General features: G+C 68.6%; 92 protein-coding genes and 3 pseudogenes (1 of these 95 only partly in view). 43 read left to right on the top strand and 52 right to left on the bottom strand.

The window, feature by feature from the left end:
* Positions 1-193: 193 nt before the first annotated feature.
* Positions 194-1,264 (top strand): hypothetical protein, encoded by a 1,071-nt coding sequence (locus ACFY1E_RS13090; protein ID WP_389074860.1) that lies wholly within the window; start codon positions 194-196, stop codon positions 1,262-1,264.
* Between the two features lie 79 nt (positions 1,265-1,343).
* On the opposite strand, the gene ACFY1E_RS13085 is transcribed toward ACFY1E_RS13090, so the two are convergent.
* The 10 genes from ACFY1E_RS13085 to ACFY1E_RS13040 all read right to left on the bottom strand — a co-directional run bounded on the left by ACFY1E_RS13085 (position 1,344) and on the right by ACFY1E_RS13040 (position 9,644).
* On the bottom strand, positions 1,344-2,036 hold the full coding sequence (locus tag ACFY1E_RS13085; RefSeq protein ID WP_389074857.1) for a hypothetical protein: 693 nt from the start codon (positions 2,034-2,036) through the stop codon (positions 1,344-1,346).
* Positions 2,037-2,131: 95 nt separating this feature from the next.
* On the bottom strand, positions 2,132-2,569 hold the full coding sequence (locus ACFY1E_RS13080; RefSeq protein ID WP_389074856.1) for a hypothetical protein: 438 nt from the start codon (positions 2,567-2,569) through the stop codon (positions 2,132-2,134).
* 82 nt (positions 2,570-2,651) lie between these two features.
* Entirely contained in the window at positions 2,652-4,376 is a 1,725-nt protein-coding gene (locus tag ACFY1E_RS13075) for a relaxase/mobilization nuclease domain-containing protein (protein ID WP_389074854.1), read from the bottom strand.
* Positions 4,373-5,035: a plasmid mobilization protein gene (locus tag ACFY1E_RS13070; RefSeq protein WP_389074851.1), complete on the bottom strand. Its 663-nt coding sequence runs from the start codon at positions 5,033-5,035 to the stop codon at positions 4,373-4,375. The genes ACFY1E_RS13075 and ACFY1E_RS13070 overlap by 4 nt, the downstream gene beginning before the upstream one ends.
* Positions 5,032-5,247 carry a hypothetical protein gene (locus ACFY1E_RS13065; protein WP_389074849.1) on the bottom strand — a complete coding sequence of 72 codons (216 nt, stop codon included), beginning with the start codon at positions 5,245-5,247 and terminating at the stop codon, positions 5,032-5,034. Before ACFY1E_RS13065 ends, ACFY1E_RS13070 begins: the two co-directional genes overlap by 4 nt.
* A gap of 120 nt (positions 5,248-5,367) precedes the next feature.
* Positions 5,368-5,559, bottom strand: coding sequence for a hypothetical protein (locus ACFY1E_RS13060; RefSeq protein ID WP_389074847.1), 192 nt, complete (start codon positions 5,557-5,559; stop codon positions 5,368-5,370).
* On the bottom strand, positions 5,556-7,262 hold the full coding sequence (locus ACFY1E_RS13055) for a hypothetical protein (protein WP_389074845.1): 1,707 nt from the start codon (positions 7,260-7,262) through the stop codon (positions 5,556-5,558). Before ACFY1E_RS13055 ends, ACFY1E_RS13060 begins: the two co-directional genes overlap by 4 nt.
* Complete coding sequence (locus ACFY1E_RS13050) at positions 7,259-7,894, bottom strand: WhiB family transcriptional regulator (protein ID WP_345567217.1); 636 nt, start codon at positions 7,892-7,894, stop codon at positions 7,259-7,261. Before ACFY1E_RS13050 ends, ACFY1E_RS13055 begins: the two co-directional genes overlap by 4 nt.
* Positions 7,895-8,040: 146 nt before the next feature.
* Positions 8,041-8,733 carry a hypothetical protein gene (locus ACFY1E_RS13045; RefSeq protein WP_389074844.1) on the bottom strand — a complete coding sequence of 231 codons (693 nt, stop codon included), beginning with the start codon at positions 8,731-8,733 and terminating at the stop codon, positions 8,041-8,043.
* Positions 8,734-8,738: 5 nt separating this feature from the next.
* Positions 8,739-9,644, bottom strand: coding sequence for a helix-turn-helix domain-containing protein (locus ACFY1E_RS13040; RefSeq protein WP_389074842.1), 906 nt, complete (start codon positions 9,642-9,644; stop codon positions 8,739-8,741).
* Between the two features lie 1,122 nt (positions 9,645-10,766).
* Here ACFY1E_RS13040 and ACFY1E_RS13035 point away from each other — a divergent pair.
* The 6 genes and pseudogenes from ACFY1E_RS13035 (at position 10,767) to ACFY1E_RS13010 (ending at position 16,265) form a co-directional block, all read left to right on the top strand.
* Positions 10,767-11,207, top strand: a complete 441-nt coding sequence (locus ACFY1E_RS13035; RefSeq protein WP_389074839.1) for an XRE family transcriptional regulator — start codon at positions 10,767-10,769, stop codon at positions 11,205-11,207.
* 36 nt (positions 11,208-11,243) lie between these two features.
* A complete protein-coding gene (locus ACFY1E_RS13030; protein WP_389074837.1) occupies positions 11,244-11,762 on the top strand; it encodes a hypothetical protein in 519 nt (172 codons plus the stop codon).
* The gene (locus tag ACFY1E_RS13025; RefSeq protein WP_389074835.1) at positions 11,759-12,967 is read left to right on the top strand and encodes an MAB_1171c family putative transporter; all 1,209 of its coding nucleotides are present in this window, start codon (positions 11,759-11,761) and stop codon (positions 12,965-12,967) included. The genes ACFY1E_RS13030 and ACFY1E_RS13025 overlap by 4 nt, the downstream gene beginning before the upstream one ends.
* Positions 12,964-14,376, top strand: a complete 1,413-nt coding sequence (locus ACFY1E_RS13020) for an amidase family protein (RefSeq protein ID WP_389074833.1) — start codon at positions 12,964-12,966, stop codon at positions 14,374-14,376. The genes ACFY1E_RS13025 and ACFY1E_RS13020 overlap by 4 nt, the downstream gene beginning before the upstream one ends.
* A 537-nt stretch (positions 14,377-14,913) precedes the next feature.
* Positions 14,914-15,941 (top strand): annotated as a pseudogene (locus ACFY1E_RS13015) (zinc-binding dehydrogenase).
* A 33-nt stretch (positions 15,942-15,974) separates the two neighbouring features.
* Complete coding sequence (locus tag ACFY1E_RS13010; protein WP_389074831.1) at positions 15,975-16,265, top strand: hypothetical protein; 291 nt, start codon at positions 15,975-15,977, stop codon at positions 16,263-16,265.
* 145 nt (positions 16,266-16,410) lie between these two features.
* Here ACFY1E_RS13010 and ACFY1E_RS13005 read toward each other — a convergent pair whose 3' ends face one another.
* Together ACFY1E_RS13005 and ACFY1E_RS13000 are read right to left on the bottom strand one after the other, a co-directional pair.
* Positions 16,411-17,541: an ABC transporter substrate-binding protein gene (locus ACFY1E_RS13005; RefSeq protein ID WP_389074829.1), complete on the bottom strand. Its 1,131-nt coding sequence runs from the start codon at positions 17,539-17,541 to the stop codon at positions 16,411-16,413.
* 182 nt (positions 17,542-17,723) lie between these two features.
* On the bottom strand, positions 17,724-18,761 hold the full coding sequence (locus ACFY1E_RS13000) for a LacI family DNA-binding transcriptional regulator (RefSeq protein ID WP_389074826.1): 1,038 nt from the start codon (positions 18,759-18,761) through the stop codon (positions 17,724-17,726).
* Positions 18,762-19,098: 337 nt separating this feature from the next.
* Between ACFY1E_RS13000 and ACFY1E_RS12995 the strand changes: the two genes are divergently transcribed.
* The 5 genes from ACFY1E_RS12995 to ACFY1E_RS12975 all read left to right on the top strand — a co-directional run bounded on the left by ACFY1E_RS12995 (position 19,099) and on the right by ACFY1E_RS12975 (position 28,409).
* A complete protein-coding gene (locus tag ACFY1E_RS12995) occupies positions 19,099-20,046 on the top strand; it encodes a carbohydrate ABC transporter permease (RefSeq protein ID WP_389074825.1) in 948 nt (315 codons plus the stop codon).
* A complete protein-coding gene (locus tag ACFY1E_RS12990) occupies positions 20,043-20,864 on the top strand; it encodes a carbohydrate ABC transporter permease (protein ID WP_389074823.1) in 822 nt (273 codons plus the stop codon). The genes ACFY1E_RS12995 and ACFY1E_RS12990 overlap by 4 nt, the downstream gene beginning before the upstream one ends.
* 55 nt (positions 20,865-20,919) lie before the next feature.
* The gene (locus ACFY1E_RS12985) at positions 20,920-22,185 is read left to right on the top strand and encodes an ABC transporter substrate-binding protein (RefSeq protein WP_389074820.1); all 1,266 of its coding nucleotides are present in this window, start codon (positions 20,920-20,922) and stop codon (positions 22,183-22,185) included.
* Between the two features lie 3 nt (positions 22,186-22,188).
* Positions 22,189-25,305: a family 78 glycoside hydrolase catalytic domain gene (locus ACFY1E_RS12980; RefSeq protein WP_389074817.1), complete on the top strand. Its 3,117-nt coding sequence runs from the start codon at positions 22,189-22,191 to the stop codon at positions 25,303-25,305.
* Between the two features lie 65 nt (positions 25,306-25,370).
* Complete coding sequence (locus ACFY1E_RS12975) at positions 25,371-28,409, top strand: family 78 glycoside hydrolase catalytic domain (RefSeq protein ID WP_389074815.1); 3,039 nt, start codon at positions 25,371-25,373, stop codon at positions 28,407-28,409.
* Positions 28,410-29,207: 798 nt separating this feature from the next.
* On the opposite strand, the gene ACFY1E_RS12970 is transcribed toward ACFY1E_RS12975, so the two are convergent.
* The 10 genes and pseudogenes from ACFY1E_RS12970 to ACFY1E_RS12925 all read right to left on the bottom strand — a co-directional run.
* Positions 29,208-29,531: a winged helix-turn-helix transcriptional regulator gene (locus ACFY1E_RS12970; protein WP_389074924.1), complete on the bottom strand. Its 324-nt coding sequence runs from the start codon at positions 29,529-29,531 to the stop codon at positions 29,208-29,210.
* Positions 29,532-29,590: 59 nt separating this feature from the next.
* Positions 29,591-30,535 (bottom strand): alpha/beta hydrolase, encoded by a 945-nt coding sequence (locus ACFY1E_RS12965; RefSeq protein ID WP_389074813.1) that lies wholly within the window; start codon positions 30,533-30,535, stop codon positions 29,591-29,593.
* Positions 30,536-30,588: 53 nt separating this feature from the next.
* Positions 30,589-31,260 (bottom strand): SDR family NAD(P)-dependent oxidoreductase, encoded by a 672-nt coding sequence (locus tag ACFY1E_RS12960; protein ID WP_389074811.1) that lies wholly within the window; start codon positions 31,258-31,260, stop codon positions 30,589-30,591.
* A 241-nt stretch (positions 31,261-31,501) separates the two neighbouring features.
* A complete protein-coding gene (locus ACFY1E_RS12955; RefSeq protein ID WP_389074810.1) occupies positions 31,502-31,663 on the bottom strand; it encodes a hypothetical protein in 162 nt (53 codons plus the stop codon).
* 285 nt (positions 31,664-31,948) lie between these two features.
* Positions 31,949-32,383, bottom strand: a complete 435-nt coding sequence (locus ACFY1E_RS12950; RefSeq protein ID WP_389074807.1) for a nuclear transport factor 2 family protein — start codon at positions 32,381-32,383, stop codon at positions 31,949-31,951.
* A complete protein-coding gene (locus ACFY1E_RS12945) occupies positions 32,380-33,267 on the bottom strand; it encodes a hypothetical protein (protein WP_389074805.1) in 888 nt (295 codons plus the stop codon). Before ACFY1E_RS12945 ends, ACFY1E_RS12950 begins: the two co-directional genes overlap by 4 nt.
* A gap of 235 nt (positions 33,268-33,502) precedes the next feature.
* Complete coding sequence (locus tag ACFY1E_RS12940) at positions 33,503-34,180, bottom strand: SDR family NAD(P)-dependent oxidoreductase (protein ID WP_389074801.1); 678 nt, start codon at positions 34,178-34,180, stop codon at positions 33,503-33,505.
* A 171-nt stretch (positions 34,181-34,351) separates the two neighbouring features.
* Positions 34,352-35,206: an LLM class flavin-dependent oxidoreductase gene (locus tag ACFY1E_RS12935; protein ID WP_389074921.1), complete on the bottom strand. Its 855-nt coding sequence runs from the start codon at positions 35,204-35,206 to the stop codon at positions 34,352-34,354.
* A 266-nt stretch (positions 35,207-35,472) separates the two neighbouring features.
* Positions 35,473-35,703 (bottom strand): hypothetical protein, encoded by a 231-nt coding sequence (locus tag ACFY1E_RS12930; protein ID WP_389074929.1) that lies wholly within the window; start codon positions 35,701-35,703, stop codon positions 35,473-35,475.
* 52 nt (positions 35,704-35,755) lie between these two features.
* Positions 35,756-35,809: pseudogene (locus tag ACFY1E_RS12925) on the bottom strand (hypothetical protein); the annotation flags it as partial.
* Positions 35,810-35,926: 117 nt separating this feature from the next.
* Here ACFY1E_RS12925 and ACFY1E_RS12920 point away from each other — a divergent pair.
* A complete protein-coding gene (locus ACFY1E_RS12920) occupies positions 35,927-36,166 on the top strand; it encodes a hypothetical protein (protein ID WP_389074926.1) in 240 nt (79 codons plus the stop codon).
* Between the two features lie 38 nt (positions 36,167-36,204).
* On the opposite strand, the gene ACFY1E_RS12915 is transcribed toward ACFY1E_RS12920, so the two are convergent.
* Positions 36,205-36,582, bottom strand: coding sequence for a DUF805 domain-containing protein (locus tag ACFY1E_RS12915; protein ID WP_389074798.1), 378 nt, complete (start codon positions 36,580-36,582; stop codon positions 36,205-36,207).
* Between the two features lie 287 nt (positions 36,583-36,869).
* Positions 36,870-37,070 (bottom strand): hypothetical protein, encoded by a 201-nt coding sequence (locus ACFY1E_RS12910; RefSeq protein ID WP_389074796.1) that lies wholly within the window; start codon positions 37,068-37,070, stop codon positions 36,870-36,872.
* A 649-nt stretch (positions 37,071-37,719) separates the two neighbouring features.
* Between ACFY1E_RS12910 and ACFY1E_RS12905 the strand changes: the two genes are divergently transcribed.
* From ACFY1E_RS12905 to ACFY1E_RS12890, 4 genes are all read left to right on the top strand, one after another.
* Positions 37,720-38,094, top strand: coding sequence for a nuclear transport factor 2 family protein (locus tag ACFY1E_RS12905; RefSeq protein WP_389074794.1), 375 nt, complete (start codon positions 37,720-37,722; stop codon positions 38,092-38,094).
* Positions 38,095-39,694: 1,600 nt separating this feature from the next.
* Positions 39,695-40,153, top strand: a complete 459-nt coding sequence (locus tag ACFY1E_RS12900) for a pyridoxamine 5'-phosphate oxidase family protein (protein ID WP_389074791.1) — start codon at positions 39,695-39,697, stop codon at positions 40,151-40,153.
* A 132-nt stretch (positions 40,154-40,285) separates the two neighbouring features.
* Positions 40,286-40,813, top strand: a complete 528-nt coding sequence (locus ACFY1E_RS12895) for a nitroreductase family deazaflavin-dependent oxidoreductase (protein ID WP_389074789.1) — start codon at positions 40,286-40,288, stop codon at positions 40,811-40,813.
* Between the two features lie 228 nt (positions 40,814-41,041).
* A complete protein-coding gene (locus tag ACFY1E_RS12890; protein WP_389074787.1) occupies positions 41,042-41,512 on the top strand; it encodes a transposase in 471 nt (156 codons plus the stop codon).
* Here the strand turns inward: ACFY1E_RS12890 and ACFY1E_RS12885 are convergent.
* From ACFY1E_RS12885 to ACFY1E_RS12845, 9 genes are all read right to left on the bottom strand, one after another.
* Positions 41,491-42,486, bottom strand: coding sequence for a TolB family protein (locus tag ACFY1E_RS12885; protein ID WP_389074784.1), 996 nt, complete (start codon positions 42,484-42,486; stop codon positions 41,491-41,493). The two genes, ACFY1E_RS12890 and ACFY1E_RS12885, sit on opposite strands and share 22 nt — an antisense overlap.
* A 38-nt stretch (positions 42,487-42,524) precedes the next feature.
* A complete protein-coding gene (locus tag ACFY1E_RS12880; RefSeq protein ID WP_389074783.1) occupies positions 42,525-44,597 on the bottom strand; it encodes a GMC oxidoreductase in 2,073 nt (690 codons plus the stop codon).
* Between the two features lie 74 nt (positions 44,598-44,671).
* Positions 44,672-45,676: a sugar phosphate isomerase/epimerase family protein gene (locus tag ACFY1E_RS12875; RefSeq protein ID WP_389074781.1), complete on the bottom strand. Its 1,005-nt coding sequence runs from the start codon at positions 45,674-45,676 to the stop codon at positions 44,672-44,674.
* A 72-nt stretch (positions 45,677-45,748) separates the two neighbouring features.
* Positions 45,749-46,897: a Gfo/Idh/MocA family protein gene (locus tag ACFY1E_RS12870; protein ID WP_389074779.1), complete on the bottom strand. Its 1,149-nt coding sequence runs from the start codon at positions 46,895-46,897 to the stop codon at positions 45,749-45,751.
* On the bottom strand, positions 46,894-48,012 hold the full coding sequence (locus tag ACFY1E_RS12865) for a Gfo/Idh/MocA family protein (RefSeq protein ID WP_389074776.1): 1,119 nt from the start codon (positions 48,010-48,012) through the stop codon (positions 46,894-46,896). The genes ACFY1E_RS12870 and ACFY1E_RS12865 overlap by 4 nt, the downstream gene beginning before the upstream one ends.
* Positions 48,009-48,773 (bottom strand): sugar phosphate isomerase/epimerase family protein, encoded by a 765-nt coding sequence (locus ACFY1E_RS12860; protein WP_389074773.1) that lies wholly within the window; start codon positions 48,771-48,773, stop codon positions 48,009-48,011. Before ACFY1E_RS12860 ends, ACFY1E_RS12865 begins: the two co-directional genes overlap by 4 nt.
* Positions 48,774-48,838: 65 nt before the next feature.
* On the bottom strand, positions 48,839-49,723 hold the full coding sequence (locus ACFY1E_RS12855; protein WP_389074771.1) for a carbohydrate ABC transporter permease: 885 nt from the start codon (positions 49,721-49,723) through the stop codon (positions 48,839-48,841).
* Positions 49,720-50,748, bottom strand: coding sequence for a carbohydrate ABC transporter permease (locus ACFY1E_RS12850; protein WP_389074768.1), 1,029 nt, complete (start codon positions 50,746-50,748; stop codon positions 49,720-49,722). The genes ACFY1E_RS12855 and ACFY1E_RS12850 overlap by 4 nt, the downstream gene beginning before the upstream one ends.
* A gap of 7 nt (positions 50,749-50,755) precedes the next feature.
* Positions 50,756-52,060, bottom strand: coding sequence for an ABC transporter substrate-binding protein (locus tag ACFY1E_RS12845; RefSeq protein ID WP_389074765.1), 1,305 nt, complete (start codon positions 52,058-52,060; stop codon positions 50,756-50,758).
* Positions 52,061-52,352: 292 nt separating this feature from the next.
* Here ACFY1E_RS12845 and ACFY1E_RS12840 point away from each other — a divergent pair, with 292 nt between their 5' ends.
* Positions 52,353-53,594, top strand: a complete 1,242-nt coding sequence (locus tag ACFY1E_RS12840; protein WP_389074762.1) for an ROK family protein — start codon at positions 52,353-52,355, stop codon at positions 53,592-53,594.
* A gap of 216 nt (positions 53,595-53,810) precedes the next feature.
* Here ACFY1E_RS12840 and ACFY1E_RS12835 read toward each other — a convergent pair whose 3' ends face one another.
* The 3 genes from ACFY1E_RS12835 to ACFY1E_RS12825 all read right to left on the bottom strand — a co-directional run bounded on the left by ACFY1E_RS12835 (position 53,811) and on the right by ACFY1E_RS12825 (position 58,507).
* Positions 53,811-54,860: an NAD-dependent epimerase/dehydratase family protein gene (locus ACFY1E_RS12835; protein ID WP_389074761.1), complete on the bottom strand. Its 1,050-nt coding sequence runs from the start codon at positions 54,858-54,860 to the stop codon at positions 53,811-53,813.
* Positions 54,861-54,930: 70 nt separating this feature from the next.
* Entirely contained in the window at positions 54,931-56,958 is a 2,028-nt protein-coding gene (locus tag ACFY1E_RS12830; protein WP_389074758.1) for an FAD-dependent oxidoreductase, read from the bottom strand.
* Between the two features lie 79 nt (positions 56,959-57,037).
* A complete protein-coding gene (locus ACFY1E_RS12825; protein ID WP_389074757.1) occupies positions 57,038-58,507 on the bottom strand; it encodes an aldehyde dehydrogenase in 1,470 nt (489 codons plus the stop codon).
* A gap of 235 nt (positions 58,508-58,742) precedes the next feature.
* On the opposite strand from ACFY1E_RS12825, the gene ACFY1E_RS12820 reads away from it, so the two are divergent.
* The 3 genes from ACFY1E_RS12820 to ACFY1E_RS12810 all read left to right on the top strand — a co-directional run bounded on the left by ACFY1E_RS12820 (position 58,743) and on the right by ACFY1E_RS12810 (position 61,904).
* Positions 58,743-59,741 carry an alcohol dehydrogenase catalytic domain-containing protein gene (locus tag ACFY1E_RS12820; RefSeq protein ID WP_389074756.1) on the top strand — a complete coding sequence of 333 codons (999 nt, stop codon included), beginning with the start codon at positions 58,743-58,745 and terminating at the stop codon, positions 59,739-59,741.
* Between the two features lie 91 nt (positions 59,742-59,832).
* Positions 59,833-60,387 carry a cupin domain-containing protein gene (locus ACFY1E_RS12815; RefSeq protein WP_389074754.1) on the top strand — a complete coding sequence of 185 codons (555 nt, stop codon included), beginning with the start codon at positions 59,833-59,835 and terminating at the stop codon, positions 60,385-60,387.
* Positions 60,388-60,482: 95 nt separating this feature from the next.
* Positions 60,483-61,904, top strand: coding sequence for an MmgE/PrpD family protein (locus tag ACFY1E_RS12810; RefSeq protein ID WP_389074751.1), 1,422 nt, complete (start codon positions 60,483-60,485; stop codon positions 61,902-61,904).
* Between the two features lie 79 nt (positions 61,905-61,983).
* Here ACFY1E_RS12810 and ACFY1E_RS12805 read toward each other — a convergent pair whose 3' ends face one another.
* Positions 61,984-62,685: a GntR family transcriptional regulator gene (locus ACFY1E_RS12805; RefSeq protein WP_389074750.1), complete on the bottom strand. Its 702-nt coding sequence runs from the start codon at positions 62,683-62,685 to the stop codon at positions 61,984-61,986.
* A gap of 327 nt (positions 62,686-63,012) precedes the next feature.
* Between ACFY1E_RS12805 and ACFY1E_RS12800 the strand changes: the two genes are divergently transcribed.
* From ACFY1E_RS12800 to ACFY1E_RS12785, 4 genes are all read left to right on the top strand, one after another.
* Positions 63,013-63,780, top strand: a complete 768-nt coding sequence (locus ACFY1E_RS12800; protein WP_389074747.1) for a glucose 1-dehydrogenase — start codon at positions 63,013-63,015, stop codon at positions 63,778-63,780.
* Positions 63,781-63,816: 36 nt separating this feature from the next.
* A complete protein-coding gene (locus tag ACFY1E_RS12795) occupies positions 63,817-64,386 on the top strand; it encodes a carboxymuconolactone decarboxylase family protein (protein ID WP_389074745.1) in 570 nt (189 codons plus the stop codon).
* A 69-nt stretch (positions 64,387-64,455) separates the two neighbouring features.
* Positions 64,456-65,226, top strand: a complete 771-nt coding sequence (locus tag ACFY1E_RS12790; RefSeq protein ID WP_389074742.1) for an IclR family transcriptional regulator — start codon at positions 64,456-64,458, stop codon at positions 65,224-65,226.
* Positions 65,227-65,357: 131 nt separating this feature from the next.
* Entirely contained in the window at positions 65,358-66,308 is a 951-nt protein-coding gene (locus ACFY1E_RS12785; RefSeq protein WP_389074740.1) for an alpha/beta hydrolase, read from the top strand.
* Between the two features lie 264 nt (positions 66,309-66,572).
* On the opposite strand, the gene ACFY1E_RS12780 is transcribed toward ACFY1E_RS12785, so the two are convergent.
* Genes ACFY1E_RS12780 through ACFY1E_RS12770 form a run of 3 tightly spaced genes read right to left on the bottom strand, consistent with a single transcriptional unit; the run spans position 66,573 to position 70,403 of the window.
* Positions 66,573-67,778: a hypothetical protein gene (locus tag ACFY1E_RS12780; protein ID WP_389074738.1), complete on the bottom strand. Its 1,206-nt coding sequence runs from the start codon at positions 67,776-67,778 to the stop codon at positions 66,573-66,575.
* Complete coding sequence (locus ACFY1E_RS12775; RefSeq protein ID WP_389074736.1) at positions 67,775-69,352, bottom strand: sugar ABC transporter ATP-binding protein; 1,578 nt, start codon at positions 69,350-69,352, stop codon at positions 67,775-67,777. The genes ACFY1E_RS12780 and ACFY1E_RS12775 overlap by 4 nt, the downstream gene beginning before the upstream one ends.
* The gene (locus tag ACFY1E_RS12770; protein WP_389074733.1) at positions 69,345-70,403 is read right to left on the bottom strand and encodes a substrate-binding domain-containing protein; all 1,059 of its coding nucleotides are present in this window, start codon (positions 70,401-70,403) and stop codon (positions 69,345-69,347) included. The genes ACFY1E_RS12775 and ACFY1E_RS12770 overlap by 8 nt, the downstream gene beginning before the upstream one ends.
* Before the next feature lie 275 nt (positions 70,404-70,678).
* Between ACFY1E_RS12770 and ACFY1E_RS12765 the strand changes: the two genes are divergently transcribed.
* From ACFY1E_RS12765 to ACFY1E_RS12755, 3 genes and pseudogenes are all read left to right on the top strand, one after another.
* Positions 70,679-71,449, top strand: a complete 771-nt coding sequence (locus ACFY1E_RS12765) for a CoA transferase subunit A (protein WP_389074731.1) — start codon at positions 70,679-70,681, stop codon at positions 71,447-71,449.
* The gene (locus ACFY1E_RS12760) at positions 71,446-72,084 is read left to right on the top strand and encodes a CoA transferase subunit B (protein WP_389074728.1); all 639 of its coding nucleotides are present in this window, start codon (positions 71,446-71,448) and stop codon (positions 72,082-72,084) included. Before ACFY1E_RS12765 ends, ACFY1E_RS12760 begins: the two co-directional genes overlap by 4 nt.
* Positions 72,085-72,162: 78 nt before the next feature.
* Positions 72,163-72,303: pseudogene (locus tag ACFY1E_RS12755) on the top strand (hypothetical protein); the annotation flags it as partial.
* Positions 72,304-72,453: 150 nt separating this feature from the next.
* Here ACFY1E_RS12755 and ACFY1E_RS12750 read toward each other — a convergent pair.
* The 5 genes from ACFY1E_RS12750 to ACFY1E_RS12730 are packed head-to-tail and all read right to left on the bottom strand — an operon-like array spanning position 72,454 to position 78,969.
* Entirely contained in the window at positions 72,454-73,818 is a 1,365-nt protein-coding gene (locus ACFY1E_RS12750; protein ID WP_389074726.1) for a GH1 family beta-glucosidase, read from the bottom strand.
* A gap of 56 nt (positions 73,819-73,874) precedes the next feature.
* The gene (locus ACFY1E_RS12745; protein WP_389074723.1) at positions 73,875-74,711 is read right to left on the bottom strand and encodes an ABC transporter ATP-binding protein; all 837 of its coding nucleotides are present in this window, start codon (positions 74,709-74,711) and stop codon (positions 73,875-73,877) included.
* Entirely contained in the window at positions 74,708-76,468 is a 1,761-nt protein-coding gene (locus ACFY1E_RS12740) for a dipeptide/oligopeptide/nickel ABC transporter permease/ATP-binding protein (protein ID WP_389074721.1), read from the bottom strand. Before ACFY1E_RS12740 ends, ACFY1E_RS12745 begins: the two co-directional genes overlap by 4 nt.
* On the bottom strand, positions 76,465-77,406 hold the full coding sequence (locus tag ACFY1E_RS12735) for an ABC transporter permease (RefSeq protein WP_389074718.1): 942 nt from the start codon (positions 77,404-77,406) through the stop codon (positions 76,465-76,467). Before ACFY1E_RS12735 ends, ACFY1E_RS12740 begins: the two co-directional genes overlap by 4 nt.
* A gap of 9 nt (positions 77,407-77,415) precedes the next feature.
* The gene (locus ACFY1E_RS12730; RefSeq protein ID WP_389074716.1) at positions 77,416-78,969 is read right to left on the bottom strand and encodes an ABC transporter substrate-binding protein; all 1,554 of its coding nucleotides are present in this window, start codon (positions 78,967-78,969) and stop codon (positions 77,416-77,418) included.
* A 441-nt stretch (positions 78,970-79,410) separates the two neighbouring features.
* On the opposite strand from ACFY1E_RS12730, the gene ACFY1E_RS12725 reads away from it, so the two are divergent.
* Both ACFY1E_RS12725 and ACFY1E_RS12720 read left to right on the top strand, forming a co-directional pair.
* Positions 79,411-80,412 carry a LacI family DNA-binding transcriptional regulator gene (locus ACFY1E_RS12725; protein ID WP_389074714.1) on the top strand — a complete coding sequence of 334 codons (1,002 nt, stop codon included), beginning with the start codon at positions 79,411-79,413 and terminating at the stop codon, positions 80,410-80,412.
* Between the two features lie 119 nt (positions 80,413-80,531).
* A complete protein-coding gene (locus ACFY1E_RS12720; RefSeq protein ID WP_389074711.1) occupies positions 80,532-81,452 on the top strand; it encodes an alpha/beta hydrolase fold domain-containing protein in 921 nt (306 codons plus the stop codon).
* Between the two features lie 70 nt (positions 81,453-81,522).
* Here the strand turns inward: ACFY1E_RS12720 and ACFY1E_RS12715 are convergent, their stop codons facing one another.
* Genes ACFY1E_RS12715 through ACFY1E_RS12700 form a run of 4 tightly spaced genes read right to left on the bottom strand, consistent with a single transcriptional unit; the run spans position 81,523 to position 88,547 of the window.
* The gene (locus tag ACFY1E_RS12715) at positions 81,523-83,787 is read right to left on the bottom strand and encodes a glycoside hydrolase family 3 C-terminal domain-containing protein (RefSeq protein WP_389074709.1); all 2,265 of its coding nucleotides are present in this window, start codon (positions 83,785-83,787) and stop codon (positions 81,523-81,525) included.
* A gap of 28 nt (positions 83,788-83,815) precedes the next feature.
* On the bottom strand, positions 83,816-86,458 hold the full coding sequence (locus ACFY1E_RS12710; protein ID WP_389074707.1) for a family 78 glycoside hydrolase catalytic domain: 2,643 nt from the start codon (positions 86,456-86,458) through the stop codon (positions 83,816-83,818).
* A complete protein-coding gene (locus ACFY1E_RS12705) occupies positions 86,455-87,231 on the bottom strand; it encodes an alpha/beta hydrolase (protein ID WP_389074705.1) in 777 nt (258 codons plus the stop codon). The genes ACFY1E_RS12710 and ACFY1E_RS12705 overlap by 4 nt, the downstream gene beginning before the upstream one ends.
* Positions 87,228-88,547 carry an MFS transporter gene (locus ACFY1E_RS12700; RefSeq protein ID WP_389074703.1) on the bottom strand — a complete coding sequence of 440 codons (1,320 nt, stop codon included), beginning with the start codon at positions 88,545-88,547 and terminating at the stop codon, positions 87,228-87,230. The genes ACFY1E_RS12705 and ACFY1E_RS12700 overlap by 4 nt, the downstream gene beginning before the upstream one ends.
* Positions 88,548-88,751: 204 nt before the next feature.
* Here ACFY1E_RS12700 and ACFY1E_RS12695 point away from each other — a divergent pair, with 204 nt between their 5' ends.
* The gene (locus tag ACFY1E_RS12695) at positions 88,752-89,759 is read left to right on the top strand and encodes a LacI family DNA-binding transcriptional regulator (RefSeq protein WP_389074701.1); all 1,008 of its coding nucleotides are present in this window, start codon (positions 88,752-88,754) and stop codon (positions 89,757-89,759) included.
* Positions 89,760-89,919: 160 nt separating this feature from the next.
* Here the strand turns inward: ACFY1E_RS12695 and ACFY1E_RS12690 are convergent, their stop codons facing one another.
* Positions 89,920-90,942: a zinc-dependent alcohol dehydrogenase family protein gene (locus tag ACFY1E_RS12690; RefSeq protein ID WP_389074698.1), complete on the bottom strand. Its 1,023-nt coding sequence runs from the start codon at positions 90,940-90,942 to the stop codon at positions 89,920-89,922.
* 212 nt (positions 90,943-91,154) lie between these two features.
* Between ACFY1E_RS12690 and ACFY1E_RS12685 the strand changes: the two genes are divergently transcribed.
* Positions 91,155-92,057 carry a helix-turn-helix transcriptional regulator gene (locus ACFY1E_RS12685; protein ID WP_389074696.1) on the top strand — a complete coding sequence of 301 codons (903 nt, stop codon included), beginning with the start codon at positions 91,155-91,157 and terminating at the stop codon, positions 92,055-92,057.
* Positions 92,058-92,236: 179 nt separating this feature from the next.
* On the opposite strand, the gene ACFY1E_RS12680 is transcribed toward ACFY1E_RS12685, so the two are convergent.
* On the bottom strand, positions 92,237-92,512 hold the full coding sequence (locus ACFY1E_RS12680; RefSeq protein WP_389074693.1) for an HPr family phosphocarrier protein: 276 nt from the start codon (positions 92,510-92,512) through the stop codon (positions 92,237-92,239).
* Between the two features lie 370 nt (positions 92,513-92,882).
* Here ACFY1E_RS12680 and ACFY1E_RS12675 point away from each other — a divergent pair, with 370 nt between their 5' ends.
* The 6 genes from ACFY1E_RS12675 to ACFY1E_RS12650 are packed head-to-tail and all read left to right on the top strand — an operon-like array spanning position 92,883 to position 98,714.
* A complete protein-coding gene (locus tag ACFY1E_RS12675; protein WP_389074691.1) occupies positions 92,883-94,811 on the top strand; it encodes a glucose PTS transporter subunit IIA in 1,929 nt (642 codons plus the stop codon).
* Positions 94,812-94,841: 30 nt separating this feature from the next.
* Positions 94,842-96,251 carry a glycoside hydrolase family 1 protein gene (locus ACFY1E_RS12670; RefSeq protein WP_389074688.1) on the top strand — a complete coding sequence of 470 codons (1,410 nt, stop codon included), beginning with the start codon at positions 94,842-94,844 and terminating at the stop codon, positions 96,249-96,251.
* 48 nt (positions 96,252-96,299) lie between these two features.
* Positions 96,300-97,148, top strand: a complete 849-nt coding sequence (locus ACFY1E_RS12665; protein ID WP_389074686.1) for a PRD domain-containing protein — start codon at positions 96,300-96,302, stop codon at positions 97,146-97,148.
* Positions 97,145-97,426: a PTS transporter subunit EIIB gene (locus ACFY1E_RS12660; protein ID WP_389074684.1), complete on the top strand. Its 282-nt coding sequence runs from the start codon at positions 97,145-97,147 to the stop codon at positions 97,424-97,426. Before ACFY1E_RS12665 ends, ACFY1E_RS12660 begins: the two co-directional genes overlap by 4 nt.
* Positions 97,423-97,626 (top strand): hypothetical protein, encoded by a 204-nt coding sequence (locus tag ACFY1E_RS12655; protein ID WP_389074682.1) that lies wholly within the window; start codon positions 97,423-97,425, stop codon positions 97,624-97,626. The genes ACFY1E_RS12660 and ACFY1E_RS12655 overlap by 4 nt, the downstream gene beginning before the upstream one ends.
* Before the next feature lie 44 nt (positions 97,627-97,670).
* Positions 97,671-98,714 (top strand): Gfo/Idh/MocA family oxidoreductase, encoded by a 1,044-nt coding sequence (locus ACFY1E_RS12650; protein WP_389074679.1) that lies wholly within the window; start codon positions 97,671-97,673, stop codon positions 98,712-98,714.
* Positions 98,715-98,765: 51 nt separating this feature from the next.
* On the opposite strand, the gene ACFY1E_RS12645 is transcribed toward ACFY1E_RS12650, so the two are convergent.
* On the bottom strand, positions 98,766-99,698 hold the full coding sequence (locus tag ACFY1E_RS12645; protein ID WP_389074678.1) for a helix-turn-helix transcriptional regulator: 933 nt from the start codon (positions 99,696-99,698) through the stop codon (positions 98,766-98,768).
* A 138-nt stretch (positions 99,699-99,836) separates the two neighbouring features.
* Between ACFY1E_RS12645 and ACFY1E_RS12640 the strand changes: the two genes are divergently transcribed.
* From ACFY1E_RS12640 to ACFY1E_RS12620, 5 genes are all read left to right on the top strand, one after another.
* The gene (locus ACFY1E_RS12640) at positions 99,837-101,120 is read left to right on the top strand and encodes an MFS transporter (RefSeq protein ID WP_389074676.1); all 1,284 of its coding nucleotides are present in this window, start codon (positions 99,837-99,839) and stop codon (positions 101,118-101,120) included.
* Positions 101,121-101,194: 74 nt separating this feature from the next.
* On the top strand, positions 101,195-101,842 hold the full coding sequence (locus ACFY1E_RS12635) for a (2Fe-2S)-binding protein (protein ID WP_389074673.1): 648 nt from the start codon (positions 101,195-101,197) through the stop codon (positions 101,840-101,842).
* 12 nt (positions 101,843-101,854) lie between these two features.
* On the top strand, positions 101,855-102,835 hold the full coding sequence (locus ACFY1E_RS12630) for an FAD binding domain-containing protein (RefSeq protein ID WP_389074671.1): 981 nt from the start codon (positions 101,855-101,857) through the stop codon (positions 102,833-102,835).
* Positions 102,832-105,027, top strand: a complete 2,196-nt coding sequence (locus ACFY1E_RS12625; RefSeq protein ID WP_389074668.1) for a xanthine dehydrogenase family protein molybdopterin-binding subunit — start codon at positions 102,832-102,834, stop codon at positions 105,025-105,027. Before ACFY1E_RS12630 ends, ACFY1E_RS12625 begins: the two co-directional genes overlap by 4 nt.
* A 140-nt stretch (positions 105,028-105,167) precedes the next feature.
* Positions 105,168-105,832, top strand: the 5' portion of a protein-coding gene (locus ACFY1E_RS12620) for an XdhC family protein (RefSeq protein WP_389074666.1). Its footprint extends 532 nt past the window's final position; 665 of the gene's 1,197 nt are visible here — the first part of the coding sequence; it begins with the start codon at positions 105,168-105,170; the stop codon falls past the right edge of the window.

The following is a 105,832-nucleotide window of genomic DNA, read 5'->3' as shown; positions in this document are numbered from 1 at the left end:
GCCCGCGCGGCTCCGCCTCTCCCCCCGGGGGGGCCGGGGGGGGGGCCGGGGGGGGGGACCCCCCCTCCCCCGCGGGGGTCTGTACCCACTCCCTTCACGGGAGTGGAACCACCGGGCCTTCGCCGTACCAGCATCAGCGAACTCCTGACGGCGCCCTGAAACCAAGATCCGGGCCGTGCATAGGATCGCCGTCGTGGCAGGCAAAGTAATCGGCAAAGGACCACTGCGCGGCCACCTCCTGGAGGAGGTGCTGGCCTGGTTGTTGCGGTCCAGCGGCTTCGAAGTCCTCACGGCTAACGACGACAAGGACAAAGAGCCATGGAAGGTGTTGAAGGAGGACAAGAACGGTCTGCTGGTCCGTGGACGCGGGGCATGGCACCAGGTCGACGCGCTCGGACAGTTCCGGTACGTCCCGCCGTTCTCACTGCCTGTCCGCCTGTTCGTGGAGGCAAAGTACCTGACCACAACGCCAGTTGGTTTGCCCACTGTACGCAACGGCCACGGTGTGATCCACGACGTGAACGAGGGCGAGACCACAACGCTCACCGCCCCAGGGACCGGCCGGCCGCGGACGCGATACCGCTATAGCTACGCGATCTTCTCTACGTCCGGCTTCAGCCCGGAGGCACAGGACTACGCTCTGGCCCACCAGATATCCCTGATTGACCTCTCCGCACCGGACTTCGCTGTACTGCGGAATCTCGTCAAGGCCACCGCCGACACGATTCACGCAGCACTCGAAGTGACTCCCGCGGCCGAGCGGCCGAAGGTGCGCGAGATACGGGCATACCTTCGCGGCCCGCTGCTGGATATGTACGACGCCGTGGACCTGACCGATACATTCCGCGTACCACTCGATTACCTGGCGCAGGCCCTGCACAGCCGGTCGCAGCTGGGGCTTGTCCTGGCCTTTCCTGCAGCGCCGTTCGTCTTGGGACTGGCCTCGGATGATCTATACGCCTTCGTCGATTACGCGAAAGCGCACCCCACGCACGCAGTGCGCCTGCGTCGCATCAATCAGACAGCCTCACACCCGGTTTGGGAACTGCGCTCAGCGGAGCACCCAGAGGCATACGCGTTGAGGTTCGGTCTGCCGGAGCGGGTGGAAGCCTGGATCGTCGAACAGGACGAAGGAATGCCCGCGCGGACCCGATATATCAAGCGCAGCATGCTGTCGACCATGACCCTGTACTGGATGGACGGGGAGCACGCGCAGACATTCCAACTCCGCTACGAGCCCGGCGAACTCCGCTTCGCCAGCTGATCGCCTCACACGCCGAAACCCCGGTGTCCGGGCCTGTCGGACGGACAGGCCCGGACACCGGGGCAGATGGAGGAGCAGGTCAGTGTGCGGTACGCGCCTTGGCGAGCGCCTTGTCCAGGTGAGCGTCCACGAGGCCCGGCGAGCCGGAGACGATGACCAGGATGGTGCCGGTGCGGATCGCTGTCTGCTTGACGACGCTGCGCTGTCCGTCGGCGGAGTAGGTAAGCAGCTGGCTCCACTGCTCGTCGCCGAGGTCCGGCGCGGACGTCTTCGCGGTGCCCATGTCGACGACCGTGCTGCCCGACGTCACCTGGTAGGAGGGGCAGGAGAGCATCGCGTCGAAGATCTTCCCGATGCCCTTGGACAACTTCGCGGCGTTGTCGCTGTACAGCTCCTCGCTGACCTCGGAGCTGCTGCTGCCGGAGTAGGTGAAGGACGCCTTCGCCTTGCGGCTGAAGTCGAGGCCGGAGCCGGTAGCCGCGTCGCTGCCGAGCTTCTCCAGCGCCGGGCAGCCGATGACGGTGACGTCGTCGTTGCTGCGAGCGGGCTCGGGCTTGCGGGTGTAGCCCTCGCCCAGGTCGCTTTCGTTCAGCAGCCGCTGGTTCAGCTGCGTCGAGGACAGCGGCGCGGATGCCGAGCTGCCGCCCCGGTGCGCGGGTGCGGAGGATGCGTCCGAGGCGTCGGCGGGCTCGGTGTGGCTGGAGCAGCCGGTCAGGGCGAGGAAGCTGAAGACGGTGCCGAGGCCGAGGGCGGTCGTGGTGGAACGGCGCATGCGGAAACCCCTTGGTGATGCGAGACGGATGGTCTGACCGGGTCGGCCCTCCGGGCGCCGACGAACGCAGGGGTGAGGGAAGGGGTTTCGGGGCTTCAGCGGCCGAGGTGGCGCAGTCCGTCTTCGAGAGTGGGGTGGCAGTGGTCGACCGGACCTGAGTTGCGGTTGTACCAGGCGGTGTCCAGTCGGGTCTCCTCCGCTTCGTGGCCGACCGGGCAGCGGAGCCACACCGAGTCGTCGCGCATGTTGAAGACGATCCAGTTTCGGTACGCACCGCAGTGGCACGCGTGGACCTCGCCGTCGATGACGAGCGGCAGGTCCCAGCGCATCATGAACCCCGAGACGTCCTGGCGGGACGGCGCCCGGAAGTCCGGCGGCAGGAAGTCGGGCACCACCGTGGCCGCCGGCGCAGCCGAGGCAGGGACCGGGCTGGGTGCGTCCGGCAGCGGCATCTCGGTGTGCATCGCCAGCACCGCCTGGCCGGCACGTTGGGCTTCACGGAAGTCTCGGTCCGCACGATTGCGTCGGAACATGCCGTCTCCATCTCTGTCGTCTCGCCTGCACGAGGAGAGTGCCGCAAGTCCCTGACCTGCTGCAACTCTAAGAATGTTGAATTCAGCGGGACTTGGCGGGACGGTCGGTGCGATGCGTCGCGCGCTGCGCAGCACCGCGGGCGGCGGTGGGCGCGGTGGCCGTGTGCTCGGGCATGGCGGAAGGGTCGGCGGGCAGATCGGCCATGCGCCGCAGCCGCCACACGAGCACGTCGCTGATCGAGTCTGCGGTGTCCAACTCCCGTCGCTCGGCGGCCTCGGCTAGGAGCGCGGCCGGGTCGTGCCCAGCGTGCTCGACATCGGCGAGCGTGGCGGCAAGGGCGTACCAGCCCTGCTCGGTGAGGACCTGCTCGGCCAGCTCCGGGACGGCCTGGCGCAGGTAGGCGGCCTGCTTGCGCTGCAGGGGCTGGGACAGACGCCGACCGCGCTGGTGCATGACGGACAGGTACATCGGCGCGGCGGCCTGGTAAGCGGCGCGTAGGTGCTCGGCGGCCTGGCGGGCAGCAGCGGCCTGCTGGGCGTGCTCCTTCTTCCCGTGCCAGTGGGCGGCGGCTGTGACTAGGAAGAACACCATGTCGATCAACATGGCGGTGGTGGCGCCGTCCTCCCCACGGCCGAGCGCCGGCCCGCCGTAGACGAGGTCACGGGCAGCCTGCCGCAGACCACGGTCGTGGCCCCGTTCGGCCCGGATGTGGGAGCGGGAGGCCCGCTCGAACGCCCAGGCGGCATCTCGCAGTTCGCGCCGGGTGTGCGCGGCCGAGGTCTTGGCGAGCGCGTCGAGGACCTCGCCGGCCGCGGCGATCTGCGCGGCGATCTGCCCGTCGTCGCTCTGGTCGACGACGAGTACGGCCTGCCAGACCGCCGTCGTCGCCTGGCGCCGCGCGGTCGACGGGTTGACACGCGCCGAGCCGGAGGAGCGGTCCGCGGCGGCTTTGGGGTCGGGTCCGGAGCCGTTGCCGGCCCATCGCTCGCGGATGCGCGGTAGGGAGAGGTCGGGTGCGAGGGTGGAGCCCGAATAGTAGATCGGCTCCTGGTCCTCGTTGCGGTCGTCGGGCAGCGCGACCTTGTAGCCGAGCAGATCGCCGGAGGGTGCGACGCGCTGGCTGACCAGGAGGCCGGCGGCGGCCAGGCGGTCGAAGAACTCCTGCTCGCTGGCAACGCCGGCGGCGGCGCGGCGCACCGTCTCCCGCAGTTCCTCGCGTGGCGTTCGTTCCTTGCCCTGGCGGTTCGCCTTATGGCGTTCGGCGCTGGTGGGGCGCTTGGCGGCGGTTCCGTCGCCGGTGTTCAACCGGCGTAGCCCGTAGTCGACTTCGATCTTCCGAGCCTCCGCCTGGGAGCGGGCGCCATCGTGGCGGATGCGGGCTTGGCGGCCGTCATGGCGGACGACGGTGGCGATGATGTGGATGTGGTCGTCGGCGTGGCGGACGGCTGCCCAGCGGCAGGCGGCGTCGTCGCCTTCGGGGGCGATGCCGGTGGCGGCGACCATGCGGCGGGCAATGTCCGCCCACTGCTCATCGGTGAGGATCGGGTCTTCGGGGGCAGCGCGTACGGACAGGTGCCAGACGTGCTCGGCGGGCCTGGCGCTTTCGGGCAGGGCCATGATGGGCTGGTCGAGCAGGCGCTGCAGGTCGCCGTATGTCGCTTTGGGGTCGCGGCCGGGGTCGGGGGCCAGGCGGTCCCACGCCGCAACGAGGTGTGGGTCGATGTGTTCCTCGGCCTTGCCGGGGCCGTACAGGTAGGCCACCAGGCCGCGGGTGTCCGTGCCCATGTCGTGGACTTTGGGGATCATGCAGCCGGACGCCCGCCGTCCAGGTAGCGCTGGACGAGTACGTCCACATCCAAGGAGACCCGGTCGACACGAGCGAGGACTGCCCTGGCCTGCGGCGCGGGCTCGTCCGAATTGAGGGCTGCCGCAACCTGGTTGAGGTTGTTGCCGATCCGGTTCAGTGCGGTACGCAGGTCGAACAGCCCCTTCAGCATGTCGCGTTCGCCGGCGATTTCTGCGGCGGTGAGGTCGAGGTTGCGGGCGGCCTTGAGCGCGGCGCGGGCGAGGTAATTGGCGACGCTCATGTTGCAGGCGGCAGCGGCACGCACGAGGAGCTGGTACTCGTCGTCGTTCATGCGGCAGCTCGGCTGGTGCATGCGCTTTTTCTCGTCGCGCAGGCGCTCACGCTGCTGGACGTGGGGCTTGGGCGGTATGGCGTGGGTGCAGTCGTCGCTGTGGCAGGAGTGGCTTTCCCCTTCTTCAGGATGCGAGCCGCCCTCGGTCGCATCCTGACGGATCGGCGCCCCCTGGTGCCGATCCGCTCCCGCCACCCCCGGGGCGGGAGACGCAAGAGCATTGCTCCCACCGGGAGCAATGCTCTTGCACCAACTTGCTCGCGACGAGGTCGAGTTGGTTTCCGGCTCACCTGGCGCGGGAGTGGGGGTTGTCGTCGGGTTCGTCATCGGGTGCGGTTCCTCGTGGTGCGGATGCGGTACTGGATTTCGGCGGCCAGATCGACCATGGCTCTCGGGCCGTGGAGGACGTGGACAAGGGATTCGGCGCGGTGCTGGACGAGCCACTGGCCGGCCGGGGTCAGCACGGCTGCGTACAGGAGCTGGTGGCCTACGAGCACCTCCGCCCAGGCGGCGGCCTCGGCGGTGGACGGTGGGTGCATACGCGGGTGGTGACGGGCAGGAATAGCGGGTCCCTTCAGTGCGGGGGCGGTGGCCCGGCCGAGGCCGGGCCACCGGACGGATAGGCGGAAGTAGGCTCCTGACCTGCTTGTTTGTGGCCGTCAGCCGCACTCGGGGCAGCGGTCGAGGTGCCGGTTCAAGGCCCGCGCCATGTTCCGCTTCACCGACATGGCGTTCTTCGCGCTGGTCTTCGCCGGCGCGGATCCCTGGTGACGCTCGGCGTGAGCGTGCAGGAAGCGGATGTCCTGCTCGAAGCCGGCCTTGATGTGTGCGAAACGCTGGCAGGTCTTCATCGAGCCGTACTCCGTGCCGCGGTGGTGCCCGCCTCGTCGCGGAGCCGCTGCAGAACCGGCGTCAGATGCTCGTTCCGCCCTCCCCGGATCTGCTGTGAACGGAGGATCTCCCGCAGCTGAACCCGGGTCAGCGACTCGTTGCCGTCCCGCTCCAGCAGCGCGGGCACATGGGGACGGACCCGCTCGACCATCTCCTCCACGCTCAGTTTCGGCTGCTTCCGGGACCATTGGGATTGACCGCCGCGCGGCCGGTTCCGGGACGCCCTCGCTTTCGGCGTCCGCCGTACGGGGACGGTGTGGGGACGGTCCCCGTTGGGTTCGGTCCCCGTTTCGGTGTCGGGGTGTTCGCGGTCCCCGTCGTCGTTGGGGACGGTGTGGGGACGGTCCCCGTGGGGCTCGGTTCCCGTTTCGGCGTCCGGGTTCTCCCGGCCCTCGTCCCCGATGGTGATGGCCGCCGGGGACGGGCCTGTGCCCTCCTGAGCAGCAGCTTCGTGCACATTTTCGGCACTGCCGCTCGCGCCGTCGTCGGGCTCCTCGGTCCCGGCGGGCACGGTGTCTTGGTCCCGGACTGCCGCCTCTTGGCCCTCGCGCAGCAGGCTCGAGCCGGACTCGGCGGCTCGGTCCCCGTTGCCGACGGAGTCCGGGTGGGGACGGTCCCCGTCGGGCTCACGTCCCGTCCCCGGCTCCGGACGGTCCCCCTCTGTACGGTCCCCGATCGATGCGGTGCTTCGGGGACCGCCGCCGGGGACCGCGCTCACCCACGCACTTACCTGCGTCCCGTTCGCCGACGGAGTCGCGATCGACGTGGGGAGAGGGGACCGGTCCCCGCGATCGGCGTCCTGGTCCCGCGCGGGCTGAATCCAGGGCGACGGCAGGACCACGGTGGCGAGCGCTGTGGCGTGCCGACGGGCGGCCAGCTGCTCCAGAAGCGCGCGACGCTGCTGCGGGTCGGTGCCGACACCGGATCGTGCGAGAGCCGACTGGAGTCGCCGCGTGATTCGGCTGCCACGGCCGTTCTCACGCTCCTTCTCTGGTATCCCGGCCAGCCGGGAGGCCAGGGCCACGGCCCGCCGGGTCGCGCGGTCCTTGGTGATCTGCGCGGCATCGCGGTTGCGGGTGGCGACGCCCAGGCGCGAGAGGAGACGCTCCCTCACTTCACGTCCGAGCGTGGCCAGGAGCCCTTGGGAGGCGGCGTTCGGCTTGTGCAGTCGCAGCTCGATGCCCATGGCCAGGTGCCAGAGCACGGCCGCCATGACCGGGCCGACGAAGGCCCGCACGGTGCCGCCCACCGTGCCTGACTCGGCGTACGCCGGGATGACCTGCACCCCGGAAATCACCCAGACCAGGCCACCCGGCAGGCCGGGCGCTCCTTGGGTCTTCAGGTTCTGCCGGGCCATCAGCGCCGTCGCGAACAGCGCCAGCTCGGCCGCGCTGAACATCATGGCCTGCTCTACCGTGCCGGCTATGTCGAGGTAGTCGGCGGCGAACCGCCAGCTGGTGTCGGCGCTGTAGGCGGTGCAGTTGAGGGCGGCGAGGCCCGCGACCCAGACCGCGGGGGTGGCGGCGCGCGGGCCGCTCGCCCGGGTCCGGTTACGCCGGATCGACCATCCGCCGAGCACCAGGGCGAGCACGCCGACGGCTGCGGCGAGGTGGACGGGCTCGATGCCAGAGAGGAGGGAGGGCATGGCGATCAGGTGAGTCATGCGGCCTTTCGGAGAGCGGCGATCAGGGCGTGGGTCTGCGCCTGGCGGGGCACCTGCACCGGGGAGGCGGCGTCCTCGGCGGCTTCGTCCTCGACGTACTCGTCGTCGGCTGCCTCGGCCGGGTCGACTTGCCCCCAGTAGCGGTCGCGGTCGGCGACGGCGTGTGCGGCGTTGCGCATCAGGTCGCGCGCCCAGTCGAGGTCGAGCCGCAGTGCGTAGGCGAGGCGCTCGGGGCTCCAGCCGCGTACGTAGGCGTGGCGGGTGACGGCTTCGCGCTCGGCGTCGCTGAGGTGGACGTCGCGGCCTTCGAATGCGGCCTTGACGCGGCTGTAGTCCAGGCGCTTGTTGACTCGGGCGTGCCAGGGGCGCCGCTCGTCCTCGGTGAGCCCGCCCCACATGCCCTGGCGGATCTCGTTGTCGAGGGCGTAGTCGAAGCACGCCTTCTTCACCGGGCAGTTGCCGCAGATCGCCTTGGCCGCGTCGATGGCCGCGCGGTCGCGGGCCGCGTGGAAGAACAGCTCGTCGATCTCCTTGGCCGGCAGGCCGTGGCACAAGCCTCGTTCCTGCCAGCTGTGGTCGGCGATGCCCCGGATCGTCGGGGGCGGGGTGTCGTTGGTGGTGATGTGGCGCATGACGGTCTCCGGAAGTCGCCTCGGTGGGTGCGGGTCGCTCGGCACCGGTGGCGGGACGCGGTGCGGCGGACGCTGCGAGGCGGGCTCGGGGTACGGCGTGGGGCCGTACCGCAGGCGGAACGTTTTGGTGGAGAAGGGGGCTGCGGTCAGGCGGCGGATGCCTGCTGGGCCTGCGCAGCCAGGGCGCGGTCGATGCGGCCGGGGTGGGCCGTGACGCGCGGCGCGTTGCCCCGGGCACTTCCGTCGAGGCTGATGCGACGGCGGCGGCAGGGCTCGCCCTTGTCGGCGTGGCACCAGTCGCACGGCACGCTCAGGACGTCGGGTCCTCCGGCGGCGATGGCGGCTTCGCGGGCGGCGCGGGCCGGGCGGTACGGGGCCAGCTCGGCGCGCACGGCCGGCGGGATGTAGGAGCCGACGGCGGCCAGCTGGTCCTTGAGCCCCGGCCGGTGTCGCCCCGCGGTGATCCCGCGGTGAGCCGAGGGTGCGGCCACTCCGGCAGCCACGGCATCTCGCGCCGCGAGCAGCTCCGCCCGCCAGGCTTCCTGATTGTCCGGGTCGGCCATGGGGGTCGGGTCGGTGTGCCGGGCCAGACGGTCGCGGCGGTGCGCCTGCCATTCGCGGGCCACATCGGCCGGCAGGATCGGGTACGGCGAACTCACGATGCGCTTGCGGACGATCTCGCGGACGTCCCAGCCCTGGCCGGTGGCCATCGGGACGTCGCCGAGCAGCTCGTGCCACATGGCGAGCTGGTCGCGGGCCTCGCCCGCGTCGGTGCGGATGGTGCGGGGGTCCAGGCGGCCGACATAGGTAAGCACGGCAGCAACTTCGCGGCGGTCCAAGGCAGTTACTCCGTTCCAGTCGGTTCATCGACGGCAGCGAGCAGGGCGGCCATGTGCGCGTCGGCGCGGGTCATGCCGGCCTGCGGCGCGGGAGTGCCGCCGGGCAGGGCGTAGAGGTTCGGGCGCTGAGGGGCGGGGCTGTGCTCTCGGGCGATCCAGGACCGCCAGTCGGCAGCCCAGGCGGCGGCGGAGCGAGGGCTCCAGGTGCTGCGGTGGTGGCGCCACTTCGCGTCAGCGGCCTGTACGCCGTGCTCGCCGAGACGGGCGAGATGCCCCTGCTGCTGAGCCCAGGACAGGCTCGCGTCGTCGACCTGCCAGTCCGCGGCGGAGGTGAGGTCAGCAGCACCACTGCTGCTGTACTTACGGTTCACCTTCGGTTCACTACGGTTCTGGGGGTCAGGTTCAGACCCGGAGGGGGGTTGGATTCTGACCCGGGGAGGGGTCAGGTTCTGACGAGGGGGTGCAGATTCTGACCCGGTCAGATCCTGACGACGGGGGTCGGATTCGGACCCCGTCTTCGGCCAGATGCCGTGCTTGCGCAGCCGCTCGTCGTCCAGGTCGGGTACCGGGTCGGCGTCCGTCAGGGGCTCGACGTACGCGCCGGGGTCGTTCTCCTGGGCCGCCGCGACCTTGGCCAGCCATGCAGCGGCGCGCGGGAGCCGATAGACCGTGCTGTGCTGCGGGCCGCCGAGGTCGTCGAGCACCTCGAGTTCGCCGCTCTCAGCCAGCGCGACCAGGGCGCCGCGCACGGCGTTGCGGCTCGCGTTCGTACGCTTCATCAGCGAGGTGAGGGACGCCCAGGCGACGCACTGCTCGTCGGGGATCCGGTCGGCGATCGACAGCAGAACCAGGCGCGCGTTTCCGCGGCTGGCGCTGTACTCCCACGCCCATTCGCGGGTGTCCCGGCTCATCGGGGTACCACCGAAACGGGGCGGATGCTGGGCAACCCGTGCGTGGTCAGGGCGCCAGGCGGTGAAGCGAGGACGGCTGCCGCGCGAGCCGGGGACACCGGCCCTTTGCGCAGGGCAGGCGGCATGTAAGACTCTCCTCTGTAGTGAAACCCGCGCCGGTGTGCCTCGTAGGAAAGGACCGGTGCGGTGAAGGTGGGTAAATCTCCGCCCTTGCCGGGGCAGGAGTACCGTTGGCGTTCGGCGTCCGGGAGTTACCGCTCCCTGGGCGCCGTCGCTGTGTCCGGGGCTATCTCACCCGGCTGGATCGCGCGTTCCGCACATCGCTCCTAGCGTCGTCTGCCCGGGCGGAGAGCCCGGTGAGGGACGACGAACATATGCAGGACCGGCGGCAAGATCCAGATCTTGCTAAAGGACTCTCTACAAGTTGCAACGGAGGGCGGGGGCACGTGCGCCTAGGGGCGGAGCCAGCGGACCGCGACACAGGCAGCAGGCTGATCGCCCCGACGCACTCGGAGATGACCCTCACAGCACCCCCTCGTGTCTTGTGCCACAACGCGGCGCAGCGGCGAACCGTGCGAGTGCGGCGGCTCCGACCATGACGGCGCGCTTGGCGCTACTCGCCATGCCGGGGCAGTCTGCGGCGAACCGCCGTATGGTGTCGGGAATGCGGGCGATGGCGGCGAGGGCGACCCGCACCGCCGGTGCAGACGAGTGTGCCGTTCCGGGGCGGGCCCGGCCGCGCAGAGTCAGCCGTCCGTCAATGAGCAAGGCGAGAACTGGCCGCGCACTACAGTGCCCGAATGACCCGACGGAATTACCCGCGCGGGCATCGCGAAGGGGATCGAGCCTTCCCACTGTTGCCTCTGCGCCTTCCACTCGAAGATCAAATTCGTCCTGTAATTACAGGAGCAACTAATGGCGACTGGATAAGAGTGACGTGTATCACGCATGCCATACGCGCTTATCGGTAGAAACGGACAGACCCTCCCGAAGGGTGGACGCGCAAACACAGGTAGCGTTTGCGAGGTAGAACTTTTCATATGCAAGATCGGTGCGTCAACTGTCGTTAATCGCGGAGTACAGTGGCTGAACCCCTGTTGAGCCACACGCCTTGGAAGGATCATGAAAGAGCCAGCAGACGAGCCGACGAGTCTTCACACGAAGAAGCTCAGTGACCGGCTCAACCGCCTGTACGAAGTGGTGCACCCGCCTGGCCGCGGCCCCTACAGCAACTCTGAAGTGGCCGAGCTGATGGCCGAGCGGGGGCTCGAAACCGTGACGTCCACCTACCTGTGGATGCTGCGCACCGGCCGCCGAGATAATCCGACGAAGCGTCATCTTGAAGCCCTGGCAAGCTTTTTCGGCGTTCCTGCCGCCTATTGGTTCGATGATGAGGTCGCCGAAAAGACCGCGGAGGAACTGAAGTTGCTGGAATTGCTCCGCGATTCCAAGATCAAAAACGTACTCCTTCGGCTGTCCGACGTGTCAGCGGACGGAAAGCAAGCGGTACTCGGTCTCGTGGACGGCGTACGAAAGATGGAGGGGCTGCCGCCCCCCAACTAGCCGCATTCCGGCTACAGTTTAAGAAATGATCAAGGAATGACAATGTGGTCCACGGGTAGGCGGCGCCAGGGTGACCCCCTGGCCACGCTGGAGCTCCCCGACGTCACGAATATCCGCGACCTCCGCGACGAGGTCTCCCGCCGTACGGGGCGCGAGGTGATCCTGCAGCCCCAAGAGCAGGCGCCGTCGGTCTGCGGGGCATGTGCGGTCTTGGATGCCGTCATCTACGTGTTCTACGACCCGCGGACCAGCTGCCTGCATCAAGATCAGATCATCGCTCACGAGTTCATGCACCTGTTCCTCGGGCACCACGAGGCCCGCCCGCTGTCCGCCCTGGCGCCGACGCTCATCACGTCCATGGACCCGGCCATCGTGCAGATGATGCTGGGGCGGACCAAGTACGACGACGCAGAGGAGCACGAGACCGAGCTCCTCGCCTCCCTCCTCCAGCGCCGGATCATCGACCGGTGGCTGCGCAGCGACGAGTCCTCCGGCGACGAGGTCCAGGACCGTGTCGCGTACACCCTGCTGCGCAGGCGGGAGACCCGACCGTGAAAGACCTGCTCCACCCGATCAGCCTTGTGGTCGCCATCCTCGGATTCCTCTGCCTCCTGAGGGATATCCCCGCCCGTCGCCGCGACCCAGCCACCACGGCCCTGGCCTCCGTCTTCCTGCTGTCGGGCCTGTCGTTTCTGTTCTCCATCACCCCGATGTGGAACTACCTCGACCGCGTCCTGGGCACCGTGAACCTCTCCGTTCCGCTGGCCCAGGGCTGCGTGATCGCGCTGATCGCCTGCCAGCAGGTGGTACTCACCCACTGGGGATCGCCCCCGAACATCGCCCGCAGGAGAGCGCGGGCCTGGCTAGGCGCCGGCCTCGCGGTGTTCGCGGGGCTGCTGGTGCTCTTCGCCCTGCTGACGCCCAGCGCACCGAGGCCGATCGATTTCACGTTGTACTACGCGCACGACAACATGTACGCCGCGTACCTGACCCTGTACGTCACCGCGTACACGATCGGCGAGGTACTCCTCGCCCGCGGCTGCTGGCGCCTGGCCCGGCGCAGTAAGCGCACCTCCGTCCGCGTTGGCCTGCGGGTCGTCGCCCTGGGCGCCATCGTGACCTTCGGATACAGCGGCGTGCGGACCGGCAACGTCATCGCGGGCGCCTTCGGCATCTCCCTCGCCGGCTGGGAGAACTTCGCCTGGACGTGCGGCGACGTCGGCGCCATGCTCACCCTGATCGGGTGGCTGGTGCCCACGATCACCGACCAGGTCAAGAGCGTCCAGTACCGGTTCAGGCAGTACCTCAGCTACTACCGCCTGCGTCGCCTGTGGCTGGTCTTCTACAGCGAAGCCCCCGAGATTCGCCTGCCGGTCGACCAAGGCGACCCTGCCCAGAGTCGCCGCTTCCGCAGCATCGGGTTCAAGCTCTACCGACGGGCGGTCGAGATCCGCGACGGCCGCTTCGTGATCCGTCAGTACCTCGAAGCGGGCGTCCGTGAAAGCAGCGAAGCCCACCACAGGGCGCGGGGGCTCTCGGGCGAGGAACTGAACGCCGCTGTCTCTGCCGACCAAATACTCGCGGGCATCGCCGCCCGCAAGACGGGCGAGCGTCCCCATCCGGACCGGCTCACCGACTTCGCCGATACCGACCCCGAGACCAGCCAGCCGATGGACGACATCGATGCCCTCCTCGCCGTCGCCCGCCACCTTCCCCGTCAACGTGCCCACACCTCCCACTCCGAGCGGGTATTCGCATGACCGACCTGACCTGCCAGCCCGCGCACGTCCAACTGCGCGCCTTGGAACGCCGCGAGATCTCCAGCCGCGAGCTGCTCGACCTCCACCTCGATCGGATCGATGCCAGCACCCTCAACGCCGTCATCAGCCGAGACGACGAAGCGGCACGGCAAGCCGCTCACACCTCCGACGAGCGCCGAGCCCGCGGCGAGGCCAGCGGGGTCCTCGAAGGCCTCCCGATCACCATCAAAGACAGCTTCGAAACGGCTGGCCTTCGCACAACCAGCGGAGCCCAGGAACTGGCGGACCACATTCCCGACCAGGACGCCGACGCTGTCGCGCGGCTCCGCCACCAAGGCGCGGTGATCATGGGCAAGACCAACACCCCCGCCTACTGCCAGGACCTCCACACCGACAACGCCCTCTTCGGCTCCACGCTCAACCCGCACGACCCAGCGCGGACGGTCGGCGGCTCCTCCGGTGGATCTGCCGCGGCGGTCGCCGCCCACCTCACCCCCGCCGACCTCGGCAGCGACCTTGCCGGCTCGCTGCGTCTGCCGGCCCACTACTGTGGGGTGTATGGACTGCGGCCGACACACGGACTTGTCCCGGCCCGCGGCCATGTTCCCCGGCCGCCGGGCTGGCTCACCAGCAGCGACATGGTCACTCCGGGCCCGCTGGCTCGCCACCCCCGAGACCTCGACCTGCTGCTCACCGCGCTCACCACACCGGCACCGGCCGAGGGGACGCCCTGGCACGTAGACCTGCCGACGGGCGGTAAGGGCATCGACGAACTGCGCATTGCGATCTGGGCCGAGGACCCGAACTGCCCCGTCGACCACGAGACCGCACAGGCCCTCGTCACCTTTGAGAAGGCCCTGATCGCAGCCGGAGTCCCGGTCCGACACACCCACGGACCTGTTGGCTTCGCCGACTCCACGCGTCTGTTCGAACAGCTTCTGCACGCCACCGCGACGGCCGCCACCAGCGACGAAGTCGCTGACACTGAGCTCGCCGCCGCACGAGAGTTGCAGGACGACGACTCCAGCCCTCGCGCGACTTTCCTCCGCCACCGGACCCAAACCCACCGTTCCTGGCTGCGTGCGAACGAAGAACGCGCCCGACTCCGATCGGACTGGCAGCGGTTCTTCACGGAACACGACATCCTCGTCACACCAGCCGCCCCCACAGCCGCGATACCGGCAGGCAGCCGCACCCTCGTGGTCGGCGACCAAGAGCGAAGCTTCTTCGATCAGACCGGCTGGGCCAACCTCACCAGCCACATCGGCCTCCCCAGCCTGGTCGTACCAGTGACCAAGACCGCCCAGGGGCCGCCCATTGGCATCCAGATGATCGGTCGGCCGTACGCTGAGCGCATTCTGCTTGGACTGGCGGACGGGCTGGCATCCCTGCCTTGTATCTCCGGGTGAGGACGCAACCGTCGTACCTGTGCTGGATGAATCCTCGGCCCGCCGATGACCTTCGGGAAGAGTGCTGGCTTGGCTGATGACCCACTTCCGGGGGTGGACAGTGAATGTATTCGAGCCAGGCGCCGGGCGGCTGTGGGCTCAATGAGCCCACCGGGCTGCCTGTCGGGAGTGTCCCGGGGCTGGCGACACCTCCGAACAAGCCGATCTGGACGACTTGCTGGCTGGAGCCGTACCAACATCGGTGCCATGACCGAAGCCAACAGCTGCCAGGAGCGACCTCGGAGGTCTCGGAAGATCGAGAACCATCTGGCCGCCGACAGGTGACAGCACCAGAGGGCAGGGAGCCAATGACCCGAGCCCACCGCCTCCTGATATTGGCTGGTGTGCTGCGGGCAGGCATTTGTCTGCGCACAGAACCTGATGGCCAACGCCGGTGCGGCCGATGCCGAGCTCAGCGCCGAGGACCTCTCGTGTTGGACGCCCTGCCCACGCCGACCGGCGGCCGTTACTACTGATCACCCTTCTGGAGTTAGTCACGTGCGAGCAACACTGAACTACGGCGCGGGCGACATCCGCGTCGAAGATGTTCCCGACCCGAAGATCCAGCAGCCTACCGATGCCGTCGTGCGGGTCGTGCGCTCCTGCATCTGCGGCAGCGATCTGTGGCCGTACGGGTCCGCGCCCGCCTCCGAGCACGGCGGGCGCATCGGACACGAGTTCCTCGGCGTTGTCGAGGAGACCGGCTCGGACGTGTCCGGCCTCAAGCGCGGCGACCTGGTGGTCGCACCGTTTGTCTGGGCCAACAACACCTGCGACTTTTGCCGCGAGGGCCTGCACACCTCCTGCCGCCACGGCGGGCAGTAAGGGGGGAACGGCGTCGACGGCGACCAGGGCGAGGCGGTACGCGTTCCGCAGGCCCAGGGCACTCTGGTCAAGTTTCCCGTCGCCGAGGACTCGGCCCTCCTGCTCTCCCTGCTTACCTTGTCCGACGTCTTCTGCACCGGCCACGACTGCGCGGTCACCGCCGGGGCGACCCCCGTACGACTGTCCCGGTCTTCGGCGACGGCGCGGTCGGCCTGTCCGCCGTACTGGCCGCCAGGCGGCTCGGCGCCGAGCGGATCATCCTGATGGGCCGGCACAAGGAGCGCACCGACCTGGGCCGGGACTTCGGAGCCACCGACGTCGTCGCCGAGCGCGGGGAGGAAGGCATCGAACGTGTCCGTGAACTGACCGCCGACGACGGCACCCACACCTTGCTGGAGTGCGTCGGCACCCTGCCCGCCCTCCAGATGTCGATCGGCGCTGTCCGCGCGGGCGGCACCATCAGCCGCGTCGGAGCCCTGCAGTACGGCGAAGTCCCGCTCGGCTTCCGGGAGTTCATGAACAACATCCCCCTCACCGGCGGCATCGCCCCGGCCCGCGCCTACATCGAGGACCTCCTCCCCGACATCCTGGAAGGCCGCGTCGAGCCGGGCCGAAACAGCGGCGTCGAGATGCCCGCCCACGGGCTCGGCGTCTACCAGAGCCTTCCGGAGGAGACCGCCGCCGCGGTCGAGCCGTCCTGAGGGACGGCTGCCGCCTGACTGCCGACGGTCGTGGTGCGCTGGGCCCGCCTGCCCCGCGACACCTCGGTGGAGAAGGAACGCTTCTTCGCCGAGACGACCCTAACCGAGGAGGTGCTTAAGGCACACCCGGAGGTCGCCGACGACCTGGGCACCGATCCTGAGGTCGCCGAACGCCTGCGTCAGGAGTACGGGACCCACGTCCTTCCCGTCCGCGCGGGCGGCGGCGAGACCGAGGAAGCCCTGTGGCACGACCGCCACTGCACCTTCCTGCGCCTGGCCCTCCGCGCCCGCAAACGCGCCACCGTGGGTACGCATGCGCGATGACAACGGGATCGGCGACACCGTGTTCTGATGTCCGCCTGCTCGCTCACGGCCTCGCCGCCCCTTCTGCCGTCCCGGGTGTCACCGTACCGATCATGCCCGGGCGGCGGGGTGCCTGGTGCGGAGAGGGGGTGCCTCCGTCCCGCGTCTATGCCCCTGGATGCAGTCCCAGCACGCCGGGCGTCGGGTCACCCTTGACCTCGCCGAAGTAGAGGGCGAAGGTCTGCTTCCACCGCTCGACCGCGGCGCGGTCGGCCATGAAGCGGGGGAAGCCGTCCACGTGGGCGTTCGGGTACTCCCAGATCGGCTTCAGGCCGGCCGGGGGAGTGATGTCGGTGCGGACGGACCAGCCGTTGAACGAACCGTTCTGCATCTCGGTCGACAGCTGCCAGTTGAGGAAGAGCTTGGCGGACGTGGAGTTCTTGGCCTGCTTGAGGATCGCGGTGCGCTGACCCCAGGCCATGAAGGGGTGTCCGGCGCCGATGGCGAACGTCACGGGAGAGGTACTGACCGCGGATCCGGCGGTGCCGACGCCGATCGTCTTCTGGCCGCCGAAGACGGCGTCGCCCGGGGAGTTGCTGCCCCGTCCGAACTGCACGTCCTGCGCGGCGAACTTGGCCACCCAGTCCCAGCCGTACTTCTGGGCGTACAGCGAGAAGAGGTAGAGGGCCGCGTCGTCGTCGTGCGGGTAGGCGGAGGCGATCTTCCCCTTCCACTTCGGGTCGACCATGTCGCGCGGGGTGAGCGGCGTCGTCCCGCCGACTGTCGCCGTGTCGTACATGAAGCTGAAGGCGAGCGCCGAGGTGGCCACCCAGGCGCCCTGCGGGTCCTTGAACTTGTCGTAGACCTTGGAGAATCCGGCGGGCTTGTAGTGCAGGAGGCGGCCCTGCTGCTTCCAGCGGGTGAAGTCCTGGAGGGTCTGGAGTTGGACGAGGTCCGGGACGAGGGTGTCGGTGGCGAACTGGTTGTCGACCCGGACGTCGTGGTACTTGCTGTAGTCGACGATCAGCGTGAGGTCTATTTCTGGGAAGCGGGCCTTGAAGGCCGCCTTGGTGCCGTCCTGCTGGGTGGGGGTGTCGCCGCCGGCGTAGACGACGAGCTTCCCGCCCTCCGCGAGCGCGGCCCGGTAGAGCTCGTCGAGCGTTCGCGTCTCCTCGCGCTTGCCCGCACCGCGGTAGCCCGCCGGGGCGGCCGCGGCTGGAGTCGCGGTGGCGCCGAGGGCTCCGACGCCGAGGGCGGCACCGGTGGCCAGGACATGTCGTCTGCTGAAGGTGGTCACGCTGAAGAGGCCTCTCCCATGGGGGGTGGAGGGGTGAAGCCCCGGCGCCTGGGCACGGCCGTGGTCGTCGGGCGCCCTTCATCCTTGCCTCATCCCACCCGGATGGGCAACGTTTTCCAAAGGTCGAATTCAACCTTCAATCGAACGATTGAACGCCCGCTGCACAACTCGGAGCTGACGCCCTACTCCGCCGGCCGCGCCGTGGACCGGCGCGGCACGAGCGTGGGGGAGAGGGTGATCTGGGCTGATCGGCGGCCGCGGTCGGCGATCCGTTCCAGGAGGAGGCGTACGGCGTTCCGGCCCATCTCGCGACCGCCCTGGTCGACGCTGGTGAGGGAGATCGGGCCGAACGCGGCGAACGTGGTGTTGTCGTAGCCGGCCACCGAGAGGTCGCCGGGCACGGACAGACCGGCTTCGGCGACCGCTTCGAGCACGCCCATGGCGACGATGTCCGCTCCGGCGAAGATGGCCGTGGGCCGGACGGGTCGGGTCAGCAGTTCCTTCGTGCCCCGGTAACCGCCGTCCTGGGTGTAGCTGGTGGAGACGACGTCGATCCACTCCTCCAGCCCGTTCTGCCGCATGGCCTGGCGATAGCCGTCGGCGCGGCGGGCGTTGGGCATCTCTGTGAGGCGCGTCGGGTCGGTCTCGTGATGCTCGATGTGGGCGATCCGGCGATGTCCGAGGCCGGCCAGGTGGCCGACGACCAGCGCGGCGCCCTCGATGTCGTCGTCGGCTACCGTGTCGTACGCGGGGGATGAGCCGTGGCGGCCGATGACGACGGTCGGCACCGCGCTGCCGACGCGCTCCATATGGGCGCGTGAAGAGATCGGTGCAACCAGGATGATGCCGTCCATGCCGCGGTCGATCATTGCCTCGGTGACGCGGGCCTCCTCCTTCTCCCCGTTGCAGCCCGGGCCAAGGAGCACCTGGTACTCGGTGTCCGCGAGCGAGGCGGTGACGCCGTCGAGGATCTCGGGGAAGAAGGGGTTGCGGATGTCGGGCAGCATGACACCGATGGTGTAGGTCTGTCCGCGCAGGCCCCTGGCGCCGGCGTTCGGCCGGTAGCCCAGCTCGTCGATCGCGCGGCGCACCTTCGTGCGCATCTCGGGGCTGGCTCCGTAGGCGTTGCGCAGCACCTTGGAGACGGCTGTCGTGGATACCTGCGCGTGACGGGCGACGTCGACGATGGTGACGCGTCGAGGCCGGGCCTGCGGCTCCATCCGATTCCTGTCCTTTCGGGAAACGTTGTCGGCGAGTGTAGGGCGGAATCGTGACTCAGTGGGCCCGTCGCAAGGGCTGAGCTGCGTCGCAGCCGTAACAATCACGCAGCTTGCGCGGCATCTTGACGTCACGCGGGGCGCTCTCTAGGGTCTGGCAACACCTTTGGGGAACGTTACCCATCCCACCCCGGGCCATCCGGCCTTGCATCGGACCATCCGACCCCCGGACCGCATCACCCACGACGACAACCGGTCGGTGCCCCCGCACGACAGCCCGCAGTGCCGGAGCCTCGATTCAACGCTTTGTTTGAAACGTTTCATGAGAGGAGGTCCGTCGATGACCCTCGCCCCGCACGAGCAGCTTCCGGACCATGACCGGCCTCCGGATGCAGAGCCGGCACCGAAGGTCCGGCGAGCGCGCACCACCCCGCCCTGGTGGTTCGCGCTGCCCGCGCTGCTGCTGTTCGCCTTCGTGGTCCTGGTGCCGAGTGCTCGCGGTGTCTACTACGCCTTCACCGACTGGGACGGTCTCGATCCCGACTTCTCCTTCATCGGCCTGGACAACTTCTCCGACATACTCGACGACCCCGACGCAATGCAGGCCATCTGGCACACCCTGCTGATCGCCGTGTCGATCACGGTCGTCCAGAACGCCGTGGGTCTGCTGCTGGCCCTCGGCGTCAACTCGGCCATCAAGTCCCGGAACCTGCTCCGCGTGTTCCTGTTCGCCCCGGCCGTGATCACCCCGATCGTCACCGCCTACCTCTGGCGCAACCTGCTCGGCCCGGACGGCGCGGTCAACAGCGTGCTGGGCGCGGTCGGACTCGACGGCTCGCAGATGGACTGGCTCGGCAGTCCGCAGCTCGCCCTGTGGTCGGTCATCGGGGTGATCGTCTGGCAGTACGCGGGCTACTCGATGGTCATCTTCCTGGCCGGCCTCCAGTCGGTGCCCAAGGAGATCCACGAGGCGGCGGCCATCGACGGGGCGGGCCCGATGCGTCGCTTCTGGTCGGTCACACGGCCGCTGCTGGCCCCGGCCCTCACCATCAACCTGATGCTGTCGATCATCGGCGGCATCAAACTCTTCGACCAGGTCTACGCGTTGACGGGCGGCGGCCCCGGCCACGCCACCGACACCCTCTCCACCCTCATCTACAAGGACGCCTTCACGCTCGGCGAGTTCGGCTACAGCATCGCGCTCGCGGTCGTCCTCACGATCATCGTGGCGGTCGTCTCGACCGGTCAGTACCTCGTGCTGGCCCGCAACGAGAGGACCATGTCGTGATCCGCTACCGCCGCCGCACCCTCGCACTGGAACTGGTGATGATCGCCGCCGCCCTGGTCGTGGGCTTCCCGGTGTACGTCCTGGTCAACCTGGCCGTACGGCCGGCATCGGACACCTCCTCGCCCATCAGCCCGACCACCTCGCCCACCCTGGACAACTTCTCCCAGGCCTGGCAACAGGGCGCTCTCGGCGGGGCATTGGCCAACAGCCTGCTGGTGACGGCGTGCAGCGTCGCCGTCGTGCTGGCCGTCTCGTCGCTCGCCGCCTACCCGCTGGCCCGCGTGATGGCCCGCTGGTCCCGGAGCACGTATCTGCTGTTCCTCCTGGGCCTGGTCCTGCCTTTCCAACTGGCCGCGCTGCCGCTCTACCAGACCATGCGCGACATGGGACTCCTCGGCACCCCCTGGGCCCTGGTCCTCTTCTACTCCGGGCTCCAGGTGCCGTTCACCGTCTTCCTCTACGTCGGCTTCCTGCGCGCCCTGCCCCGGGACTTCGAGGACGCGGCACTGATCGACGGCTGCACACCGCTGCAGGGCTTCCGCCACGTCGTCCTGCCGATGCTCAAGCCGATCACGGTGACCGCCCTGGTACTGAACACGGTCGCCATCTGGAACGACTTCTTCACCCCGCTGCTGTACCTCAGCGGCAGCGCCCAGCAGACCCTGCCGGTCGCGATCGCGGGGTTCGTCGGCCAGTACGTCACCGACTGGAACCTCATCTTCGCGGCACTGGTGATCAGCATCCTGCCCGTCCTGCTCGTCTACTTCCTGCTCCAGCGCAGCATCATCAACGGCTTCGCGGGAGGGCTGCGCGGATGACACATGCCGCCCACCCTTCCCTCATGTCCGGTGGCTCTTCCCCGAGGGAGACTTCATGAAGACACGCAAACTGCCGGTCCTGATCGCCGCGGTGACGGCTGGCGCTCTGCTGGCCGCATGCAGTGGCGGAACCAAGGCGGGAGACTCCGGCGGGGGCTCCAAGACCCTGACGCTCGCCTCCGTCGACCAGGGTTCCGTAGAGGACGTCGTCAAGGCGTTCGAGAAGGCCAACCCGGGCGTCAAGGTCCGCTACACCACCAGCGGCGCCGACCAGTACCAGCAGCAGATCCGCACCCAGCTGTCCTCGGGCACCGCCCCCGACGTGATGTCGGTCTGGCCCGGCAACGGCAACCCCGGCGCCACGGTCGTCCTGGCCAAGCCCGGCTATCTGCGCGACCTCTCGGACCAGCCGTGGGCCGCCAAGATGCCCGACGCGATCAAGTCCGTCGCGCAGTACGAGGGCAAGACGTACAACGCGATCTTCGGCCAGAACGGCATCGGCGCCGTGTACAACGAGCAGGCCATGCAGAAGGCCGGGCTCACTGCGCCGGACACCTGGACGGAACTGCTGGGCTTCTGCAAGGCCGCGAAGGCCAAGGGAACCCCCGCCTTCGCGCTCGGCAACCAGGACAACTGGGTGACCCAGCTCGTCCTGTACGCGTTGGTCGCCACCACGGTCTATGGCCCGGACCGCGGCTTCGACCAGAAGATGCAGGCGGGCCAGGCGACCTTCGCCAAGTCGCAGTGGACCACGGCCCTGGACAAGTACCTGACGATGGAGAAGACGGGCTGCTTCCAGAAGAACCCGCTGGGCACCAACTACGAAGCCAGCCAAGCCCTCGCCGCCACCGGCAAGACGCTCGGCGTCATCCAGGGCAACTGGGTGATCGCCCTCCTGAAGGGCAAGAACCCGCAGGGCACGTTCACGCTCAAGGCGCTGCCCGCCACCGACGACCCGTCCCAGACCCTCATTCCGGCGGCTGCGGGCGCCGGCTACGGCGTCAATGCCAAGGCGAAGAACAAGGAACTCGCCCTGAAGTTCGTGAACTTCGTGATGTCGCCCGAGGGCATGAACCTGTTCGTCAAGAAGCAGGGCGGTCTGCCCTCGCTGCCGGACACGGGGTATGTGGCGGACCCGTCCCTGGCCGAACTGTCCAAGTTCATCACGTCGGACCGCACGGTGCCGTTCATGGACCAGCTGTGGCCCAACGCCAAGGTCCAGCAGACCATGCTCAGCGGCCTTCAGGAGATCTTCAGCGGCCAGTCCACGCCCGAAAAGCTCCTCGCCGAGATGGACACCGACTACAAGGCCGGCAGCTGACCCATGAGCGACATCGTGAGGGGCGCGTTGAGCCGTAGACAGGTCGTCGGCACCATGGCCGTCTCCACGGCGGGACTGGCCGTCGGGCTCCCCGCACAGGACGCCTACGCCGATGAGGAGGGCGCCAGACAGGGAACCAGGGTCGTCGGACTCGCCGTCGACGGCCGTGAGGACGAACCGCTCGGTGCCGACGACCCCGCCCCGAGACTGAGCTGGCGGGTGACGGGCGCCGGAGCGGGATGGACCCAGTCCGCCTACCGGATCCGCGCGGCTCGTACGGAAGAGGAGCTCGACCGGGGCCGGCTGCTGTGGGACAGCGGCAAGGTCCGCTCCTCGGCTCAGACCGACATCGCCTGGCACGGCCCCGTACTGGCCTCGCGCGACCGGGTGATCTGGCAGGTGAGGGTGTGGAGCAGCGGCGGCGACGCGACACCGTGGAGCCGACCCGCGTCATGGGAGATGGGACTCCTCAAGCGCTCCGACTGGGGCGAGGCCCGCTGGATCGAGTACCCCGGCCGCACGGTCGACCAGCCACTGCCCGTCTTCGCCCGCGCCTTCCAAACAGGCGGAAGAGTTGTCAAGGCGAGGCTGTACCTGTCCGGCGTAGGACTGCACGTGGCCCGGCTCAACGACCGGCCCGTCACCGACGAGGTGCTCGCCCCGGGCAACTCCAACTACCAGCTCTCCACCGAATACCGGGTCTACGACGTCACGCGCCTCGTCCGCCCCGGCGACAACACCCTGGGTGTCGAACTCGGCCATGGCACAGCACTCGTGACCCGGGCCGTGACCAACGCCGCGACCGGCCGCACTGCCCCGTACAGCTGGTGGCAGAGCCAGTTCAAGGGCAGCGGCACCCTGACTGCGGCGGCCCAACCGGGCGCTACGACCGTGCAGGTGAGCAGCGTGGCGAACTACCACGTCGGCGGCACCGTCAACATCGACACCGGTGACGGCGGCGCGCGCCTGGAGTCCCGCACCATCACCGCGATCGGCACCACCGACATCAGCTTCCACCCCGGCCTCTCCTCGGGGCACGAGAGCGGGGCCGCCGTCTCCGCCTCCGGTAACTCGCTTGCGAGCACCGACCCGAGTGCGGGCGCCGCAGTCTCCCCGCGGCTGATCGCCCGCCTTGAGCTGACCAAGGCCGACGGGACGGTCCAGACTGTCGTCAGCGACCACTCGTGGAGGACGGCGCTGGGCTCGACCGTCCTCGCCAATTGGTACTCCGGCTCCGACTACGACGCCCGCCGCGAGCAGCCCGCCTGGACCGCCCCCGGCGCGGACCTCGGCGAGTCGGCGAAACGGCGCGACGGTACGCCCATGGGCTGGACCGACGCCGGCATCGCCCCGGCGCCCAATCTCACCACCGAACTGGTCTGGCGGGTCGCCGAGCCCCTCAGGATCGTCGACAGACTCCGCCCGGTCGCCGTCACCCAGCCCCAACCGGGCGTGTGGGTCTTCGACTTCGGCCAGAACTTCGCCGGCTGGCCGCTGCTCCAGCTCGACGGCCCGCTCCCGGCCGGGGTCACGGTCAAGATGCAGCCCGCCGAGTCGCTGAACGCCGACGGCACCGTCAACCAGGCGTCGATCATGGGCGGCGGCGCCGCTCGCGGCACCAACGTCTTCGCCTCCTACACGACGTACGGCGACCGGCGAGGCGAGCGGTGGCACCCGGAGTTCCACTACTTCGGCATGCAGTGGCTCCAGGTCACCGGCCTGCCCGAGGGATACATACCGACCCAGGAGACGGTGACCGGCCTGCAGATCCACGCGGACGTGCCGAACGCGGGCGCGGTCCGCACCTCCGACGACCGGATCAACCGCGTTCACCGCATGGCCCGTTACTCGATCATGAGCAACACCATGTCCACGTTCACGGACTGCCCCGGCCGCGAGAAGCTCGCCTACCCGGCCGACTACGTACAGCCCTTCGGCTCGATACACCGCTCGTTCGGATACGCCGCCTATCTGCGCACCATGCAACGGCACCTGGTCGAGGGCCAGTCCAGGGCGGGCGACAACATCGGCAACGTGGCGCTCAAGGCCCCGGTGTACGACTGGGGCTACACGGGCCGGTTCGGCGACGAGATCAACTGGGGCAATGGCATCGTCCTGGTGCCGTGGCTGCTGTACGAGACGTACGGCGACACCTCGACGATGAGCCGCACCTACCCGCAGATGCAGGCCTTCCTGAACTACATCAGGACGAAGAAGGCCGGCACCGGCGCGGATGCCTACCTCGTGAACGCGGCCCTCGCGGACTGGATCGCCAGTGAGAACACCTCGGGCCGGATCACCGGGACCTGGGGCTACCACCAGATCGCCGACCGGATGGCCCGCATGGCGGCACTGATCGGACGTACCGCCGACGCGGCCGAGTACCGCAACCTCGCGACCAACATCAAGGACGCGTTCAACGACGCCTTCTACAACCGGGAGTTGGGCCGCTACACCGCAGAAGGCCCCGCCGGAGCGACGGCGACCCAGGCCATGCAGGCGCTCGCGCTCGACGAGGGCCTGGTACCCGATGGGGAGCGCGGGAGGGTCCTCGACGCGCTGATCGAACTCGTCCACGCCCACCAGCCGTTCGGCGGCGGACCGCACCTCAGCGGCGGCACCATCGGCCTCGCCCCGATCGTCCGCGCCCTGCACGAAGGCGGCCGTGACGACGTCCTGTGGGACGTCCTCCAGGAGAACACCCGCCCCAGCTACGGCTACTTCATGGCGCCCACCACCGCCAATCCAGGCGGCCTGACGACCGTCCCCGAGCAGTGGGACATGGGCAACTCCAAGAACCACATGATCCTGCTCCAGATCGAGGAGTGGTTCCACAGCGGAGTCGTCGGCATCCGCCGGGCCCCTGGAAAGCCCGGCTACCGCGAACTCGTCATCGACCCCCGCCCGGTCGGCGACCTCACCCATGCCGAGGGCAGCTACCGCACCCCGTACGGCGTGGTGTCCGCGCGCTGGAGGCGTGCGAACGGCCGGTTCCGCCTCGACGTGGAGCTCCCGCCGAACACCACGGCGGAGATCCGGCTGCCCGACGGCGAAGGCCGCGTCGTCGGCTCGGGGCGGCACACCTTCGCCGCCCGTGACTTGGAAAGGACCCAGGCGTGAGTCATGTACGTCGTCGAACCGTGCTCGCCGCAACGGCCGGCGCCCTCTCGACAGGACCCGGTCTCATGGCAGGCGGAACGAGCGTTGCTGCGGAAGCATCCCCCGGTTCGCAGGGCGGCCCGGTGTGGGGCCTGACTGTGGAACACCGCACGGACCCCCTCGGCGTGGATGCGAACCGGCCGCGCTTCGGCTGGCGCACCCGGTCCGCCACCCGGGGATGGAGTCAGGGCGCCTACCAGATCCTCGTCGCGAGCTCCCCGGACAAGCTGACCCCTTCCCGTGCCGACCTCTGGAACAGCGGCCGCGTGAGCTCCTCCGACTCCGTCGCCGTCCTCTACAAGGGCAAGCCGCTGCGCGCCTCGACCCGCTACCACTGGACCGTCACCGTCTGGGACTCCGAGGGCCGCAAGACGGGCAGCGCACCCCCGGCCGTCTTCGAGACGGGCCTGCTGAGCACCGACGGCGTCACCGGCTGGGACGCGGCGCAGTGGGTCGGCATGAAGGGGAAGACCCCCAACTCGTCCGGCGCACCGATGCTTCGGAGGCAAGTGGCTCTGAAGAAGCGGGTCCGCGAGGCCCGGCTGTACGTCTCGGCCCTCGGCGTGTACGAGGCCTACGTCAACGGACGCCATGTGACCGTCCCGCAGGACGGCGGCACCACGATCGAACTGCTGCCTCCGGGCTCGACGAACTACGACGCGCGCGTCAACTACATGACGTATGACGTCACGGACCTCGTGAGGCGCGAGCACGCGGACGTCACCCTCGGGTTCGTCCTGGGCAACGGCTGGTACAACGGCCGTATATCCGACGGCAGTACGTACTACTCGGCGGACGGCAACGCCCTGGCCGTCAAGGCCAAGCTGCTGATCCGGTACGCCGACGGGACGTCGCAGACGGTCGTCACCGGGCCGGACAGTGGCTGGAAGGCGACGGACACCGGCCCCTACCGGGCCGACGACATCTACGACGGCCAGACCTACGACGCCCGCAAGGAACTGCCGGGCTGGACGGCGCACGGATTCGACGACGCCGCCTGGTCGGACGTGGAACGGGTCGCCTTCGACGACAAGTTCCCGGACGCGCAGCTCCTCGCCTACCCGGGCGAGACCGCGCGCTTCATGCACCGCTGGGACCGGCGACCGCAGTCGATCACCGTCGCCACGGGGGTGACCGGGCAGGACGGCAGCCCCAACGGCAGGGGCCGCATCGTCGTGGATCCCGACCGTACGGTGACCGATCCCGCGAAGGCGGCCTCCGCCTCGGTCACGATCGCCGGCGGAGAGACCGCGATGTTCGACCTCGGCCAGAACATGGTCGGCGTGGCCCGCTACAGCCTGCGCGGCCCGGCCGGAGCCAAGGCCGAGTTCAAGTTCGGCGAGATGCTCAACGACGACAGCGCCGGCGCGGACGGCCCCGAGGGCTCCCTCTACCGGGCCAACCTCCGCAGTGCCAAGGCCACCAGCACCTACATCCTCAAAGGCGACCGGCACGGCGAGACCCACCAGGACTCCCTGACCTTCTACGGCTTCCGCTATGTCTCCGTCACCGCGACGGACACCGTCACGATCACCGGCCTGACCGGCAAGGTCGCCACCTCCGCGATCCGCGAGATCGGCACCGTCACCACCGACGATCCCGACATCAACCAGCTGGCGAGCAACATCCGTTGGGGCCAGCGCGGCAACTACCTCTGGGTGCCCACCGACTGCCCGCAACGCGACGAACGCCTCGGCTGGACCGGCGACACCCAGGTCTTCTCCACGACCGGCCTCTACAACGTGGACGCCGGGGTCTTCCTCAGCCACTTCCAGGACACGGTCGTCGACTCCCAGTCCATCTACGGCATGGACAAGGCCCAGTACACCGGCCTCGCCCCCACCGGACGCTTCAACTTCCCGGCAGGCGGCAGCGGTTGGGCGGACTGCGGGGTCATCCTCCCGTGGACCCTGTGGCAGATGACCGGCGACGCGACCGTCATCGATCGCAACTGGCCGTCGATGACCCGCTACCTCGACTGGATCCAGGAGCAGACCGGCGACACCTACGCCGGACAGGGCTCCATCACCGGCGACTGGCTGGCCCCGCAGAAGACCAGCGCCCAGCTCATGAGCGACGTCTACTACGGCTACAGCACCCGGCTGATGGCACAGATGGCTCGCGCGATCGGCAGAACGGCGGAGGGTGAAGCGTACGACCGGCTGTTTGGGCGCATCAGGCAGGCGTTCATCACCAAGTATCTGAGCACCGAGGACGGCACGGTCACGGTCAAGTCCAGCCTCGGCGACGCCTCCCCGATCGAACCGGGCTCCGACCCCGACCAGAAGACCGAGGACAACAGCCAGACGGCCCTGCTCTGGGTCCTCAAGCTCGGCTTCTATGAGACGGAGGCCCAGCGCCGCACGCTCGTGGGCCATCTCGCCGACAACATCGGCAACGACGCGGCCTACAAGGCCGCGCACCCGAACAGCATCCGGGTCAGGTACGCCGAGAACACGCTGTCCGTCGGCTTCCTCGGCGTCAACGTCCTTGCCCCCGTCCTCACCGACGAGGGCCGCGCGGACCTGGCGTACAAACTGCTCTACCAGGACGAGCTGCCGTCGTGGCTGTTCTCCGTGAAGAACGGCGCCACCACCGTCTGGGAACGCTGGAACTCCTACTCCAAGGAAGACGGATTCGGGCCGGTCGGCATGAACTCCTTCAACCATTACGCCTACGGCGCGATCATGGAGTGGATGTACGCCTACATGGCCGGCATCGCCCGCGACCCGGACAGCCCCGGCTTCAAGCACTTCGTCCTGCAACCCCGCATCGATCCCACCGGCAGGATCACTCAGGTGTCGGGCTCGTACGAGTCGCCGTACGGCGAGATCAGAAGCGAATGGAAGGTGGAGGACGGCGGCAGGGTCCTGGCGTATGACGCGGTCGTGCCCGCCAACAGCGAGGCGACGCTGCGCCTTTCAGCCGTCTCCGCCGATGCCGTCCGCGAAGGACGGACTCCGCTGACCCGAGTGGACGGGGTGCGTCTCCTCGGTCACAAGGACGGCATGGCCTCCTACCGGCTGCCCTCGGGCCGATACCACCTGACCGCCCGGCTCCGCTGATCGGCGGACGACCACATCACGCGGCGGCCGTGTCCGCGGGGCCGAGGGGGCGTCGCGGACACGGCCATCGACAGCCCGTTCTCGGCTCAGGCTCGGGCCTGTTCGTCGTAGCGGATGCCCCCGGCAGGCGAGTACGCGCTCACCGCTGTCGGCCATGACTTGCAGCGCCCGAGTGGTGGGGAAGACTCAGCGCGACACGATCCCGTCGCGCTCCAGTGCCCGGAGCGTTGATGCCCCTGGAGGCGCTTACGCCGAATACCTCGTCTTGGATGCGCGCCAAGTCGTCCGTGCGCCAGCGGGCAGCCGCCATACGGAAGCCGCGATGCTTCCCGTGAACGGGATGACGGCACAGCAGGGCCTCGACCTTCTAGCCCTGGAATCCGGGGACTGGCTGGCCGTCACAGGCGCCGCCGGCGCGGTGGGCGGCTATGCCGTTCAGCTGGCCAAAGCCATCGACCTGCCGGTGGTGGGGCGATCGCGTCGTTGCCCGCGGAACGGGGGTTGCCGAGCGTATCCGCGAAGCCGTCCCCGGCGGCGTGTCCGGCCTGTTCGACGCCCGCTCTCATCGGCGCCGAGGTTCTGCCGGCCATCCGCCCGGGTGGACAACTGGTCGTTGCCAGGAGGTCCGACCTGCACGGAGCCCCCTCTCTCGGGGACACCAGGGACATCACGCTGGATACCCCTTGCTTTTCAGGCGTACGCAGGTCTGTTCGACTCTGGTGAGGGCTTCGCAGCCGTCTACAAGACCTCGGCGGGTTTGCGCTACCGGTCCCCGCAGTTCGACTCCGTGGCCGTCCGCTACGCGGGCAGATGCTCCGCCTCCGGCATGTGGGTCTTCGCCCACTGCGCGAGTTCCTGGAGCGCGGGCTCCAGCGCCGTGCCCGCTTCGGTCAGTTGGTAGGAGACCCGCAGGGGCGGCCCCTTGTCCACCTCGCGCACGATGAGTTCCGCGGCGGCGAGCTCGGTGAGGCGGCTGGAGAGCATTCGCTCGCTGATGCCGGGGATCGCCCGGCGCAGGTCGGCGAAGTAGGTCGGCCCCGTGGTCAGTACGGACAGGATCGGGCCGTTCCAGCGCTTTCCGAGGAGTTGGAAGACGCGCGTGATGCCCTCGTCGACCTGCATGCCGTTCCCCGCGTCGTGAGGGGGCGCACTGTGCGGGGCGGCCGGGTGCGTCAGCCGCTTCATACGCCGAGGCCACGGCGCAGCGCCGCGATCATGTCGGCGAGGACGCGCCTGCCCAGCGCCGACTCGGGGATGAGTCCTCCGTGCAGTACGCCGGGGTAGAGGACGAGTTCGGTGGGGACGTCGGCGTGGGCGAGGCGCTGGGCGTAGTCGATGTCCTCGTCGCGGAAGGGGTCGTACTGGCAGGCCGTGATGAATGCAGGAGGCAGCCCGGACAGGTCCTCGGCGCGTGCGGGCGCGGCGTAAGGGGATACATGGGTCGTGCCACGGCGGCCCTCACCGAGATAGCAGTCCCAGCTGACCCGGGTGGCAAAGCTGTTCCACAGCGGGACGTCGTCGTAGGCACGCATGGACGGTGTCTGGAGGCGGTCGTCGAGTTCGGGGACGCCCAGGTACTGGAAGCACAATGCGGGGCCGCCGCGGTCGCGGGCGAGCAGGGTCACCGCGGCGGCGAGGCCGCCTCCTGCGCTCTCCCCTGCGAGGCCGAGGCGGGCGGGGTCGATGCCCAGTTCACTCGCCGACTTCGCGGTCCACGCCAAGGCCGTGTAGCAGTCCTCCAGCCCAGCGGGGAAGGGGTGTTCCGGCGCGAGCCGGTACTCGACGGAGAGCACGACCGTGCCGGCCTTGTCGGCGATGCGGGTGGCCGTGGCGTCGAACTGCTCGATGCTGCCCATGATGAATCCGCCGCCGTGGATGTAGAGAAGTCCGGGCAGCAGGCCGTCTCGTTCGGCGGGCGCGTAGATGCGGATCGTGACGTCCGGCGATCCGTAGGGCCCCGGTACGGTGACGTCGCGTGTGCTGATGGCGATGTCCGGTTCGTAGGACGGCAGCCCGCCTCGCACCGCTTCCTCGCTCCGGGCGCGCAGCTCCTGGAAGCCGGTGACCGGTCCGCTCGGAAGCATCGACAGCCACGGCGTGATCTCGGGGTCGTATGCGTAGGTCATGGCGCCTCCTCGGTGGGCGGATGAGGGGACAGCGCTGATCAGCCGGTGTGGCGTCACGCCCTGAAGATTCGCTCGGCCTGGTCGCGCTGAGAGGTGTGCAGTTCCCAGTAGACGGGGGAGATCTGGCCACCAGCGACCCGCGGCTGTCCGTAGAAGGTGGGGGTGCCGATCACCGCGTCGATGCCGACGTGGGCGGCCTGGATGCCGGTGTCGGCCAGCTCCTTGTGCAGGTTGACGGCCCAGTTGCGCAGGGCCGCGGCGGCGGCGCTGACGTTGGCGGTCGGCGGCTGGGGGTTGACGGAGCGGGCGCTGGTGGTGAACAGCAGGGTGCCGGTGCCGGTCTCGCGCATGGCCGGCAGCACGGCGTTGGTGGCGGCGATGGCGCCGTAGAACTGGAACTCGATCTCGTGCTGCACGTGCCAGGGTTCGGTTTCGGCCGGGGTGGTCAGGACGGTGGTGCTGTCGGCCGGGGAGTACTCCAGGACGTCCATCCCACCGAAGTGGGTGGCGGCGTCTTTGAGTGCCTGAGTGAGGGCGTCGCGGTCGAGTACGTCGGCGGGGAAGGCGGCGGCGGTGATGCCCTCGGCGGTGAGTGTGCCGGCGAGATCGTAGAGCTTGGTGCGGTTACGGGCGATCAGGGCGACGTCGAAGCCCTGGGAGCCGAAGGTGCGGGCGATGGCCAGGCCCAGCTGGGGGCCGGCGCCGACGATGGCGATGCTGGTCACAGTGATCCTCGGCAAGAAAGGTGGGGTGTGTGGGGTGAGGGTGATCTCGCCGACCTCGGCGCGATCACTTTGCCTTTTGGATAGGCTTATCCATTTCTTGGCCCGGATGGCGTGATCCGGACCGCCTGGTCAGCGTAGCACTAGAATTGGATAGAGCTATCCGATTGATGGGCCGACTGCTGCGCCCGGAGGTCTGTGTCGTCACCCGCCGCTTCAGGTGGCGTCGAGGCGAGACAGTTCCTCACGGCGCCGCACTCTTGGCGACTGGCGGGGCCGCGTCCTTCGGGGTCGCGACCTGCTGTGCCGTGGCGTCCTGGCTCGCGTTCGACTGGAGAATTCTCATGGTCCTGCGCTGGAACAGCCAGGGGGTGGCCGCGCGTCCGCGCATTTTGTTGACGCCCAAGACTGCCGTGCCCCTCACTGCCATTTGGGTCCCGGGTTCGTCAGAACGCATCGGCCCGCTTGCTGAGGGGCAACCGCGTATGTCTCAGCCCCGCCAGTTCGCCGGCCAATTGGCTGGCGGCGGTGCCCAATACCGTCGTTGTAGAGCCCGGTTCGGGTTCGTGGACTTCGGGGGCCGGTATGACTCTCTGCCCCTGTCCTTGAGGGAGTTCCTTCGGAGTCCTGGTCGAATCGTGGCGCCACGACGTCGGGGAGCGCCTGCCGTTGAGCAGCGCTCCCCGGGTCATCAGTGAGGGGTCGGGGTGAGGATCTGGTCGGCTCTGCGTTGGGTGATCTTCCAGCGGCCGTTGTCGAACCGGTAGTGGTCCGACAGTTCGAAGATGTGTCCGCCGGTTGCCACCGTGTAGGGGGCGGGCCCTGGTTCGGTGGGGGTGAGTCCGCCGTACCCGAGCACGGTGATGGTTCCCTGGGCGGTGGTCTCACCGATGGTGTGGAAGTGCGTGGCGCCCATGATGTGGCGGATGGTCTGCTCCGGACCGGGGCGGGCGTTGAGCGCGTCCAGGATCTCGGCGAGGCCGCGCAGGCTCCGTCCGTGAACCTCATACAGGGCGTCGGGGGTGAAGAATCCGAGCACCGCGTCGTGTTCGCGGCGGTCGTAGTGGTGGTAGAAGGCGGTGTTGAGCCGGGACAGCGACCAGGCGGTCGTGTCCTCGGGGCTCATGCCGTCGTCCCCTTCGGGGTGATGGTGTCGGGGCTGGTGCGGGTCTTGAGGGCGAAGTCGAACTCCATGGTCCGGTAGGGGCCCTGGAAGCCGGCTGCGGCGATGTCCTCGGGGTCCTCGTGCAGGACGGTGTCGGCCTGCAGGGACAGCGGGGTCTTCGACCCGCCGACGAAGTCGACGGGGATGACGGGGTCTCCCTTGAAGTAGATCTCGCCCGCCCAGGGAGTGATGAGGTCGGGGTGGTGGACCTCGTAGTGGATGTGGGCGGGGCGGTAGAGGCTGCGTCCGAGGGCCGCGCAGGCCTCGGCCACTCCGTCGACCGCCGCGAGGTGGGGTTCGGCGTAGGCCGACGGGGTGATGGTGGTGAAGGCGTAGCGGCCCTCCGCGTCGGTGAACTGGTGCCCGCGCAGGTTGTACTTGGGCACGCCGTCGTCGTAGAGCCCGGAGTAGTTGCCGTTGTCGGCGGCGTGGAAGATCTCCAGCCTGGCGCCCTCGATCGGCCGGCCGTGGCCGTCCAGGATGCGACCGGAGACGGACAGCGGGGTGCCGGGCTCGTCAGGGCGCATCGGCAGGGTGCCGGGGTTGCCGATGTGCGGGGTGCCGGAGAGGACCGTGAAGGCGTCGACGCCCGCGGCGGGGGTGTAGCCGTCCCGGCCGTCCATGAAGACCTCGCTGTACAGCGGGCCGAAGACCATCGCCAGGGGGGCGCCGGTGCTCTGCTGGGCCCTTTGCAGGAGATCGGCGGCCACGCTGAAGTCCTCGAAGGTCAGTCCCTCCTCGTCGCGCATGCGGGCCAGGAAGTCCTTGAACGCCTCGATGAGACGTACGGCGCGGGGGTTGATCAGCGCGGGGTCGACGTAGGACGGGTCAGTCGTGGTGGTCATATCGGTGCACTCCTCGAAACAGTGGGGGGATTGGTTGACGGCCGGCATCAGCAGGCGTGGGTGTCAGGGATGAAGTGCTTGCCGGGCTCGGCAGCCCTCATGACGCTCGAGGCTCCCAGCGTCGAGGTCGGCAATGCCCATCGCAGCGACGCCCTTCTCCTCGATCGCGCCGCGGCCCGGAACTCCGCGGCGCGATCGAGGTTCGGCGAGGGCGATCACGAGAGGGGGCCTGGCGTCAGCGGCTGAAGACGAGTTCGGCCTGGTCACGCTTGGTGGTGTGCAGGTCCCAGTAGACGGGGGAGATCTCCTCGGGCTGGGCCGTCGGGAAGTCGGGGATGACCGACATGCCGATCGAGACGTCGATGCCGACGTGGGCGGCCTGGATGCCGGTGCCGTCCAGCTCCTTGTGCAGGTTGATGGCCCAGTTGCGCAGGGCCGCGGCGGCGGCGTTGACGTTGCCGACCTGCGGCACGGGATCGATGGAGCCGGCGCCCGTGGTGTAGAGCAGGGTGCCCGCGCCGGCCTCACGCATCGCGGGCAGCACCGCCTTGGTGGCGGCGATGGCTCCGTACAGCTGGAACTCCATCTCGTGCTGCACGTGGGACGGCTCGGTGTCGGTCGGAGTGGTCAGCGCGGTCGAGCCGAACGTCCCCACCGGGGAGTACTCCAGCACGTCGATGCCGCCGAAGCGGGTGGCGGCATTCTTGAGTGCCTGGGTGAGCGCGTCGCGGTCGAGCACGTCCGCGGGGAACGCGGCGGCGGTGATGCCCTCAGCAGTCAGTGTGGCGACGAGACCGTCGAGCTTCTCCCGGTTGCGGGAAATCAGGGCGACGTCGAAACCCTGGGAGCCGAAGGTGCGGGCGATGGCGAGCCCCAGCTGGGGGCCGGCTCCGACGATGGCGATGCTGGTCATGATGGGTCCTTCCGGTGAAGCGTCGGGGAAGCAGCGGGACTGGATAGATCTATCCATTTCCGATTCGGATAGCCAGCTCCGGTTCGCTGATCTCAGCGTACCATGAGAAGTGGATAAGGCAATCCGGTTGACTGGTGGGCGGGCGTGGCGCCTGGCCGCCGTCGTGTGCGCCTACCCCACAGCCTCAGCCAGGCGTTCGATCTCGTCGGGGTCGTCAGAGGAGGAGTTGAACAGCAGCTCGTCGACGCCCAGGTCCTCGTACTGCTCGATGACGTCGCGCACAGCGCCGGTGCTGCCGGCCATGGCGCTCGTGGTGAGTTCGGCGACCTCCTCGCCCAGAATGCTGTAGTAGTCGTAGACGTTGGTCCGCCCCTTCTCGAAGTCGCCCAACGCGAAGTAGACGGTACCGACGAGGTACGGCTTGCCCTCCCGGCCGGCTTCCGTCCATGCCCGGCGGGCGTCCTCGAACCAGGAGGCGGCCATCGGCACGGGCACCGTGCCGGCCATATATCCCTTGCCCCACTTGGCCATCCGCTTGAGCGCGGTCGGCGCCGTACCGCCGAACAGCATCGGGATCTCGATCCGGCCACCGGGCACGCCGGCGGACTCGCTGCCCGGAACGGGCCTGCCCGCCCAGAAATCCCGGAAGACCTCAAGGGCGTCGTCCATCCGCTTGCCCACACCGCGTGGTCCTGCGCCGTCGACCACGAAGTCGTCCTGCCGCCCGCCGATGCCGAGTCCCAGGGTGAGCCGTCCGCCCGAGACACCCTGGATGCCGGCGACCTCCTTGGCCAGCAGAACCGGCGGCCAGGCCGGCGCCACCAGGACGTTGCTGATGAGGCCGATCGAGTTGGTCGCACCGGCAGCCGCGGCGAGCGTCACGGTGTCCATGACGCCCGGGAAGGCGATTCGGCCGCCCGTGCCCAACGAGGAGAATCCAGCTGCCTCCGCGCGTTTCGCCCACTCTGGGAGAACCTCGGGCCGGACATCGCGCACCAGGTTGGGAAGGCCGACACCAATCTTCATGCTGCTCCTTTCATGCTGCTCCTTGGAGAGTGGGGTGGTGGGTCCGCGAGATGACCGAATGCGGCAAGCGGGCAGTCCTGTCGTGACGTCGGCGGTCGGCCAACGGGTGATCGAGCACGCGAACGGAGTGGTGCGTTGCTTGCTCCGCGCCTGCCTGCCTGCCTCGTCGAGCCCGGCCGCGACAGGCGAATTGTCGACTCCAGGGGTGTACATGGTGCCCGGTGACAGCGCGCTGACCGGTTCTTCCACTGTTTGACCTCGTTCGCTTATCCCCGGGGAATGAGCGGACCGCGGCTTTCGAGGCGTCGTAGACGCTGTAGCTGCAGCGTGGCTTTGACGTTGCTGTTGAAGATCTTGTCGAAGTGCCCGTCGGTTACGTCCTTGAGCCTGGCGACTTCGGCGGTCCCGGCGTTCTCCACCAGCATGTCGGTCCGGCGGCTGGTGCCCCGCACTGTGCCGTAGAGCCGGTCGAGGTACGCAGGGGTTCGATGCGTCACCCTGGACGGCGATCGCGCCCACCTTCGCCGCGGCGGCTTCCAGTTCCTTCTGCCTGCGCCCGGTCGCGTAGACCACCGCGCCGTCTTCGATGAATCGCTGCGCCATGGCGAGGCCGATACCTGAACCGCCGCCGGTGATGACCGCGACCTTGTCGTCGAGTGGGTCCCATGGTGTCGAGTCCAACATCACTGCGGTCGTGCGTGGCGGCGTGTCGTTATCGACGTGATCGTGCAGGGCCATTTCCGCCGCGACAGCCTCCTCGACGAGACGCACCTGTTCCAACGGTGGAATGACAGCTGCTCCGATACGGCCATCCTGTACACGGAACTGCGCGAGCCGGACTTCCGGTGGTGGTCTCAAGGCGCTGCGCTACTTCAGCAAAACGAGCCAGATGCTCAAGCGCCAGATGTACGGCCGCGCCGTATTCACGCCGGCAAGGCCCGCCGCCTCGTGCTGATCTGATGGAGGCGGCGGCTGCACCACACGCAGTGCGTGACCGCTCAGCCGACGAGGTGGCCGACTACCTTGGGGGAGGGGCCGTACTGGTTGGTGCCCGGGGTGCCGTCCACCGTCATACCCACGAGGTACATGATCGGGCCGACGACCGGGATCAGAGCGATGAGCATTCTCCGGCCGGACTTGCCGGTGTCGTGCAACCGGCGGACCGAGACGGACAACATAGGTACGAGGAACGGCAGCAGGAGGACGCTCGGCAGCGGATTCTCGATCACCCAACTGATCCCGACGAACGCGACGGCAGCGATCACATACACCACCGAGAACCACCAGTACTCCGCACGCCGGGCGCGGCCGGAGAACGTGGCGTACTTGGCGGTGAGGCACGTGCGTGCCGCGTCGGCGAACGACATGCTGGTCATGGCGGTCCTACCCTTCGCGAATGAGTCATCAGGAAACGGGGAAGCGTCGGTGAGGGCGCGGCGGCCCGTACTTCGGCAGCGCGGGCCGTTCGGCCGAACCTAACCAGATAGAGTTATCCATTTCATGATCCGGATAAGGTGCTCCAGTTTTCTGTAGCCAGCATAGCATCATAAATGGATAGGGCAATCCGATTGCTGGTGTGAGGATCACGCCCTCTCCCTGCCTCCCCGTCCAGGATGAGGTTGGTCTCGCCGACTTCGCCGACGTGCTGACCAACGCCGGTGCATCACCGTTTTCGGCGGCCTGCCGGGGCGTTCCTCCGGCTCGTCCCCTCGCTGGCCACGACGGCGGACTCGATCCGGTCGGTCGCGCTCGCCGCCACGGTCACGATCGGTTCGCCCATCGCGGCCTTGTCGAGGATCTCCTCGAGCGGGCCCTCCAGCCAATGCGGCCGGAAGAGCTCGTCCCGTGCGATGTCGGCATCCATCAGCAACTGACCCGCCCCGACAACGGAACGCCCGGGTCCGTCGACTGTGACGGTCCGGGCGTCTGCTTGGGCATGAGCGCCGAGGTGGGCGTGTTCGTTGGTACAGCGTGGGGCGCGGTACCGCGCGCGCGTCACGTCAACGCTGCTGTGGTGTTTACTTCATCGGCCCTCCCGCACCTCCCGCACCTCCCGCGCGTACGGTGCGGCGGTGATCCGGTCGATCAGTGGTGCGCAAGTGGGAGCGGAGCGGTGCGTCGGGGAAGGTGTCCGAGACGTAGGTGGTGCCGCGAAGTTCGGAGGTTCCTCGGAGCGGAAGGCGATCGTGTTCTGTCCCTTCTTCAGGTGGACGGGAATGGTCGGCCCCCAGAAGACGCACTCCGAGGCAGCCCCTGACCGGTGAGCATTGTGAAGTTGCTGGTCACGGAACCGGTGTGCGTGATGTCCGGGATGCTCGTGCTGGTCGCGGGCGGATGACTTCGGTGAAGATCGTCCGTCAGCGGGAGACTTCACGGTTCGTCAGGACCAGCAGGGCCCTTGCCGGCGCGGTCGCCGACGTCAGGTGGGTGCGTACCCTGCCGAGGACCCGCCAGTTCTTCGGGTGTATATAAATCGCCAAGTGCCTGTGAATCTGGGTGGAAAGAGGAATCGTATGAGTGGTCCCGCCGATGTCGTTGCCTCCTACTTCGCGGAAGTCACCGCGGGTGATGCCGCCGCCGTGGCCGCCCTCTTCGCGGCGGATGCGGTACTGCACAACGCTGCGGGAACCCTGACGGGGGCGGACGCGATCAGGCGGATGTATGAGGAGGCCCTGCCGTCCGCTGGGATGAAGCCCAGCCCCAGGCGGTTGATCGTAGACGGTGAAGACGTCGCCGTGGAGATCGACCTGATCGCGTTCGGGAAGACAGTCACCCTTGCAGATTTCTTCACGATCCAGGACGGCAAGATCCAACGACTCGCGATGTACAGCCTGACCCCGACGGATGGTCAGCTCTTCGACAAGGTCGGGATGGACCCGGCGCAGTAAGTGACTCTGTAGGGAATCTTGAGATCCAAGGCCGTTTGCCTCGCCACCACAGAGGCCGGGGCAATCCTCGTGCGTCGAGGTACTGCTGGAACGCGGTGGGAGGGCGGGCCGGTTGGAGTGGCGGGCGGGCTCTTGGAGCCTCGGCCGCTCGACGTTGATCGCGAGTGCGGTAAGGGCGTGCTGCACATGAGTCTTGGCCAGGCCGCGGCAGCGGCACCAGCGTCCTGGGTGGCCGTCCGCGAAATCTTCGTGCGAAGACGCCGTCGGCGACGTTGATGGACGACGTGAGCGTGACGTTGGAACACTGAGTGGGCAACGGGGCTCGTTCGAGCGGGAAGACCTTGGTCGGCTTCTTCGCTCTACCAGGAGCCCCGTTGCCATGACCTGGGCTTCCCCGAAAACCCTCGATCGGATCTTGGTCGATCGTCTGTCCTACCGGGAGCCCCGTTGCCGTGTCCCGAGACCATCCGCCGCATCATCAGATCGAGGCGAACCGGCGCATGCAACCCCGAGTCTTCTTCACCCGAATCAGTCACCAGCACCCGCTCTACCTGCAGCTAGGCACTAAATCACCGGCATTGCAGCTCAGAGGGCACTTTCGCTTTTCTGATCAAGATCCAGACACCATCAACCGAAACGCGCAGGCTAGTAGACGCACCTCACCTCGGCCCAGTACCACGTGGCACCACCGTTCAGGTACGTACCAATAAGCGTCACGGTGGCCGATGCATTGGGGTGAGAGCGGTAGCAGTTGTTCCGGGCCTGATCGGCCGCCCCCCCTGGATAATTCGCGTTACCGTACGTGTATTCAGTGGCTGCCGCCGCAGGCAGGGCCATGACCGTTGTCAGGGCCACCGTCGCAATCCCGAGCGCCGCAGACGACCTTGTCACCCAGCGCCGTGCATGTCCGTTTGTCGCCTTCATGGTTGATCCCTCCTGTAGAGCGCGTCCGCACATTGACACGTCACGACGCCCCGGCCGCATGAGTGACTCCCATGGCGGCGAGCAGGGCATCAGCGATCACATGCAGACGGATAGGCCTTTCCGGTTTCCTGGATCAGCTTAACATGAAAATTGGATAGGGTGATCCGGTTGTGGGTCGGGGTGACGTGACTCCTGGCGCCCAGCGATCGGACGCTTACGCCGCTACGCCGAGCGGAACAGAGAGCGGATCATCGCCGCCGCAAGGAAGGTGTTGGGTGCGGCGGCTCTGTTTGAGGGGGCGGTGATCAGCGGGGGTTTCGCGTGCGCTGAACGGCACCTTCAAGGCCGAACTGATCGAGATGCAAGGTGGCGTCGCGCCAGGTGGTGTAGCGGATCAAGGCGCCGGAATCCGCAGGTCATCGCCGCATCGGCGCCGTTTGGGGCCGCGCATGGCGCTGACGGCAGGTCAGTCGCTGCGCGACACGGGAGCCGTGCCTGTGGCGAGGCCGCCGCGCGGCGTACCGGAACGCGTCGAGCAAGGTCGCTTGCACCACGTGGCGGGACACGACCTGAGGTGCCCTCAACCATTGCAGGCTGAGGGAAAATCACCCATGCTTCTGACGCTGCATCAGATACGCCCCGCCGGCCCCCTGACGCAAGTGAAGAGAGGCCCCGCATGTCTGTGACTCAGCGCAGTAGCCGAAAGATCATGATGACGCCGGACGAAGTGGACGAGTTCCTCGCCACCCAGCGCACGTGCCGAATCGCTACCGTCTCAAACGACGGCGCCCCGCATGTCAGTGCCCTTTGGTTCGCCTGGGACGGCACCTCGCTGTGGCTGTACTCCATCGTGCGCAGCAAGCGATGGGCCGACATCCGTCACGACGCGCGCATAGCTGTCGTCGTCGACTCCGGTGAGGGGTACGGGGAACTGCGCGGAGTCGAACTGTCAGGCACAGCGGAGTTCGTGGGCGAGATCCCCCGCACCGGAGAACCGTGTACCGAACTCGACGCACTGGAACCGCTGTTCGCCCGCAAGAACTTCGGCCTCGAGGCGATGCCGCACGACGGTCGGCATGCGTGGATCCGCCTGACCCCGTCGAAGACAGTCTCCTGGGACTTCCGCAAGCTGTGACAACCAGGGCGTACCCAGCGGTGACCAGCTCGGCCACCACGCGTCTCATCAGAACCCGTGGCCTCCAGGTGAGGCTCGGCCATCGGCCAAGCGCAGCAGCAGACCGGCCAGTTGCCCGATCGGAGGCGATTCATGTCACATCAGCGTCCACGTCCCGAACAACGTCCACGTCCCGAACAACGTCCACGTCCCAAGCAACTGGACTCCCCGCTACTGCCGCGCCTCTTCAAGTACATGGCCAAGACTCAGGTGTGGGCCTACCGCCGTACCCGCGGCCGGCTCGGTGGGACGTGGCGTGTAGCCGCCGGCTTCCGTAAGCCCGTGCCCGTCCTGCTCCTCGAGCATCGCGGTCGAAAGTCCGGCAGGCTCCACACCACGCCACTGCTTTACATGACCGACGGCCCGGACACGGTAGTCGTGGCCTCCCAGGGAGGGCTCCCCAAAAACCCTCAGTGGTATCTCAACCTGCGCACCCACCCGGACACCCACATCCAGATCCGCGCCGAGAGGAGACCTGTTCGCGCCCACACCGCGGATCCGCAGGAACGCTCTCGTCTCTGGCCCCTGCTGTTAGAGGTCTACGCCGACTTCGAGCTGTACCAGACATGGACCGAACGCGAGATCCCCGTCGTGGTGCTCCGACCCCGAACCGACGGGTGAGTCCCCCAGAGCAACGCGTTGCACAGAGCCCGGTCGCTCAGTCAGCGACTCTGTCGGGGAATCTTGAGGACAGGCAGTAAACGATCGTGACTTTGTGTCAGGTTCGTCAGATCGTTCCGCCCCTGTACCGCAGCAGCTCGATGTGTCCCTCCAGCCTCATCCCGGAGCCAAGACCCCGCCGCTGACCGTGCGGGTCGCCCGAGCCAGCAACCCCACGGCACCACCACGATGTGGATCCGCGACCACCCCGAAGGCCTGCGGAACGACGGGGACTTCACCGCCTGGTACCCGCGCGACGGCCGCCCCGGGCTCTCGCCCGCACAGCTGGCCACCGTCTGTGTGCTGCAAGGTGATGAACCTTTCGGACCGCCAGCCGCCGATGCAGTGCGCTGCCGCATCGACTTGAAATACGCCCTCGGGCTGGAACTGGAAGACCCCGGCTTCCAAGAGAGCGTTCTGTCCGACTTCCGCGACCGCCTCGCCGAAGGCGACCGCTCCGACCGGCTGCTGGGCCTCGCTCTGACGGCAGGTCAGCCGCTGCGCGACACGGGAGCCGTGCCCATGGCGAGGCCGCCGCGCGGCGTACCGGAACGCGTCAAGCGAGGCCGCTTGCGCCACCTGGCGGGACGCCACCGCACCTCTCAGGCTTCCGAATCCGATCGCCGTGGCTGGAGAGGTCAGGAGGTGCTGAACGGATAACGGACATAGGCCAAGTGCCGGGAGTCAGGCGCCCAGCATGGAACGTTGATGCTTCCCTGGCCGCCCGGGAGTGTGACCAGGTCACGTGGTGGACCATCCGGGAGGTCGATCAGGCGCAGGACGACGGGAAGGTCGGCCGGGTGCCCGACGGTTCCCGGGGGGTAACTGAGATAGACCAGTCGCTGTCCGTCGGGCGAGGGGTGCGGGAACCAGTTCACGCGGTCGTCGAACGTGAGTTGCCGCACGGCCCCATCGACAAGGTCGTGCCGGAAGAGCTGTGCGTGACCGGGCACGCTGGACGCGACCTCCGAGTTGAAGAACACGCTCGCGCCGTCGGGGGAGAAGTCCGGCCCGTCCGCGGGGGAGTACCCGTCACCGATGAGTCGCTCCTCGCCGCTCACAAGGTCGAGGGACCACAGCGCGCGTCTGCCCCACTCGTCTCCGTCGAGGGCCTCCGTGCCGACGTAGACGAGGGTGCTGCCGTCGGGCGAGACGCCGTGCAAGAAGTGGCGGAATCGCCGCTCCGGGTCCTTGGGCGCCGTGATGCGCTCGGGCCGGCCCCCCTCCCAAGGCACCCGGTACAGGTGCCAGTCGTTGGCCGACACAAGGTGCCAACGGCCGTCCGGTGACACGAGGTGGTCGTTGTTCAGCTCGGGCAGCCCGGGGGCGTGAATCGGTTGGAGGCCCGAGGGTGCGCGGCTGTCCACCCGGAACAGGGCGCCGTCGGCGTTGACGACGATCCAGCGTCCGTCCGGGTGCCAGTTCGGCGACTCGAACAGCTGGTCCTGTGACGACGCCACCAGTCGGGAGGAGCCGGAGTCCACGTCCAGGACGCACAGTTCCGCGCGCTGGCCGGGAAGAAGCGTGCGGGCGTATCGCACCGGCTGCTCGGTCTCTTCGGTTTCCGCGGTCTCCTTGGAGTCGAGCTGGTCCTTGTCGTGCACGGTTGCATCCGCCTTCGTGTCCGATTGCATCGTCGTTTCCGTCAACGTCCGGTTTGTGATGGGCCGTTTTACTCGCCGGCGAGGGCAAGCTCCTCGGCGCAGCGGTAGGCCAGCGCGAGGATGGTCAGTACCGGGTTCACGCCACCGTTGGTGACGTGCAGGGACGCGTCCATGACCCAGAGGCCGGTATGCCCGTGCACCCGCCCGAACGAGTCGGTCACCGAGGTCGCCGGGTCTGTGCCCATGCGAGCGGTGCCCGCCTGGTGCTGGCCCGCGGACAGTCCCGTTCCCACGGGCAGCGTCCACACTCGGCGCGCGCCGGATGCGTGCATCCAGCGTTGGGCACGCTCGCGCAGCGCCTTCGCGGCCCGGACGCTCTCCGGGTGCTGCACCCCGGAGAGCCGTGCCACGGCGTCACCGCCGGAATCCAGCACCCCGGAGGCAAGGGTCACCCGCGCCTCCGGATTCGGAATCTCCTGGATCGGGCCCATGATGTGCGAGGTGCGCAGGTAGGAGTCCCGCATCCAGCGCTTCGCCTCATGCCCCCAGCGCGGTACGTCCGTTGGCATCGCCCAGTCATGGAACAACACAGGCATCTTCACCACCTCATTGGCCAGTACCCCACCGCCGATCGCCTCGCTACCCAGATCGTGGGTGTAGTCGGCGGTCGCTATCGACACCCCCGGCCCCTGGAGATCCTGGACGCGTTCGTCGAACAACCCGAACGCGCCGACGTAGTTGTGTCCCTGGAGGTGTCGCCCGACCTGGTCCGTACGGTTTCCCAAGCCGGCGGGATGTTCGTCGGTGGCGCTCGCCAGCAACAGCCGGGCGGTCTCGATCGCCCCGGCGGCCAGGACAACGGACCCGGCGCGCACTTCGGCGTGGGTTCCGGTGGTCATGTCGCGTACGACGACACCGGTGGCGCGTCCGGTGCCGTCCACCAGCACCCGCTGGACCCGCTGCCCGGTGACGAGCCGGCACAGTCCGGTGCGCAGTGCCAGCGGGATGACAGTGTTGTGGGAGCCTGCGCGGGCGTCGACCGGGCAGCCGAAGCCGATGCACTCACCGCAGCGCACACAGGCCGCGCGTCCGTCGCGGGGCTGGGAGTTGATCAGCAACGGCACCGGTCCGGTGCTCAGGCCGAGCGCTTCGGCGCCCTTGCGCAGCACTTCGGCCTCGCGCGTAGGCGACTGGGCGGGCATCGGGTACTCGCGGCTGCGGAAGCCCTGGCACCGGTGTGCCCGCCCGTCGCCGCAGACCCCGAACTCCTGCTCCACCCGCGTGTAATGGGGTTCGAGGTCGTCGTAAGTCAGCGGCCAGTCCGCGAGGGAGCTGCCGTCCGGCACGCCGTACCGTGACGCCATACGGAAGTCGTCGGGCTGGAAGCGCCAGGCCATGCCCTGGTAGACGCGGGTGCCGCCGCCGACGGTCATGGCGTTGTTGTGCCAGTCCCGGTGGTAGGGCTGGTCGACCCGACGGTCCGCTTGGCCGGGTTCGGCCACCACACGCGGGTTGCCGGTGTACTCGGGTCCGGTCGTGTGGCCGTAGGCAGGGAACCGGTGGTTGGCGAGATGGTCGTGGCCGATCTCCTCGTACGTGAGGAACCGGCCGCGTTCCAGCAACAGCACCCGGGCTCCGGCCTCGGTCAGGACGCGGGCGGCCACTCCGCCTCCGGCGCCGGCCCCGACCACCACCACGTCCCACGCCTGCCGCAGGGCCTCGGGCCCTGAGGCGAGCGGACGGGCACGATGGACCGGTGCCTCTGCAGGCTGCTTCGGTGAGGGATCGTAGCCGAGTCCCTCCCAGGAGCCGCTCTCCTTGCGCCCGTAGTACCCGTGGGCGGCCACGGCGGCCATCGTCGCGACGAACTCAGCAGGTGAGACCGGCCATCCTGAGCGCGTCCGGTCCGCCTGCAACTCGGCGACCAACTCGGTTCCCAGAACGGCTCCCGCTGCGAGCTCGACGGACAGTGCGTCCAGCCCAGGCGCGAACAGCTGTGCCCAATACGTCGCGTGGTCGCGATCGGCGAGGCTGTCCATCCAGTCCAACAGCCCGGCCTCGGTCGCGCCGGGCTGGGAATCGGCCGGGACGAGAACGTCGAGCAACTCGGCGACGAGCGCTCGATTGGAGTACGGGATCACTGTGTGTCGTCCTGCCTTCCGATCGTGCGGCCTTCCGAACGGGCCCGAGCGCGCGAGCCTCCCACCGGGTCAGGTCAGGTCTGGTTGCTGAACGCGGCGTCGAAGGACTGCTTGCCGGGGGCGAAGTCGAACTGCTTCAGAGTCCGCAGGGCTTCGGGGGCCCCTGTGAGGCGGTCCATTCCCGCGTCTTCCCATTCGACGGAGATGGGGCCCTCGTAGCCGATGGCACTGAGGGCGCGGAAGCAGTCCTCCCAGGGGACGTCGCCGCGGCCGGCGGAGACGAAGTCCCAGCCGCGATGCGGGTCGCCCCAGGGCAGGTGGGAGGAGAGGATCCCGGCGCGCCCGTTACCCATGCGCATGCGCGTGTCCTTGCAGTCCACGTGGTAGATCCGGTCCGCGAAGTCCGTGATGAACCCGACCGGGTCGATCCCCTGCCAGAGCATGTGGGAGGGGTCCCAGTTGAGGCCGAAGGCCTCGCGGTGCCCGATGGCTTCGAGGGCGCGCCGGGTGGACCAGTAGTCGTAGGCGATCTCGGAGGGGTGGACCTCGTGGGCGAAGCGGACCCCGCATTCGTCGAAGACGTCCAGGATGGGGTTCCACCGGTCGGCGAAGTCCTGGTACCCGGCGTCGATGACGTGGGCCGGTACGGGCGGGAACATCGCCACGTACTGCCAGATCCTGGAGCCGGTGAATCCGACCACGGTCCTGACGCCCAGGGCCCGGGCGAGGCGGGCGGTGTTCTTCAGTTCCTCGGCGGCGCGCCGGCGTACGCCCTCGGGTTCGCCGTCGCCCCAGACGCGGGAGCCGACGATCGCCTGGTGGCGGAAGTCGATGGGGTCGTCGCACACGGCTTGGCCCTTGAGGTGGTTGGAGATGGCCCACACCTTGAGCCCGTGGCGTTCGAGGATGCCGAGCCGGTCGGCGACGTAGTCGTCGTCGTCCCACCGCCAGGCGTCCAGGTGCTCGCCGGAGACGGCGATCTCCAGCCCGTCGTAGCCCCACTCGGACGCGTGGCGGGCCACTTCCTCAAGCGTCAGGTCGGCCCACTGGCCGGTGAACAGAGTGAAGGGACGGGGCATGGATTTCCTCTTCTCGGATGATGCTCGGATGGCTCGCGGATGACTCTCGGTCGGACCCGGCCGGTTCCCGGTTCACAGTTGGATGGCCTTGGCGGTGGTGGCGGACTCCTCGATCGCGGCCAGGACCCGCTGGACCCGCAGGCCTTCCTCGAAGGAGGGGCTCGGAGAGGCGCCGTCGCGGATGGCGACGAGGAAGTCCCGGATCTGGTGGGTGAAGGTGTGCTCCCATCCGATGACATGGCCCGGGGGCCACCACGCGCCCACATAGGGGTGATCGGGCTCGGTGACGACGATCCGCCGGAAGCCCTGCTCGGCGCCCGGAGCGGTGCCGTCGAGGAACTCGAGCTCGTTGAGCCGCTCGAGGTCGAACGCGAGCGCCCCGTGAGAGCCGTAGACCTCGATCCGGAGCGAGTTCTTCCGGCCGAGTGCGACCCGGGAGACCTCCACTGAGGCCAGCGCGCCGCCGGCCAGGGACAGCGTGGCCCAGGCCGCGTCGTCGACCGTGACGTCCTCCGGGCCCCCGGGACCCGGGCGCCGCTCGACGAAGGTGTGCAGGCGCCCGGAGACGTCGGTGACGGTGTCGCCGAGGAGGAACTGGACCTGGTCGATCACGTGGCTCGCGATGTCGCCCAGGGCCCCGGATCCGGCCGTCTCCTTCCGCAACCGCCAGGTCATGGGCGCGGACTCGTCCGCGAGCCAGTCCTGCAGGTAGGAGGCTCTGACCTGCCGGACGGTGCCGAGCCGGCCGTCGGCGATGAGTCGGCGCGCGTACGCGAGGGCGGGCACTCGCCGGTAGTTGAAGCCGACCATCGACTGCACCCCGCGTGCCCGCGCCGCCTGCGCGGCCGCGACCATGTGTTCCGATTCCGTGAGCGAGTTCGCGAGCGGTTTCTCGACCAGGACGTGTTTGCCGGCTTCAAGGGCCGCGATGGCGATCTCCGCATGCAGCCACCCCGGTGCGCAGATGTCCACGATGTGCACATCGTCTCGGGCGATGACGTCGCGCCAGTCCGTTGCAGCCTCCGCCCATCCGAACCGGGCCGCCGCCTGGGCGACCTGCTCGGCGTCCCGGCCGGCGAGCACGCGCTGCTCGACCGTCGGCACATCGAAGTAGGCGGCCACGTTCCGCCAGGCCTGCGAATGGGCCTTGCCCATGAAGGCGTACCCGATCATCGCGACGCCGAGCGGCGCGGACCCGCTCGGGCCTGCGGCGGCCGTCATGCGGAAGCTCCTTCGAACGTCACCTCGGTGGGCGCCCAGTCCTCGCCCAGTGGCGCGGAGGCCGGCGCCGAGCTGGTGACGTCGACGAAGGCGCCCGTCTCGATCGCCTCCGCGATCGAGACCATCGTGTCCACCACGTGGTGGGCGAGCTCACCCGTAGCACGGTGCGGCTCGTCGGCACGGATGGAGCGTGCCATGTCGAGTACGCCCATACCGCGCCCGTTGGCCGGTCCCGCGGTCGGGAGCGGCGTCCACTCCTTCTCGCCCGTGCGGCAGATCCGCAACTCGCCGTCGAAGTAGTTCGGGTCCGGCAGACGGAGCGTCGCCTCGGTGCCCGTGATCTCCACGAAGCCCTGGCGTTCATGCGGTGACTCGAAGCTGAACAGGCTGTGCGCGGACGCGCCGCCCTCGAACTGGATCAGAGCGCTCACGTGCGTGGGCACCTCGACCTCGAACGTCTCGCCCGCCTTGGGACCCGAACCGATGACCCGTGTGGCCTGGGCCTTCGACCCGACGGCGGCGACCCGGCGCACGCTGCCGAACGTCTGTATGAGCGTGGTGAAGTAGTAGGGACCCTGGTCGAAGAGCGGGCCCGCGCCGTACTGGTAGAGGAACGCGGGATTGGGATGCCACGACTCCGGACCGGGTGTCTGAAAGACGGTCTGAGCCGTGAGCGGTACGCCGATGTCGCCGCGCTCGATCACCCGGCGCGCCGACTGAAGGCCCGCGCCCAGGAAGGTGTCCGGCGCGCATCCGAGCCGCAGTCCGGCGTCGTTGGCTTCCTTCAGCAGCCCCAGGCCGCTCTCGCGGTCGAGCGCGAAGGGCTTCTCGCTCCAGACGTGCTTGCCCGCGCGGACCGCGGCGGTGGCGACCTCGACGTGCGCGGCCGGGACGGTGAGATTGACGACGATCTCCACGTCCGGGTGCCGCAGCGCGACTTCAGGGGTTCCGTGCTCGGCGATCCCGAACTGCTCGGCCCGTGCTCTGGCGGCTTCGGGGCGGATGTCGGCGACCGCGTGGACCTTGAGATCCGGAAACGAGGTGAGATGGTCGAGATAGTGCGCGCTGATGACGCCCGCCCCGATGACGGCGACGCCGACCGGTCCGCGGCTCATCGGGCGTCCGCCTCTGCGGCCGGCCGAGCCGGGGAGCCCGCCTGGAGGTAGCGCAGCGATGCGGTTACGCCGTCGAAGATGTCGTGGGCGTAGTCGTCGAACTCGAGAACCGTGAGCTCGAGTGAGTTCGCCGCGTCGAGGATGCCCCGGACGTCCATCGTCCCCTGGCCAGCCGGAACTTGGGCATGGGTGTCCTCGGTCCCTGGGCCGTCCTTGATGTGGACGGCGACGACGCGCTCCCCCAGACGCTGGAGCAGCGCCGCCGGGTCCTCGCCGCCCACAGCCGCCCAGTAGGTGTCGACTTCGAGGACGAGTTCGGGATCGAGCAGGCCGGCGAAGAACTCCAGCGGCGTGACACCCTCGATCTTCGGGGAGAACTCCCACCAGTGGTTGTGGTAGCCGACCCGGATGCCGTACTCGGCGCCCTTCCTGGCCGCCGCGTTGAAGCGGGCCGCGACACCGCGAATCGCCTCGGCGTCCTGCCAGTGCTCGGCGGGGAGATACGGGTCGATCACGATGCCCATGCCGAGACGCTTCGCGGCGGCGAAGATCTCGTCCTGGTCGCCGGAGAGCAGCGGTGCGTGGCCCGACGGGGCCGTGACCCCGGCATCCGCGAGCGCGGTGGCGAGTTCCTCGGCCTGCGCCACGAAGTTGTACGGCTCCACCTGGGTGAATCCGATCCCGGCCAGACGCCGGATCGTGCCGGCCAGGTCGGTCTGCAGCGCGTCCCGGACGGTGTACAGCTGGACGGAGCAGTTCATGGAGAACGATGTCCTCTCGGAAACGTGAGCGATGAAGTGGGCTGTGCGAGTCGTTGGTGATGCCGTCAGCGGCCCGCGAGGGAGCCGCCGATGCCACCGACGCTGAAGTACCTGTTGAGGGCCACGAAGATGGCGACGGGCGGGAGCATCATGACGACGGCGACAGCCATGACGGACCCCCAGTCGGTCATGTTCTGCTGGAAGAAGGACTGCACGCCCACGGGAAGGGTGAAGATCTCCTGCGAGCGCAGGAACACGACGGCCACGAGGTAGTCGTTCCACGCGAGGAGGAACGCGAAGATGGCGGTCGAGAGCACTCCGGGGAGGCTGTTGCGCAGCACGACCTTGGTGAACGAGCCGAACACCGAGCAACCGTCGATCCAGGCCGCTTCCTCCAGGCTGACCGGGATCGAGTCGAAGTAGGCGGCCATCATCCACGTCGCGACACTCATGGTCGAACCGACGTAGACGATCGTCAGTCCCCACAGGTTGTCGACCAGGCCCATCTTCGCGAAGAGAATGAACAGCGGCACGACCGCGGTGATGATCGGCAGGGACTGCACGACGAACAGCAGCAGCGAATAGCCCGCCACCGCGCGACTTCGCCCCCGCGAAAGCACGTATCCGGCGGGTGCGGCGACGGCCACCGACACGACAACCGTGGCGAGGGTGGTTGCCAGGCTGTTCCCGAGCCAGGTCAGCACGAGGGTGTCGGAGAAGACATGGCTGAAGTTCTCGACCGTGAAGCTGCTCGAGGTGCTCTGCGCGCCGGGGGTGAAGGCGAGGAAGAGTACGACGAAGACCGGTACGAGGACGACGGCCGTGATGACCAGTATCAGGGCGAAGCGCCACCATCGTCCGCGCAAGTCGGCCTCGGAGACCGTGCGGGACCTGGGTCGGCTGCTCGTCGCACCGGCGGAGGAGGTATGCGTGGGCAGGACGGTGGTCATGCGACGCTCGACTTTCGGATCTGGCGGTAGAGGATCACCGAGACGGCCACGAGGGTCATCGTCATGAGGAAGGCGACCGCGACGCCGGGGCCGGTCTGGAAGTTCTGGAAGACCATCCGGTACGCGTAGACGACCAGGGAGCTGGTGGAGTCCACCGGGCCACCGCCGGTGAGGAGGTAGATGGCCGGGAAGTCGTTGACGCAGAAGATCGTCATGAGGATCCAGCTGATGTACGTGGACCGCGCGATGAGGGGCAACGTGATCTGCGTGAACTGCTGTCGGCGGCTTGCCCCGTCCAGGCTCGCGGCCTCGTACACCGTCCCGTCCACCGAGGCCAGTGCTGCCGACGACATCAGCATCATGAACGGGAAACTCACCCAGACCTTGAAGACGCAGACGGTGACGACGGCGAGGGTCGGGTCGGCCAGGAACAGGGGCGTGCCCAGTCCCAGAGCGCGGCACAGTGCCGGGATGGGGCTGCTCGGGGTGGAGACCAGCCAGTTCCACGCCGTCGAGGAGACCACGACCGGCACGACCCACGGCAGCAGCAGGAGCACCTTGAACAGACCTCGCGCCGGGATCCTGGCGCGAAGCAGCAGGGCGAGTGCCAGACCCACCGCCCACGAGCCGAACACGCCGACGACCGTGAACACCAGGGTGAACTGAGCGGCCTTCCAGAACGCCCGCGAGCCAAGGACGTCGATGAAGTTGTCCAGTCCCACGAAGCTGCCGGAGTCGGTGAGAGAGCCGTTGTGGGTCGCCTGGATGGCGGCGTACACGAGCGGATAGCCCTGGATGAGGACGAGCAGGAGCACCGACGGCAGGACCAGCCAGAAGAACGTCCTCGTCGTCTGCGCCCCGAGCCGGCCCCTGCGGTTCGCCTTGCCGGGAGCCCGTCCGGTTCCGCCGGGAGCGACACCCCGGCGCGCTTTCACGAGCCCGGACATCCTGACGGTGGAGCTTCCGGCTTCAACGGTCACCTCGCTGCGGCGGAGCCGGGCATGGTTGAACGTCGTAGTCTTCATGACACGCCTACTTCATGACGGATTGCAGGCCGGACTGGAAGGTTTTGAGTGCGGTCTTGGCGTTGGTCCTGCCTGTGATGACCGTCTGGGCGAACTGCGTCAGCGCCTGGCCGCCGTCGAGGACCGCGAGGTCCGCGTTGAGCGTGGTGCTCCGCGCCGCGAACGTCTTCCCGATCGGGACGTACTCCTTGATGATCTTGACGTTGTTCGGGTCGTCGGCGAACTCCGGCATCTCGGTGATGGACTTGAACACCGGGAGCAGGGACACCAGTTTCTGCTGCCAGAGCTGCTTGAGCTGGCCCAGGTAGTAGACGAGGAAGGCATCGGAGGACGCCTGCGACGGCGTGTTCTTGTACATCATGATGTTGTTCAGGAACATGAGGACGGCCTTGTCGCCGTGCGGGCCGGCGAGCGGACTGGCCACCAGCGTGTCGTCGGCCGTCACGCCCGCACGCTCGGGAAGCGCGGCGAAGTAGAGGCCGTAGGCGGACTTCTTCTTCTTCCACTGGCCCAGCATGTCGTCGACCGTGTAGCTCACGGCGGCCCGGTCGATGACGCCGTTCGAGACGAGTTCCAGCATGAACTCGGTGGCCTCGACGTTCCGGTTGTTCATGACGTCGAGTTGCCCGTCGGGGGAGAAGACGCCGCCACCATTGTTGATCATCATGGCGAGGACCAGGTGGTTGGCGGCGTAGTTGCCCGAGCCCGAGCCCGTTCCGAAGCCGCTGACGCCGATCTTCCTGAGCGCCTTGCCGGCGGTGAGCAGCGAGGGCCAGTCGGTCGGGACGTCCACGCCGGCCTTGTCGAAGAGCGACTTGCGGTACCACAGGACACGCATGTCGATCCCCCAGGGGATGGCCACGTAGCCCTTGTCCGACTTGAACGGTTCGAGGAGGCCGGGGAGGAAGTCGCTGTAGCGGCCGTTCTTCTTGAGCGCGTCGATGACGCCGTCCGCGTAGGCGATCTGGCCCTGCTGCTCGAACTGGAAGGCCTGGAAGCCGCCGCCGGTGGACACCGCCGGGCCGGTCTTCGACGCGATGGCCGAGGCGAAGGTCTGGTAGAAGTTGCTCCACTGGATGGTCTGGTAGCTCGCCTTGAGGTTGCCGGACGCCGGCTTGTACGCCTGGACCACCTTCTTCGCGGCGTCGTTGTAGGCGGGGACGCCCCACGGCATGTCCCAGAACTTGATGGTGTTGCCACCCCCGGCGGAGCCGGAGCCGCTGCCGCACGCGGCGAGTGCGGGGCTCGCCGCGGCGGCGGCCGCGAGGCTCAGGAAACCGCGGCGCGTAAAGGTGGTGCCGGTTGATCTCATGGCTGTTCCTTCTTCGTTGAAGGGGCTGGAGACGGAATGCGGTGCTTCGGCCGGGGAGGGCGGGAGCCGCGGAGAAGACGTGGTGACGGCAGGGCGAGGCCGTTGAAGACGAGTCCCTGAGGGCGATCACGACGGCCCTCGTCGGTTGGCGCGGGCAACGTTTCCCAGTCCGGCCAACTCGGTTTCACCGGGACCCTAGGGCGACTTTTGACGGGAAGCAAGACAAAGTTCGAAGAATTCTGTCCGACTTTTACTCGGTAACAGCGAAAGTAGCTGTGGAATACTCCGTTGCATGGCAGAACACCGACACAAGAGACACCGTGTGTACGACCCCGTCACCCAGGGTGAGCAGCCTGCTGCCGCCGGAACCTTCCGCGTCGGTGATCTGTTCCAACTCCTCCGCGACGGACGTCCCTGGACGCGCACCGAGCTCGCCACGACCACAGGTCTCGCCCGCTCCACCGTGGCCGGCAAGGTCGACCCGCTGCTGCGCTCGGGGCTTGTCGTCCCGGTCGGCGACGCCCGGTCGAGCGGTGGCCGGCCGGCGTCCCGCTTCGCCTTCGATCCCCAGGCACGCACGGTGCTCGCGGCCGACGTCGGCGCCAGCCATGTGCGCGTGGCCCTCACCGACCTCAAGGGCCAGGTGCTCGCGGAGGAACGTGCGGACCTGCCGGTGGCGGCGGGACCCGACGCACTGCTCGGGTACGTCACCGACTCCGGCAAGCGCCTGCTCGCCGAAAGCCGGCGACCGGACAACCTTGCGGGAGTCGGCATCGGCCTCCCGGGCCCTGTCCAGCACTCGACGGGGCGGCCCGTCAAGCCTCCGATCATGCCCGGCTGGGACGGGTTCGACGTCGTCGGCTTCGTCCAGAGAACCCTGCCCTCGCCTGTCCTCGTGGACAACGACGTCAACATCATGGCGCTCGGGGAGCGGGCGGGTTTCTGGCCCGACGTCGACGACCTTCTGTTCGTCAAGGTCGCCACCGGCATCGGTTCGGGAGTCATCAGCAGCGGTCAGCTCCAGCGCGGATCCGAGGGCACCGCAGGCGACCTCGGACACGTCCGTGCCGCCCGGGGCTTGGACATCGTGTGCCGCTGCGGCAATACGGGGTGCCTCGAGGCGATCGCGTCCGGAGACGCTGTCGCCCGGTCCCTCGCCGCCCAGGGACTGGATGCCGCGAGCGGCGCCGACGTCGTCACGCTCGCCGAGAAAGGCAACGTCGTCGCGATCCACGCCTTGCGGCAGGCCGGGCGCGACATCGGCGAAGTCCTCGCGACGTGCGTCAATCTGCTCAACCCGAGCGTGATCGTGATCGGCGGTTCCATGGCCGCGGCCGGTGAGCACCTCATGGCAGGGGTACGCGAAGTGGTGTATCACCGCTCGCCTCCGCTCGCGACCACCAACCTCCGGATCGTCCTCTCCCGCGCCGGCGACCGGGCGGCCAGCATGGGCGCGAGTCAGCTCGTCTGCCAGCACATCCTCTCCCCGGAGGGGATCGAGGCCGAACTCGCGAGCAGGGCTGGCACCGGATGACCTCTCCTCGGGCCACCGTCAACGACCGGAACGGTGTGTCCGAAGAGTGCCTTCGGCACTTCCACGCGAGCCAGGCCCCGGCGCAGCGCGTCGCTCGGAAGTCGTCCTGAGCCATCGGTCCACCCGATGGTGGCGGACCGACAACTCGCCGCAGAAGGAACGCTCTGAGGGCGGAGGGGCACCGGCGGCCGGGAGCTCCTGTACCGAGCAGCCCACTCATCGGCGGAGAGTGACTTCGGGGATTTCGACGGGTGGCAGTCCGACGTACTCGCGGTAGGTGCTGATGGTGCGGTAGAGCCCGTCCTCCATGCTGAAATGCGGGGCGACGCCCAGTACCTCTCTCGCCTTGGAGGCGTCGAAGCGGAGAGCCCAGTTGGTCTCCGCACCGGCCTTGAGACCGGCCGCTTCGCCACCGTCGACCAGTTCCATGTCGGCATCCGGGAGTACCTTGCGAACGAACTCGAACGCCTCGCGGATGGGCCGGTAGTCGCCGGATGTCACGAAGCTCTCGCCGCTGCCGGCACGGGACGCAAGCGCGGTGAGGAAGGAACGCGCGACGTCCTCGATGTAGTGGAAGCCGAGGCTCCGGTCGCCGAATGGCACGACCGACGGGCCGATCCCGCGTGCCGGGTTCTCGACGAGGTTCACGAACCAGGTGTTTCCGCCGCCGCGGCCGGTCTTGACGTGCTCTCCGAAGCCGTAGACCTTGCCGAGCCGGAGCCCGACGACACTGAGGCCGGAGTTCACGTGGTAGCGGCGAGCGATCTGCTCCACGAATGCCTTTGTGCTGCCGTAGGTGGATTGCGGGTCGAGCATGCTGGTGTCGTCGATCGCCCCTGAGGTGGTGATCGAACGGGACCCGTAGACGTTGATGGAGCTGGCCCAGACCACACGTTCCACGCGGTTCTCGAGCGCTGCCTCGAAGACGTTGACACTGCCGCCGACGTTCACCTCGATCGCGCGCGGAATGTTCAGCTCGGAAGCCGCCGCCACCAGCGAGGCCAGGTGGATGATGCCGGACACCCCGTGCGTCTCGATCGTGCGGCTGAGGAGCGCACGATCGCGGATGTCGCCGACCACGACGGTGACCCGGTCCCATCCGCCGTCCCCGACGATGTAGCGGGCGTTGTCGATGTCGGGGTACTCGCCGGTGCCGTCTGGGCTTCCGCCGAAGAGCCCGTACAGGACGACGTCTTCGCCGGCCTCGACGAGGTCACGCACGATGTAGCCGCCGACGAAACCGATACCGGTCACGAGAACTGCCATGAAGATCCTCCTGTGCGATGCGCGGGCCGTTCGATGCATCGGTCGGGCGCCGGGACAGGGCCGACGAGCGTCACGCCGACGTCGAGCCCGGCTGGAAGTGGAACGGCTCCGTCGCCGCGCGGTCGTAGGCGAAGTCGCCCGGGACCTCCGGCCGGGGCGAGTCGGCGGATTCGATCGCGGGAACGGTGACGAAGTCCGTAAGGTCCGCCTCACGCGTCAGGTTCCAGTAGTCGAGGAGCCGCCACGGGCTGTTGGTGACGATGCGGCCGCGGGAGTTGCGGAAGTAGGTGGACATACCCGGGTGGCTCCAGATCATCTTCTGGTGCATCGCCTGGATCTTTGCGTTGTACGCGTCGTACACGTCGCTCCGGCACTCGATCTCGCGCAGAGAGTGCCGAGCCATCTGGCGCAGGGAGGACAGCACGTAGTCGATCTGGCACTCCACCGTGAAGATGAAGCTGCCGCCGTGCCCGAGCGCGGTGTTCGGACCGTAGAGCATGAAGAAGTTGGGGAACTGCGGAACGACGGTGCCCAGGTACGCGCGGGAATCGTCGTCGTCCCAGGCCTCGCGGATCGTCGTGCCGCCCCGCCCTGTCACCTGTACCGGAGCGAGGAACCGGGTCACGTCGTATCCGGTGGCGACGATGAGGACGTCGACCTCGTGTTCCTCGCCGCTCGCGCTCCTGACCTTCTTGCCGTCCACGGCGGCCACGCCCTCGTCGACCAGCTTCACATGCGGCTTCTTCAGCGCGTCGTACCAGCCGTTGTCGAGCAGCATGCGCTTCCCGAACGGGGGGAACGTCGGGGTGACCTTCTCGATCAGGTCCGGACGATCGGCCAGCCGGTCCTTGATGTAGCGCGTGAAGACCTCGCGGTGGCCCTCGTTGGCCGCGTTGATCGAACGCTCGGGGTGCTCCCATTCCGGGTCCTTCTGGAGCGCCTCGTGCACCTGGCTGTCGAAGATCCAACTCAGCCGCAACCGGTACAGCCACTGGTAGTGCGGCACTTCTCGCAGCAGGAACCGTACCGCTTCGGGCACCGGCTTCCTGAACTTCGGGAACGGCGCCGCCCATTGGCGTGATCGCTGGAAGACGGTCAGGGAGCCGACGGTGTCGGCGATGGCCGGCACGAGCTGCATGGCGCTCGCGCCGTTGCCGATGACGGCGACACGCTTGCCCGCAAGGTCGATTCCCCGGGACCACTGGGAGGTGTGCACGACCGGCCCGTCGAATTCGTGCAGGCCCGGGATGTCCGGCCACTTGGGCGTGGTGAAGCCACCCACTGCCGACACCACCGCGTTGGTGACCAGTGCCTCCTGGCTTCCGTCGGAGCGCCGTAGAAGGGAATGCCAGGTGTGGGTCTCTTCGTCGTAGCGCGTACTGACGCACTCGGTGCCGAACCGGACCTCGCCCAGGACACCGGTCTCCTTGGCGACCCGCTGGAAGTAGCCTTCGACCTCGCCCTGGAGCGGGAAGAACGTGGTCCAGTCGCCGTCGGCGAAACTGTACGAGTACAGATGACCGGGGGTGTCCACGCCGCACCCCGGGTAGTGGTGCGAGTGCCAGACGCCACCGGCGTGATCCTGCTTCTCGATGATCGTGTACTCGACCCCGGCCTGCCGGAGCCGGAACGCCGCGGCGATGCCGGACATGCCGGCGCCGATGATCAGCACCTTGAAGCCTTCGGGCAGGCCGATGGGGGCCGGTGCCTGCCCGGAGTATCTCTCCAACTTGTGGAGCATCAGCTGGGCGTAGTCGGCCGGGATGGGCTGAGCCTCCGACACGGTCATCATCCGTATGAGCTCGTCCGCTGTCGGCCGGGGCTTCGCGATCCGGCCGCTCCGCTTCCACGCGACGATCGCCTCGAGAGCAGAGGAGCGGACCTCTTCCTGCATGGCGGGCAGGAGGCCGCCCGAATCGTTGTCGTCCCAGCGGCTGGCCTCGGGAGTGAAGGGCGGAAGGAGCCAGCGCTCCTCACCGGTGAACTGGTAGAGCAGGAGAAGCAGCGTGGGGATGTTCGCGGACGGAAGCGCCTCGGCCAGCTCCTTCCGAAAGAGCTCGATTTCGTCGTGTTCGCGGGGCATCAGGTCCTCTTCCATTCCTCAATACCATGCATCATCGATAAAATATTTGACTCGCTGACGCACTGGTACCGCTCGTTGTCCGAAGCTGTTCGTTCTAGGCCAGCGAGTCGGCGATCGCCGGCGGGACGCCGATGGACTTCAGCTCGACGAAGGGGTCGAGGCCCTCGCGGCCGAACTCGCGTCCCACACCGCTGTACTTGACGCCACCCATCGGCGCCTGGAATCCGGCCGGGCTGCCGTTCAACTCGACCGTCCCCGTCTCCATGCGCCGGGCCACGCCGAGGCCGCGTTCGAGGTCGGTGGTGAACACGGCGCCGTTGAGCCCGTAGGTCGAGTTGTTGGCGATCGCGATCGCCTCCTCCTCGTGCGCGTAGGGGATGACCGCGACGACGGGTCCGAAGATCTCCCGCTGAGCGATGGTCGCGTCCGGGTCCACGTCCGCGAACACCGTCGGCTCGACGAACCAGCCCCGGTCGATGTCCGGCCGGCCGCCACCGCGGACCAGTCGGCCGCCTTCGGCCAGCCCGGCCTCGATATAGCCCTCGACCTGAGTGCGCTGCCGCTCGCTCACGAGCGGGCCGATCTGCGTCGACGTGTCGCGCGGGTCGCCGATGACCATCGTGTCGAGCATGCCGCCCAGCCGGTCGATGAACTCGTCCTGCAGACCGGCAGGGACGACGAGGCGCGTCTTGAGGGTGCAGATCTGTCCGTTGTTGCGGAAGCTGCCGAGCCGGAGCGCCTCGACGGTGAGATCAAGGTCCGCGTCCGGGAGCACGACGGCCGCCGACTTCCCGCCGAGCTCGAGAGTCACCCGCCTCAGGTCCTGGCCGCACAGTTCCGCGATGCGCCGACCCGCGGCGCTGGACCCGGTGAACGTCACCTTGGCGACCCCGGGGTGGCTGATCAGGTACTCGCTGACGTCCCGATCCGCGGGAACGATGTTGACGACTCCCGGCGGACATCCGGCCTCTTCGAGGAGCCGGGCCACGACGTACGCGTCGAGCGGCGTCTCTGGTGAGGGCTTGAGCACGATGGTGCATCCCGTGAGCAGGGCCGGGACGAGCTTCTGCATCGTGAGCGAGAGGGGGACGTTCCATGGCACCACTCCGGCCACCACGCCGACCGGCTCGCGTAGAACGAGCGCCTGGCCGTGCTCGGAACGCCGGACCGACCGGAACGGGTACTGGCGCGCGGCCTCGATGTAGCCCTCGAGGATCCGAACGGGATTCACCACCTGAATCGCACGCGACTGTGAGATCGGGCAGCCCATCTCCTCGGTGATGACCTGGGCCAGCTCGTCGGAGTGCTTCACGAGAAGGTCGCGAAGCCGCTCCAGGAGAGCGATCCGGTCCTCGAGAGTCGTGGATGCCCAGGGGTTCGAGATCAGTGCCGCGTGAGCGGCCGCGACCGCGCGGTCGATGTCCATGCGAGACCCGGCCGGAACCGTCGCGATGACCTCTTCCGTGACGGGAGAGACGACCTCGATGCGATCGTCCCCGGCGGGCGCCGCCCAGTCGCCTCCGATGTAGAGCCGGTCGTGGCTGCTCACTGCGCCCTCGGTCATCGTGAACCCTCTCGATGCGTGTGTGCCGGCCCCATGGATCGACACATGTCGACGGCAACGCGAAGCCGCCAGGCTGTGATCCCTGGCCACGGGCAACCGCCCATCTCGGAGAGACATGACGTTGCATCGCTAGGCGTTGACCCTGAAACCAACCGCATATTATATTTTATTTGCCCTGCCCACAAGACCCGAAACAGGGCGCGCCCACCGAGGAGCGGTTCGCATGCAGGCGATTGTGTTCTACGGCGAGCGGGAGTTGAAGGTCGAGACGGTCGACGATCCGGCACCCGCTCCAGATGAAGTCGTCATCGAGATCAAGGCCTCCGGCATGTGCGGTTCGGATCTGCACACCTTCCGCGGACCCAGGCTTGAGGCGCCGACGATCGCGGGCCACGAGCCGGCGGGCATCGTGGTGGGGCGTGGCTCGCAGGTCCCCCAGGAATGGGTGGGCCGTTCGGTCATGGTGCACCACTACTTCGGCTGCGGACGATGTGATCAATGCCGGTTGGGGTGGACCCAGATGTGTCGCGAGGGCGCTACGGCCATGGGGGCCACCGCACCGGGATCCCATGCCGAGTACATCAGTGTTCCGACGAGAACCGTTCTACCCGTGCCGGAAGGGCTGAGTCATCTCGCTGCGGCAGCGATCAGCTGCGGGACCGGGACGGCATGGGGAGCGTTGAAACGCCTGGACCTTCACGGCGACGACACCATCGCTGTCTTCGGTCAGGGACCCGTCGGGCTGGCGGCCACCCAGCTCGCGTCCGCGCTCGGGGCTCGCGTGATCGCGCTCGACATCTCACCGAGTCGACTCGAGCGAGCGCATGACTTCGGGGCCTGGGAAACTCTGAACCCTGCCGAGACCGACTCGGTTCCCGACGTCGTGCGAGAGCTGACCGGCGGGCGCGGGGTGTCGAAGAGCCTCGAGACCTCGGGAGCTTCCTCGGCTGCCCAGGAAGCCCTCCACGTGCTCGACCTGTGGGGCGTGGCGTGCTGGGTCGGTGTCGGATCGACCATTCACTTCGACCTGACAGAGCACCTGTACAAGCAGATCACCGGCGTGCCCTCGTGGACGCTGTCGGTTCCCGCCATGGAGGACTGTGCGAACTTCGTGGTCCAGAGGAACGTCGATGTCGACGCCTTGTTCACCGATCGCTGGCGTCTCGACGAAGCCGCCGCGGCGTACGAGCTGTCCGAGCGGCGGACGGCGGGGAAGGGCGTCTTCGTCCCCTGACAGGTGAGCCGGGAAGGTTCACCGGCACTCCTCGACCCCCGCTCCGCCATTCGACGGGCCTCGCCGCCCCCAACCAGAAACGGAAGCCTCGATGTCCCACCCCGAACACACCCGAGTCATCGTGACGTCCACTCATCCCGACGGTGAGTCCGATTTCCAGGTGCAGGTGCACGCATCGCACACCGAGCACGACGAGGCCGGGAACCCGGTCTTCAGCGTTACCCAGCTGTGGGGGACCGCCGACGGCACGGGCACGGTCGGTCCCGGTCAGAACTCGGAGCAGGTCAGCGATCCGTGGTTCCCTGGGCCCGGCGGGACGCGGTTCCGGTTCTTCACCTTCATGCCGAACGCTTCCGGGGGAGGCGAAGGTGAAACCACCCCCCAGCTTCAGGACGCACAGATCGACGCCGGCTCCGGCTTCGTCGACAGCTTCGATCCGGACCGACCGGGCATGCACATCTCCGACTCGGTCGACTACGTCCATGTGCTCTCGGGCGAAGTGGTCATGGAGCTCGAACGCGGAGAGATCACGGTCAGGGCCGGTGATGTGATCATCATGCGGGGAGGCTGGCACAACTGGCGGAACGAGACCGACCAGCCGTGCACCGTTGCCTCGGTCATGCTGGGGACGCACCGCAAGAGCTGATGGGGTCACGCAGCGGGCACTCTTCCCGCTGAATCATGCATAATATATAATCCTTGATGGCTGACATCCGGTTCTCGGTGTCTGAAGGGACATGCATGCAAGCGCCCATTGCGGAGCAGATAGCCCAGTTCGTTTCGGAGACCGATCTCGCGGAGATTCCTGAGGATGTCCTGGCCGAGTCGAAGAGGCTCGTCCTCGACTCGATTGGATGCGCGGTCGCGGCGGTCGGCGAGACCAAAGGCCAGATCGGCATCCAGTACGCCCAGGCGCTCGGCGGAGACAAGGACGTCGCGACGATCTTCGGCGCGAAGCAGCGATCCTCGATCTTCGGCGCGGCCTTCGCGAACGGCGAGTTGATCAACGCTCTCGACTTCGACGCGGTTCTGCCTCCGGGCCACGTTTCGCCGTACGTGCTGCCCGGCGCGCTCGCTGTCGCCGAGGCCGACCAGGCGTCGGGGCGTGATCTGCTCCTCGCCGTCGCCATCTCGCACGAGCTGTCCAACCGCTTCGGCAAGGCGATGGACTACATCCGCGACACCGTCGACGGCGCCCTCTCGATGCCCCCCATCCTGGGATACACGAGCACGGTCTTCGGCGCGGTCGCAGCGATCACACGTCTTCGCGGAGCGTCGGCCGACATGACGGCACAGGCACTGGCCATAGCGGCGAGCACCACGCCGGTGAACTCACATCGTTCCTGGCTCGAGCACATTCCGGTGTCGACGATCAAGTACACGATGGCCGGGCCGGTGGTCCAAGCCGCACTGACGGCCTCGTTCATGGCGTTCTACGGGCATCGAGGCGATCCCGCCGTCTTCGACGACCGCGAGTTCGGCTACCCCAGGTTCATCGGTACGAAGCGGTGGGAGCCCGAGCGTCTCACCGCCGGACTGGGAACCGAATGGAACTTCCATCGCGAGAACTCGTTCAAGCACTACCCGCACTGCCGTGCCCTGCACGGATTGCTCGATCTCCTCACCGACACCCTCGATGAGCACCAGCTTCGTCCCTCGGAGATCGACGCGATCCGCGCCTGGGGTGAAGGCCACGTCGACCGGGCCTCATGGCTCAGCAACGCGATCAGTCACCCCGTCGACGGACAGTTCAGCATCGCTCACGGCCTCGCGGTCGGCGCCCAGCGGATCCCGCCCGGCAGGACGTGGCAGTCACCCGAGGTGGTGTTCGACCCCGAGGTCCTTTCGCTGATGGACAAGGTCACGTACGAGGTGCATCCCGACTGGGTCACGATGATTTCGACCGATCCGGCCGCACGGCCGTCGCGGATCGAGATCGATGCCCGGGGACGGACGTTCTCGGCCGAGCTCCGCTACCCGCGGGGCACACCGGGTGCGGCCGGCGGCGTAGGGATGTCCGACGACGAGCTGGTGGCCAAGTTCCGACGGAACGTCGAGGGCGTGCTCGCCGACGGGGCTGCAGACCGGGTTGTCGACGGGATCACGCATCTCGAGTCGGTGGACGACGTCGCGACTGTCATCCGGTTTCTCGGAGCCGGGTAGCGGGTGCTGCGGCGCAGTGCCGCAGGGTGCGTCGGCGAGGGTGGGGCGGTCGGCTGTGGCGGACCGCCCTACGGTCGGATCAGTCTTCGTTGTCGGCCCAGAGCCCGCGTTCGGCCAGGATGTCGATGAGGCGGGATCCCTGGGACGAGATGTGATCGGTCATCAGCCGGCGCACGAGCTCGGGGTCACGCTTCCGGAGTGCCTTCAGCAGCTCAGGATGTTCCGCACCCGTCTGCTTCGGGTTGCCGGCGGCGTAGTAACGGCCGGGGAGGTTCGCCGTGATCGTGTCCAGGATCAGGACGAGCCGGTGCGACTGAGCGGCTCGGTTGACCTCGCGGTGGAACTCGAGCCCGAGTTCGGGGATGAGCTCCCAGTCTCCGGCCTTCACCGCGGTCGCATACTGCTTGACATTCTCCTTGAGGAGCTCGATCTGTGCGTCGGTGATCTTCTCGGCGGCTCTGGCGGCGAGTTCGCCGGCCAGCTGGGCCTGCGCCCAGAACAGGTCCGTGATGTCCTGAGGGGTGATCGGCGCGACCACGAACCCTCGGCGGGGGAGGAGGTTGACCAGACCTTCGCTCTTGAGGGCGAGGAGTCCCTCTCGCACCGGCGTCTGACTGACACCGACCGCCTCGGCGATGCGCTCGATCCGAAGGAACTCGCCGGGCCGGGCCTCGCCCGAGATGATCAGGTCCCGGACATAGGCGGCGACCTCTTCCGGCAGTTGGGTCCGCGCAGAGGATCTGCGGCGAGGTGACGGCGTGCTGTTCGGCGCGGCGTCCACGTTGATCGTCCTCCATGCCCGCGTGGAATGTTTCATATATTGCGTGCCGTCACCCTATAGTCCCGGCCCCGCCCTTGTGGCCGGCGAGTGAGCCTCAGGACCCATGAGCCGCACGACCGTAGACGTAAATCAAATATAATGTATAGAGTTGTGTGTGGCCGCACTCACCATTGACCGTGGTGCGGATCGTGACCTGACGCTTCGGCTGGAAGTCCTCGCTGCCTTCCGCGACCGGCCTCAGATGCGGTGGTTCGGGACGTGGGCACGCGAGTGAGGCCGACAGTCGTCGACCAGACCGTCCGACGCAGCGAACGAAAAGGAAGACCATTGAATCCCACGTACGACTTTTCGGGGCAGGTCGCCCTTGTGACGGGTGCGGCTTCGGGCCTGGGGCGGGCGACGGCCGAGCAGTTCGCCGTCTCGGGTGCGGCCGTCGTGATCGCGGACGTGAACCCGGAGGCGGTCGCCGAAACCGAGCAGACCTTCAAGGCCGCCGGCCACGAGGCGCTCGGCGTCGTCTGCGACGTCTCGGACGAGGCGCAGGTCGAGGCGATGGTCCAGAAGACCGTGCGGACCTTCGGCCGGCTGGACGTGGCCTTCAACTGCGCGGGAATCATCAGTCCGTCGATCGACACCGCGGACGAACGGGCAGAGGACTACGACCGCGTCAACGGGGTCAACGCGCGCGGTGTATGGGCATGCATGAAGCACGAGCTCAGGCAGATGCGCCAACAGGGCAGTGGTGCGATCGTGAACTGCTCGTCGCTGAGCGGTCTCGTCGGTGCTCCCCGGCGTACTACCTACCATGCGGCGAAGCACGCCGTGGTCGGCCTCACCACGAGTGCGGCTGTCGAGTACGCGCCCCAGGGCATCCGGGTGAACGCGGTCTGCCCCGGCACTTTTGACACCCCGATGGTCGACGACCTGGTCGCGAAGGGAGACCTCGTCCTGGCTGAGGCCCTGGCCAAAGCGCCGATCGGCCGGGTTGGCCGGCCCGAGGAGATCGCCTCGGCCGTCCTGTGGCTGTGCAGCCCCGGGGCCAGCTACGTCGTCGGGGTCGCTCTCCCGGTCGACGGCGGATACGTCGCTCAGTAGGGGACCGATGCACCAGCTCATCCAGAGGAGGCTCGCGTGAGGTTGGACGGGCTGACGCCGGACCGGCTCGATGCGGCACAGCGGGACCTCTACGAGCGGATCGTCGCGGGCCCCAGATCGGCCGGTCCTCAGCACTTCCCGTTGGTCGACGGCTCGGGTGCACTGACAGGGCCGTTCGGCATCATGCTGCATGCTCCTGACATCGGACGCTCACTCCAGGATCTCGGCGCTGCGATCCGGTACAGGACCTCACTGAGCGCGCGGGTCCGTGAGATCGCGATCCTGAGCGTCGCCGCGGCGACCTCGTGCGCCTTCGAGGCCTACGCTCACGAGCGGGTCGGCCGCGCGGCAGGCCTGACCGAGCTCGAACTCGAGAGCCTTGCGCGGGGCGAGTTCGCAGGGGCCGATCCGGTCGAGGTCGCGGCGTACCGGCTGTGTGAGCTGCTGCATCAGGACCGATTCCCGGTGGAGGAGGCCGAGTTCCTCGAACTGCGAACCGCACTCGGTGAGTCGACACTGATCGAGCTGGTCGTACTTGTCGGCTACTACCGAACCCTGGCCCAGCTTCTCCACCTCTTCGACATCGGGGTGCCCACGGGGGACTGAGCCACCAGGGTGTGGTCCTCCTCCCGTTCCGGCGTTCGCACAATGAACGCACCTCCGTAAGCTGCTCCCATGGACGGCGCGATTGATGTTGTCGGTCGAGTGGGCGGGCTGCTTCGTGCCCTCTCGGCTCATGAACCGGCCGGGGCGAGCACGACGGTCATCGCACGCGATGCGGGGCTGGCTCGGCCGACGGCGCACCGGCTGCTCAGCTCGATGAGATCGGAGGGCCTCACCGACCGCGACGACGCATCGGGGAACTGGCATCTGGGGCCGGAGATCTATCTGCTGGGTCTCGTCGCGAGTGGCCGCCATGACGCGACCGAGACGGCACGTTCAACAGTGAGGCGACTGGCGCACGAGACAGGGGAGAGCGCCTTCTTCTCGGCTCGCCGGGGCGACGAGACCGTGTGCCTGCTGCGCGAGGACGGGAGTTTCCCCATCCGGTCCCACGTTCTTCACGAGGGCATCAGATTCCCTCTCGGCGTCGCCTCGGCCGGGCTGGCGATCCTGTCGTTCCTGGACCGGCGCGAGCAGAGCCGGTACCTGCGCGATGCCGATCTGACGACGGCCTACGGCGACGCACACCACCGCGACCGGCTGACGGACCGGATCGAGCGGACCAGACGCAACGGATACGCCGTCAACCCCGGCCTCATCGTGCCCGGAAGCTGGGGAATCGGAGCCGCTGTCTTCGACCGGCAAGGCTCGCCGCGCTGGGCGCTCAGCCTCACCGGTATCGAGGCTCGCCTGGCGCCGCCGCGGCAACAGCAACTGGGGAAACTGCTGCTGAGCGAGGCCCACGCACTGTCGCAGCGCATCAACGAGCACGGACGGGAGTAGGGGGCGCTGCGACGGCTGTCGCGTCCATTGACGGGCACAGGGCATCGAAGTAGCGTTTCAAATATCATATATGTTTCGTCGGCTCGGGGCTGCCCGAACGGTCTTGAGGCGTTCTGCAAAGGAGACGACAGTTGTCCTTCTCGCTGGATCCGGAGATCGCTGAAGGCGTCGAGACCCTGTTCGAGGGTTTCGGTGAGGTGGAGCCCATGGCCGTCGGTGACGTCGCCTCTCGTCGCGCCGTTTTCGACAAGATGCAGCTGATGATGTTCGGACAGTTGCCCATGCCCGGCGACGTCACCATCAAGGACTACGAAACCACCGCACAGGACGGCGCCCGAATTGTTCTGCGTTGGTACACCAAGGGCGAAGCGAACCCGGGATCGGCCGTGCTGTACGCCCACGGCAGCGGGATGATCGCCAGCAGGATGGAGTTGTACGACGGCCCCGTCGCCCGGTACGTCTCGGCCACGGGTGTGCCCTTCCTGTCGGTCGCCTACCGCAAGGCCCCCGAGTTTCCGGCACCGATTCCGGTGACGGACTGCTACGCCGGACTTCAGTGGCTCGCCGCGAACGCGCCCGAGTTGGGGGTCGACCCCGACCGCATCGCGGTCATGGGGGACAGCGGAGGCGGCGGCATCGCCGCCAGCCTGGCCATCTACTCACGCGACCACGACGGCCCTTCCATCGCCAGGCAGATCCTGATCTACCCCATGCTCGACGATCGCAACACCACACCCGACCCTGGTTTCACGACCTGGATCCCGTGGGGTTACGACGACAACATGACGGGCTGGGGTGCATTGCTGGGTTCCACTGTCGGTGGTCCGGACGTCTCCCCCTACGGTGCCGCCGCCCGGTTGAAGGACTTCTCCGGACTTCCGGCCGCCTATATAGAGGTCGGCGAACTCGACATCTTCAGGGACGAGAGCATCGCCTACGCTCAGCAGCTCTACTCCGCGGGGGCCAGCACCGAGTTGCACGTTCTCCCACGTGTCCCTCACGCGTTCGAGGCTTTCGTACCGACGGCCGAGATCTCCCTGCGGGCGGGTGCGAGTCGGCATCGCGTCCTGAAATCGATCTGACGTCACGGGCCGATGCGGAGACTCACCCGACGCCAGGGCGTTGCCCTGTCCGTCGCGGTTCAGAGGTGTTCAAGTTGGTGGCCGCTGGGAACCGCGGCCACCAGCCGGACTGCGTGTCAGCGAATCGGGCGCGGCCGGCGGCGCTGCGTTGCGCACGTCGCGTGATCGTGAAAGAGGTCTTCCGTGGCGGGGACCCCGCACAGGATCCTCGCCACGGACGACGGTGGAAGCCACGCCTGTCGCGTGCGGCGTGAAGTCGCCGTGCTACCTCAGCGACTGGCGACGAGTGAAGTAGCCGTCGATACCCACGGCGAGCACGAGGATGAGCGCCTTGACGATGTTCTCCGCGTAGGTGGAGACGCCCAGGAGGCTCATTCCGTTGTCGATGGTGGAGAGCAGGAACGCTCCGAGGACGGCTCCCTGGATGGAGCCCATCCCGCCGCGGAGCGAGTTTCCGCCGATCACCGCGGCTGCGATGGCGACCATCTCGATGTTCACACCGGAATCCGCTGTCGACGTGCCGACGCGAGCAAGCAGCATGACGCCGCCGATGCCGTAGATCGCCCCCATCAGCAGGAAGCCGATCATGACGGTGCGCGGCGCGTTGATGCCCGCGTACACCGCCGCGTCGCGGCTGGACCCCAGCATGAACGCGCGGCGTCCGAACTTCGCCGCGTTCAGAACCAGACCCAGGATCAGCATGACAGCGGCGATCCACAGGATCGCGTTCGGCAGGCCCGCGTCACCGAAGGCGACCCAGAGCAGGATCAGCGCCGCCAGCACCGCTCCGGCCACCGGCGCGGCGACCGCGACCATCCGCGCCTGGCCGGTGACCGCCGAGTGAGAAGTCTTGACCACCGCACGCCAGGCCACGATCGCAACGAGCGTCACCGCGAGCACCACAGCGATCGCGTTCGGCGTCCTTCCCTCCGTCATGGAGCTGAAGTTGGGCTGGACCGGCCCGATCGAGGCCGCGTCGGTCCAGATGAGGCCGACGCCGCGCCACAGGAGCAATCCGCCCAACGTGACGACGAACGCAGGCACTGCGAGAGCTGTGACGACGATGCCCTGGACCAACCCCAGGCCGAGCCCGACCGCGAGCGCGGTCAAGATGCTCGGAATCAGTCCCCACCCCGCGACCTGGCACTTCGCGGCGACGAGTCCCGTCAGAAAGACGGCGCTTCCGACCGAGAGATCGATCTCTCCCATGATGATCAGGATCGCCACCCCGGACGCCACCACCGCGACCACGGCGGTCTGACGCAGCAGCAGGGAGGCGTTCGTCGACGTGATGAACAGCCCTCCGGACGCCTCGTCGAAATACAGGATGAGCACGAACGCAGCGACGGCGAGCACTGTCGAGCGGGCGGTGAGGATGCGCAGGACGCTGCTCTTCGCTCCGCGTGCCCGCTCCGCAGCGGGGCTTTTCCGAGAGGAGGGCGCGGTGGCAATTGCAGGGGTGTTCGTCATGAGGAGGCTCCCGTCGCGGCCGACAGCAGATCATGGGCACTGGCTTCCCGCGAGAACTCGCCTTGCAGCCGGCCCTTGTACATGACGAGGACGCGATCCGACTCGGTCAGGATCTCGTCCACGTCGCTGGAGATGAGCAGCACACCCACCCGTGACTGGTGCGCGATGGTCCTGACCAGCTGGTAGATGTCCCGCCGAGCGCCGATGTCGACGCCCAGCGTGGGCTCGTCCAGGATGAGAACCCTCAGATCGTCGACGAGACACCTCCCGAGGAGCACTTTCTGCTGGTTGCCGCCGCTCAGGGCTTCGATCGGCAGGGCAGGGCGCGGAGGCCGCACCCCGAGCTTCTCGATGAGGTCGTCGACCCGTCGACGCTCCTTGCGCTTGTCGACGAACCAGCGCATCCGGGTGACGTCGCCCAGCATCGAGGCCGTCATGTTGTCGGCCACCGACTGTCCCGGAAGAATCCCCTGCGACTTCCGGTCTTCAGCGAGCAGCGACAGGCCGCGACGAACCGCCTCGTGCGATCGCGCGGGCAAGCCCGCCGATCCAGCGATTTCGCACTCGCCGGTGACCTTGCCGGGCCAGACACCGTACAGCGCACGCGCCAGCTCGGTCCGGCCGGCGCCGACGAGCCCGTAGAGACCGACGATCTCACCCGGGTGGACGTCGAGGTCGACGCCGGCCACTCGAGCGCGCTTGCTGCCGTCGGCGGTGAAGACCTTCAACTGACGCACACGGAGCACGGGTTCGTCGTTGAGTACGCCCGCCGGACGTTCGGCGAGGGCTTGGCGAGACTCCAATGTCTCTCCGAGCATCGCGCTCACGAGCTCCGCCCGGGACGGGATCTCGTCGAACCGCGCTGCCAGCGTGCCGTTGCGGAGGACCATCGCGCGGTCCGCGATGCGGTCCAGCTCGTCGAGCCTGTGCGTGATGTAGCAGATCCCGAGCCCTGCCTGGCGGCACTGCCACAGCCGCTCCAGGAGGACATCGGTCTCCGCGTCCGTCAGCGCCGCCGTGGGCTCGTCGAGGATCAGGACTTTCGCCGAGCGGTGGAGTGCGGCGGCCAGGACGATCAGCCTGCGCTCCGAGGGGGTCAGCACGGATGCTGGGTTGCGCGGGTCGACCTCCAGGTCGAAGAGAGCGAGCGCAGCTCGCGCCTGCGCGACGGCCTCGCGCTTGTCGTAGAAGCCGAAGCGACCCGGCAGATGAGCCGAGAACATGTTCTCCACGATCGACAGGTGCGGCACGACGTGCAGCTCCTGCGGAACCAGCACGACGCCGGCTTCCTCACCTGCTCGCAGCGACGTGAACTCGCAGCGATCGCCGGCGAGATCGACGGTGCCCTCGTAGTCACCGTGGCCGATGACCCCGGCGAGGATCTTCATCAGCGTCGACTTCCCGGCACCGTTCTCGCCGACGACGGCCAGGACCTCGCCCTCGTTCACGGTGAAGTCGACCGCCCTGAGCACGGTCGTACCGCCGTACGCCTTCTGGAGGCCGCGTCCGATCAGGAGCGGCGCCCCGCCGGACGCCACGCACCGGCCTGCCGGGGGAGCGCTCGTGTCAGCCACAGTTGCCCCTTCCAGAGGGGAAGACTTCCTGCTCGGTGACCCATCCCTTGGGGGCGACCCGATTGACGAAGTCGCACAGGTTGCCCTTCGTGATGCTGGTCAGCCGCACGTAGTCGGTCTTCACACCGTCCACCACGGCGTCCGGCTTCGGGAGCTTCTTGCCCGTGGCGAGGTCATGTGCCAGGTCGGCAGCCTTCCGAGCCATCTCGTCGACCGGAGTCCAGACGGTCTCTCCCTGCCAGCCCTGCGCGATGAACGTCAGGCTGGGCTTGGAGGCATCCGTCCCCGTCACCCAGACGCTGCCCGGCTTCTTGCCGGCCGACTTGATCGCCTGGGCTACTGCCTGTGCGCCGTTGTCCCACATCACGACGAACGCGACGATGTCCGGGTCCTTCTGCAGCGCCGCCTCGGCAGCCTTCTGAGCGGCCGCCGAGTCCCAGCCGACGATGTTCTTGTCGTAGACGACCCGGATCTTCGGGTTGTGCAGCAGAAGTTTGTCGTACGCCTTGGACATGTCGTTCTCGGCAATCGTCGCCTTGTCGCCACGGATGATGGCGTACTTGCCGGACGGCTTCGCGGCGAGAGCCGACTCGACGTGCAGCTTGCCGTTCTCGTAGTTGTTGCGCTCGATGTGGTAGCTGACGGGAGCTCCGACGACACGACGGTCGTAGGTGATCACCTTCACGCCAAGGCCCTCGGCCTTCCGCACGAGCGGCGCGGCCGCTTCGGCCTCGACCGGCATGAGCACGAGGACCTTGATGCCCCGCTGCAGCATGCTTTCGACCTGGCTGGTCTGTGTGGCCATGTTCTCCTGGGCGAAGTTGAATATGACCTTGTCGCCGTTCTTCTCCGCTTCCTCCTTGAGGATCCTTGTCTCGAAGCCCACGCGCTCCTGAGCCTGCGACGGGAAGGCGACACCGATCAGAACGCCCTTGCCGGAAGTACCGGCAGCGCTCCCGCCACAGGCGGTGAGCAGCAGAGAGGCGACGGCCAGCATGGCCCCCATCAACAAGCTGGACCTGCGTAGTTGTGTCCTGCGCGAAGCGATCATGCGGCCCGACCTCCTGCACATCGTGCATAATATTTAATACGGGCGAAACGCATTGTGAGCGGGGCTAAGAGGGGTGTCAAGGGTTTCGGTACCGGGGCCCACTGCTGGGCCCACCGCACAGATCGGGCTCGTCCGGTTGCGTCCACTGAGTGGACGGTGGGCGTCGTAGGTGATCGGGGTGCGACCAGTTCTGCGTCGAAGTCCCCGATCCGATTGAGCCGCCGACCGGAGTCATGGCTTCATGGCGCCACTTGGACCGAGAGGAGCGGACAGTCATGGACAAGGTGCGGTCGAGCGCCGCGGCAGCCGTCGAAGACATTCCGAGCGGCGCCACGCTGGCCGTCGGCGGATTCGGCCTGTGCGGCATCCCTTCGGTTCTCATCGAGGCGTTGCTGGCAGTCGGCACCGCCGACTTGGAAGTCGTGTCCAACAACTGCGGTGTCGACGACTGGGGACTCGGCCGGCTCTTGGCGGCCCGGCGTATCCGCCGCACGGTCTCGTCGTACGTCGGCGAGAACAAGGAATTCGCCCGCCAGTACCTCTCGGGCGAGCTGGAAGTGGAGCTGACGCCCCAGGGAACCCTCGCTGAGCGCATGCGTGCAGGCGGGGTGGGGATCCCCGCGTTCTACACGGCGACCGGCGTCGGCACCCAGGTGGCCAACGGCGGACTTCCCTGGCAGTACGGGTCAGAGGGGCAGGTGGTCAAGGCTTCCCCGGTGAAGCCGACCAAGGTCTTCGAGACCCACGAAGGCGAGCGCGAGTTCGTTCTCGAGGAGGCGATTGTCGCGGACTTCGGCCTGGTGCGGGCCTGGAGAGGCGACCGGCACGGCAACCTCGTCTACAGGGACTCCGCACAGAATTTCAATCCGCTGGCGGCCATGTGCGGGCGGGTGACCATCGCTGAGGTCGAGGAGCTCGTCGAACCCGGCGAACTGAATCCGAACCACGTGCACACGCCAGGCGTGTTCGTGCAGCGCGTCGTGGCGCTCACCCCGGAACAGGCGTCGGACAAGCGGATCGAGAAGAGGACGGTGCGTACGGCATGAGCTGGAGTCGTGAAGAGATGGCGGCGCGAGCTGCGAGCGAGTTGTCCGACGGCGCGTATGTCAATCTCGGGATCGGGCTGCCCACCCTCGTTCCCAACTACGTCAGCGCCGATGTCGAGCTCGTGCTGCAGTCCGAGAACGGAATCCTCGGCGTCGGGGCATATCCGCTCGACGGCGAGGAAGACGCCGACTTGATCAACGCAGGCAAGGAGACCGTGACGGTGCGCCGAGGTGCGAGCTACTTCGACTCGGCCACCAGTTTCGGGATGATTCGCGGAGGCAAGATCGACGCCGCGATCCTTGGAGCGATGCAGGTGTCGAGGTACGGCGACATCGCCAACTGGATGATTCCCGGGAAGATGGTCAAGGGGATGGGCGGCGCGATGGATCTTGTCCACGGCGCCAAGAAGGTGACCGTCCTCATGGAGCACGTCGCGAAGGACGGCAGCTACAAGATCGTCAACGAGTGCTCACTGCCTTACACCGGTCTTCGCGTGGTTCAACGCGTCATCACGGACCTCGCGGTGATCGACGTACAACCCGACGGCCTCCACCTCGTCGAACTTGCTCCTGGCGTGACTGTCGACGAAGTCCGTGAGAAGACGGAGCCGGTTCTCACCGTCGACACCCTGTGAGCCTCCACTCGCTTTGGTTATCCAGGTACTGCGCACCTTGGCTGCCAAGGACCGAGTCACTGAAGTCGGCGAGGCGCCGGCACCAAACGCTGCCACCCCCCGGTCGGCGACCTCACTCCGGCCTGGGAATCCCTGGCCCTGGCCGCGGAGCCCGGCCACACCCTCACCCTCTACAGCGCTGAACCCGGCTCCGTCGCATGGCTTCTCTCAGGCGGCTGACCGTCCCTCCCGCGCAACCCGCCCTGGACCGCTTCGACCACCACGGCACGCCGCCCCATGGCGCCCGGGTGCCGACAGCGACGGGATGCGCGATCTCCTCGATCGGATGGTTGCCGATCGCAGGTCCCCAAAGCGGTACGGCGGAGGGTTTCAGACGTCCAGTCTCCGGTGCGCTATGACATCGCGGTACCACGCGTACGAGGCTTTGGGTTTGCGTTCGAGGGTGTCGGGCTCGACGTGGACGATGCCGAAGCGCTTGCTGAAGCCGGCGGACCACTCGTAGTTGTCCAGGAGTGACCAGAGGTAGTAGCCGCGTACGTCGGCGCCCTCGTCGATCGCGCGGGCGGTCCACTCCAGGAAGCCGCGGACGTAACGGATGCGCTCCTGGTCGTCGAAGGGGTCGGCGCCGTCGGCGTCGACCGTGCCGTTCTCGGTGATGTATATCGGCCCCGTCCAGCCGTATTCGTCGTGGACCAGGTTGACGGCGTCGTAGACGGCCTTGGGGTAGAACTCCATGCCGTTGTCCAGGAAGTTGCCGCCGGGGTGGGTTTCGCGGTTGACCTCCCACCACTTCTTGTCCGCGTCCTTGGCGCTGGCGACGACCCTGGAGTAGACGTTCAGGCCGAGGAAGTCGACCGGGGTGGCGATCAGGTCCAGGTCTCCGTCGCGGATCTCGGGCAGGGTGCCCTCGCGGGTGAGCCGTTCGATGTTGCGCTCGCTGTACTTCTTCTTCAGGAGCGGGTCGAGGAAGAACCGGAAGGAGTCGTCCTCGTTCCGCGTCGCGAACGCCGCGTCGGCGGGATCGTCCGTGGCGGGGTGCTGCTTCCAGATGTCCACGACGATCCCGATCTCCGAGTCGGGTGCGCCGAGTTCTCTGAAGGCGCGGACCGCCTCGCCGTGTGCGAGCAGTGCGTGGTGCATGGCCTGTTTGCCCAACCGGGCGTCCGCGTGGCCGGGCGCGAACATGCCCATGCCGTACCCGACCCAGATCGCGATGGGCTCGTTGAGCGTCGCCCAGCGGGGCACCCGCTCGCCGAACTCCTCGAACGCCAGGGCGGCGTAGTCGCGGAACCACCGCACGACATCGCGGTTGGCCCAGCCGCCGCGGTCCTCCAGTGCCTGGGGCAGATCCCAGTGGTACAGCGTGACGTTGGGGGAGATCCCGGCCTCGTCCAGTTCGTCGAGGAGGCGGTGGTAGAAGTCGACGCCGGCGCGGTTCACGGTGCCGGTCCCCTCGGGGAGCAGCCGGGGCCAGCTCAGCGAGAAGCGGTAGGAGTCGATTCCGAGGTCGCGCATCAGGGCGACGTCCTCGCGGAACCGGTGATAGTGGTCGACGGTGACGTCGCCCGGGATGTCCAGGTGGACCTTGCCCGGGGTGTGGCCGAAGGTGTCCCAGATCGAGGGGCCTTTCCCGTCCTCGTTCCATGCACCCTCGATCTGGAAGGCGCTGGTGGCCGCGCCGAACACGAAGTCCCTGGGGAACACGATCCGGCCTTCCGTGGGGGAGTTCTTCATCGCGGTGGTCTCCTGGCGTGGGCTTTGGTCGGCGTCAGGTCGCGCCGCGGGCGAGGTCATGAGGTTGCTTGCAGCTCGAGTCGCTTCTGCCGGCGGCTGCGTTGCAGAACCGGGTCCGGAACCGGGGCGGCCGCCACCAGTCGCTGCGTGTACTCGTGCCGGGGCCGGTCGCACACGTCGGTGCTGCGTCCCTCCTCGACGATCCGTCCGTGCTGGAGCACCAGGGTGCGTGCCGCGAACTCCTTGACGACGGCGAGGTCGTGGGTGATGAACAGGTAGGCGCACCCGAGTGACTCCTGGAGCTCGCCCAGGAGGTCCAGGGCGGCGGCCTGGGTGGTCACGTCGAGGGCGCTGGTCGGTTCGTCGCAGATGATGAGCTTGGGTTGCCTGGCCACCGCCCGGGCGATGGCGATGCGCTGGCGCTGTCCTCCGCTGAACTGGGCTGGGTACCGGTCGGCCGCGTCCTCGGGCAGGCCCACGCGGCGCAGCAGGTCGGCGATGTGGTCGCGGACTTCGGCGCGGGAGCGGGGCGAACCGGTGAGCAGGGGCTCGGCCAGGGTCCTTCCCACCGGCAGGGCGGGGTTGAGCGAACCGTAGGGGTTCTGGAAGATCGCCTGAAGGTCGGTGGACAGCGCGCGGCGGGCTCGGCCGGTGAGGTGTGTGATGTCCCGCCCGTCGAGCAATACGCGCCCGCCGCTGACCGGGGTCAGTCCCAGGACGGCTCTGCCGATGGTGGTTTTGCCCGAGCCGGACTCGCCCACGAGCGCGACCGTCTCGGCCTGGCCGACCTCGAACGACACGTTCTCGATGACGGTGGTCGGGGGCTTGCGCAGGCCCCGGGAGGGGTAGCGGACCGCGAGGCGGTCGACCTGGAGTATGGGTGTGCCGGTCACGCGATCCTGCCCTCGCTCGTCGCGATGCTGGGGGTGCTTTCGATGAGTTTCTTCGTGTACGGATGGCGGGGCCTGTAGAAGATGTCCTCGACCGGGCCTTCCTCCACGATCCGGCCCTTCTCCATCACGATGGCTCGGTCGCAGGTGTCCGCCACCACGCCCAGGTCGTGCGTGATCAGGATGATCGCCATTCCGCGCTCGTCGCGCAGCGACCGGAGCAGGTCGAGGATGCCGGCCTGCACGGTGACGTCGAGTGCCGTGGTGGGTTCGTCGGCGATCAGCACCTTCGGCGACCCGGCCAGTGCCATGGCGATGACGACCCGCTGCACCATGCCCCCGGACAGCTCGTGCGGGTGCCGACGCGCGATGTCGTCAGGATCGCGCAGGTGGACGCTGGTCAGCAGCTCGCGGATCCGCTGCCGCACGGCGTCCTTCCCGCCCTTCACGTCACCGGTGCGGCGGATGACCTCCGAGAGCTGCGAGCCGATGGTGAAGTTCGGGTCGAGGGCCACCATGGGTTCCTGGGACACCAGGGCTATCTCGCTGCCGCGGATGCGCTGCAGGGCACGCTCCGGCAGGCCGGTGATCCGGGTCCCGGCCAGCCAGGCCGAACCGCCGGTCACCGCCCCGCCCGGGGCGAGCAGCCCCAGCAGCGACAGACCCGTCACCGTCTTGCCGCTGCCGGATTCGCCCACGAGGCCGAAGATCTCACCGGCGTTCACGGTGAAGCCGACCGAGTCGACGACGGTACGCGGGCCCTGCGGGGTGGCGAAGGCGATCGAGTAGTCCCGCACGACGAGCACACCGGCGTCCGGTGGTGTGTCGGTCGCTTCGGCAGCGCCCTGGGGGGCGGTCGCGGGCAGCGGCCGCCGAAGTCGGCCGCCGGTCCCACGCCTCCGGTCGTCCTGGAGGTCGCGCAGCCCGTCGCCGAGCAGCCCGAACGCCACGGACATCAGGCCGATCAGGCCGCCGGAGACGAACAGCAGGTAGGGGTCCTGCTGCATGACCTGCGAGGCCTCCCCGACCATGCCGCCCCAACTCGGGGCGGGCGGTGGGGTGGCCAGGCCGAGGAAGCCGAGGCCGGTCTGGACGGCGAGGGCGATGCCCGAGAAGAGGCACACCTGGACCAGCAACTGCCCGATCAGGCCGGGGAAGATGTGCCGTGCCATGATCCGTGCCGGTCCGAGTCCGGACACCTTGGCGGCGTCCACGAACAGTTCCTCGCGCAGGGCGATGCACGAGCTGCGGATGATCCGGGCGAGGCCCGCGGAGGCGAGGAAGCCGAGCGTGAGCATGGCGGCCGTGTTGCTCTGGCTGAAGATCGCCAGGACGGCGAGCATGAGGATGATCGCCGGGACCGACAGCATCACGTCGAGTACGGCGACGATGACCCGGTCGGTCCAGCCGCGCAGATAGCCCGCCAGCACACCGAGGGACATGCCCAGGACCGCGTAGACGAGCACGGCCATGGCCACGCCCGTCAGGGCCGGCCGCCCGCCGAAGAGCAGGCGGCTCAGCACGTCGCGCCCGAGGTCGTCGGTGCCCAGCGGGTGGCTTGCCGACGGACCGGAGCGGGCGTGGAGCAGGTCCTGTGCCAGCGGCGGGTGCGGTGCCAGGAGCGGGGCGAGGATCACGGCGACGGTGATCGCCAGGACCAGGGCGAGCGCCGCCGCGGTGAGGGGGCGGCGCCAGATGCCGGTGAAGGGGTTGGCGCGCGTCCGTGATCGCACGGGCACGGGCGGATCTGCAGCGGTCATGCCACACGCACCTTCGGATTCAGGAGGCTGTAGACGACGTCGACGAGCAGGTTCACGGCGATCACGAGCACGGTGAAGGTGACGGCCACTCCCTGTACGACCGGCAGATCGTGCTGGTTGGTCGCGTCGGTGACCGTCGTCCCCAGACCGGGCAGGGTGAAGACGTTCTCGACGAAGATCGAGCCGGGGATGAACGCGATCGCCGACAGGCCGACCGCGGTCGCCACCGGCAGTCCGCACCCGCGCAGGGCGTGCTTCCAGACGATGGACGCGGGCCGGACGCCCGAGGCGCGCAGGGTTCTGATGTAGTCGAGGCTCAGGGTGGACAGCATCGCGTCGCGGGTGACCTTGGAGATCATGGCGACGCCCCCGATCGACAGAGCGATCACGGGCAGCACGAGGCCGGCCGCCCACTGCCCCGGTGACTGGGCGAAGGGGGTGTACCCGGTGGCGGGGAAGACCGGGAACCGGACGGCGAACAGGGAGACGAGCATCAGCGCGAGCCAGAAGTTGGGCAGGGCGCCGCCCAACAGGGACACCACGTCGATCACCCGGCGGCTGAACCGTCCGCGCGTCGCGCTGTACACCCCGAACAGGACACCGACCAGGGCCGACAGCGCGGTGGCCCCGATCACCAGCGCCAGCGTGACCGGCAAACGCTGCCCGATCGTGCCGGTGACGGACTCGCCGCTGAACAGCGAGGCGCCGAAGTCGCCGTGCAGGATGTCGCGCAGGTACAGCCAGTACTGCTCGGCGAACGGCTTGTCGAGATGGAGCGAGGCCCTGAGCGCCTCGTACTGCTCCTTGGTGGCGTTGACGCCCAGGACCGTTCGCGCCGGGTCACCCGGCACGAACGACTCCAGGAGCGAGGTGATCGCCGAGACGACCACCAGGAGCGGCACGGACAGCGCCAGCCTGCGGAGAATGATGGAGAGCATCGGTCCTCGTCAGCCAGTTGTCCACGTGGTGTTCGGGGTGAGCTGGGCGGTGCCCTTCCCGAACTGGACCCCGTGCAGCTTGGTGTTGTACATGGCGATCGTGTCGGTTGCCGACACCGGCAGTGCGAGCGCCTTCCGCACGATCACATCGGTGAGATCCTTCGCCGCCGCGCCGGCGGCCTGGGCGTCCGACTTGGCGAGCCGGTCGTACGCGGCGGTGACGTCCGGTTCGTCCACACCGAAGACGTTCATGATCCCCGTCTTGGTGAACCCCGGCTGCTGTGCGTAGAAGTTGGCACCCCCACCCTGGCCGGGCGACAGCACGGTGGCCGCGTACTTCTTCGTCAGCAAGTCGTTGATCCAGCCGCCGAAGTTGGCGGCGGCCCTCAGCTTCAGGGTGACGCCCACCTTGGAGAGCTGGTCCTGAACGGCCTGGACCATCTTGGTCGTCGAGGGGTCGAACGAACCGTAATTCACCGGGATCGTCAGCCCGTCCGCGTATCCCGCAGCCTTCAGCAACTGCTTCGCCTTGGCCGGGTCGTAGGGGTACATCTTCTCGGCTTCGGGGCTGTAGCCGTCGTAGCCGGGCATCGCAGGCTGGGAGACCGGCGCGCCGAAGTCGCCGTAGACCGCCTTCGTGATCGCGGCCCGGTCGACGGCAAAGTTCAGCGCCTGGCGGACCCGCACATCGCTCAGTCCCTTGACGACGGTGCCGTCGCGGTCCAGGAGGAACAGGCCGGCCCAGGTGGTGGGGGTCTTGATCACGGTGAGCGACTTGTTGCCGGCGATGGTCGGCGCCACGTCCGGACTGCCGTACATGACGTCGATCTGCCCCGACTTCAGGGCCTGTGCCTGCGAGTTGACGTTCGGCATCACCCGGACGGTGATCTTCTTGAAGTGGACGGCGGCCTTGTCGTAGAAGTTCTTGTTCGGAAGGTAGACGTAGTGGTCGCCGGAGACCGACTGCTGGGCGCTGAGCACGTACGGCCCGGCGCCGAAGGTCGCGGAGGCCAGCTTCTTCGGAGCCTTCAGTCCCGCCGGGCTGATGATCGCGCCGCCCATGAAGGCGGGGGTGAACAGTGTTCCCATGTCGGGGTTCGGTGTCGGGCTGGTGATCACCACGGTCGAACCGTCCGGCGCCGAGAAGGTCAGGGGACGGAAGTAGGAGGCGGTGGGTCCGCTGCCCTTCTGGAAGTACTTGAACGAGTTGACGACGTCGGCGGCGGTGATCGGCGTGCCGTCGGCGAACTTCACCCCCTTGCGCAGGGTGAGCTGGAACTTGGTGTTCCCGCTGCCCACGTAGCCCCACTTGTCGGCCAGCCCGGCCACCAGGGTGCCGTCCGCCTTGCGGGTCAGCAGCGAGGCGTAGGCCGGGTCCATGTAGTTCAGGAAGGGCCCGACGGCCACCTGCGCGGGGTCCAGGCTGTTCGGTGCCGAGGACAGGGCGATGGTCAGGTTCACCGGGCCGGCACTGCCACCGCTGGTGTTCCCACCGCCGCAGGCGGCGAGCGCGAGCGTCGCCACCACGCCGATCGAGGCCTGGAGTGCGGTTCTTCTCTTCATCGAGGGTCTCCGTTGTATGAGGTGCCGGGGGACTGGGGAGGGTAGGGCGGGCTCGTGAGGAGGCTGCTGACGCGGATGGTCCGGTGCGGGCGAGCGGGTCCTCAAGCGGGGGATTACCTGTGCGACGGGCGGCCGAAGTGGGATGTCGCTGCTGTTGTGGTGGTGGCCGGGTGGGAGCGCGTGAGCGGTCACGCGGAGGCCGGACCGTTGCTTGGGCCTGGCCGGCCGTCGAGCTCGGAGGATCACTCCGTCTGCTGCACGGCACAGGCCGTCTGCTTCAATGTCGGCGACTGGATGAACCGGCGGGGCCGCCCCATCGCACCACCTCGCATCGTGGCTGCTGAGAGTAGCTATAACGTGTCGTTAACACGTTATAGTGAGTGCCCGTAAATTAACCGTGTCTCCTGCGTTGCGCAAGAGGTTCGTGGAAGGTGGTCGTCGATGGCACCGCGAAGCAGCAGGGTGACGAGTGCGGACGTGGCCCGTGAGGCCGGTGTGTCCAGGGCGACGGTGAGCTTCGTCCTCAACAACACGCAACATCAGAAGATCACCGAGGGCACACGGCAGAGAGTGCTGGCGGCCGCGGAGAAGCTCGGCTATGCCCCCTCGCCCGCGGCGCGGACCCTGCGCTACGGGCGTACCGATGTGGTGCTGGGTCTGCTGCCCGACTGGCCCCTCGGCCATGCGGTCGGGAACCTCATCCAGGAGCTGACGCTCGCTTTCGCGAAGCGCAATCTCACCTTCGTCGTCCACTCCAGCGTCCGGGGCGCGCGTTCGCTCGGCGAGATCTGGAAGGCGCTCACGCCGGCCGCCGTGCTGGCCTTTGAGCCGTTCTCGGACTCCGACGCGTCGGCGATGCGGTCCGCCGGCATCGAGGTGATCGTCGCCCTGTACGACTCCAGCGGGCTCGGGTCTGAAGTGAGCGTCACGAGTGCGAACGCGATCGGCGCTGCGCAGGCTCGCCATCTGGCCGCTTCCCATCGGCGCCTCGGCTACGCGTACCCGGACGACGAGCGGGTCGCAGTCTTCGCCCGACCGCGCCTGGACGGCGTCCGAGCCGTTTGCGCCGAACTCGGCCTGCCCGACCCCGACGTCCGGACCATCCCGCTCACACCGAGTGCGGCCGCGGACGCCATCCGGACCTGGCTCGCCGCCGATTCCCCCGTCACCGGCATCTGCGCGTTCAACGACGAGGTGGCCATGACCGTGCTTGCCGGCCTGCGACAGCTGGGCCTGGAAGCGCCCAGGGACATGGCCGTGATCGGTGTCGACGACAGCCCCGCCGCGGCGCTGGCCAACCCGCCGTTGACCACCGTCGTCGAAGACCTTCCCGCCGTCGCCGAGCTGTACGCGGACACCGTGATGGCCGCGCTCGATGGAACACTGTCCTCGGGAAGCCCATACGAGCCGCAGGTTCGGCTCGAGGCCCGCGAGTCGGCTTGACCGCCTGTGCGGGCCCCGGCAGGGCCTGCACAGGCGGTTGCCGGCCACCGCGCTCTCGCCGTTCCCGCGGCCCCTTCGGCAGTCCCCACCTCCAGACCTCGTCACGGAAAGCGGCCGCCATGCCCCTCGACCCCTATCTCGCGGAGAGGCTGCACCTCCTCGCCGGAATGACGTTCGCCGATCTCGCCGACCCGGACGCTCTGGCGCGGTTCGTCGAGTTCGCGCAGGACCCGACGGAGTGGACACAGCCCGACATCGCGATCGACAACCGTGAGATCGCCGGCCCCCACGGCCCGGTTCCGCTACGGACGTACACGCCTCGACGAGCCGCGACCTCGGCCATGCTGTGGGTGCACGGCGGTGGTTTCCTCGGCGGCGACCTCGACATGCCGGAGGCGCACGTCGTCGCGTCCGAACTGGCGGCGCGGGCCGGGGCGTTGGTGGTCTGCGTCGACTACCGGCTGGCGACGGACGGCGTCCGCTACCCGGTTCCGTTGGACGACGTGTGCGCCGCGTGGCGGTGGCTCAGGACGGGTCCGGCCGCCGACGCCGGACGGGTGGCCCTCGGCGGGGCGAGCGCGGGCGCGGCGCTGGCGCTGTCCACGGCCCTGCGGGACCGCGAGGAGGCACTGCGACCGGCTGATCTCCTCCTGCTCGCCTACCCGTTCGCGCACTTTCCCGTGCCGGCCCTGGACGGTGCCACGGCCACCGAGATGACGGCTCTGCCTCCGACGATGCGCTTCTCCGCGACCGACATCGAGTTCATGGTGCACAACTACGTGGGCCGCGTCACCGATCTGCCGCGCGACGCCCTGCCCGGCGCGGCTCCCCTGCACGGCCTGCCGCCCGTTCACCTGCTGGTCTCCGAGTACGACGACCTACGGCCGTCCGCCGAGCTCCTGAACCGGCAGCTGACCGCGTCCGACGTCACGGTCACGACCTACCTGTCCGCCGGGATGCCGCACGGCCACCTCAACCGGACGCCCGCTCTCGCCGAGGTCGACCGCTCACTCGACTTCTTCGCCGCCGCGCTGCGATAGAGCGGCCCGCTGTGTGTCAGGGCACAGCGGGCCGCCGCAGGTGGGGCCGGTGACCGGCCCGGCGCCGGGATCAGGTCGCGGCGGGCTCCAGGTCCGCCTCGCTCATCCTCATCAGCCGTTCCAGCACCCCGTCCGGCATCGGCCGGGGCAGGAACCCGGCGAACTGGCGCATCGCCATGGACGACAGCAGGACCAGCGCGTCGGCGTCGCCCTCGGTGTCGCCGGTCGGCTCCTCGGTCGTTCCGGACGTCATCGCCGCCCTCAGGGCAGGGCCGACGGTCGGGTGGCCGAACCACTCGCTGACGGTGGAGTCGAGGGTGAGCGGCCGCGACAGGTGGTCGCCCGCCAGGTCGAGGGTGGCGGTGGCGACGACGTCGTGTGCGTTGTCGGCGAGCTGCACCCGGTACCGCCCGGCGGCGACGGTCCAGTCGCCGCGGGTGATGTCCCAGTAGGCGAAGGCGCGGCGGTCGAGGTCGATCTCGACCGTGGTGCTCTCACCCGGGGCGAGCGCCACCTTGGTGAAACCGCGCAGCTCCCGGGCCGGGCTGCTGACGGGGCGCTTGGGGGCGGTGACGTAGATCTGCACCACGTGCTTTCCCGAGCGCTCGCCGGTGTTGGTGACAATGACGCTGACCGTGGCGGTGTCCGGGCCGGTGGGCGTGACCCGGAAGCCGCTCTGCTCGAAGGAGGTGTAGCTCAGGCCGTGGCCGAAGGGGTAGCGGACGGCGACGTCGGCGGTCTCGTAGTAGCGGTAGCCGACCATGACGCCCTCGCCGTAGCGGACGTGGCCCTGTTCGCCGGGGAAGTTGAGGAAGGCGGGGGTGTCGCCCAGCCGGAGCGGGATGGTCTCGGCGAGGCGCCCTGAGGGGTTGACCCGGCCGGTCAGTACATCGGCGATCGCGCCGCCGCCCGCCTGGCCGGGCAGCCACGCTTCCACCACCGCGTCCACGTCGTCGTGCCAGCCCGCCAGGCTCACCACGCCACCGTTGAGAAGCACGACGACAGTACGCCTGGCCACCTGAGCAACGGATCGGATCAACTTCACTTGATCGGTGGGGAGTTGGAGATGCACCCGATCAAACCCTTCGGACTCGTCGGCCTCACGCAGGCCGACCACCAGGACGACGGTGTCCACTCGGCCGGCGACTGCGACGGCCTCCTCGCGGAGGTGTCCGGGGTCTGCTTGCCCCTTGGTGTCATAGCCCTGCGCGAAGTCGACCCGGGCCTGCGGCAGCAGGGCGCGCAGCTCCTCCAGCGGGCTGTCGACGCGGGTGGCGTTGACGTGGGAGCTGCCGCCGCCCTGGTAGCGCGGGGCCGTGGCGAACTCGCCGATGACGGCGATGCGGCCGGTGGCGGAGAGGGGCAGGGTCCGGTCCTGGTTCTTCAGCAGCACCAGGCAGTCGGCGGCTCCCTCGCGTGCCAGCCGGTGGTGCGCGTCGAAGTCCACCGTGTCGTAGTCGGCCTTCGCTCGGACTCGCTCGGCCAGACCGCGCAGCCGATCCAGGGCGGTGTCGACGACGGTCTCGTCCAGCTCGCCGGAGCGGACCGCGTCGGCGACCTCGACATCGGTGCGGCGGTGAGTACCGGGCATTTCGAGGTCGGTGCCGGCGAGAAGAGCGGCGACGCGATCGTTGACGGCACCCCAGTCGGAGACGACCAGGCCGTCGAAGCCCCATTCCTCGCGGAGCACCTGGGTGAGCAGCCACTGGTTCTCGGCGGCGTAGGTGCCGTTGACCTTGTTGTAGGCGCACATGACGGTCGCCGGGCGAGCCTGTACCACGATCCGCTCGAATGCCGGGAGGTAGATCTCGCGCAGGGTGCGCTCGTCGACGTCGGCGCTGACCCGCATCCGGTCGGTCTCCTGGTTGTTGGCGGCGAAGTGCTTGACCGAGGAGCCGACGCCCCGACTCTGCACTCCGGCCACATGTGCCGCACCCAGGACGCCGCTGAGCAAGGGGTCCTCGGAGAGGTACTCGAAGTTGCGGCCGCACAGCGGTGAGCGCTTGATGTTGACTCCGGGGCCCAAGAGGATGTCCACGCCGAGTGCCCGGGCCTCGTGGCCGAGTGCCTCTCCGACCCGGCCGACCAGTTCGGCGTCCCAGCTGGAGGCCAGTGCGACCGCGGGCGGGAAACAGGTCGCCGGATGGCTGTCGTAGAGGCCGAGGCCGGAGTCCATCCGTTGGCGCCGGACGCCGTGCGGTCCGTCGCTCAGCACGAGTGCGGGAACTCCCGCCCGTTCGGCGGGCTTGGTCGTCCACATGTCCCGGCCTGAGAGCAGTGCGGTCTTCTCGTCGAGGCTCAGCTCGGCTGCGCCGTGATGGTGGCTGGTCGCCATGTGCGAAGTCCTTGGGAGAGAGGGTGGTTCAGGGACTGGAGCGGGGGTGCAGGACCAGGTGGTGGCTTCCGGACCCCAGTCGGCCGGCGGCCTGTGCGGAGTGCCAGCCCTCGGGCGGGAGGAACCGTCCTGTCGTGCCGGGCGGCAGTACGGCGTCCACCGTGAGGGTGCTGTCGCTGATCGCCCAGGCGACGGACGCCGTGCCGTACGGCGTATCGACGGAGGCTTCGGCGGAGGTGAGCGCGCCGCCCGGGTGGGGCGCGATCTCGAGGGTGCGGTAGCCGGGGGCAGTAGGCCGTAGCCCGGCGACGGAACGGTAGAGCCAGGCGGCGACCGCGCCGTAGGCGTAGTGGTTGAAGGACAGCATCATGCCGGCGTTCTCGACGTCGATGGTGCCGTCGGGACGGATGGCGTCCCACCGCTCCCACATGGTGGTGGCGCCGCGCTCGACCTGGTAGAGCCAGCCCGGGCATTCGGTGTTGAGCAGGAGTTGGTAGGCCTCGGCCACATGGCCGGTGCCGGTGAGGGCGGGCAGGACGAACGGTGTGCCCAGGAAGCCGGTGGCGATACGCCCGTCGCGGGCGCGTACCAGGGCGGCGAGGGCCTCGCCCACCGCGGCGCGCCCGGCGGCGGGTGCGATGCCGAACTCGAGGGCGAGCGCGCAGCCGGTCTGGGTGCTGCGGGCGTGGTCGCCCCATTTCCGCCAGGCGGCCTCGGCGGTACGCCGGTGCAGGGCCGCGTACCGTTCGGCGTCGTCGCCATGGCCCAGTTCCCGGGCCGCGTCGGCGAGAAGACGGGCGCTGTGCGCGACAAAGGCGGTGGCGACATAACCGGAGTCGGTGGTGGCCCGCGCCGGGTCCTCCGGAGGGGCGGCCGGGTCGAGCCAGTCACCGAGTTGGGCGTTGCCGCTCCAGGTGCCGTCCTCGTCCAGGTGGTCGACGGTGAACTCGACCCACGCGCGCATCGCCGCGTAGTGACGGGCCAGTCGGCTCTGCCGCCCGTAGGCCTCGTACAGGGCGGTGGGTACGACGGTCGCGGCGTCACCCCAGCCCGCGGAGCCGCCGGCCTTCGGCAGCTCGGTCGGGGGCAGTTCTCCGAGGTCCACGTCGGGGATCACCAACGGGACCGCGCCGTCGTCCCGCTGCTCGATGCGCAGGTCGGTGAGCCAGCTGTCCAGGAAGGCGCCGCTGTCGAACGTGGCGCACGCCGTCGGGGCGAAGGCCATGATGTCCCCGGTCCAGCCGAGGCGTTCGTCGCGTTGTGGACAGTCCGTGGGCACGGCGAGGAAGTTGCCGCGCTGGGACCGTACGACGTTGGCGTACAGGGTGTTGACTCGTTCGTCGGAGCAGCGGAAGTCGCCGATGCGGCGCAGGTCGCTGGCCACGACGAGGACGTCGACCGCCTCGACGGTGACCCCGGGGGAGGCGTCGATCTCGGCGTACCGGAAGCCGTGGAAGGTGAACTCGGGCTCCAGCTCGACACTGCCGCCTGCCAAGGTGTACCGGTCGGTGGCGCGGGCGCCGCGCAGGATGCTGGTCAGCAGACGGCCGTCGCCGTCGAGGACCTCGGCGTGCCGGACGGTCACCGTGCCTCCCGGCGGGCCGTCGGCACGGATCCTGAGCCAGCCGGTGTTGTTCTCGCCCGCGTCCACGGCGATGGTGCCGTCGGGCAGGGCTCGTCGCTCCGGCCGGATGACCTGGACGACACGTACGGGTGGGTGGGCCCGCTGGGTCAGCCCGGTGGGCAGGGGGAGCGCGGCGGCCCGTTCCCAGCTGCCGTCGTCGAAGCCGGGCAGTCGCCAGCCGTCGGGTTCGCGGCGCAGGTCGCGCTCGCAGCCGTCGTACAGGTCCGCCTCCAGCAGGTCGCCGTAGCCGCCCCGCCAGTGGTCGTCGGTGGCGACGGTGACGGTGGTGCCGTCGGCGAGGGTGACCTCGAGCTGGGCGAGCAGTGCCGTCGTGTCGCCGTAGACGTTGCGGTTCTTGTGCCAGGTGAGGTGGCCGCGGTACCAGCCGTCGCCGACCGCGGCGGTGAGGGCGTTGCGGCCGGGGGCGAGCAGGTCGGTGACGTCGTAGGTGGCGTAGAGCAGCCGGTTCGGGTAGCTGGTCCAGCCCGGTTCCAGCAGTTCGTCGGAGACCGGCCGGCCGTTGACCGTGGTGCGGTGGACGCCCAGGGCGGTCACGTGGAGGCGGGCGGATACCGGCTCCGCCGGGAGGTCGAACTCCCGGCGGAGCAACGGCACCGGGCCGGGGGAGGAGCGGCCCGGGTCACTGTGGACATGGACGGGGCGGGCCGTCCAGTCCGTCTCGTCGAGCAGCGCCGCCTCCACCCGGGCGGCACCGCTCCACTCGGTCCAGCCGAGGTCGGTGCGGACACGAGCGCGCCAGAAGCGGACCTCGCGACTGCGCAGGGGAGGGGCAGGCCAGGGGTGGTCGGTCACCAGGTCGGACTCGATCCGGCCGCTGGATGCGGGGTCACCGAAGGACGGGTCGGATGACACCTGGATCTCGTAGGCGTGCTGCAGGACGTTCGGCCGGTCGCTCGCCAGCGACCAGGACAGGCGGGGTTCTCGGTGCGAGGTGGCCACGAGACCGGAGTCGTCCGAGGTGTGCAGGCCGATGACCGACGTAGTGGTGTCGGTCGCGTGGGGTGCCTCGATGCTCGGTGGTTTCATCGCTGGAGGTGCCTCCGGAGGAATCGCAGCGTGGACTGATGCAGCGCGGTGCGGTGCGGCACGGTTCCCCAGGCATGGTCCGCGCCCTCGACGATCTCCAGGTGCGCGTTGCCGTCGTAGTGGTCCAGGTAGCGGCGTACGTATGCGAGGGGAGCGATGTGGTCCTTGTCGCCGTGCAGGATGTGGACCGGGCCCGCGTACGCGCCCGACCGACCGTAGACGTCGAGACCGGCGAGGTCCTTGACGAAAGCGGGGCTCACCCGGTGCCCGTCGGCGTCGAAGTAGCCGTGCTCCGCGATCTCCGGCGCGACTTCGCGGCCCTTGAGGTAACCGCTGCCGACCTCGAAAGGGGCAACGGCGGCCGGGGACCACAGGCACAGTGCGCCTGTGCCGGGCTCCTCGGCGGCTGCGATGCCGGCGACCACGCCGCCCATGCTCATACCGACCAGGCCGATGCGGTCCGGGTCGACGAAGTCGAGGGTCCTGACGCTACGGAGGATCGCGCGGGTCTCGGCGATCTCGCCGGTGACGGTGACGTCGAAGAAGTCGCCGTCGCTCTCGCCGTGCCCGGAGAGGTCGAAGCGGACCGAGGCGATTCCGTGGGCCTCCAGCAGCCGGGACATGGCGACGAAGTTCGGCAGCTCGAGCCGGTTGGAGGTGAAGCCGTGGACGAACACCACGGTCGGGTGGCGGGTTTCGCTCGGCCCCTCGGGGATGTGCAGGGTGGCACGCAGCGTCAGGCCGTCGTGCTGGAAGTCGTGAGGGCGGATCACAGGGAGACCTTTCGGGTCATCGCAGGGGCAGTGGTGGCGTCGCTCGACGCTGCATGTGCCTGGGGCTGTTCGAGAGGGGAGGCCTTGGGCAGTCGCGGAATCCAGACCAGGCCGATGAGCGCCGCCACCAGCACGCAGCCGAAGAGCAGGCCGAAGAACAGCCGGGTGTGGCCCACGGCGAAGGCGGGAGTGCCCAGTGCGGCCAGGCCCGCGAGCGCCCGGGCGAAGGCCATCGTCATACCGCCGGCGGTGGCCCGCAGCAGGGTGGGGAACAGTTCCTGGGACCAGACCTTGTAGACGGACTCGCCGGCGAAGGCGTTGCCGAGCCCGGAGATGAGCATGACGGCGACCAGGGCGAACCTGGTGGGGCCGAGCAGCGCGGGCAGGGCCCAGGCGAGGACGATCAGGGCCGAGCCGGCGGCGAACCAGACATGCCTGGCCGGCCGGTCGACCACCCGCATGAAGACCAGGCCCGCGACGAAGCCGACCGGCAGTCCGAGAAGGGTCAGCTGCGAGAACTGCGCGACCTCGCCCTTGGCCAGAGCGGTCCACAGGAATGTGCCGAACTGGCCGAGCGTGTTCGCGCCGAGGTTCCAGGTGGCGTAGTACAGCCCGGTCGCGAGCAGGGCGTAGACGGTCGGTGCCCGGAAGAGGTCCCGGGCACGGGTGAACTCGATGCTCTCCGCGCCCGTGGCCGCGCGCGCTTCGGAGGCCCGACGCGCTGCCGTCCATTCCGCCGACTCCCTGAGAGTGAGGCGCAGGAGAAGCACGACGGCCGCCACGACCAGCAGGTGGCCGAAGAGGACCCGGCCGCCGAGCACGCCCTGCACTCCCATGAAGGAGCTCAGCACCAGCACGGAGACGATACCGGCGAGCCAGAGCATTCCGGAGAAGACCACCATGGTGCCCTTCTTGTCCGGCGGCGCCTCCTCGTTGGCGAGCGCGAGCGACACCGGCAGGTCCGCACCGATGGCCAGACCCGTGGCCATGACGCCGCTGTACAACAGAGAGGGGCTCGCCGCTACGAGGAGCAGCAGGGCCCCGATCGCATAGAGGACGAGCGAGTAGGTGAAGACCGTCCGGCGGCCGAAACGGTCGCCCAGCCGGCCCCCGAACAGCGCGCCGACCGCGAACGCCAACGTCTGCAGCCCCAACAGCGAGCCGATGGCCCCGGTGCTGAGCTGGAGCGGGGCCGCGTAATAGCCGCCGATCGCGATTCCCGACGTCACCAGAGCCGCGGCGTCGAGGTAGGAGGCCATGCCGGCGAGGATCGCGGTCTTCCAGGAACCGCTCAGGGTGGTTTTCGGATCAGGCATGGGTCCTCTTCGTCGAGTACCGGGGAGGGGACGGCGGGGCGCCTGAGATGGGGCGGGGGACCTGTTGCACGAGGCGCCGGCCGGGGGCTCAGAGTCTTGCCGCGAGGTTGCTTACTCGGGCTACTTAAACGTGTAGGTAAGCTGTACGGGTAAGCTAACCGCAGCCTTGGGCTTTGGCAAGAGGTGTCTCGGAGGGTGGGGTGCATGGCTGGGAGCTCCAACGGCAGGAGGGTGACCAGCGGGGACGTCGCGCGGGAAGCGGGTGTCTCGCGTGCGACCGTGAGCTACGTCCTCAATGACGACCCGCGCCAGACCATCTCCGAGGCGACGCGCCGTCGGGTGTGGGAGGCGGCCGCCAAGCTCGGCTACGCGCCCTCGGCCGCGGCACGCACCCTGCGGACGGGACGCTCGTCCATCGTGCTCGGCCTCCTGCCGAACTGGCCGATCGAGCATGTCCTCGGACGCTTCATCCAGCAGCTGACCAGCGCCTTCGCCGAACACGAACTCACCTTCCTGGTGCATTCGTCGGCGCCCCCCGCCCGGCCCCTGCGGGAGATCTGGAAGGCCCTGACGCCCGCGGCGGTGCTCGCCCTGGACGAGTTCCCCGAGTCCGAGGCCGACGCCATGCGCACGGCGGGAATCGAGGTGGTCATGGCGGTCCACGGCGCGGTACAGGGGAAGCTTCGGCCGCCCCTGGTGTCCGAGGAGCCGATCGGTGCTGCACAGGCCCGCCACCTCGCCGGCCGGCACCAGCGCCTCGGCTACGCCTACCCCGACCTGGCGGGACTCGATGTCCTGGCCCGGCCGCGACTGGACGGGGTCCGCGAGGTCTGCGCAGAACTCGGCGTGCCGGAGCCGGATGTCCGCACCGTGCCGCTGGAGCCGGACGGTGCCGGGGCAGCGGTGAAGGCGTGGCTCGCCGCCGACCCGCCGGTGACGGGCATCTGCGCGTTCAACGACGACATCGCCATGGCCGTGCTGGTAGCCCTGCGGTCCCTCGGGCGGCGCGCCCCGCACGACCTTGCCGTGATCGGAGTCGACGACGTCCCCGGCGCGGCTCTTGCGCAGCCGCCGCTGACCACGGTCGTCCGGGACACCGACGCCATCGCTCGGGCTGTGGCCCGTCGTGTCGTCGACACACTGCACGGCAGGGACGTCCCCACCGACCCCATCTCGGACCGGCTTCAGGTCCAGGTCCGCGAGTCCGCCTGACGGGCGCGTCCGCCATGTGCGCGGGGTGCGTCTCTGGACGTCTGTCGCCGGATCCTCCCTCGAGGGATGTGTGAGAACCCTCTCCGGCGACCACCGAACAGGCCGCCCCGCCCCGTGGCAGCGACACGGGGCGGGGCGGGGTTGCGTACGGGCATGCGCGTCAGAGGGTGAGGAGCACCTTGGTGGCGCGTCGCTCGTCCATCGCCTTGTAGCCCTCGGGGGCCTGGTCGAGGGGCAGGGTGAGGTCGAAGACCTTGCCGGGGTCGATCTTGCGGTCCCAGATGAGCTGGATCAGCTCGGGCAGGAAGCGGCGCACGGGGGCGGGGCCGCCGAGGGTGTGGATGCCGGCGAAGAACAGCTCGATGCCGGGGATGGACACGTCGTAGTTCACGCCCACGTAGCCCAGGTGCCCGCCGCCGCGGGTGGCGCCGACGGCCTGCATGAACGATTCCTGGGTGCCGACCGCCTCGACGACCGAGTGCGCGCCGAGGCCTCCGGTGAGTTCCTTGATCTTCGCGACGCCCTCGTCGCCGCGCTCCTCGACGATGTCGGTCGCGCCGTAGTGGCGGGCCAGCTTCTGCCGCTCGGGGTGGCGGGACATGGCGATGATCCGCTCGGCGCCGAGCTGCTTGGCGGCCAGGACGGCCATCAGGCCGACGGCGCCGTCGCCCACCACCGCGACGGTCTTGCCGGGGCCGGCCTCGGCGGCGACGGCCGCGTACCAGCCGGTGCCGAGCACGTCGGAGGCGGCGAGGAGGTCGGGGATCAGCTCCGGATCGGGCTGTCCGGGGGTGGCGACCAGGGTGCCGTCGGCATGCGGGATACGGGCCTTCTCGGCCTGGGTGCCGATCCCGGCGTGGACGAACTCGGCGTGCACGCACTTGGACTGGAAGCCGGCCTGACAGATCTCGCAGGTGTTGTCGGAGATGACGAACGATCCGACGACGAAGTCCCCGGGCTTGACGGTCCTCACGTCGGAGCCGACCTCCTCGACCACACCCACGTACTCATGCCCCATGAGCGTGTGGTCGGCGGGCTCGACGCCGCGGTACGGCCACAGGTCCGACCCGCAGATGCAGGTCGCCGACAGCTTCACGATCGCGTCGGTGGGCTCGATGATCTTCGGGTCGTCACGGTCCTCGACCCGGACGTCGCCGGCCTTGTGCATGATGACGCCGCGCATACCTGAATCTCCTAGCTTTCCTTGCTTCTGCTTGCTGTGCGTGTACCGGGCAGAACTGCCTGGGGGAGCACCTCCACGCACCACCGGTGAGGGCAGGGCGAAGAACACCACGTCATCCATGTAAGCCCCATCCCGCCCGTGCAGCGAGTTACTGATGAGGGGTGTACTGGCAGTACACCCCAACCCGGCGGACTCGGCCGTACCGTCGTGTCGTGGACAACCGTGATGAAGTCCGCGAGTTCCTGACCTCGCGGCGAGCCAAGATCACCCCGGAGCAGGCGGGGCTGCCGGCCGGCACCCGGCGTCGTGTCACCGGTCTGCGCAGGAGCGAGGTCGCGGCGCTGGCCGACGTCAGCGTCGAGTACTACGCCAAGCTGGAACGCGGCAACCTCGCCGGTGTCTCACCGGCCGTGCTCGAAGCCGTAGCCCGCGCCCTCCAGCTGGATGACGCCGAACGGGCTCACCTGCTCCATCTGGCGCAGGCTCAGGCGGGCTCCGACACCCTCGCCCGTCCCCGGCGGCGCTCCGACAGGCAGCGGACCCTGCACAAGAGCCTGCAGTGGACCCTGGACGCCGTCACCGCCGGGCCGGCGTTCGTCGTCAACGGCCGCCTGGACGTGCTGGCCGCCAACCAGCTCGCCCGCGCCTTCTTCAGCGACCTCTACGACGGCGGCGCGCAGCCGCCGAACCTGGCCCGCTACCAGTTCCTCGAACCCGCGGCCCGCCGCTTCTACCCGGACTGGGACCGCGCCGCCGGCATGACCGTGGACCTGCTGCGTACCGAGGCCGGCAGCAACCCGCACGACAAGGACCTGCACGACCTCATCGGAGAGCTATCCACCCGCAGCGACGGATTCCGCACCCGCTGGAGCACCCACAACGTGACCCACCACGGCACCGGCTCCAAACGCTTCCACCACCCCGTCGTCGGCGACCTCACCCTCTCCTGGGAGTCCCTGGTCATGGCCGCCGAACCCGGCCTCAGCCTCATCATCTACACCGCCGAACCCGGCTCACCTTCCCAGGAAGCCCTGCACCTGCTCACTTCCTGGGCCGCCACTCAGCAAACCGCAACCGCCCCTTCTCTACGGCCTCCAGCCGCTCCGCCGAAGTGATCGCCGAAAAGGGAAAACTGTTTGCCGGGTCCGGCGTCAGGATCGCAAAAGGCTGCTTCGGCACTTCCCGAAACCCGCTCCGGGATCTACCAACTCTGCTGATCCCGGAGCGGGGCACCGCTCCCGCGGCCGTCAATTTTCTCCCGGACGACAGACCACTGAGCCGATATGGCGTCCGGTCACTGAGCCGATATGGCGTCCAGATCGCTTTCCAGGAGCTCACTCAGCTCCCGCAGCGCCTGGTCGGCCTCGGGTCCCTCGGTGCGCAGCAGTACCTCGTCTCCCTGGCCGGCTCCGAGGCGCATCACGCCCAGGATGCTGGCCGCGTCCACGGTCACGTCCCCCTTGGTGAGGGTCGCGCTCGCGCCGCTCTTCGCCGCCGCCTGGACGAACAGGGAGGCCGGGCGGGCGTGCAGGCCGGACGGGGATCCGATCGTGACACGGCGTTCAGGCATGTGTGGTCCTTCCATGAGTCCGTTGGACGGGACGCCGACACGTATACAAAAAAGACCCGGAGCCGCCGCCCGTCCGGGTGGGGTTCCGGGTCTTGCCTGATCGTGTCAGTGACAATCCCGCAGCCGGAGCATAACCCAGCTACCTGCGTGGCCGGAAGTATGGACAACGCCGGGATGCGGGGCTACAGTCCCCGGCCAAGGACCGAGTGTCCTGCGGATTTCGGGATTGTTACTCGATGGTTCACGCCACCGAGGCAAAACCCGGGTTCCGGCCGTGCAGCCTTTTCGGGCGCGGGCCGGAATCCGGGTTTTTTTGTGCCCGCGCAGGGCGCCGGTACCGCCATTCCGGCAGCTCGACGAGGAGTCGGCCATGCAATACCAGCAAGTAGCGAATGACGTCCTTCGGGGCGTCGGCGGCGAGTCCAACATCAGATCCGTCGAGAGCTGCGCGACCAGGCTGCGGTTCCACCTGGTCGACCGCTCGAAGGCGGACAAGGCCGCGGTGGAGACCGTTCCCGGAGTGATCGCCGTGGTGGAGAGCGGCGGCCAGTTCCAGGTGGTCATCGGCAACCGCGTCAAGGACGTGTACGCCGAACTCCAGCACGTCGCCCGGCCCGCCGCGGACGCCGACGGCGCACACCCCGGGCCCGCGGGCTTCGGCGCACGCATGGCCGAACTGATCACCAGCATCTTCACGCCGCTGATCTGGGTGCTCGCGGGCGCAGGACTGCTGAAGGCGCTGCTGGCGGTCGGCGTCAAGATCTCTCCGTCGTTCGGCGGTTCGACCACGTACGCGATCCTCTTCGCGGCTGGGGACGCGGTCTTCCAGTTCATGCCGATTCTGCTGGCCGTCACTGCCGCCCGGCGCTTCAAGGCCGACCAGATGACGTCCCTCGCCATCGCGGGGGCGCTCATCTACACCAGCACCATCGGAGTCGTGGCCGGGCCCAAGGGCACCACGGAAACCCTCAAGGCCTTCTACGACGGCGGCGGCCACGTCACCTTCCTCGGCGTGCCCGTCGTCATGATCACCTACCTGTTCGCGGTGATTCCCACCGTCGTTGCCGTCTACGCGCAGTCCCGCCTGGAACCGCTGCTGAAGCGCGTCATCCCGGATGTGCTGCGCAACCTCGGCGTACCGCTGCTCACGCTGGCGATCGTCGTGCCCGTGACCCTCCTCGCCATCGGTCCCGCCACCGACTACGCGGGCACCTGGCTGTCGGACGGCATCAACTGGCTGTGGGACCTCTCGCCGATCGCCGGAGGGGTCATCGTGGGTGCCCTCTACCAGGTCACCATCATCTTCGGCCTGCACTTCAGCTTCGCTCCCATCATCCTCCAGCAGCTCTCCACCAGTGGGGCGTCCCTGTTCTTCGGCGCGTTCTTCCCGCCGGTCCTCGCCCAGGGCGGTGCGACTCTCGCGGTGTTCCTGCGCACGCGTGACCGGCAGATCAAGGCCGTGGCCGGTACCGCCTCCATCTCGGCGTTGGTGGCCGGTGTCACCGAGCCGGCGGTGTACGGCGTGACCCTGCGCTACAAGAGGCCGTTCGTGATGGCGTGCATCGCGGGCGGCATCGGCGGCGGCATCATCGGCGCCAGCCACTCCGGCCCCACGGCCCTTGTCCTTCCCAGCGGTCTCACCATCGGCTCGTCCGTGGGGGTGGGCAACTACGGCCTGTTCCTGCTCGGTTCGGCGGTGGCGGCCGTCCTCGGTTTCGTCCTCACCCTCGTCTCGTTCAAGGAGAGGAACCTGTCCTCCCCGGCCGCGGCACCGGTCACCCTGAGCACGGTGGAGGAGCCCGAGCCGACCCCGAGCAGCGCCTCGGCACCCGTCGCCGTGGCCGTACGCACGAAGCTCCTGGAAGTACTCGCACCGGTCTCCGGCACAGTCGTCGCTCTCGCGGACGTGCCCGACAAGGTCTTCGCCTCCGGAGCGATCGGCGAGGGAGCGGGCCTGCTCCCGGCGACGGGCGAAGTCCGGGCGCCCTTCGGCGCGACGGTGATCACCGCGATGCCACACGCCTACGGGCTGCGGACGGACGACGGCGTGGAGGTCCTCGTCCACGTGGGCATCGACACCGTCAAGCTCGAAGGCCGCCACTTCCGCCCCGCCGTCACCGAGGGCACCCGGGTCCGCCCAGGCGACCTGCTCGTCGAGTTCGACCCGCAGGCCGTACGGGATGCCGGATACGACCCGGTCACCGTCGTCCTGGTGACGGCGAAGGCCGGCTACGCCGAGGTCGGAACGAAAACCGGCAACCTGCTGACCGGTGATCCGTTCCTGACCCTCCAGCCCTGATCACAGCCATTCGAGCACGGAGTGAACGACATGACTCACCTTCCCCCACTGCGCCCCGGCTTCTTGTGGGGCGCCTCCACCTCGGCCTACCAGGTGGAGGGTGGCTGGGACGCCGACGGCAAGGGTCCGTCGGTGCAGGACGCCCGCACCGGCCTGCCCGAGGGAACCACCGACTTCCGCGTGGCCAGCGACCACTACCACCGCTACCGCGAGGATGTCGCCCTCCTCGCCGAACTCGGCCTGAAGGCCTACCGGTTCTCGATCGCCTGGACGCGTGTCGTCCCGGACGGCGACGGCCCCGAGAACCCGGACGGCATCGCCTTCTACCACCGGCTCATCGACGAACTGCTCGCCCACGGCATCGAACCGATCGTCACCATGTACCACTTCGACCTGCCCCAGGCCCTCCAGGAGAAGGGCGGCTGGTCCTCGCGCGCCACCGTGGACGCGTTCGCGCGCTACGCCGGCATCCTCTTCAGGGAGTACGGCTCGAAGGTCCGGTACTGGCTGACCATCAACGAGCAGAACATGATGATCCTGCACGGCTCGGCCATGGGCGTCGCCGGGGAGGACACGATCGAGGCCAAGCGCGACCTGTACCAGCAGAACCACCACATGCTCCTTGCGCAGGCACGGGCGATGGCCCTGTGCCACGAGACGCTGCCCCACGCCAAGATCGGCCCCGCGCCGAACATCGTCTCCATCTACCCTGCGTCCAGCGCCCCCGAGGACGTCCTGGCCGCCGACGACTTCTCCGCCATCCGCAACTGGCTCTACCTGGACGTCGCCGTACACGGCCGCTACAACCCCACCGCCTGGGCCTACCTCACCAAGCGAGGGATCCAGCCGGTCTTCGCCGAAGGCGACCAGAGCGTGCTGGCCTCCGGGCGCCCGGACTTCATCGCCCTCAACTACTACGCCACCCACACGGTGGCGGCCCCCTCGGGCGGCAGCGAGGACGTGAACGACATGGGGGACGAGCTCTTCACCGTCGGTGAGGCCGGGGTGTACCGGGGTGTACCGAACCCCCACCTGAAGGCCACCGATTTCGGGGCGGAGATCGATCCCGCGGGGTTCCGCATCACCCTCCGCGAGGTCTACGGCCGCTACCGGCTGCCATTGCTGATCACGGAGAACGGGCTCGGTGCGTACGACGTCCTCGAGGCCGACGGCACGGTGCACGACGGCTACCGCATCGACTACCTGGCCGAACACATCCGGCACCTGCAGCTCGCGGCAGGAGACGGGGTCGACGTCCTGGGCTACTGCCCCTGGTCCGCCATCGACCTGGTCTCCACACACCAGGGCGCGTCCAAGCGCTACGGCTTCGTCTACGTCGACCGCGACGAGTTCGACCTCAAGGAGCTGGCCCGGGTACGGAAGGACAGCTTCTTCTGGTACCGGGACGTCATCGCCCGCAACGGAGTGCGGGTGCCGTAACGGCATCACCGCCAGCTGGCTCGCCGAAGGGCGACCGAGGAGCCGCGCGTGAGAGTAGTCAAGGTCTTCAACAACAACGTCGTCCTGGCCGCGAGGCACGACAGCGACGACGTGGTCGTGCTCATGGGGCGCGGTCTGGGCTTCGGCGTCCGGGCGGGTCAGGACATCGACGCCGGGCGCGCGGAGCGCACGTTCGCGCCGACGGCGGGCCAGCCGCCGGAGCGTATCGCCCGCTTCCTGGAGGAGATCCCGGCGGAGCACCTGGCGGTGGCCGGGGACGTCGTCCGCCTGGGGCGGTCCGAGCTGGGCGACCACATCGGGGACCACGTGGTCATCCCGCTCGCCGACCACCTGTCGTTCGCCCTGCGCCGCGCGCAGGACGGGCTGGAGATCGCCTACCCGCTACGGGGCGAGGTGCTCCACTTCTACCCCCGCGAGGTCGCCGTCAGCCGGCGCGCCATCGAACTGGTCACCGACCGGCTCGGCATCCGCCTGCCGGACATCGAGGCCATCCCGCTCGCCCTGCACTTCGTCAACGCCCAGTTCGAGGCGCCGGACCTGGGGAAGGTGGTGAAGCTGACTGAGACGTTCACCGTCGTGCTCGCCGAGACCAGCGCGTTCCTCGGCGTGACGGTGGACGGCGACTCTCTCGACGCCTCCCGGTTCGTCACCCACCTGCGCTACCTCGCGAGCCGCCAGGAGAGCGGCGCGACGGCCTCCGACACGTTCGACTCGCTGCACGACAGTCTGCGCGCGAGCCACGCACGCGAGGTCGCCTGCGCCGAACACGTCGGGCGGATCCTCGAAGAACGATTCCGGTGGACCCTCGGCCGCGACGAGGTGCTCTACCTCGCGCTCCACATCAGCCGACTCACCGCGAGGAGCAGAGCGACGTGACCGTGCCCAGCCCCGACTTCGCCCAGCGGGTGATCCGCCTCGTCGGCGGCGCCCGCAACATCGACACGCTCACCCACTGCCTGGTCCGGCTGAGGTTCGTCCTGCACGACGACTCCCTGGCGGACGACGAGGCACTCGAAGAACTTCCCGAGGTGGTCGTCGTCGTACGCCAGGGCGGGCAGCTCCAGCTCGCCCTGACCTTCCCCGTCCCCGCCGCCCACGCGGAGGTCGCACGACACCTCGGCGACGACGTACCAAAGGAAGGGAACGACACATGAGTCCCGCTGTCCTTGACGCACTCACCCGGCTCTTGGTGAGCTCGGGAGCCGGGGCCGGTCCTGCGGCGCACCTGGGACGTCCGCCACGGCCCCCGGCGCACGAGCAGCCGGTGGAGGACGTCGGGGCGGAGAGCCAACGGGTCGTCGAGACCTTGGAGGCGGTGGCCGGGGCGCCGGAGGAACGCGGTGAACCCCGCTGAACAACCGCGGCCACTTCACTCCCCCAGGAGCGGAACCAACGAACATGGACAACCCGACACACCGCACGCCTGTGCGCGTGGGACTGGTCGGCTTCGGCATGGCAGGAGCGGCCTTCCACGCGCCGCTCATCGCCTGTACCTCCGGGCTGGAACTGACCACCGTCGTCACCGGTCATGCCGCCCGCGCGGCCGCCGCCCGTGAGCAGTACCCGGGCGTCCCCGTCCTCCCCAGCCTGAAGGACGCCCTCGCGACCCAGGGACTGGACCTCGTCGTCGTCGCCTCGCCCAACCACGTCCACGTCGAGCAGGCGACCATGGCCCTTCAGGCCGGTGCGCACATCGTGATCGACAAGCCGGTCGCCCCGACCGCCGCACAGGTACGGCAGCTGGAACGCCTAGCCGAGCAGCGGGAGTTGGTGGCGGCGGCCTTCCACAACCGGCGCTGGGACTCGGACTTCCTCACGCTGCGCGCCCTGCTCGACTCCGGCCGCCTAGGTCGTGTCCAGCGGTTCGAGTCCCGCTTCGAGCGGTGGAGCCCGGTCCCGTCCAGGAATTGGCGTGAGTCGGGCGATCCGGCCAAGGCGCCGGGGCTTCTGTACGACCTGGGCACCCACCTGATCGATCAGGCGCTCCAGCTGTTCGGCCCGGTGGCGTCGGTGTACGCCGAGTCGGACGTACGGCGCGCTGGCGTACGAGCACCCGATGACGTCTTCGTTGCCCTGCGGCACCTCGGAGGCGAGGTGTCCCACCTGTGGATGAGCAAGACGGCGGCGGACACAGGACCCCGTATGCGCGTGCTCGGGTCTCAGGCCGCCTTCGTGGTGCTCGGCGTCGACCAGCAGGTCACCGACCCGAAGACTCCACGGCTCGGCACGGCCCAACGGGCGGTGCTCACCCGCGGCACCGAGGAGGAGCCCGTCGCCCTGCTCCCCGGCGGCTACCCGGACTTCTACCGAGGACTCGAGCGCGCGATCCGCGGTGAGGGCGCACCACCGGTGACCCTGAGCGAAGCCGCAGCCGTCCTGGACGTCATCGAGAGAGCGATCCACAGCAGCCGGACGGGAGCCGTCGTCGGCGTGTCTTCGTGAGCGGGCTGGACCTCGGTCGCGGCAGGCCGGCGTGGTACGCGACACGCTTTGTCAGCGAGTGTGTCGGGTGGCCTCTGTGTCCGGTGGCGGGGTGGCTGTCCAACTGGCGAGGAGTTTGAGCCGGTCTTCGGAGGTGGTGCCGGGCTCGGCGGTGTAGAAGGTCAGGTCGTGGACCGTCCGGTTCGGCATGGGCAGGTCCAGGGACCGGTAGGCCAGTTCCAGGCGCCCGACGTCGGGGTGGTCCAGTCGCTTTGTGCCGTCGTGGCGGATCCGGACGTCATGTGCCGCCCACATGCTGCGGAATTCGCGGCTGAGTGTGGACAGCTCGCCGATGAGTTCGCGCAGATCATGGTCGTAGGGGTCGCGCCCTGCCTCGGCCCGCAGCAGGGCCGTGGTGGAGACGGCGGCGGAGTCCCAGTCGACGAAGAAGTCCTGGGCGGCTTCGTCGAGGAAGATGAAGCGGCCGATGTTGGGGCGGCCGTGCTTGTCGGCGGTGGTGCTGTCGAACATCGGCGCGTGCACGGCCCGCGCCAGGGCGTTGCTCGCGATCACGTCCATACGGCCGTTGCGCACATGGGCCGACGACATCGTCATGGAGTCGAGCATCCACTGGACGGAGGGCGGGACCTGCACGTCCTTGCGGCGGCGCGGCGGGCGGGGCACCGGCCGGGATGCCCGGGCCAGGTCGAACAGATAGGTGCGCTCGTCGTCGTTCAGCCGCAGCGCCTGGGCGACCGCGTTGATGACGTCCTCGGAGACGCCGCTGATGTTGCCCTTCTCCAGGCGTGTGTACCACTCTGTGCTCACTCCGGCGAGGACGGCGACCTCTTCTCGCCGCAGGCCCGGCACCCGGCGTCGGCCGCTGGTGGGCAGCCCGACCTGTTCCGGGGTCAGCTTGGCGCGCCGACTGGCGAGGAAGTCCCGGATGTCGGTTCGGTTGTCCGCGGGCTCGGCGGAGCGGTGGGCGGGTCGGGGGTGGTCCATGAACTCCACGGTAGCGACGGACCAGTGCTGAGGGAGGTTGAAGTTATACCCCCTATAAACGCGACCTTCCTCCCGCGCGGCCAAGCCGGTTTGGTGGAAGCCGACCACTTGATCTCGACCCTTTGGGGAGTTGGAAACATGAGCCCGCGAGGCGGGGTGCTCAGCGCCCCCGGCCACGTACGCACCGAAGACCGCGAGCGTCCGCCCGCCCGGCTTCCGATGGTCATCTACGTGCTGGCCCTGGGCACGTTCCTGATGGGCACGACCGAGTTCGTGGTGGCGGGCCTGCTGCCGGAGATAGCCGGGGACCTGCGGGTGAGCGTGGGCCAGGCGGGCTTGCTGATCACCGTCTTCGCGGTCGGCATGGTCGTCGGTGCCCCGCTGATGGCGATGCTGACGTTGCGACTGCCGAGGCGGTGGACGCTCGTTCTGGCTCTGGCCGTGTTCGCGGTCGGGCATGTGATCGTCGCGCTGACCTCCAGCTTCCCGCTGTTGCTGGCGGCGCGGTTTCTGACGGCGATGGCGACCGGAGCGTTCTGGGCGGTGGCCAACGTCGTGGCCGCGCGTGCCGCAGGACCGGCCGCGAGTTCCCGCGCGCTCGGCGTGGTGGGCTCCGGCGCCATGCTCGCCAACGTCGTCGGCGTGCCGGCAGGTGCTTTCGCCGGGCAGCTGATGGGCTGGCGCGGACCGTTCTGGGCACTTGCCGCTCTAGCGGCCGCCGCCACGGTGCTGATCGCGCGCCATGTCCCGCAGGACGGTTCGGACCAGCAGGCGGTGTCGATCCGCTCCGAGATCTCCGCCCTGCGCTCCGGCCGCCTGTGGCTGGCGCTGGCAGCCTGCGCGACCACCACGGGTGGCGTGCTGTCGACGTACTCCTACATCTCGCCGCTGCTGACCGACCGGGCCCACATCGCGGCCGGACTGGTACCGCTTGTGCTGGTCGGCTTCGGGGCCGGCGCCCTGGTGGGGTTCCTGCTGGGAGGCCGCCTCGGCGACCACCGCCCCTACACGACGATCATCGTGGCGGCGGCGGTGACCACGAGCCTGCTGTTGGCGATCGTCCTGCTGTCCGGCTTCGCGGTTCCCACCGTCGCGCTGGTCGCCCTGCTCGGTCTGTTCGGACTCGGCGCCAACCCGGTGCTGATCTCCCTGGCCGTCCGCTTCGCGGGCCGGGCGCCCACCCTGGGCTCCGCCCTGACCGTCTCGGCGTTCAACCTGGGCACCGCCGCCGGCTCCTGGATCGCCGGGCTCACCCTCGATTCCTCACTGGGGGCGACCGGCCCCGCGGCGATCGGCACCGCAATTGCCGCGTTGACCCTGATTCCCACGGTCGCGATCGCGCACACCCAGCGTCGCCGCCCGGCGGGCTCCGTCATACGGGGCTCCGGGGACGCCGACGCAGCCAGCATCACGAACCCCTGAAGCTCCTTCAGCGATGACCCCCCATGCCGTGCGGCTGCGCGCGGCTCATCCGTCAGAGAGGCTAAGGCAGAGGTATGACAACCGATCTCCCTGAGTCCGTCCCGCCCCCCACCGGAGCAGGCGAGTCCTCCTCGGCGCCCAGTCGGCGCACGTTCATCGGCACGAGTACCGCCGTCGGTGGTGCCGTCCTGGCGAGCGGCGTGATCGGAGGAACGCTCCTCACCGACACGGAGGAAGCAGCCGCCGCGAGCGCGTCACCTTCCAGCAGGGTCTCCCTGACGGTCAACGGCACCCACCGAACCGTGACGGTCGACAACCGCACCTCCCTGCTGGACCTGTTGCGCGAGCATCTCGGGCTCACGGGGTCGAAGAAGGGCTGTAATGCCGGTGCGTGCGGTGCGTGCACCGTGTTGGTCGACGGGCGTCGCGTCAATGCCTGTCTGACGCTGGCCGTACGGCTGGAGGGCGCCCAGGTCACGACCATCGAGGGTCTGGCCGACGGTGACCAACTGCACCCGTTGCAGCAGGCGTTCATCGACGAGGACGCCTTCCAGTGCGGCTACTGCACTTCGGGCCAGATCGTTTCTGGTGTCGGCTGTATCCAGGAGGGCCACACCAACTCGCCGGAAGAGATACGGGAGTGGATGAGCGGCAACATCTGCCGCTGCGGCTGCTACGTCAAGATCGTGCGCGCGGTCGAGCAGACCGCCGCCCGGAAGTAAGGAGCGGCCACCATGCATCCCTTCGCCTACACCCGCGTCTCCGACACCCGCGAGGCCCTCGACGCCGGTCGCCGCGGCGGGCGTTACATCGCCGGCGGCACCACCCTGGTCGACCTGATGCGCGAGACCGTCGAGCGCCCCCAGACCCTGGTCGACATCTCCCGCCTGCCGCTGCGCGAGGTCAACGTCACCGAGCGCGGCGGACTGCGGATCGGCGCGCTGGTGACCATGTCCGAGGCCGCCGCCCACCCCAAGGTGCGCACCCTGTACCCCGTCATCTCCGAGGCGCTGGAGCTGAGTGCCTCGGCCCAGTTGCGGAACATGGCCACCATCGGCGGCAACATCATGCAGCGCACCCGCTGCACGTACTTCCGGGACGTGACCGCCGACTGCAACAAGCGCGAGCCCGGCTCGGGGTGCGCCGCGCTGCACGGCTTCAACCGCACCCACGCGATCCTCGGCACCTCCGACGCCTGCGTCGCCACTCACCCGTCCGACGTCGCTGTGGCATTCACGGCGCTGGAAGCGACCGTGCACCTGCTCGGCCCGGACGGGGAACGCCGAGTCCCCTTCGCCGACTTCCTGCTGCGCCCCGGGAAGTCACCCAACCGTGAACAGGCCATCAGACAGGGCGAATTGATCACGGCGGTGGAGATTCCCGCACTTCCGCGCCCCCTCAGGTCCGGCTATCTGAAGGTGCGCGACCGGCAGTCCTACGAGTTCGCCCTCACGTCGGCTGCGGTCGCGCTGCATGTCCGGGGCGGCGTGATCCGGGAGGCGAAGGTGGCGGCCGGGGGAGTGGGCACGGTGCCGTGGAAGCTGCCCGCCGTCGAGGAGCACCTCATCGGCGAACGCCCCTCACAGTCGCTGTGGGCATCCGCCGCCGCGCGCGCCGCTGACGGCGCCCGCCCGCTTCAGCACAACGGCTTCAAGGCCGAGCTGCTCAAGCGGACCGTCGAACGCCAGCTGCGTATCGTAGGAGGTACCAAATGAGCCCCCAGCCGCAGGCAGCCGTCGGCGCGCCTCTGTCCCGCGTGGACGGCCGGCTCAAGGTCACGGGGAAGGCGCAGTACGCCGCCGAACACGACATCGACGGGGCGGTACACGCGGTCATCGTCGACGCGAGCATCGGCCGTGGCCGTATCACCTCCATCGACACCCGAGCCGCCCTGGCACACGCGGGTGTGCTGCGGGTGATCCACCACAGCAACGCCCCGAAGCTGCCGTACCGCGACAACCCCGGTTCCAACAACCCACCCGGGCGCAGGCTGCGCGTGTTCCAGGACGACAAGGTCCTCTTCCATGGTCAGCCGGTCGCCGTCGTGATCGCCACCACCCTGGAGGCCGCCCAGCACGGCGCGAGCCTGGTCGAGGTCCGCTACGACGCCGAACAACCCTCGACCGACCTGTACGAGGCCAAGCCGGACAAGCCGACCACGTACGCGCGCGGTGACGCCGAGGCCGCCCTGCGCTCCGCGGCCGTACGGCTGGACCTTACCTACGAACTGGCACGCAACCACCACAACCCGATGGAACCGCACGCCACCATCGCCCGCTGGGACGGCGACAAGCTGACCGTGTGGGACAAGACGCAGTGGGTCGTGGGCACACGGGACGAACTCTCCACCGTGTTCGACGTGCCCAAGGACTCGGTACGCGTCATCAACCCGTTCGTCGGGGGTGCCTTCGGCAGCGGGCTGCGCTGCTGGCCGCACACGATCGTCGCCGCCCTGGCCGCGCGGGTCACGGGCCGTCCGGTCAAACTGGTGCTCAGCCGCCGGCAGATGTACTTCGGCACGGGCTATCGACCCTCCTACGCATACCGGTTGCGGCTGGGCAGCGACAGGCGGGGACGCCTGACGGCCATGGCCCACGAGATGGACTCCGAGACCTCGTCGTACGAGACGTTCACCGAGACGGTCATGCCGGCCGGGCAGATGCTCTACAGCATGCCCAACGTCAGCCAGGCATACCGGCCGGTGCCGCTGGACGTGAACACCCCGATCTGGATGCGCGGCCCCGGCTTCGCCTCCGCGGCGTTCGTGATCGAGTCCGCCATGGACGAACTCGCGCACAAGCTCGGCGTCGACCCGATCGAGCTGCGCCGACGCAACGAGCCGAACGAGGACGAGTCGAACGGTCTGCCGTTCTCCACCCGCCGGTTGCGGGACTGCTACACCGTCGGCGCCCGGCAGTTCGGCTGGCACCGCCGCAACCCGAAACCGCGGGCGCGACGGGAGGGTGACTGGCTGATCGGCATGGGGGTCGCGGTCGGCGTGTACGAGACGCAGCGCAACCAAGCCCAGGCCCGGGTCCATCTGGATGCCGACGGCACGGCGCTGGTGGAGACCGCGGCCAGTGACATGGGGCCAGGCACCTACACCTCCCAGACGCAGGTCGCCGCTGACGCCCTCGGGCTGACCCTGCGCACGGTCACCGTCCGGCTGGGGGATTCGCTGTTCCCGCCGACCCCGCCGCACGGCGGCTCCCAGACCATGGCCAGCGTCGGCTCCGCTGTCCTCGACGGTTGTAACCAAGTGCGGCGGCAGGCGATCGAACTGGCCGTCGGGGACCGCAAGTCGCCGCTGTACGGCGTACCGGCCGCCGACATCGTCGTACGGGGCGGGCGGCTGCACGTGAAGAACAACCCGGCGCGCGGTGAGACCTACCGGAGCCTGCTGGCCCGCAACGACCGCCCCCACCTGGAAGCCCTGGGTTCGTTCGCCGGGGCGCCCAGTCCGGAGCGGCACTCCTTCTACGCCTACAACGCCACCTTCGCCGAGGTCGCCGTCGACGCGACGCTGGGCCTGGTGCGAGTGCGGCGCATGCTCGGCGTGTACGACGCGGGCCGCATCATCAGCCCCAAGCTCGCCGAGAGCCAGGCGATCGGCGGCATCGTGGGCGGGATCGGTACGGCCCTGCTGGAGCACACGGTCACCGATCACAGGGACGGCCGGATCGTGAACGCCAACCTGGCCGACTACCTCGTCCCGGTCAACGCCGACGTCCCAGAGGTGAAGGCGATCTACCTGGACGGTGAGGACCGTGAGGCCGACCCGCTCGGGGTGAAGGGGCTCGGCGAGGTCGTCCACGTCGGCGTCGCGCCGGCCATCGCCAACGCGGTGTTCAACGCCACCGGCCGCCGGGCCCGCCAACTGCCCATCACCGCTGAGGCGTTGCTCTGACCTGAGCCGCCCCTCGACCGGTTCGGCAGCCTGCTCCCCGTCTGGCTCCCGGACCCCCAGGGCCGCCGCCGCGCATGCTCCCCGTCAGGCACGGCGGCGGCCCGCTTCGCACCCCACGGCGAAACCACGGAGAAAAGTTCATGCTCAACATCGCGGAGACACTGCACCGGTGGTGCGGCGAGGCACGCCCTTTCGCCCTGGCTACCGTCGTCGACGTCCGGGGCAGCGCACCGCTGCCCGTCGGTACGTCCGTCGCGGTGGACGAGGACGGCAACGCGGTCGGCAGCATCTCCGGCGGCTGTGTCGAGGGAGCGGTGTACGAACTGTGCCGGCAGGTGCTCCAAAACCGGGGCGAGGCCCAGCGGGCCTGGTTCGGCTACTCCGACGAGGACGCCTTCGCCGCGGGCCTGACCTGCGGCGGCGAACTCGACGTCGTCGTCCAGCGCATCGACCCCGCGCACCAGCGGCATCTGGGTGCGGCCCTCGCGGAGGCGGCCGGCGGCCTACCTGCTGCGGTGGCACAGGTCGTCGACGGTCCCGACGGACTGCTGGGCGCCACCTTGAGCGTGCTCGGTGACGGCCGGACGGTCGGCGGGACGCTGGACGACGGACCGGTGGCATCGGCGGTCGCGGACCGGGCCAGGGCGCTGTTGCGGGCCGGACGCACGGCCCGCGTCACGCTGGGCGGGGACGCGGACACCTGCCCCGAGCGGCTGTCCGTCCTCGTCCACGTGGCCGCCACCCGCCCCCGCATGCTCATCTTCGGCGCGGTCGACTTCGCCGCAGCCCTCAGCCAGGCCGCCCG

This window comes from Streptomyces sp. NPDC001604 (genome assembly GCF_042893475.1).
Classification (GTDB): Bacteria; Actinomycetota; Actinomycetes; order Streptomycetales; family Streptomycetaceae; genus Streptomyces.
This window is presented reverse-complemented; position numbering and strand designations above follow the sequence as displayed.

Bases quoted from the DNA above. Each gene is read 5' to 3' on its own strand.
- ACFY1E_RS13085 (WP_389074857.1), bottom strand. From the start codon at position 2,036: ATGCGCCGTTCCACCACGACCGCCCTCGGCCTCGGCACCGTCTTCAGC.
- ACFY1E_RS13080 (WP_389074856.1), bottom strand. From the start codon at position 2,569: ATGTTCCGACGCAATCGTGCGGACCGAGACTTCCGTGAAGCCCAACGT.
- ACFY1E_RS13075 (WP_389074854.1), bottom strand. From the start codon at position 4,376: ATGATCCCCAAAGTCCACGACATGGGCACGGACACCCGCGGCCTGGTG.
- ACFY1E_RS13070 (WP_389074851.1), bottom strand. From the start codon at position 5,035: ATGACGAACCCGACGACAACCCCCACTCCCGCGCCAGGTGAGCCGGAA.
- ACFY1E_RS13065 (WP_389074849.1), bottom strand. From the start codon at position 5,247: ATGCACCCACCGTCCACCGCCGAGGCCGCCGCCTGGGCGGAGGTGCTC.
- ACFY1E_RS13060 (WP_389074847.1), bottom strand. From the start codon at position 5,559: ATGAAGACCTGCCAGCGTTTCGCACACATCAAGGCCGGCTTCGAGCAG.
- ACFY1E_RS13055 (WP_389074845.1), bottom strand. From the start codon at position 7,262: ATGACTCACCTGATCGCCATGCCCTCCCTCCTCTCTGGCATCGAGCCC.
- ACFY1E_RS13050 (WP_345567217.1), bottom strand. From the start codon at position 7,894: ATGCGCCACATCACCACCAACGACACCCCGCCCCCGACGATCCGGGGC.
- ACFY1E_RS13040 (WP_389074842.1), bottom strand. From the start codon at position 9,644: ATGAGCCGGGACACCCGCGAATGGGCGTGGGAGTACAGCGCCAGCCGC.
- ACFY1E_RS13035 (WP_389074839.1), top strand. From the start codon at position 10,767: ATGAAAGAGCCAGCAGACGAGCCGACGAGTCTTCACACGAAGAAGCTC.
- ACFY1E_RS13030 (WP_389074837.1), top strand. From the start codon at position 11,244: ATGACAATGTGGTCCACGGGTAGGCGGCGCCAGGGTGACCCCCTGGCC.
- ACFY1E_RS13020 (WP_389074833.1), top strand. From the start codon at position 12,964: ATGACCGACCTGACCTGCCAGCCCGCGCACGTCCAACTGCGCGCCTTG.
- ACFY1E_RS13000 (WP_389074826.1), bottom strand. From the start codon at position 18,761: ATGGAGCCGCAGGCCCGGCCTCGACGCGTCACCATCGTCGACGTCGCC.
- ACFY1E_RS12995 (WP_389074825.1), top strand. From the start codon at position 19,099: ATGACCCTCGCCCCGCACGAGCAGCTTCCGGACCATGACCGGCCTCCG.
- ACFY1E_RS12985 (WP_389074820.1), top strand. From the start codon at position 20,920: ATGAAGACACGCAAACTGCCGGTCCTGATCGCCGCGGTGACGGCTGGC.
- ACFY1E_RS12980 (WP_389074817.1), top strand. From the start codon at position 22,189: ATGAGCGACATCGTGAGGGGCGCGTTGAGCCGTAGACAGGTCGTCGGC.
- ACFY1E_RS12975 (WP_389074815.1), top strand. From the start codon at position 25,371: ATGGCAGGCGGAACGAGCGTTGCTGCGGAAGCATCCCCCGGTTCGCAG.
- ACFY1E_RS12970 (WP_389074924.1), bottom strand. From the start codon at position 29,531: ATGCAGGTCGACGAGGGCATCACGCGCGTCTTCCAACTCCTCGGAAAG.
- ACFY1E_RS12965 (WP_389074813.1), bottom strand. From the start codon at position 30,535: ATGACCTACGCATACGACCCCGAGATCACGCCGTGGCTGTCGATGCTT.
- ACFY1E_RS12950 (WP_389074807.1), bottom strand. From the start codon at position 32,383: ATGAGCCCCGAGGACACGACCGCCTGGTCGCTGTCCCGGCTCAACACC.
- ACFY1E_RS12945 (WP_389074805.1), bottom strand. From the start codon at position 33,267: ATGACCACCACGACTGACCCGTCCTACGTCGACCCCGCGCTGATCAAC.
- ACFY1E_RS12940 (WP_389074801.1), bottom strand. From the start codon at position 34,180: ATGACCAGCATCGCCATCGTCGGAGCCGGCCCCCAGCTGGGGCTCGCC.
- ACFY1E_RS12935 (WP_389074921.1), bottom strand. From the start codon at position 35,206: ATGAAGATTGGTGTCGGCCTTCCCAACCTGGTGCGCGATGTCCGGCCC.
- ACFY1E_RS12915 (WP_389074798.1), bottom strand. From the start codon at position 36,582: ATGACCAGCATGTCGTTCGCCGACGCGGCACGCACGTGCCTCACCGCC.
- ACFY1E_RS12910 (WP_389074796.1), bottom strand. From the start codon at position 37,070: ATGGATGCCGACATCGCACGGGACGAGCTCTTCCGGCCGCATTGGCTG.
- ACFY1E_RS12905 (WP_389074794.1), top strand. From the start codon at position 37,720: ATGAGTGGTCCCGCCGATGTCGTTGCCTCCTACTTCGCGGAAGTCACC.
- ACFY1E_RS12900 (WP_389074791.1), top strand. From the start codon at position 39,695: ATGTCTGTGACTCAGCGCAGTAGCCGAAAGATCATGATGACGCCGGAC.
- ACFY1E_RS12895 (WP_389074789.1), top strand. From the start codon at position 40,286: ATGTCACATCAGCGTCCACGTCCCGAACAACGTCCACGTCCCGAACAA.
- ACFY1E_RS12890 (WP_389074787.1), top strand. From the start codon at position 41,042: ATGTGGATCCGCGACCACCCCGAAGGCCTGCGGAACGACGGGGACTTC.
- ACFY1E_RS12885 (WP_389074784.1), bottom strand. From the start codon at position 42,486: ATGCAATCGGACACGAAGGCGGATGCAACCGTGCACGACAAGGACCAG.
- ACFY1E_RS12875 (WP_389074781.1), bottom strand. From the start codon at position 45,676: ATGCCCCGTCCCTTCACTCTGTTCACCGGCCAGTGGGCCGACCTGACG.
- ACFY1E_RS12870 (WP_389074779.1), bottom strand. From the start codon at position 46,897: ATGACGGCCGCCGCAGGCCCGAGCGGGTCCGCGCCGCTCGGCGTCGCG.
- ACFY1E_RS12865 (WP_389074776.1), bottom strand. From the start codon at position 48,012: ATGAGCCGCGGACCGGTCGGCGTCGCCGTCATCGGGGCGGGCGTCATC.
- ACFY1E_RS12860 (WP_389074773.1), bottom strand. From the start codon at position 48,773: ATGAACTGCTCCGTCCAGCTGTACACCGTCCGGGACGCGCTGCAGACC.
- ACFY1E_RS12855 (WP_389074771.1), bottom strand. From the start codon at position 49,723: ATGACCACCGTCCTGCCCACGCATACCTCCTCCGCCGGTGCGACGAGC.
- ACFY1E_RS12850 (WP_389074768.1), bottom strand. From the start codon at position 50,748: ATGAAGACTACGACGTTCAACCATGCCCGGCTCCGCCGCAGCGAGGTG.
- ACFY1E_RS12845 (WP_389074765.1), bottom strand. From the start codon at position 52,060: ATGAGATCAACCGGCACCACCTTTACGCGCCGCGGTTTCCTGAGCCTC.
- ACFY1E_RS12840 (WP_389074762.1), top strand. From the start codon at position 52,353: ATGGCAGAACACCGACACAAGAGACACCGTGTGTACGACCCCGTCACC.
- ACFY1E_RS12835 (WP_389074761.1), bottom strand. From the start codon at position 54,860: ATGGCAGTTCTCGTGACCGGTATCGGTTTCGTCGGCGGCTACATCGTG.
- ACFY1E_RS12830 (WP_389074758.1), bottom strand. From the start codon at position 56,958: ATGGAAGAGGACCTGATGCCCCGCGAACACGACGAAATCGAGCTCTTT.
- ACFY1E_RS12825 (WP_389074757.1), bottom strand. From the start codon at position 58,507: ATGACCGAGGGCGCAGTGAGCAGCCACGACCGGCTCTACATCGGAGGC.
- ACFY1E_RS12815 (WP_389074754.1), top strand. From the start codon at position 59,833: ATGTCCCACCCCGAACACACCCGAGTCATCGTGACGTCCACTCATCCC.
- ACFY1E_RS12810 (WP_389074751.1), top strand. From the start codon at position 60,483: ATGCAAGCGCCCATTGCGGAGCAGATAGCCCAGTTCGTTTCGGAGACC.
- ACFY1E_RS12790 (WP_389074742.1), top strand. From the start codon at position 64,456: ATGGACGGCGCGATTGATGTTGTCGGTCGAGTGGGCGGGCTGCTTCGT.
- ACFY1E_RS12780 (WP_389074738.1), bottom strand. From the start codon at position 67,778: ATGACGAACACCCCTGCAATTGCCACCGCGCCCTCCTCTCGGAAAAGC.
- ACFY1E_RS12770 (WP_389074733.1), bottom strand. From the start codon at position 70,403: ATGATCGCTTCGCGCAGGACACAACTACGCAGGTCCAGCTTGTTGATG.
- ACFY1E_RS12765 (WP_389074731.1), top strand. From the start codon at position 70,679: ATGGACAAGGTGCGGTCGAGCGCCGCGGCAGCCGTCGAAGACATTCCG.
- ACFY1E_RS12760 (WP_389074728.1), top strand. From the start codon at position 71,446: ATGAGCTGGAGTCGTGAAGAGATGGCGGCGCGAGCTGCGAGCGAGTTG.
- ACFY1E_RS12750 (WP_389074726.1), bottom strand. From the start codon at position 73,818: ATGAAGAACTCCCCCACGGAAGGCCGGATCGTGTTCCCCAGGGACTTC.
- ACFY1E_RS12740 (WP_389074721.1), bottom strand. From the start codon at position 76,468: ATGACCGCTGCAGATCCGCCCGTGCCCGTGCGATCACGGACGCGCGCC.
- ACFY1E_RS12735 (WP_389074718.1), bottom strand. From the start codon at position 77,406: ATGCTCTCCATCATTCTCCGCAGGCTGGCGCTGTCCGTGCCGCTCCTG.
- ACFY1E_RS12730 (WP_389074716.1), bottom strand. From the start codon at position 78,969: ATGAAGAGAAGAACCGCACTCCAGGCCTCGATCGGCGTGGTGGCGACG.
- ACFY1E_RS12725 (WP_389074714.1), top strand. From the start codon at position 79,411: ATGGCACCGCGAAGCAGCAGGGTGACGAGTGCGGACGTGGCCCGTGAG.
- ACFY1E_RS12720 (WP_389074711.1), top strand. From the start codon at position 80,532: ATGCCCCTCGACCCCTATCTCGCGGAGAGGCTGCACCTCCTCGCCGGA.
- ACFY1E_RS12715 (WP_389074709.1), bottom strand. From the start codon at position 83,787: ATGGCGACCAGCCACCATCACGGCGCAGCCGAGCTGAGCCTCGACGAG.
- ACFY1E_RS12710 (WP_389074707.1), bottom strand. From the start codon at position 86,458: ATGAAACCACCGAGCATCGAGGCACCCCACGCGACCGACACCACTACG.
- ACFY1E_RS12700 (WP_389074703.1), bottom strand. From the start codon at position 88,547: ATGCCTGATCCGAAAACCACCCTGAGCGGTTCCTGGAAGACCGCGATC.
- ACFY1E_RS12695 (WP_389074701.1), top strand. From the start codon at position 88,752: ATGGCTGGGAGCTCCAACGGCAGGAGGGTGACCAGCGGGGACGTCGCG.
- ACFY1E_RS12690 (WP_389074698.1), bottom strand. From the start codon at position 90,942: ATGCGCGGCGTCATCATGCACAAGGCCGGCGACGTCCGGGTCGAGGAC.
- ACFY1E_RS12680 (WP_389074693.1), bottom strand. From the start codon at position 92,512: ATGCCTGAACGCCGTGTCACGATCGGATCCCCGTCCGGCCTGCACGCC.
- ACFY1E_RS12675 (WP_389074691.1), top strand. From the start codon at position 92,883: ATGCAATACCAGCAAGTAGCGAATGACGTCCTTCGGGGCGTCGGCGGC.
- ACFY1E_RS12670 (WP_389074688.1), top strand. From the start codon at position 94,842: ATGACTCACCTTCCCCCACTGCGCCCCGGCTTCTTGTGGGGCGCCTCC.
- ACFY1E_RS12655 (WP_389074682.1), top strand. From the start codon at position 97,423: ATGAGTCCCGCTGTCCTTGACGCACTCACCCGGCTCTTGGTGAGCTCG.
- ACFY1E_RS12650 (WP_389074679.1), top strand. From the start codon at position 97,671: ATGGACAACCCGACACACCGCACGCCTGTGCGCGTGGGACTGGTCGGC.
- ACFY1E_RS12645 (WP_389074678.1), bottom strand. From the start codon at position 99,698: ATGGACCACCCCCGACCCGCCCACCGCTCCGCCGAGCCCGCGGACAAC.
- ACFY1E_RS12640 (WP_389074676.1), top strand. From the start codon at position 99,837: ATGAGCCCGCGAGGCGGGGTGCTCAGCGCCCCCGGCCACGTACGCACC.
- ACFY1E_RS12635 (WP_389074673.1), top strand. From the start codon at position 101,195: ATGACAACCGATCTCCCTGAGTCCGTCCCGCCCCCCACCGGAGCAGGC.
- ACFY1E_RS12630 (WP_389074671.1), top strand. From the start codon at position 101,855: ATGCATCCCTTCGCCTACACCCGCGTCTCCGACACCCGCGAGGCCCTC.
- ACFY1E_RS12625 (WP_389074668.1), top strand. From the start codon at position 102,832: ATGAGCCCCCAGCCGCAGGCAGCCGTCGGCGCGCCTCTGTCCCGCGTG.